The following is a 91,184-nucleotide window of genomic DNA, read 5'->3' on the forward strand; positions in this document are numbered from 1 at the left end:
GCGGGATCCACCGAGGAGCAGGTCGACCAAGGCCACTCAGGCGCCGAGGGGGATGGTGTTACCCCCGCCGACGACCCCGGCCAACCCGGCGGACCCGCACCACCGGACAACCAAGCCGCCTGACGGCGAACCTCACACCGGCGGCTCGGGATCGTACTGAATCCCGCGGCGAACCTCACGCGCGCGACCCACGCCGGCAAGACGACTGGCTGGTGAATGTCGCGGTTGACGAGACTTCTGCGATGGCCGAGAGGACGCTGTTCCCCGGGTCCGCGTTGCTAGCCTGCGCGCGATGTCATGGAGTAGCCGGATCTGGCAGGTCGCTATCACGCTTGAACGAAACCACTTGACTGCCCTACCGATCCAGTGTCCAGGGCTCGGCGATCATGTCGGTCATCGCCTCCACCCATTCGTCGTCCAGAGCAGCGTCACGTCGGATCAGGATTCGGAAGATCGCACTGCCCGCGACGACTTCGGCGAGCAACGGCAACTCGTCCCCGCCGCGGCGCTGCTGACCGAACCGGGCCTCGAACGCGGACAGATCACGTGCCAGACGACTGATCATCATGCTGTGTAGCTCGGGATCGGCGATGGTGTCTGCGATCAAGCCTGGCAACGCCACTCGCACTTCCGGCCTGTCGAACATGGTGCGGATGTTCTCCACCAGCGCTGCGATGTTCTGGCGGACATCGCCCATGGTGTCGAGTTGCGGCATCTCACCATCGGTCAACACCGCTTCGTGGACTAGGTGAACTTTGCCCGACCATCGCCTATAGATGGCCGCTGTCGTGGTGCCGGCACGCGCGGCGATCGCCGAAAGCGACAACGCGGGATAGCCCGTTTCGAGAATCAACTCGCGGGTGGCCGCGATGATGGCGGAGTCGATCCGTCCGTCGCGAGGCCGGCCGGCCGCAGCGCGGGCGCGCGCCTTGCCATCATCAGCTCCATCTGCTGTCATGTTCCGAGTATATTCCGATACAACCCGTATCGTATTTGATGGAGACCCATGAATCTCAGCCCGCTCGATGAGTACCCGATCCATCAGGTGGCAGCTCCCGTCGCCTCCCCTGCCACCTCTGATCGCAACTTCTACGATCGGTCGTACTTCAACGTGCTCGACCGGGGCGGCGCCTTCATGGCCCTGACAGGTATCGGCTATTACCCGAGGCTCGGCGTCAAAGATGCATACTTCCTCGTCCGTAGAGGCGACACCCAGACGGCGGTGCATTTCAGCGATGCGATCGACGACGACCGGCTGAACCAGAATGTCAATGGCTACCGTCTCGACGTCGTCGAACCGCTTCACGAGCTCCATCTGACTGTGGACGAAACTGAGGGCGTTTCAGCGGATCTGACCTGGCGCGGACTGTTCCCGGCCGCACTCGAACATCCCCACGAAATGCTCACCGAGCGTCGGGTTACCTTGCAGGCGTGCAGGTTTGCGCAGGTCGGCACTTGGGAGGGCTGGATCGAGGTGGATGGCGACCGGATTGCAGTCGAACCCGCCGGGACCGTCGGCTCCCGTGACCGGTCCTGGGGCATCCGGCCTGTCGGCGAGCCGGAGCCCGCAGGCCGTCCCGACACCGCATTCCAAGGCATGTGGTGGCTGTACCTACCCTTGGCCTTCGACGACTTTCAGCTGTTCCTGATCCTGCAGGAGGATCCTGACGGTCGCCGAAGTCTTTACGATTGCACGCGGCGATGGAGCGACGGCAGAGTCGAACAACTCGACGGGGTGCGGGCCACGATCCATTACACGCCCGGAACCCGGATCCCTCACGGCGCGCACGTCGAGTTCATGAACCGGGTCGGCGACCACATCCATCTCGATGTCACGTCGAAACTGTTCGCCCCCATTGCTTTCGGATCGGGTTACGGTGGCGACACCTCTTGGGCCCACGGCACCTGGAAGGGCGGGCCGTTCACAGAACGCGTCAGCTTCGACCTCACCGACCCGGCCGTGATGGCTCGGGCACCGTTCAGCCTCATCGACCACGTCGGCGAGGCGGTATGCACAGAACCTGACGGCACGACCCGTCAGGGTGCGGGACTGTTCGAGCACGCAGTGATAGGTCCACACTTCCCGTCGGGGTTCCGCGACTGGACCGACGTGGTCGGGTAGCGGGAATCGATCACCACATGAAAGCGCAGACAATAGATTTCGACGACATCACCGATGATCGCTTCGGAGGCAAGGCCGCCGGCCTGGCCGAGCTGCAACGCATCGGACTGGCTGTGCCGACGGGCTTCGTCATCGTCGACCCCGGCAGGCACGGCGCTCTCGACGGCGCCTTCGCCAAGTTCAACGCGATGGCCGCCAACGGCATGACCCCGGTGGCGGTGCGCTCCTCAGCCGTCGGCGAAGACGGTGACGAGCACTCCTTCGCCGGGCAGTACGACACCGTGCTGGGGGTTGACTCCCTGGACAGCCTCGTCTCGGCTGTTGCGCATTGCATTGCATCGGTAAGCTCGGAACGCGCCTCCTCGTACAGCGGAGAGTCGACGGCCATAATGCATCTGGTTGTACAGCACATGGTGGACGCACGCGCGGCGGGCGTGGTGTTCACCGCCGACCCCGCCACAGGGCGACGCGACCTGATGGTGATCGACGCCATCGCCGGGCTCGGCGAATCGCTCGTCGACGGATCAGCTTCCCCGGACCACATCGTCCTCGACTCCGCCGGCGGAACCGTCGTCGCAGATATCAGTACTGCTCCGGTGTTGTCGGACGGCGACATCGCCGAGATCCGCGCCGGCGCATTGCGGGCCGCGCAGCACTGGGACAAGCCGATGGATCTCGAATGGGCCATCGACCGATCCGGAAAGCTATGGTGGCTGCAGGCGCGGCCGATCACCACGCTGCCCGGGGATCTCAACGAGATGGACTCGCCGGTCGCCGGGCCCGATCACGTCTACACCCGCTGCAACATCGGCGAGATGATGCCCGGTGCGTTCTGCCCGCTGACCGCGTCGGTTTCGGGGTTCGCCATCGACTACGCGATGCAGATGACCCAAGTGGTGGCACGAGCTCAACCGCGATACGAGAAGGCCTGGCTGCAGGTTGGCTACTTCTACGGTCACATGTTCTTGAACATGACCGAGGGAACCGCATTGAGTGCCGGAATCCTCGGCAACTCCCGTGAGCAGTTCTCGATGTCCATCTGCGGCCGCGTGGTCGACGAGCTCAAACCTGGCCCACCACAGAGGTTTACCCGCAAACTGGTCAATACCGTCCGCTTGGTGTCCTATTCGTTGTCAGTCGGCCCTGCAATCCGTCGGCTCGGGAGCAGGATCGCCGACTTCCCGGTTCCGCACAGTGACGATGCACCCTTGGTGTTGCGACAGCTGGAGTCCGGGGTCGATCTGTACTGCGACGTCACGCTCGTTCATGTGCGCTCGTCGTCACGCGCAGCGGTGGCGGCCAACATCCTGGAAAGCACGTTGATCAAGCAGGCGATCACATCGGGACGCACCGAAGAGGACGGGCGCGCGGATGCGATGCGGTTGATGGCCGGGGCGAGCGACGTCGAGAGTGCAATGATGCTGGACCACTTGCAGGCGGTGGTAAGGACGCTCGCCGCAGACCGCGAAGCGTCCGGGCAGTTTCTGGCCGACACGCCGGAGAAGGCCGTCACCGACCTGCGCCGCGCTGACAGTCGCAGCGGAACAGCGTTGCGAGAGTTTCTACATCGTCACGGCCACCGGGGATACCGTGAGCTGTGTATGCGTGACCCGTCGTGGGCAGACGATCCCGCCGGGCTCGGCTCCATGATGCAGGTCATGCTTCGAGCGACGCGAACCGCCGCCGGTCCGGCACCAGAGCACGCTCGTCGTTCCGACGGCGAGTCAACACCGCGGGCCATCAGTTTCCTCGCTCGTCTTGCCCAGGGCGGCGCGCGGGGACGCGAGGAGACAAAGGCCAAAATGGCGCTCATGGCTCATGCACTCAAGCGCGGCTACCGCCATCTGGGTGAAGTGTTGGCCCGCACCAACCGGTTGCCGGATGCTGACCTGGTCTTCTTCTTCGACCGCGGCGAGCTTCGCGACGTCGTTGGCGACGGCGACATCACCGAGCTCGTACAGAAGGCGCGGGCACGTCGAGAGGCCCTGGCGTTTCAGGATGCACTCGAATTCGACGACGTTTCGGTGGGCCGGCCCAGCCCGGCGATTGCGCCCCCGCAGGTCGCCGACGCCGACTCCATCATCGGCCGACCAGCCGGTCGTGGTTCTGTGGAAGGTATTGTGCGCGTGGCCAAGTCCGTACACGACGCTCGTGGCGTTCAGCCCGGAGAAATCCTTGTCGCACCGGTCACCGACGTCGGGTGGACGCCCTACTTCACCGTGATCGCTGCGCTGGTCACCGACATCGGTAGCTCGGTTTCCCATGGCGCTGTGGTGGCGCGGGAGTATGGCCTGCCCTGTGTCGTCAACACGTTGGTGGGAACTCAGGTACTGCGCACGGGCGACTGGGTGCGGGTCGACGGTGATCGAGGGCTCGTCACGCGTCTCGGTTAGCCGCCGTCGCTCACTGTGGAGGCGTTTGGCCGGTGACTTCGAAGACGACGCGCCGTCCGATTTCCACGGCGTGGTCGGCGAATCGTTCGTAAAAGCGCCCCAGCAGCGTGATGTCGACAGCCGACTCCACTCCGTGGACCCACTTCTTGTCCATCAGCACGGAAAACAGGTGGCGGTGTAGCTCATCCATCACATCGTCGTCACGCCGAATCTTGGCGGCCGCCTCAGGATCCCGAGAAAGCACGACCTCCTTGGCGCTATTGCCGAGTTCGACGGCGACGCGTCCCATCTCGGCGAAGAAACCGTTGACTTCCTCAGGCACAGCGTGGGCGGGGTGGCGTCGGCGCGCGATCTTCGCCACGTGGAGCGCGAGCGCCCCCATCCGTTCGGCATCGGCGACATTCTGCATGGAACCGACCACGACGCGCAGATCGCCGGCGACCGGCGCCTGCAGCGCCAGGAGCACAAACGCCGACTGTTCGGCGGCCGCCTGCATCCGGGTGAGGTGTTCATGGTCGGTAATGACCTGTTCGGCCATGACCAGGTCCGCTTGCAGAAGGCCGTGCGTGGCACGCTCCATCGCCAATCCAGCGAGTCCACACATCTGACTCAGCGTCTCGATCAGCGAGTCCAGTTGTTCGTGAAACTCGGTACGCATCGTCCCAGCTTAGAGGGACTCAGCCCGATAGCCGGGTTCCAGCGCCAATTGACACCGACATCGATCGGATGCACGATCATTCGAAATATCGATCAGCGCGTTCCATTATTGGACCGACAGATGAGGTGCGCAATGTACGTCGGCGAGTTTCTGGATCAGATCGCCGCGGCCGAGCAATTGGTCCGGAAGGCTCCGCACGTACAGAACGAATCGGATTTGCTGGAGGGCCTGCAGTACCTCGCCGGCTGCATCGCAGCCTGCACCCGCCTCGCCTTCGACTCCGACCGCGACCACCCGTTCCTACATTCCGGCACAGGGCCTTTCACGAAGATGGCCCTCGACAATCCCGACACGCTGTACTTCGGCACCTGGCTCCGGGGCGGACACGACTATGTGCTGACGGGACGCCGTGGCACGACGACGGACCTCAGCTTTCAAACGCTCGGGGGCGAGTACACCGACGACAATGTGCCGGCCAGCCAATTCGCATTCGACGACCGCGAACTCGACCTCGACGCTGACGGCCGTTTCGAATGGCGATTCACCCCGGACAGCGACGCGCAGCTAGTGGTCCGCGAGGTCTACAACGACTGGTCAGCTCAACGTGGCACGATCGCGATTGCTTGTCCGGACAGCACCGTCACGCCGCGTCGCGCACTTACCCCGGAGCTGATCGCAACCCGCTACGCCGCCGCGGGCAAGTACCTCACCAGACGAATCAAGACATGGCTCGCGTTCCCGCAGTGGTTCTACCTCAACGTCCCGGTGAACACTTTGACCGCGCCGCGAGTAACGCCTGGCGGCCTGGCGACCCAGTACTCCTCGGTGGGACATTTCGATCTTGCCCCGGACCAGGCCATGGTGATCACGGTGCCGGCTTCTGAGGCCCCATACTTCGGCTTCCAACTGGGCAGCATGTGGTACATCTCGCTGGACTACATCAATCACCAGACGTCACTCAATGGCACGCAAGCGCAGGTGGACCCCGACGGGATGATCCGGATCGTCGTAGCCCACGAGAGTCCGGGCATCACGAATTGGGTCGAGACCCTGGGACGTCGACGCGGTTACCTCCAGTTCCGTTGGCAACGAACGTCACGCGGGCTCACCGGAGCCGACGGTCCGACCGCCGAGGTCGTCGACTTCGATGACATCGCGGAAAGACTCCCGTACTTTGCCCACAACACGATCAACAGTGCCAACTTTCGAAGTCGGATTGCGCTGCGACAGAAGCAGATCGCACGACGAATGGTGACGTGACCTTCGGGTGACGCCAGACGAGCCTGCGACACCAGGCGCAGACCACCGTCGCCCACTCGCCAAAATTATTGAAAATAATTATCATTTTCATTCATGGACTCGCTCGCCGCCGACCTCATCCCCGTCACCGTGCTATCCGGCTTTCTAGGGGCCGGCAAGACAACTCTGCTCAATCACATCCTGGCCAACCGAGAGGGGCGCCGAGTTGCCGTCATCGTGAATGACATGAGTGAGGTGAACATCGATGCCGCCTTGATCGCAGGGCAGGGCCACCTGGATCGCACACAGGAGAAGCTCGTTGAACTCACCAACGGCTGCATCTGCTGCACACTGCGCGAGGACTTGATCACAGCCGTCGCCGACCTTGCCCGCCAGCGCCGATTCGATCAGATCGTCATCGAATCGACTGGTATCTCGGAACCGATGCCGGTAGCAGCGACCTTCAGCTGGGAGTTCGAGGACGGATTTGCTTTGGGCAGTCTGGCACGCCTTGACACCCTCGTCACTGTCGTGGACGTTTGCACGTTCTTGCCCGAATTGGCGCGTGGGGAAGCGCTTGCGAAACGCGACATGGCTGTAGCCGAAGGCGATGCGCGCAACATCTCCGACCTGTTGGTCGATCAGGTCGAATTCGCTGATGTCATTCTGCTCAACAAGACCGATCTCGTCAGCGAAAACACCGTCGCGATGGTCGAAACCGTTGTGCGCCGGCTAAATCCGAGAGCACTCCTGCAGCGGACCACCCAGGGCGTCGTACCGCTCGACACCGTGCTGTCAACCGGACTCTTCGATCCCGATCTTGCCGCCCAGGCACCAGGATGGGATGAGGAGATCGCCAACGGGCATACACCGGAGACCGAAGAGTACGGCATCAGCAGCATGACGTTCAGGTCCGACCGGCCGTTTCATCCGGAGCGACTCTCAGACGCACTCGAGCAAGTGCGAGGATTGTTGCGCAGCAAGGGGTTCTGCTGGATCGCAAGCCGACCATCCATCGCCGCGATCTGGTCGCAAGCCGGTCCAAACCTGACTATCGAACCAGCGCAATACTGGTCGAACACCGACATCGAGCCAGGACAGGAAATCGTCTTCATCGGCGTACGGCTGGACCGGACCATGATGGCCTCGCTCCTTGAGTCCGCGCTGCTCACCGACGACGAGATGGCTGCGGGTGAATCCACGTGGACGTCGTACCCCGACCCATTGCCAAGTTGGACACAGGTACACAGCCACCACTGAGGCACGGAGCAAGGAAGGAACGCCCGCCATGCGACACGGTTGCCCTGTCGGTGAACATTCGTCACGAAGAGAGATCGACATCGCCATCGGCGTATTGATGGGATTGACCGGCTGTGCCGAGAGAAATGCCTTCGATCTACTGGCGACAGCGGTTCAGCAGACTGGAATCGGCCTCGGCGAGGCTTCTGCCGCACTCATTTCGGCGGTCGGCGAGGGCGCACCGGCAGCCCGCAACCCCGGCGCCGTGTCGTACTGGCGACACACCATAGCTCAGCTGTCGGACTAGGGCGGTGCTCCGACAGCTGGGCCTCTTTAACCACGGCTTCTCGTCTGCGTCACAATGCCGATCCGGCCGCACACGCCGGGGCCGCAACGGCGGTTCCGGCAGCGGCATGGCGGCATTTGAACCGTTGCCGTCGCGTAACGGCCACGGGAGGCGTCGTCGTCCGCGAACCCAGGCCCGCACCGAGCGCATCTCCGCCGCAACCATTCTCAATTGCGACGGTTGGGCGGACGCCCGGAGCAGTATTTGAGTCGTCACCACGACGTGCCGATACTCAACGATCCGGCGTCCTCTGCCGGGGATCCTGCAGAGGAGTCGCAGCAGGGCGACCGCGCGTAAGGCACAATTTGACACTGAGACATAATTTGCCTTTGCGTATAGCAGAGCCGCCCGTCGAACGCAGACATCACGAGCGAAAACTCTTCTTTTCCCGATAAGGGCAATACCCGTGGACACGGCGGTCAGTTCGCCGATCGACCGCAGCTTTCAGCCACATCCGGCAATGTTCGACGCACGGAACAGACTGCACCCGGTGACGTTGTCAATGGAACACACGTTGCTATATTGTTCAGTGACGCGTAGGTGATCCAGATCACGGAAGGTGCTCCATCCAATCCGAACCGGGACTCCTGCCGCTTCCCGACGCCTTCACGCTCCATCGGAAAGGTCCACACTTTGCTGACAAGCATCGTCAGGCGCTTGAAGGTCGCGTGAGGTGAACGACGACGCGCGACGCGGTACGGCCGAGTTAGCCTCGGTTGAGCGGTGGTCGACGGGTATTTCGCTTCCGAATGGGTTGTCGGGTGCGATGCAGGCGGTGGGTGGGTTTTTCTCGATGTCGTTGGATGCGGTGTTGTATGTGTTCCGGCGGCCGTTTCAGTGGCGGGAGTTTTTGGAGCAGTGCTGGTTTGTGGCGAAGGTGTCGATGGCGCCGACGCTGTTGGTGGCGATTCCGTTCACGGTGTTGGTGTCGTTCACGTTGAACATTCTGCTGCGTGAGCTGGGTGCGGCTGATCTGTCGGGTGCGGGTGCGGCCTTTGGTGCGGTGACTCAGGTGGGTCCGTTGGTGACGGTGCTCATCGTGGCCGGTGCCGGCGCGACGGCGATGTGTGCTGATCTGGGGTCGCGCACCATCCGCGAGGAGATCGACGCGATGGAGGTGTTGGGCATCAACCCGGTGGAGCGGCTGGTGACACCGCGGATGCTGGCCGCCGGGCTGGTGGCGTTGTTGCTCAACAGCCTGGTGGTGATCATCGGAATCCTGGGTGGCTATTTTTTCTCGGTCTTCGTCCAGGACGTGAATCCGGGTGCGTTCGCCGCGGGGATCACGCTGTTGACCGGGGTGCCCGAGGTCATCATCTCGTGTGTCAAGGCCGCATTGTTCGGGCTGATCGCCGGTTTGGTGGCCTGTTATCGCGGTTTGACGATCACCGGCGGCGGCGCCAAAGCCGTGGGCAATGCGGTCAACGAGACGGTGGTGTATGCGTTCATGGCGTTGTTCGTCATCAACGTGGTCGTGACCGCTATCGGTATCCGGATGACGACGGGATAGCGGGGTCATGGGTACTTCTACGGTGATCCGGTCGCGGTTCCCGCGGCTGGTCGACTACCTGGGCCGGCCGGTGTCGTTGCTGGGTCGCCTGGGTGATCATGTGCTGTTCTACGGGCGGGCACTGGGCGGGGTTCCGCATGCCGCGCTGCATTTCCGTAAGGAGATCATCCGGCTGATCGCCGAGATCTCCATGGGTGCGGGCACGTTGGCGATGATCGGCGGCACCGTGGTGATCGTCGGGTTTTTGACCCTGGCCGCCGGTGGCACGCTGGCCATCCAGGGCTACAGCTCGCTGGGCAACATCGGTATCGAGGCGTTGACCGGGTTTTTGGCCGCGTTCATCAACGTGCGTATCGCTGCGCCGGTGGTGGCCGGGATCGGGTTGGCCGCCACGTTCGGGGCCGGGGTGACCGCGCAGCTGGGGGCGATGCGGATCAACGAGGAGATCGACGCGCTGGAATCGATGGGGATCCGGCCGGTCGAATACCTCGTCTCCACGCGCATCGTGGCGGGCATGGTGGCGATCACGCCGCTGTATTCGATCGCGGTGATCCTGTCGTTTCTGGCCTCACAGTTCACCACCGTGGTGCTGTTCGGCCAGTCCGGCGGACTGTATGACCATTACTTCGACACCTTCCTCAACCCGATCGACCTGTTGTGGTCGTTCCTGCAGGCCGTGCTGATGGCGATCGCGATCCTGTTGGTACACACCTACTTCGGCTACTTCGCCTCCGGCGGCCCCTCCGGAGTGGGCGCAGCAGTGGGCAACGCGGTACGCACCTCCCTGGTCGTCGTCGTATCAGTGACACTGCTGGTGTCACTATCGATCTACGGCTCCAACGGCAACTTCAACCTCTCAGGCTAGGAGGACACGTTGAGCAGCAATCGCGTCCGGGTCCTAGCTGGGCTTTCTCTGATCACGGTGGTATTCCTTGCAGCTGGGCTGTCGGTGACGCTGTTTCGCGGAGACCTCACCAGGACCGCCGCAGTCACCGTCCTGTCCCAACGCGCAGGTCTCGTGATGAATCCCGACGCCAAGGTCAAAATGCAGGGCATTACCGTCGGGAAAGTCGGATCGATCGAACTTCTGCCGGACGGACGTTCGGCGCTGCATCTCGAGTTGAACCCCGACCAGATGGCAATGATCCCGGCCAACGTCGGCGTCGACATCACCTCGTCGACGGTCTTCGGCGCGAAATTTGTGGATTTGATCCCACCATCACAGCCGGCGTCGTCGGCACTGTCTGCCGGTCAGGTGCTCGAAGGCGATCACGTCACCGTGGAGATCAACACCGTTTTCGAACGATTGACCACTCTTCTCGACACCATCGATCCCGTCAAGCTCAACGAAACACTTGGTCAACTGTCCCGCGCGTTGGATGGCAGAGGACAAAAGATCAACCAGATGCTTGCCGACCTTGATGCCTTTCTCACCCGCTTCGGGCCCAGCGTTCCCAACCTGCGCCGGGATCTCGAGACGCTCCCGGCCGTGGTTTCTGCATACGCCGACGCCGCACCTGATTTCCTTGAGGTGTTAGAGCGTTCGACTCGGATCAGCGAGACGCTGGTCGCTCAGCAGTCAAATCTCGACGCACTCTTGGTCAGCACCATCGGCTTCGGCGAGATCGGAAATGCGGTTCTAGCCGAAAATCGTGGCCCACTGGACGATCTGCTGGAAATCCTCGCCCCGACAACCGACCTGCTCTACGAGTACCGCCAGAATGTCGACTGCACCTTGAAGGGATTGGTTCCGTTCACTCAGGGAGTTCCCCTACCAGAACCGGGAATCATGGTGTCGATCGGATTCACCTGGGGCATTGAACGTTACCGCTATCCCGGTGACCTTCCCAAGGTAGCCGCCAGCGGAGGCTCTAACTGCGACAAGGTCGGTATGCCCGAATTGGAACCGCAGCAGATCTCACCGTTCTTGGTCACCGACATCGGTGGGAACCGTTGGCGATACGGCAACGACGGCATTGTGTTGAACTCAGATGGACTCAAACAACTGCTGTTCGGGCCTATCGACGGACCGCCGCGCAACTCCTCCCAGATCGGAATGCCGGGTTGATCATGCGCAGGCCTGCCTTCAAGTTTTTAACCTTCGCCTCCGTGATGAGCCTACTCACTGCGTTCTTGGTGTTGATGTTCGCCGATTACCGTGGCGGAGAAACCAACTCCTACTCGGCCGTGTTCGACGACGTGGCGCGCCTCAGTCCGGGCGACTCGGTCCGCGTCGCCGGTGTCCGGGTCGGCACCGTCGCAGACATCACGTTGCGCCAAGACAAAACTGTCCTGGTGTCGTTCGACGCGGACCGGAAGGTCGTATTGACCGATGGCACGAGGGCTGAAGTCCGCTACCTCAATCTCGTCGGCGATCGCTACCTCGAATTGGTCGATTCACCAGGCTCGACACAGCGCCTGCCGGTCGGCACCCAAATACCTGCCGACCGCACGGCGCCCGCCCTCGACCTCGACCTGCTCCTGGGGGGACTGCGACCGCTCACCCAGGGACTCGACGCCGAAGATGTCAACGTACTCACTTCGTCTCTGCTGCAGGCACTTCAGGGACAGGGTGGTGTGATGGAGTCGCTGCTGTCCAGAACCTCGACGTTCACCTCGACACTTGCCGATCACAGCGACGTGATTCAGCAGGTCATCGAAAATCTTCGCGCCCTTACTGCTGTTCTGGCCAAAGACGGTCGCCAGTTCTCCGAAACGATCGAGCGTCTCGACGCTCTCGTCGCCGGCCTTGCCACCGACCGTGATCCGATCGGCGCCTCGATCGAATCGCTGGAGAAGGGCACGGCGTCGCTGACGGACTTGCTCACCAACGGAAGGCCACCGCTCGCTGACACGGTCGACCAACTGAGTCGCATCTCGGTGCCTCTCGACGCCGACAAAGACAAGATCGACATCGCGCTGCAAAAGGCGCCGGGCAACTTCAAGAAGCTGGTCAGACTCGGCGCCTACGGCAGCTGGATCAATTACTACTTATGTGGGATCACCCTGCGAGTAAGCGATCTGCAAGGGCAGACCGCAGTGTTCCCGTGGGTCAAGAACCAAGGCGCCGGAAGGTGTGCAGATTCCTGATGCTCAAATACAAAGGAAGACAGCTGATCCGAGCCGGTGTCATCGGCGTCGTGGTCGTCGTTCTCGTCATTGTGGTCGGCCTGCAACCGGAAAGGCTGCTGTCCCTCGCCACCGACGTGCGCTATCAGGCCCTCTTTGCCGAGGCGGGTGGCTTGCAGGCCGGCAACGACGTCGTCGTCTCCGGCATGAAAGTCGGTCACGTCACGAGCGTTGCCCTCGACCGGGACCGGGTCAGAGTTCACTTCACCGCTGATGCCACGGTGACTTTCGGTCGCGACTCCACCGCCCACATCCGCACGGGTTCTCTGCTCGGTGAGCGCACCCTGACAGTGGAATCGAACGGGCCGGGCGTGTTGGACCCATCGACAGAAATCCCGCTGACACGCACTTCATCGCCCTACTCCCTCAACGACGCAATCGGGGACCTGTCGACACAGATCGCCGGGACCAACACCGCCGACGTCAACCAGTCCCTGGACGTCCTTGCCCAAACACTTGACCAGATCGCGCCGCAGCTGGGACCCACATTCGAGGGGTTGACACGCGTGTCGCGCATGCTCAACGCGCGCAACGACGACATCGGCCAGCTGCTGGCGAACTCGGCCGAGGTCACACGGGTGCTTTCGGACCGTAGTGCGCAGGTGAACTCCCTGATCCTCAACGCCAACGATTTGATGGCGGTGCTCGTGGATCGACGGGTGGCCATCGCCAACCTTCTGGCGAATACATCCGCAGTGTCACAACAAATCTCCGGACTAGTCGACGACAACGAAGCCGAGCTGGCGCCGATGCTGACCAAACTGAACTCGGTCAACGCCATGCTGCAGAAGAATCGCGACAACATTGCGGCAGCGCTGCCCGGACTCGAGAAGTTTCAGCGTACGCAGGGCGAAACGATCGCCTCCGGCGCGTATTACAACGCGTTCGTCGCCAACCTGATCCCCTCGCAGTTCCTCCAACCCTTCCTCGACTACGCCTTCGGGTTCCGAAGGGGAGTCAACGCCGGCCAGCCACCGGACAACGCCGGTCCCCGCGCAGAGCTTCCCTTCCCAGTCAACGGCATTCCACAACCAGGAGATCTCCCCGATGACGGCAACCCGTAGACGCTTGATGGCCGGTGTCGCAGCCATCTTCGTCGTGCTGATGGTTGCTTCCTCGGCCTTTCTGGTGCGGCAGACGTTCTTCGCACCTTCGACGATCTATGCGTACTTTTCCTCCGCCACAGCTATTTATCCCGGCGATCAAGTTCGAGTCCTCGGGGTCGAGGTGGGCACGATCTCCTCGATCGAGTCGGAGGGAACGCAAGCCAAGATCGCTATGAGCATCGACCGAGGCGTGCCGATACCTGCAGATGCCCGGGCAATCATCGTTGCCCCCAATCTCGTTGCAGCTCGCTACGTTCAGCTGGCACCGGCCTACGACGCAGACGGCCCGACAATGCCCGACGGTGGTGTCATTCCCCAGGACCGCACGGCCATCCCGGTGGAATGGGACGAGGTCAAAGAACAACTGGCGCGGATCTCCGAAGACCTGGGCCCAACCTCGCCCGACGACCGCACCTCGGTCGCTCGCTTCATCGACAGCGCTGCAAATGCGATGGACGGCAACGGTGCCAAACTTCGCGAGACCCTCGCTCAGCTATCCGCGGCGGGCCGAATCTTTGCCGAGGGAAGCGGTGATCTCGTCGATATAGTCACCAATCTGCAGCGCTTCGTCTCGGCGTTGAAGAACAGCAACATTCAGATCGTTCAGTTCCAAAACCGCTTCGCGGCACTTTCCTCCGTCGTCAACGACAGCAGGAGCGACCTCGATACCGCCCTGACGACACTCTCCGGCGCCATCGATGACGCGAGAAGGTTCATTGCGGGGAGCCGCGCTCAGACCAGCGAACAGGTCGAACGCCTCGCCGATCTCACCAAAGTGCTTGTGGAACAGCGAAAGTCGGTTGAGAACATCCTGCACGCAGCGCCCACAGCGCTGGCCAACACCTACAACATGTACAACCCGGACGCCGGTACCTTCGTCGGCTCTTTCGTCTTCCAGAACTTCTCGAATCCTGTCCAATTTCTCTGCTCTGGGATCGGTGCCGTGGAGAATGCCACGGCACCTGAGACCGCACGCTTGTGTGCCGAGTACCTCGGCCCGGCTTTGCGGCTGGCGAACTTCAACTATCTGCCAATCCCGTTCAACCCCCTACTCAGCGCGGTCGCACAACCCCAGAACCTGGTGTACTCGGATCCCCGCCTGGCGCCTGGAGGCGGAGGCACCGCGCCAGGGCCGCCTGACGTTCCCCCTGCTGTATCGGCGTACACGGGCAGCGGGGACGTGCCGCCCCCTCCGGGGTACGGTCCCCCACCCGGTCCTCCCCCTGCCCCGCCGGCGACTGTCGACACCCTCATACTGCCGCACTCTGAACCACAGGGCGCCGCCGAAGTGCCGCTCCCGCCCACCCCCTCGACAGCCCCGGTGGTGCCGACCCCATGAGTTCTATGACTCTCTGTCGCGCTGCAGTCTGCGCGATTGTCGTCAGTGTCTCCGGCGGCTGCGCCTTTCAGGGGCTCAACTCGCTGCCCCTGCCCGGGACGGTAGGTCGAGACGCCGGCGCGGTGACCTACATCGTCGAGATCGCGAATGTCGGTACTCTGGAGCCCAATTCACCCGTTCTCATCTCGGACGTGACAGTCGGCAGTGTCGACAAGCTCGACGTCGACAATTGGCACGCCACAGTGGAAGTGTCGGTCGAGCCCGACGTCGTGGTGCCTGAGAACGCCGTGGCCACCATCGGTCAGACCAGCCTGCTGGGATCGATGCACTTGGCGCTGAACCCGCCCCTTGGCGAGCCGCCCCGCGGTCGCCTGGCCCCCAACGCGACCCTACCGCTGAACAAGTCGTCGACCTTTCCGTCGACTGAGCGCACCCTGTCCTCGCTGTCCACCATTGTCAACGGGGGCGGCCTCGGCCAACTCAGCGACATCATCGACGAATCGAGCGCTGCTCTGTCCGGACGCGAGGAACAGGTCCGCAATCTGCTCACTCGCTTGGACGAGATCGCCGGTGTGCTGGCAGACCAGCGTGAAGATGTCGTTGTCACCCTGGAAGAACTCAACGATCTCAGCGGCACTCTGTCCCAGAGTTCGGACGTCATCGACGCGGCGATTCGTAAGATCCCCGCTGCCCTCGACGTCCTGGTGCGCGAAAGGCCGCGGATCACTGCAGCTTTGGACCGGCTTCGCACCTTCAGCGACACCGCCACCGGAGTGATCAACGATACGCAGGATGACCTGATCCGGAATCTGCAGAATCTGGAACCGGTCCTGCATTCAGTTGCCGATCTCGGGCCGGACCTCGCCACGGTGCTCGCCTACCTGACGACATTCCCTTTCACCCAGAACGTCATCGACCGTGGAATGAAGGGCGACTTCATGAACTTGTTCGTCACGTTGGATCTGACGTACCCCCGCATCAAACGCACATTGGCACTCGGTACCAGATTCGCTGAACCTCATGCCCGGCTGGTGCCCGCTCCAGGCGACCCGTGGTTCGAGAACTACACCTACGATCCACTCGGCAGCACAGTAATCCCGCCGGCCCCGGCAACTTCGCCGACGCCCTCAACGCAACCCGACCCCGGTGCGGAACCTCCGCCGGGGCTCTCGGGCCCGATCCTGCCGATCGCGCCGCCGACTCAATGGCGGTCAGACAATGGTGCAGCACCGCAGGGTCAGATCTTTGCGGGCCCCTACCCGGGCGCACGCTGATGCTAACCCGTCTGGTCCGAGTCCAGCTGGTCCTGTTCTCCATCGCGTCGGTCCTGGGCATAACCGCTATGGTTGTCGGCTATATTCAGGCGCCCACACTCTTGGGAATCGGCCGGTACACGGTGACGATGGAACTTCCCGAGGGCGGTGGCCTCTATCGCTTCAGCAATGTGACGGTGCGTGGCGTGCAAGTCGGCAAGGTGACCGAGCTGGAGCTGACCCCCGGGGGCCCGCGAGCGACGCTTAGTCTGCAGACCTCCCCCAGGGTCCCCGCCGACCTAACCGCCGAGATACGAAGCGTGTCAGCGGTGGGCGAACAGTACGTCGATCTCCGACCGCATACCGACACAGGCCCGTACCTCGGCGAGGGATCGGTCATACGAGCCGTTGACGTCAATGTTCCGCAGAAGGTCGGGCCGATGCTCGACCAGATGAGTGCGCTGCTGGGCAGCATTCCCAAGGAGCGGATTGTCGACCTGCTCGACGAGACCTCCCAGGCTCTCGACGGAGCCGACTTCGACCTCGGGTCACTTGTCGACTCATCCTCCACGCTCAGTCAGGCGTTGAGGGCCAATGGCGAGGCGGCCAGCGCGCTGACCGACGAGAGTGTCCCGCTGCTCGATGCCCAACGGCAGACAACGGATTCCCTGCGTCAATGGGCGAGCAATCTCGCCGGAATCACCCGCCAGATCGACGAGAACGACGCCGCCGTGCAGGACATCCTGGAAGTCGGCCCCGGAGCCGCTGACGAGGCGGCGCGTCTGCTCAGTGATGTCAGACCCACGCTCCCGCTACTGCTGGCCAATCTGACCACCGTCGGTCAGATTGCCGTTACCTACCGGCCGGGCGTCGAGCAATTGCTGGTTCTTTTTCCTCCGTATATCGCCGCGCTGCAAGGCTTTGCACTTCCATGGAACAATCCGACCGGCTGGCCTCTCGGCGACTTCACCGCCACCAGCGGAGATCCGCCCGCCTGCACCGTCGGCTTCTTGCCGGCGTCGCAATGGCGTTCTCCGGCCGACCTGACCGACATCGACACGCCCGACAACCTGTTCTGCAAGCTTCCTCAAGATTCGCCGATCGCCGTCCGCGGAGCCAGGAACACACCCTGTCTCGAAAACCCGGGGAAACGGGCGCCGACCGTCGAAATTTGCCGAAGCGACCAGGCTTATCAGCCACTTGCCCTACGTCAGCATGCCCTCGGGCCGAACCCGATCGACCCAAGCGCCATCGCGCAGGGAATCCCGCCGGACGACCGCATTCTGCCGGGAGACGGTCTCTACGGCCCCATCGAGGGCACACCGCCGCCGCCTGGCGCTGTGACATCTCCCCCGCCTGGCGCTTCGACCTCCACGCCTGGTCCGGTGCCGGCTCCTTCCTCGCCGGGGCCATCGATGCCGTCGGCGCAACCCGCAGCTCCAGCAACGAACGCGATACTGCAAGCCGCAGCGTCAGGCCCGGTGGCCTTTGCGCAATACGATCCGGCATCCGGGCGCTACGTGACACCCGATGGTCAAACTCATGAGCAATCCGACTTGGTGACTGCCGGGTCTCCGAAAACGTGGCGAGATCTGATGCCGAATTAGGTTGACGCTCAGCTGATCTTGTCCAGTCTGAACGGCATCCGGATGACCAGCGGTTGCCCAACGCCGCACGCACCGGCGGGTCCAGCCGTCACGTCTTCCCCAGCCAGGACGGGCGATCCGACCACCCGACGCCCGCCTGGACCGGCCGGTGCGAAGCGAAATAGTTGCCGGCCCGGATATGCAGTTCCGTCTGGGCATGGAATCCAATTCGGGATGTCGCGGCGCACACTCCACATGTTTGCCTTCATGCTGATTTCGGCGTCCCAGCCTTGATCGCTGTGCACGTGGCCGACGCAATTGTCAGGGTCAGAGCAGGACGACACGATCGTCCAAATGCTGCGGACGACCTGTTCGTCGATGTAGACCTCATTGGTTTTGGCCCAGTTGCCCACGGACACAGCGGCATAGGAACCGTTCAGCGCCAACTCGGGATTCACGCCGTGGGCGAGCGGAGCGTTCCATGGCGCTATCAGGCACATGCTGATGACCGTCACCGCCCGGACGCCCCCGCCTGCAGAGAACGGTCGGAGACGGGCATGGAGCCCTCGTGGAGGCCCGGTTACCATGGTGGCAACAGTAGAACAGAATATGCATATTTGTCACAAAATAGCGTGCATCCGTTACGCTGATACGCATGCAGTGGCCGGGCACGACTGTTGCGGTGGTCGTCGCGATGATCAGCGCAGCAATCGTGGCCGGGCCCGCAGGAGAGGCGCAAGCGCAGGACTGCAACGACGCCTTCTGCACCCCGGGGATCAAAGGCGGCGTCACCCTGGGTGCGCCGTGCAGCGACACCCAGTACTACGTCTTCGGCACAACTTCATGGGGTCGATTGGTGTTCTGCGGTTCCCCGCGACGCTACGAACCCCGGTACTTCCGGTCCCTGCCCATGAAGGGCGTCAAAGCGGAGAACTCTCTGTGTCAGGGGCTGGAGAATTCTGTCGCTCAAGGCCTTGACGGCCGCTACCTGTTCTGTCAGGCGCTTGACGGCCAGCCGCTGTGGCGCGCCAAGATCGACTGAGCGACTCACCGTTGGGTGAAGACGGCCATTGAGAAGTCAAAAAAGGGGGGTGGATTCAGTCGTTCGAGGGCCTCCATGTTCCTGATGGCTAGCTGTTCGCGGACGGGGTGCGAGATCGATGACAGGAGAGCCAATGTCTGGAACCGAATCGCCCCACAATGGCACGACAGGCGATCGGGAAAGGCTGAACCAAGACGATCACGACCTTCTCACTTTTGGTGAGGTCGGTGAACGCCTACGCCTTGAGATCAACGCCGCAGCGCACGAGGTTGCTCAACTCGCCGAAACAGGCTCGCCGGCAGAGCTCGAGCGCGCAGAGCTTCGTCTTCGCGATTTACGCGCCGCGGCTCGGCGCAACGCTGCGCAGCCCATCAACGACGCGAACTTTGAAGACTTCTTCGGCTATCCCGGCAAGGTCCATCGAAACCTGCCAGGCCCAGACGCGACAGAATAGATAAACACATAGTCATCATGTGTTTATCTGTCTTCTCTTGTTAAGCTGACGTTCGGCCGCGGCTCACGGACGATTCCAGATTCGAGGAAACCGACATGCCACTGCAAGATGAGCACCAGATCGTCTCGGTCGACGATCACCTTGTGGAGCACCCCAGAGTCTGGTCAGACAGACTTCCCGCCAAGTACCGCGAGTCCGGTCCGCGCATCATCGAACTCGATGGCAAGCACCTCTGGTCCTACGAGGACGTGGTCTACCCGACCATCGGATTGAATGCCGTCGCGGGTAAACCGAAGCAGGACTGGGGGATGGATCCGGTTCGGTACGAGGACATGATCCCCGGCTGCTATGACCCGGCCGCTCGTATCGCCGACATGGACCTCGACGGCACCGAGGCGGCGTTGTGCTTCCCCTCTTTTCCCGGCTTTGCGGGCGGAACCTTCCAACGCGCGCAGGACAAGGAACTCGCCTTGCTGTGCGTGCAGGCGTGGAACGATTTTTACATAGAGGAATGGTGTGCAACGGCCCCCGATCGCTATATTCCGTTGGCACTGCTACCCATCTGGGACATCGACGCGTGTGTGGCCGAGGTCGAACGCACTGTGGCAATGGGAGCGCGGACGGTGTCGTTCCCCGATAGCCCAGTTCCACTTGGGCTTCCGTCGTTTCACTCCGATCACTGGGATCGCCTATGGCAGGTGTGCTCGGAGAGCGGGATCCCGGTCTCTATGCACTTCGGATCCGGTGGTTACGTCCCCGGCTTTTCCTTCTCGTCGATGGCAAAGTACTCGACGCTCGAGGCGGTCAATGGTGAGCGGCCGATGCCCGACTCGCCGTTTGCCGTGGCGATCACCCTCTTTGCGACCAACCTGATGTGGTCCACAGTTGATCTGCTGTTCTCGGGCAAGCTGCAGAAGTTCCCTGATCTGCAATTCTCACTTGCAGAGGGCGGAATCGGCTGGGTGCCCTACATCCTCGAACGCTCGGACTACGTCTGGGAGCGCCACCGCTACTATCAGCTGATCGATTTCGACGCGCGGCCGTCGGAATTGTTTCGCCGGCACTTCTACGGGTGCTTCATCGACGACGAGCACGGGTTAGCGAATCGGTACACGATCGGGGTAGACCGCATCATGATCGAGACCGACTTCCCGCACTCCGATTCGACTTGGCCTAATTCGCGGAAGCGCGCCGCCGAGGTTCTCGCCGATGTGCCCGACGACGAATGCTCGATGATCGTGGAGACGAACGCGCGACGGATGCTCAACTTTCCTCGAACGGTGTCCGCCTAGCGCCACCTCACACCCGGGACACTGCAGCCCCACGCCCCGTTCGGCGGCGTCAAGCAGTCCGGGCTCGGCGCCGAGAACGGCCTGGCCGGCATGATGGAGTACCTCGACACGAAGCGCACGTTCATCGCGTGAGCTGAAATCAGCTGCGGCGCAGCAGCATCATTGTTGTGCCGCTGTTGGCGCCGCCGACGCCACAGGCCGCGAGCGCAGCGTCGGCAACCTGGCGTGCACCTCCGTCACCCCGCACCTGTACACAGGCCTCGTGCAGGTGGCCAAAGCCGTGCAGCCTGCCACCTGACAACTGGCCGCCAGCGGTGTTGATCGGCAGCTCACCGCCCAGCGAAAATCTCGTAGGGTCAGATACCCACTCCCCCGATTCACCGAACTCGCAGAAGCCGAAATCCTCGAGGAAACACAGCACGAAGACGCTGAAGCCGTCGTACATGGAAGCGTAGTCGACATCGTCTGCAGTGAAGTCCGTTCGCTCCCAGATGGTCGACCACCGCGAGTTCAGCCGCGCGATGTCCTGCCCACCCTCCCACAGGAACCGATCGTGGTGCGCACAGTCGAGTGACTCCACGACGATGCCAGGGTGGTCCAGCGCGGCCGCATGCTCGGCACGTGACACGACGAACGCCGTCGCGCCGTCACAGGCAATGTCGCAGTCGTACATGCACAGCGGATCCGACACCATGCGCGCGTTCATGTACTCCGCCATATCGATCGGGTCGGTGTACACCGCCTTCGGATTCAACGCAGCATGTGCACGTTGAACGATCGCGATCTGACCGAGTTGCTGCCTGGTCAGACCGAAACGCTCCATACGCGAGCGGATTTGAAGCGCAGCAAGATTCGCCGCCGACGCTCCGAACGGCAGTTGCCAGCTCAACTGTCCGGTTGCTCGTGAACCGGTCGGCACGCCGTAGCCTCGACGCCGGTCACTGCCCTGCGCGGTGCCCTCCCAGATGCTGCGCCAGCACAGCACGTGGTTGGCCATACCGCCGGCGACGGCGAGCATGGCGTCGACCACCGCACCCAGCTGACCCGGGTACTCCACGCCGCCGGCCACCCAGTCGGGCCGGATACCCAAAGCGTCGTGCAGTTCCCGCAATCCGGCACCGGAGAATCCCCTGCCGGCCATGGAGGCGCCGGGATAGGTTGTCAGCCCATCGATATCAGCGAGCGTGAGACCGGCGTCCTCGACCGCGGCGACACAGGCGTCGACGGTGAGTTGCAGCGGGTCGCGGCCCAGCCGCCGTCCGATGTCCGATTGGCCGATACCGCTGATGATTACGTCGTCGGTGAGGCGACCGGCCATCAACGCTCCGCGGTGAACAGCGGTAGGTACACGTCGTCGTCGATGTCGTCGGAGCCTGCCGCGAACGTCACGCGCACGAGCATGCCGACGTGGATCTGGTCCGGTTCGACATCAACCAGGTTCGTGAGTACTCGGACTCGTGGATCCTCGACGGGGTTCACGAAGGCGATGATGTACGGGGTCGGCATTCCGGGGTAGAAGGGGTGGTGGTTCACTGTCCACGACTCCACGGTGCCGCGACCGGACAACGCCTCCCACTCCGGCGCGGCGTGGTCGAATTGGCAACGCAGCGCGGGTGGATGGATCAACCGCCGGCAGTCAGGACAGCGCTGCAGTCGCCATACGCCATCGGCGCCCGCAGTCCAATACGGTCGATTGGTTGCGGTCAGCGCCGGCAGCGGTCGGCCGCCCGCGCCATCAGACATCGCCCTGATTCTCGTCGTCGACCCCGAAGATGAAACGGTCGGCGATCGCATGCTCGTTGCGGATCGACATCTCCTGCGCGGTGTTCAACCAGAGCCCCTCGAATCCTCGGGAGTGCATTCCGGCGTGAATTGCGTCGATGTTCTTGAGGTCCTGGGTGGGCAGTTCGCCCCAACCGTCGTGGTCCTGCCAGCGCTCCACTTCCAGCCAGCTGGTTTCAGGCACTTCGCCTGGCGCGAAGTGCTCCAGCGAGAACATCTCGAACACACAGCGGTTGGGGTCCTCGGCGTCGGGCAGCATGCGGTATCCCAGCACGCACGACTTTTCCACCAGGATCACCAGGGTCGGGAAGACGTGCCAATCACCGTTTCCCGCGAAGTACTGTTCCATCGACATTTTCGGGAAGTCGACGCCCTCGGCGAGCGCCAGTTCCTCGCACATCTGGTGGTAGAGGACGAACGGTGGTACGTCGCCGGGCTCCAGGGTGGCCAGCTGCTGCGCTGCACGGTAGTCCCGCTCGGTGACCAGCGAACCGACCTCGAGGTAGTTGTACTGCATCGAGTTCGCGAAAACTTCGGGCCGGGCGGCCTGTTGCTTCCTGGCACTGTCGCGATCGCCGCTGTCCGGACGGGCGGTGTACACGAAGCGGGAGTGGTTCCGGTAGGGGATTGTCGGCGTATATGGCGCATAGACGAACTCCTGCGGCGGCGCCGGTTCGGCGGAGGGCCGTGGGCCCTGCGCAGCCCGCAACGTCTGCGGGTGCGTTCCGGGGGTGTGGTAACCCTCGATGAACGCGTCGATGACCGTCTTGTAGTTCGCGGCTAGCCTGGTGCGCTTACGCCACCGGAACCGCATGTCCTGCAACCGGAACGGTTCCAGGGCCGTAGGCAGGGGATCCAGCCATTGCAGCAGCTCCGGCGGATCGTCGGCCATGCTGATGAAAACCCATCCGCCCCATGTGCCCACCGCGACCTCACGCAGCGACCACTGTTCCCTCGGACGGTTCAGGAACTCGTCGCGAGACGGGACGAACGACGACCGGCCGTCGAAGGCGAATCGCCATCCATGGAACGCGCAGCGCAGATCACCGTCGACCGCGCACCCCGCGCCGCGTATCACCTTCATGCCACGGTGCGTGCACGCGTTGTAGAAAGCCTTGATCGTGCGGTCTTTTTGGCGGACCACCATGATGGACTGCCTGCCGATGATGTACTCGTAGTAGCTTCCCGGCTCGGGGATCTCCTCTTCTCGGCAGGCCGGTTGCCACACCTGGGTGAACAGCCGGTCGAGTTCGAGCTGCAGGAACTCGGGATCGATGTAGCGACTCTTCGGCACAAAGGTCTCGCCGCACGCGTAGCGGGGCGGCACCTTTCCGGTTGCCGATTCGATCGGTTCGGCTTTCTCCTCCATGGCGGTCATCTCGCACCCCTTCCGGTGCTTCAGCTGGCGGGTGGCTTGTCAAAGATGTTGGGGTAGAGCACCGCTTCCTTGAAGGACGTCTCTATCTCGGTGAATGCGGTCGGGATGTCCCAGGTTCCCGACGACGAGACGATCTCGCGTTCGACGACCGGGTTGGACATGAGGCTGATGCGTCCGTTTCCTGCGAAGATCACCCGGCGATTGAGCCACTCCGACTGCTCGCTGGCGAGGTACACCACTGGCGGCACGACGTTTTCGGGTGCAAGCCGTTTGTTCTCCGGCGAGTAGTCCATGCTGCCACCGCCTTTGATGCCCTGGGTCATTCGCGTGCCGGCGATGGGGGCGATGGCGTTGGAGCGCACTCCGTAGCCCTTCAGCGCATTCGCGCAGGAGAACGTCAGCCCGACGATTCCCATCTTGGCGGCGGCGTAGTTTGGCTGACTCGGCGCGCCTTGCAGACCCGACATCGACGTGAAGTTGATCAGGCGGTACTGACCACCCCGATTCTCGCGCCACCAGGCGGCTGCGTGCCGCGTCAGGTTGAACGTTCCCTTGAGATGAACGGCCACGACCGTGTCGAAGTCCTGCTCGCTCATCTTGAAGACCATGCCGTCGCGCAGGATGCCCGCAGCGTTCACCATGATGTCGAAGCCACCCAGGGTGGCGGCCGTGCGAGTGATCAAGTCTTCGCAGGCGGCGAAGTCGGTGATGTCGGTCGCATCGGAGAACGCCTTGCCGCCGCGCTCGTTGATGGCGGCGGCAACCGTCTCGGCAGGACCTGCGTCGTGCCCGCTGCCGTCAACGGCGACGCCGGCGTCGGACACCATCACCGTCGCACCTTCGGCCGCGAGACCCTCGGCGACGGCAGCACCGATACCCCGACCCGCACCCGTCACCAGGGCCTTTCGCCCGTCGAGTACACCCATCATCACTCCTCTACCGGTGGCTTCGCCTCAGCATACAGAACACCTACACACTATTTGTATATCTGATTACTACTCGAAGCCCCATTCGGCATAGCGCCGTTCGAGTTCGGCCATCGCCTCGCGGCCGCCGCGCGATGTCCGCTCTTTCATGAAGTTGAACTCACCCTCTCGCCACGACAGGTTGCTGAACACGCTGTGCCCCATCGGGACCCAATCCGCGAACTGTGCCATCCCCACCGCGTTCCAGAACGTGATCAGCGCGTGCTTACCGACCATCAGACCGTCGGCGGAGTGGTGCGCGATCGCGCGCGCGTACCGAAGCGCTTCGTCACGCAACCCGTCGGCGGGCACGATCGACGCGGCGACACCCCACTCCTTGAGCTCGGCCGCGCGCACCTTCCGGCCGGTGATCATGGCCTCGTAACCGCGGTTGGGACCCAGCTTGAGCAAGGCCAGGGGCATCGCCGTGGAGAAGCCGGCGAACCCGATTCGCGCCTGCGGCCGAGCCAGGTACATGTCCTCGGATACGACGAGGATGTCGGCCGCCAGGGCCAGATTCATTCCCGCTCCGAGGGTGGCACCCTGGCAGGCGGCGATGACGGTCTTGGGGAATTCCAGCCAGTTCGTCAGATGCCGGTGGAGCCGGCGGGCGTTGCCCAGCCGCGCCGTCTGCGGGAGCCTTTTGCCCTTGGTCAGCCCCGCCTGTTCGACGGGCAGCCTGCGCACGTCGTCGCCGCTGGAGAAGTCTTTACCCTCGGCGGTGAGGATCACGACCTTGACGTCGTCATCGGCTTCGGCACGATCGAGTCGCTCCTTGAACAGGACGTGCATATCCGGGGAGAGGATCGCGTTCCGGCGATCGGGCCGGTTGATCGTGATCACCGCGATGTGCGGCTCCACCACCTCGTAGCGCACCCAATCCTCGTCGACCTCGAAGTCGTCGCCACTCTGCGGCGTCTCACTCATCCTGCTGGCCTTCCGTCGTACACGGTGCTGTACATCAGAACACTATCCGATCAGTTGTTCATCAAGCTGCTAATGTCTGGCCATGCCTCGCATCGCGATCGTCAAAGAGGTCAACGCACCCGCCGCCACCGTCTGGGCGCTTCTTGCCGACTTCGCCGATGTCAGTTGGATACCGGTCGCAGAGCGTGTCGAGATCGCCGGCGAGGGCATCGGGATGAGCAGATCGATCTACGGCGGCGGCGACGTTCCCGCGGTTGAGACACTGACGCTGCTCGACCACGACGGAATGCGACTCGGCTACTCGATCGCCGACGTTCCCCTCCCGGTCTCTCGGTTCGAGGCGCTCGTCAGCGTTACACCTGCGGAGTCGGGTGCAGCGATCACATTCGACGTGGATTACGACCCCCTCGGCCCGACCGAGGCCGACGCGTCTGCGGCCGCAGGAGCGGTCGAAGCCGTCTACGGGATGATCGCGGGGTGGCTCGCAGACGCCTGCACGGTGCGAGGGCGACCGTGACCGAGCGCGATTTCGGCGTGCCGCTGTCGGCGGCGGACCGCGACTTTCACGATGAGGTCAGGGCCTTCCTCGCAGCGGCGCTGACGCCGGACGTCCGTGCCGTCGGCGGTACCGAGACTGATCGCCTCGATCGAATGCGGTTGTGGCAGAGAAAACTTCATGAGGCCGGGCTCGCCGCCATCTCGTGGCCGACGGAGTTCGGCGGTCGTAGTGCAACGCCGGTGCAGCAGCTGATGTTCAACGCGGAGATGGCGGCCGCCGGCACCCCCGAGCCCATCAACCGCAGCGCCATCAACCAGCTCGGGCCGACGATCATCCAGTGGGGCACCGACGAGCAGCGCGCGTACTACCTACCACGCATTCTGTCCGCCGAGGACGTGTGGTGCCAGGGGTTCAGTGAACCTGGTGCGGGCAGCGATCTGGCCTCTCTCAAGACACAGGCCGTCATCGACGGCGATGAGCTGGTCATCACCGGCCAGAAGGTGTGGACATCGAAGGCGCACTACGCCAACCGAATCTATCTGCTCGCACGCACCGATCCGGATGCCGAACCGCGCAAAGGGATCAGCTACGTGCTCGCCGATCTCGGCACCGAGGGCATCGACGTGCGCCCGATTCGCCAGATCTCGGGCGACGCCGAATTCAGCGAGGTGTTCTTCGACGCCGTACGAGTTCCGATCCGCAACGTGCTGGGACCGCTGCACGACGGCTGGCGAGTCGCCAAATCGACGCTCGGCTACGAACGCGTCGGCCAAAGCCGCACGCACCGAATCGAACGTCGCCTGCGCATTCTCCTCGACATGGCGCGTGGAGGTGACGACCTCAGCGACAACGGATTCGATGACGACTACATCGCCGATCACCTGGTGCGCTTCACCGCCCAGGTGGAGGCGCTGCGGCAGATCGCGGCCCAGGCGACAGCCGCAGGAGTTCGCGGCGTCAGCCCCGGACCTGAGGCATCGATGGCGAAGCTATTGACCTCGGAGGTCGATCAGGCCATGGCCACTTTTGGCCTCGACTTGGCCGGAGCCGCCGGTGTTCTCGAACGCGGTTCACCGTCGGCTGCGAAGAAGGGAAACGTAGCCAAGAGTTACCTGCTGATGCGCGCCGCGACGTTCGGAGCCGGCACGTCCGAGATCCAGCGCAACGTGGTCGCCGAAAGACTGTTGGGGCTGCCTCGTGACCCGTGAAGTCGAACCGTCGCTGCACGACATCGCTGATGCCGCAGTAGAACTCGCCGAACTGCGCAACACCGCAGACGACATCCTTACCCGGATGTGGTCGCCGAGCCACACTCGCGCGCTGCTCGATTTGCCGGGCCCGGCCTTCGACGACGACCTGTGGAAGGCGGTCGTCGAACTGGGTTGGGCAGACGTCCTGGTCGACGAATCTCGGGGTGGCGGCGGGGGCGGCTTGCGCGAACTGTGCGTCCTCGCGGAGGCCTCCGGAGCGGCTGCGCTTCCCGTGCCACTGGCGGATTCCGCGGCGGCGAACTGGTGCGAGGAACGGTGTACGAGTGGTGTCGCCGTCATCCTCGGCGATGCCGAAGCCGTGCTCAGCGGCGACGAGGTGACCGGCCGGTGGTCTCTCGTCTCCTTCGCGGGCGTGGCGGACAGACTGCTGGTGATCGCCCGACGCGGTGTTGAGTCCGTACTCGGGGTCGTCGACGCCAAGGGTCCCGGCGTGCGCACAGAACCCGAGCGACCACTCGATCACAGCCCTACGGCAACCGTCACGCTGGACGGGGCGCCGTTACGCCCTTTGGCGTCCGGCACTGATGCGGTCCGCCGCCATCACGACGCGATGAGCAGAGCGCGTCTTGCGACCGTGGCGGAGTTGATCGGAATCGCGTCCGCGGCCAACGATGCTGCGGTCGAATACGCCAAGATGCGCGTCACATTCGGACAACCGATCGGAGCACGGCAGGCCATCAAGCACCGCCTCGTTGACCAACGCTGTGCGATCGAGGTTGCTCGCGCTTTGGTGAACCGAGCCGCCGACGCATGCGAACTGGAACATCCCGACCGCGATGCCCTGGTGTCACTTGCCGCGTTCTGGGCCATCGATTCGTTACGTCGCGTACCTGAAGGGGCCACTCAAGTTTTCGGCGGAATCGCCTACACCTGGGAGCACGATGCCCACGTGCATCTTCGCCGCGCAGCGACCAGAGTGGCGACGCTCGGTTCGCGCGCCCAGCACCGGGCCGTCGTCACGGAGTGGATTCGCACGCGTTGACGAAGCGCGTCAGTGGGTATTGGCCGCACCGAACTCCATCATGAGGTGGGTAAGGCGCAGTTCGGCGATGCGCCAGGCACCGTCGGCGCGCACCCACCTGTCGTGGTAGTGGCCGAACGCCGTCAACGACGCCCCGTTCTCCCAGACCACTCTCTCCTGCACCGCCCAGATCGCCCGCACCTCGTCAGGGGACACGATCTCGAACTCCGGTGAGTGCACCTGGTGCACCGTGATCGCCTCGGCCACCGCCGAACCGACGGCCGCCAGGACGTCGTCGCGGCCTGTGATCGGCGTCGACGACGGATCGTCTCCGGCGAGATCGAACGCGACGTCCTTGGCCAACAGGTCGCTGAGAGCTGACCACGCCTTCGTGTCCATCAACCGGCAGTAGCGCGCCTTGGCCTGTTCCAGTTGGGAGTACACGATCAGCGCTTCGAGGTCACGCCCCGAGCCGGTCACGTCAACTCGAGTTCGAGATGGTCGAGCCGTCGAACCAAGATGCTGGGCAGCCAACGACCCACCTCTACAGCCCTGATCCAGTCGGTGCGCTCCAACGTCGTCCGCAACACTGTGGTCGCCTCCAGCCGAGCGAGCGCGGCACCTACGCAGAAATGCGCGCCCTTGCCAAAAGTCATGTGGCTCTTGCTACGTGGGCGGTCCAGTCGGAACTCGTTCGGGTGATCGAACTGGCTCGGATCGCGATTGACGGCACCCCACAGCAAAAGTAGTCGCGACCCGGCCGGCAGCGCCACTCCCCCGAGAGTGGCGTCGGAGACGACGTGTCGGTAGTGCCCACGGAACGGCGGTTCGAACCGCAGCACCTCCTCGATGAAGGCGGGCAGCAGTTCGGGCTCCCCCCTCAGCCTGCGCTGCAGTTCCGGGCGGGTAGACAGCAGCCACATCGCTGTGCCGAGGAGGGAGGCAGTCGATTCGCCGCCTGCACTGAATAGGGTCAGCATGATCACGCGCGCAGCCGTGTCATCGAGCCGTCCTGACGCGCATGCCGTCGCGAGATCGCCGAGCAGGTTGTCACCGGGATCTGCTGCGGCGCAGTCGAAGTGCTCGCTGATGTAGCCGCTGAGTTCCACTGCGGCCATAGCTGCTGCGTTCAGTTGCTCTGCGGAGACCAGTCCATCAAGCAGTTGCGTGGTAGCGTATCCGGACGCTATGAGCATGTCGACATCCTCGGAAGGCAAGCCGATGATGCGCGCCACCACCATCATCGGGAGTCGATTTGCGACCGCGCTCATCCATTCGATGCGACCGCCCTCGACACCGTCGGTCAGCAGCCCGTCGGCAGTCTCGCCGACGAAGTCCTCAGCCGCATTGATGCGCTTGGCTGCGAGCTGCGGAACGAGCATCTTGCGGTGCAGCGCGTGCGCCGGGTCGTCGGCCGTCGCCAAGACGTGCGACGCACCGCCCAGCCCCTCCATCTCCAACGCGCCGACCCCGCCCTCTGCCGAGTACGTCATGGCGGCAGTGAGATTCGACGAGAAGATCTCGGGCCGTGCGATGACCTCATTGACTTCGTCCCAGCCACAGACGACGTGGAAGGACGAATCTCCGATGCGGTGCACTGGCCCCGTCGCCCGCAGCCGGTCGTACAGCGGGTAGGGATCCTGGACGTTGGCGTCGTCGAAGAACTCGATGGTGCCGCGCTCGCTGCGTACCGTCATCGTCGCGGGTGCCTTCCGGCCAGCACGTGTGCGCCGCCGGAGATCAGCGATAGTCGAGGGTGACCGGCAGGCGATCGTAGGTGTGAACGAGAGACGACGGCCGCAGTACACCCTCACCGGTAACGCGGAGCCCCTTCGTCCGCTTGATCAACTCGTCGAGAACGACGCGCGCTTCACGCCGAGCCAGTGCGGCACCCATGCAGAAGTGCTCCCCGACCCCGAAGCCGAGGTGCCCCGCGGCGTCGGCGCGATGGACATCGAACTGCTCAGCGGTCGGTCCCCAGTGCTCGACGTCGCGATTGGCGGATGCGTAGGCCAGCAGCAGCCCGTCGCCCTCCCGAATCGTGACTCCACGGACCTCGACGTCGTGAGCGGCTTGACGCGCCATGCTCATCACGGGCGTCCACCAACGCAACACCTCCTCCACCGCGTTATTGCCCACCTCGGGATCGGCGAGCGCTTGCTGGGCTTGGTCGGGGTGCATGTCGAAACAGGCTGCGATGCCGGCGATCAGGCTCTGGGTGGTTTCGCTGCCAGCAGCGAGCAGAGTGAGCGCATACGTCATCACCTGGATCTCGTTGAACGGCTCACCGTCGATGCGCACCTGCGACAGCATCGTCAGCAGGTCGTCGGTGGGCGCGCTCGCGCGCTCGGCGACGAGCGCCATCAGGTAGGGCGCCACCTCGCCGAAGATGGTCTCCATGTCTTTGTCGTCGGCCACACCACTGCCGACCTTGGCGATCGTGGTGGCCCAGCCCGCCACCTTCGTCCAGTCCTCCTCCGGAACGCCGAGGAGGTGGGCGAAGACGTACACGGGGAACGGTTCAGCGACCCGCTCGATCCAGTCGAACTCTCCATCGGGCAGGTCGTCGAAGATCGAGGCGATCACCTCGCGAACTCGTGTCTCTATCTTGGCCACGGCCGCCGGGGTGAAGCGCACGCCGATCGCCTTGCGGTGCGCACGATGTTCCGGCGGGTCCATGAAGAGGATCCCGCGACCCCCGTACCCTTGCGGGTCACGACCCTCGCGATGCGCGATCAGGTCCATCATGATCGCGATGCGTTCGGACTTGAACTTCTCCGGCCGTGCGGAGATCGTCTTGATGTCGTCGTATTTGGTGACGACCCAGAACTTGCCCTGCTCATACCAGTGCACCGGGTCGGTCTCACGCAGATGGCGGAACGTCGCGTTGGGGTCGCCGAGGTAAAACGAAGCGTCGTCGAAACGGGCTTCGGACAGGGCTGTGGTCGTCGCCATTCCTGAACAATAGAACATTGTGTGTGAATGTGTGAAGTTTGCCTTCCCGTGGCGGGGTTGGACAACAATCGAACGGATAATGTTCAATTGTTGCGTTACGACGACCCACGAGGGCAGGAGCTGACGCGAGTTGACCGACGCTGTGCTGTCCTCGGGATTTCTCTCGGGAATCCGTGTGCTGCAGATCGGCGACGACGTGACCGGATCTGCGGCAGCTGCCTTGCTCACATTCCTCGGCGCCGATGTCACCCGAACCGCACCGACGGCCAACTGCCGAGCTGGGCCGCTCATCACCACGGCCAACGGGACGGCGGCGGCCGTAGACCTTGTACTGGACCGCGGAAAGAACGTCCTGGCCGACGGGATCGACGCGGACCCCGCCGACTACGACATCGTCATCACAGACGGCGCCACCTCGGCTGTAGCCCCCCGCGACGGGGTTGTGCTCGTCACGGTGTCACCCTTCGGCGCGACCGGCCCGCTGAGCCACAGGCCGGGGGGCGAGATCACCATGCAGGCCAGCGGCGGCCTGCTGGCCACCATCGAGGACGCCGATGGCGTCCCGGTGCCGGCGCCCGGTTACGTCGCATCGAAGGCTGCGGGCGCGGTGACGGCACTGGCGGCCCTGCACGGGTTGGACCGCCGCAACCGCGACGGCGGCGCAGTCGTGGTCGACGTGTCAGCTCAAGAGGCGGTCATCTTCACGGCGGCTCTGCCCGAATGCGCGCACGTCCTATACCGATGCCCTGGCCGGGCGGGCAGCGGACGCTATCTTGCGCCGTCCGGTGTATTCCCCTGCCGTGACGGCCTCGTCCGTATCACTGCAGTAGAGAACCATCAATGGAAGGGCCTCCGTACCGCGCTCGGCGAGCCGGAGTGGGCTGCCGGGCTGGACGAGCGGCCCGCCCGCATCGAGAACGCCGACACCATCAACGCCCGGGTGACCGAGTGGACGTCCACAAGGCACAAGGCCGACTGTGCAGACCTACTGCAAGCCCATGGCGTCCCGTCCACTCCGGTCAATCACCCATCCGAACTTCTCGCATCGCCACAGTTCGCGTACCGAGGGTCGCTGCAATCCGTCCGACTCGCCGGAACCGACACAGTGGTTCCCGGTCCGCCGTGGTCCATCAGTCGGGGAGCTCCAACCGCGCGGGCGCGGCGGCAGGGGCTCACCGGCCTGCGCATCGCCGAACTGACCCATGTTCTGGCGGGCCCGATCGTGGGTGCTCTGCTCGGTGCCATGGGTGCCACGGTCGTTCGAATCGAGGACCCCGAGCGACTCGACATATACCGCCGCAGCGGGCCATTCGCTGACGGTGTCGCAGGACCCGAGCGGGGGGCCTACTATGCCGTGGCCAACCATTCCAAGCACAGCGTTCTGCTCGATCCGGCGCACGCCTGCGAAGACGTGGCCGCCATCCTCGCCGATTCGGACGTGCTGATCGAGAACGTGGGCTCGTCTCGTCTGCAGCGGCTCGCGGTTGATCCGGGTGAGCTCGCCGAATCCGGGCGGCTGACCCTGCGAGTCTCCGGCTTCGGCTCGGACGGCCCAATGGCGGGATACCGCGTGTATGCCAACAACGTTCAGTCCTACGGCGGGCTCGCAGGCCTGACCACAACAACCGACGGGACTCCCGCGCGTTTGGGCACCGTCCTCGCGGACCCCCTGTCATCGGTGGTCGGCGCCGTGGTGATTGCTGCTTGGGCGATCGGGCCGTGTCGAACCAGCGGAGCGGTCGTCGATCTCTCGATGGCCGAGGTGGTGACGTCGACCGTCTCCGAGTTCGTGGCAGCGGCGACCGAACACCCGCCGACTGGCGGCGCCGTAGCCCGCGGTGTCTACCGCGCCACCGACGATCGATGGGTCGCAGTCGAGCTGAGCGGTGAACAGTGCGACACAGAGCGGGCCGAGTTCGTGGCGATGCTCATCGCTACGAACCGGGCCGACGACGCGGCGTTCAAACTGCAAGGTGCAGGCGTTGAAGCCGCTGTGATCCGCCGCGCCGGCGAACTGATCAACGATCCGCACCTGGCATCTCGCCGATTCTTCCCCGAAATCGCCCATCCTGACCCCGATCTCGGCACCGGCCAGCTGGTCGGGCTGCCCTGGCAGTTTGTCGGCGAGGGCCCGGTGCCCCTCGCACCGCCGCCTGCACTCGGGAGTTCGACCGCCGACTACACAAGGACATCGCATGCCGACATCACCACCACCTGACCGCGCCGCCACCGTGTGGTCATCGACGTTCATTCCGTCGAAGTCACCGTTTTCCGACTTTGGGAGCGACGGCTACAGCGTCGCGTGGGTCGATACCGTGGAGGGACGCCTGCAGGTGCTGGTCGAAGGTGACCGACCGGCTCCGGGCACCGTCGGTGAGATCGTCGTGCGGACCCTCGACGAGCAGGCGGTCGACATCTTCTCCGCGGATGCGCAATGAACATGGCATATCTCACCGGAGTCGGGGTCACCGAGTTCGGCAGGCACGGCGAGGTCCCGCTGTCGGAACTCGGTTTTGCTGCGGCGCGAAAGGCACTGGCGGACGCGAATATCGACTACGACGAGGTCGGCGAGGTGTTCACCGCGTCGGCGCTGGCCCCACCCCAGACAGGTTTGAAGGTCGCCCTTGCTCTGGGGCGCACGGGAATTCCCGTCACCGCCACCGAAAGTGCCTCGGCGGGAGGCCTTGTCGCACTTCGCCAAGCTGTGTGGGCAGTCGCGTCCGGACGCTGCCGGACAGCCCTGGCGATCGGCTATGAGAAAACCACAGCGCTGGAACCGGGCGGTGTCGTTCCCGCGGCGGTCGGCTTCTGGGATCGCTTCCCCCCGCAAACCCACTACGCGATCGAAGCGGCACGCTGGCTGTACGACTCCGGCTGCGGACCCGATGTCATCGCGGCGGTGGCGGCCAAATCGCACAACCATGCGCGACTGAATCCGCTGGCGGCCAGGCGGAGCGTCGAACCGGTCACCGTCTCCGACGTGCTCGCCGCCCGCCTGGTGGCCGAGCCTCTGACGAAGATGATGTGCCACGCCTCCGTCGACGGAGGTGCGGCAGTGGTCGTCACTGCGGAACCACGCCCCCGGTCGGTGTCGGTGCTGTCGATCGAACAGACAAGCTGGCCAGCAGATTCAGCGTGGCCGCTGGTCGGACCCGTCGTGGGGCCACCGTCCCAGTTGACCCTCACCGCTCAACGTGCGTACGCCTTCGCCGGCGTGACGCCTCCCGACATAGACGTGGTGTCGTTGCACGATATGTGCGCCAGCGAAGAGATCACGGCTCTGGTGGCGATGGGACTGGCTGACTCATCCGAGATCGTCAAGCTGGCTGAGGCCGGCGGCCTCGCCTACGACGGTGCACTCCCGGTGAACACCGACGGCGGCTGTATCGCACGTGGCCACCCAATCGGCGCCACCGGCCTGGCACAAACCGCTGAGGTGGTCATCCAACTTCGCGGTGAGGCGGAGCCCAGGCAGGTGCGCAGTCCGCGCATCGGTTTGGTTCAGGCGGTGGGAGGCGGTGGCTCGTGCGTCGCCGCCGTCCTCGCTGCGTGATCACGCGATCGCGCCGCTCTCCTTGAGTGCCGTGACCCGGTCCCAGTCGCCGCCCAGTTCGAGAATGAGCTCCTCTGTGTGGGCGGCGAATTCGGGCATCGGATTCAGCGACAACGGCGTCTCGTCGTAGAGCACCGGACTCGCCACCAGATCAAATGTCTGCCCATCCTGTTGCACCGCGACGACATTGCCGTTGGCGCGGACCTGCGGGTCGATCGCCACCTCGGCGGTGTTCTGGACCGGCGCCCACTGCCCGTCGAAACCGTCGAGGACTGTCCGCCAGTGCTCCAGCGGTTGGGCGCCGAGAGTCGCACGCAAAACCTCGATCGCGGCAGGGGCATTGGCGGCAAGCAAGGCGTGACTGGCAAATCGTTCGTCGGTGGCGAGTTCGGGCACACCGACCCGACGACAGAACTCGGCGAAGTAGCGGAACCCTTGCAGCATGGACACTCCGAGGAACCTGCCGTCCGATGTCCGGTAGAACCCGACCAGTGGATTGTTCGGTGCGACGTTCGCGCCGCCCGGATTGGTCTGCCACGGTGTTCCGCTCGCCAGTGCCGCGTTGATCGCGACGCCCGATGCCCACACACCCACACCCAACAGCGAGATATCCACCACCCGAGCCATTCCCGTGCGCTCGCGTTCGAACAGCGCTGCCGCGATTCCACCGGCGATGGTCATCCCGCCGATCGAATCGCCGTATGCCGGACCCGGCTGGGGCACCACACCATCCAGATCGCACGGTGTCGACCCGAGCGCTCCGGCGGCGCGGCTCCAGAAACCGGTCATGTCGTAGCCACCTTTGCCAGCGTCCGGACCCAATGGCCCATAGGCACTCCCGCGGGCATAGATGATGTCGGGGTTCTCCGCTCGCACATCGTCGACGTCGATCCGTAGCTTCTTACGCGCATCCGGCAGGAAGTTGGTCAGGAACACGTCGCTGGAGCGTGCGATGTCCATCAGTAGCGCATGGCCATCGGGTGTCGACATGTCCAGAGCCACTGACCGTTTGCCGCGATTTGCGTGCTCCATCACGGGGTTGCGGTCGCCCTCGACAGTGATGTGTCCCAGTTGTCGGAGACCGCGCTGCGAGTCACCCGTCTGAGGGTGCTCGATCTTGATGACGTCTGCCCCCCAGTCCGCCAGCACCGCGCCTGCTGCAGGTACGAAGGTCCACTGAGCCACTTCGAGGACACGCACTCCGGACATCGGTCCGCTCATCGATCATCCACTCCGTTCACTCCACACGTCCCACGGCTCCGGGCGCCATCCCCGACCACGATCATAGCTGTACAAAAGAACACAAAGTGTTTATTTGCGATATGGTAGCGGCCGTGGCAAGTGCGTTGTCACACCTTCGGGTGTGCGATCTCAGTGGACAATTGGCGGGCGCAGGCGCGACCAAGATGCTGGCCGCGTTCGGAGCCCAGGTCATCCGCGTCGAGGATCCGGTGACCCGCGGCATGTGGGATGCACTGCGCGGGGTGGGTCCGTACGTGGACGACCGCCGCGGGGTCGATCTGGGCGCCGGATTCAACAACCACAACGTCGGCAAACAGGGCGTCACCATCAACCTACGCACTGACGAAGGCGTGCGGTTGCTCCGCGAACTCGTCGCCGTCAGCGATGTCGTGTGCGAGAACTTCGCCGCAGGCGTGATGGACAAACGCGGCTTCGGATACGAGGACCTCAAGAGCATCAAGCCCGACATCGTCTATGTGTCCAACTGTGGATTTGGCCACACCGGACCGTATCGCGACTTCAAGACCTGGGGCCCGATCGTGCAGGCGGTCAGTGGACTGACCGCCACGTCCGGACTGCCCGACGCCGAGCCGGCCGGCTGGGGGTTCTCGTACATGGATCATGGGTCCGCGTTCTATATGGCGGTGGCAATCCTTGCCGCACTGCACCATCGTGAACGCACGGGCGAGGGTCAGCACGTCGACTTGGCCACGGTGCCCGCCGGAATTGCGATGCTGCCGACCGAGATCCTGGATTGGACCGTGAATGGACGCCCCACGGGGCCGGGCGGAAACCGCGCCGACTTCGGCGAGTGCGCGCCCCACGGCGTCTATCCGTGTCTCGGAGACGATCGGTGGATCGCGGTTGCGTGCCGTGACGACCGAGAGGTTGCCCTGCTTGCGAAGGTGCTGGACGAGCCGGCGTTGACCGCCGACAGGTTTGCCACCCTCGCGCAACGACTGGCGGCGGCCGACGAACTCGACGCGATCATCGGCGCCGCCACCTCGACGAGGGTGGCCGGTAGCCTCGCCGACGACCTCATCGGCGCCGGTATTCCGGCCAGTATTGTGAAGAGTCCACCGGAGCGAATCGACGGCGATCCGGATCTCGCACGAATTGGCCTGTTTCCCACCGTGTCCCATCCCGACATCGGCAAGGTCCGGGTGGAGGGGCTCCCTATGACGTTCTCGGCGACTCCATGGAGCATCGACCGAAGCGCGCCCAAACTCGGTCAGCACAATCGCGAGATCTTCGGAGGCCTTCTCGGCCACGACGATCAGACCCTCCAGGACTGGGCCGGAAGAGGTGTGATCTGAGCGCGCTGGCTGATCTTCGTGTCATCGAGATCAGCGACCAATACACCCCGATCGCGGGCCGCATACTGGCTGAGCTCGGCGCCGAAGTGATCGTCGTCGAACCCACCACCGGTTCGCCGCACCGGCGACGGCCACCGTTCGTCGACGACGAGCCCGGCGTCGACCGTAGCCTACGCTGGTGGGGTGCTAACGCGGGAAAGCGCAGCGTCACAGTAGATCTCGATTCGGCGTCCGGAAGGGACGCACTGAGGCGCCTGCTCGCGAGTGCCGACATCGTGTTCGCGGGAGGTGACCTGCTGGCGGACGGAACGCTCGCCTACCCCGATATCGCCGCCCAACACCCGCAGCTGATCTGGGTGTCGGTCACCCCGTTCGGCATCGGGAGTGCGCGCGCCGAGGACCCCGTGATGGACCTGACCGTCCTGGCCGGTGGTGGGCCGATGTGGAACTGCGGGTACGACGATCATGCGATCCCTCCGATGCGGGGTTCCGGCGACCAGTCCGCGAACATCGGGGGAATGTACGGCGCCATCGGTGCACTGATTGCTCTCTCCCACCGCGATCACACCGGCGTCGGTCAGCTCGTCGACGTCAACGTCACGGCCGCCTGCAACGTGACGTGCGAGCAGACCACCTACCACTGGCTGGTAAACCAAGCGGTGTGTGTTCGACAGACGGGCCGGCACGCCTATCCGACCCCGAGCGCCCCCGTGCAAGTCCGGTGCGCCGATGGTTCCTACGCAACAACCGGGGTCCTGCCACGCAAGCCTGAGGAGTTCGCGGGACTTGTCAACTGGCTCAACGATCTTGCGCTGACCGAGGAGCTCCCCGAAACGTTCTTCCTGGAGCTGGCCGCGTCGCGTGATCGGCCCGTCGATCTCGCCGCAATCGGCGAGGACGACGAGACGACGGCGATTCTCAGCGCAGCGCGCGAAGCCATCACCTTGATCGCCTCACGACTGTCCGCCAAGGAGTTCTTCGTCGAGAGCCAGCGACGAGGCTTCGCCGCGGGCGCGATTTTGCTGCCGCATGAGGCCTTCGACGACCAGCACACCGTTGCGCGCGGCATGCATGTACCGGTGGAACATCCCGAACTCGATCGCACCGTGGTGTACCCAGGGGTGCCCTACCTGTTCAGCGCCAGCCCGGCCCCGGCGCCCACCCGCGCTCCACTGCTCGGCGAGCACAACTCGATACTCGACGACATCGTGCGATGAACAAGGGGATCCGGCTCACCCACGTGGGCCTGTGCGTGCGTGACATCGCCTACTCCACGGAGTTCTACTGCGCAGCATTAGGTTTCGAGAAGGTGGGTGAGATGCACGTTAGCGATTCCGCAACGGCCCGGCTGCTCGACGTCACCGGCCTGGTGCTCGATCTGGTCTATCTGCAGCGCGACGGCTTTCGACTAGAACTGCTCGGGTATGCCGAGCCCGGTACCACGGGCCGCGCCGAACCACGCGCCATGAACGCGCTCGGGTTCACGCACCTGTCTTTCCGGGTGGACGACGTCGATGCAGTGACCGGGGACGTTGTTCAGCACGGCGGCCACCTGCTGGCAGATCGATCCGTTGCCTTCGACGGCGGAAACCGCGGCGTGATGCTTACAGATCCGGACGGCAATCTTTTGGAACTCATCGAACGCGTCCAACGAATGACAGGCGACTGATCCATGGTGTCCTCAACCGACGAATTGATGTACTCACCCTTCTCCAAGGCGATCTTCGACGATCCCTACCCCGTGTACCGCCGATTGCGTTCGGAAGCGCCGGTGTATCGGGATCCCGAGGACCGATGGTGGGTCCTGTCCCGCTTCGATGATGTCGCCACCGCGCTGCGCGATTGGGAGACCTACTCGTCCAAACTCGGCCCTGCGCCGGAGAACCCGGATAACGACGGCCGCAAGTATTCGGTGATCTCGATGGACCCACCCCGGCACGACCGCATCCGCGGGGTGCTCAAGGGTTTTTTCACGCCGCGCGCCGTTGCGGCACTGGAGAACTCGCTGCAATCGGTGGTGAACCACCACTTGGATCGGTTGACGCCGGGGACCACCGTCGACGCTATGGAGGCGTTCGCCTTCTCGGTGCCCACGGACGTCATCGGCGACCTGCTCGGCGTCCCGCACGCGGACCGCGAGCAACTGCGAGTGTGGTGGGAGGAGTTCCTCACCCGCCATGAGGGCGAGGTCATGATGCCGCGCAGCGCGATCGAGGCCAACCGCAAGATCAGCTCCTACATTGGCGACCTCATCGAGGCCCGACGCACCGATCCTGGCGATGATCTGATCAGCATCGTGCTGCAGGCGACGTTTCATGATCCCGAGATCTCCGCGGATCGCGCGCTCACGCCGCACGAGGTGCTCATGTTCTGCAACCTGTTGTCGGCAGCCGGTTCCGAGACCACGCAGAAGCTGATTTCGAACGGCCTCGTAGCCATGCATGACCACCCCGATCAGTGGCGGCGCATCGTCAACGATCCCAGCCTCGTTCCGGCCGCGGTGAACGAGGCTCTGCGCTACGACACCCCCAGTCATTGGGTGGCGCGCACTCTCACCAGGCCGGTGCAACTGCACGGTGTGACGATGGAGGCCGGCGATTGGGTACTACTGCTGCTGGGCAGCGCCAACCGGGACGAGCGTCGATACACCGACCCCGATCGCTTCATCCTTGAGAGGCCGCGGGGCACCGACGTCTACTTCGGGTGGGGAATCCACATCTGTCTGGGCCAGTGGCTGGCACGTCGTGAAGCACAGATGGTTTTCGAATACGTGGCAAGGAAATTCCCCGACTACGCGATCGGTGCGCACGAACGTGTGCTCACCGCGACGGTACGCGGCTACACCAGCGTCGAGATGACGCTTCGCTGACATGCCGCCTCAGCCGAGGACGACTGTGCTCACGCCACCTCGAAAACGTCGTACTCCACCGTGCTAGCCCCAGCATTTCCCTTGGCGACGCCCAGAACGCGAGTCAACCACGCGTAGCGGTCATCACCGGTCTCGAAGTACATCGACGAATAGACGACTCCGGTACGTGCATCCATCCTCCCGGTGTAGTTGACGAGAATGACGGCGCCGTCATCGGTTTGAAGGGTCAGGCGCGCGTCGACGAGGACGCGTCCGCTTGGTTCGACGAAGGCCCAGTCGGCGGCAGCCATCCCCTTGAGCGAAGCGCGCAGGCGCTCACCCTCGAATCGGGCGCTGGTGATCTCGCCGACAATGCGGCTGCCCGTGGGACCAGAGGACACCGAGATGGGCTCGCCGATCTCGTAGACCACCCGACACAGCGGCCTCAACTCGGCGGAAAACTTAGGCACAGCCGACGAATTCGATGACGGCACCGTGACAGGTCTTCGGATCGGCGGTCAGTCGCTGACCGTCTCGTTCGGCGATCCCGACCCCGTGTTCCACAAGATGCGACTCCGCTGCGGCGAGGTCGGCCGTCTCGAAGACACACGCGTGCATGATTTCGCCATTCGCCGCGAGGTCCCGCCCAGCAACGGTGTCCTCAGAGTGCGGCGCGATCAGCTCCACCAGCGTGTTCGTTCCGAACGTGAGCAGGCGGCGGTGCGCGGCGGTGGATCGCTCGTCCTCGGTCACGTGTGCACCGAGCGCCGTGTACACGTCCGTCGCGGGATCAAGCTCGCGGACCACCACGCCGACCCTCCATCCGGTGAGGGCAAGCGGGTGGTCCCGCCACGGCTCATTCGACCAGCCGGCACGAAATCTCGGGTCGTCCCACTTGCCAGGCACTCCCAGCGGTCCGGGCTTGGACTCGGTGAACGGCATGAATTCAAGCTGACCGGCTGTGTCCTTGGGATGTGTGAATACGGGGCTCATCGGCTTTGCCGCCAACGCTTCCCGGCCGGAGCCCGCGAGCCCGAAGCACCGGACTCCGGCCGCGGTCAGCGCGTCGTAGACGTCAACGGGCGGGCTGTTCACGAAGTACGCGGCGGCGTGCAGGTGAGGTCCGAAGCGGTTGGGGAACTTGCCCAGCGGGAGATCGGCGCCCTCGGCGGCCGGCGCCATGACGTCGACGGCGAGGTCGGCGATCGTCACCATCGACGCCCACCGCTTCTCCGGTTCGAGCCAGTCGTCGGCAAAGATGTCGACCGCCCCGAAAACGTCGCGGTACCAATCCGTGACGAGGCGATAGTCGTCGACAACGTGGTTGACATGCCACTGACGGCCTATCTGGATCACGAGTCTCCCATCACACTATGCTCGAAACACTATGACAGATACTGTCTAGCTGTTGTGATGAACGGCCGCGGCCGGGTTGTCGGCGTGACGGGAGGGACAAGGAGTGTCCACAGCTGTGGCCGGCGATGCCGAAGTCGAGTTGTTCGTGTCCACCACGAAAGCCTTCCTCGATCGGGAGGCGCCGTTGACGCGGGTCCGCGAGTTGCACGAACTCGGCATCCCGTTCGAACGCGACTGGTGGCGGCGAGGAGCCGAGCTCGGCTGGGCCGCTCTGCTCGTACCCGAGCAACTGGGCGGCGGGTCGGTGTCCGGCGATGGAATATCCGAGCTGGCGATGATAGCCGAGCTGTTCGGCCGCAGTGCTGCTCCGGGACCGCTTCTTCCGGTCAGTGCAGTCGCCGCAGCGCTGGCCGCGTCGAGCACCGCGACCGCGCATGCCGACATTCTCGACGCGCTCGTGGCCGGCACCTGCATCGGCGCATGGGCGGTCGACGAACCAGGAGCGCGATTCGGGGACGCCCCGACCACCCGGGCCACGACGACGCCGGCAGGGTTCCGGATCGACGGGATCAAAGACCGCGTGGAGGCGGGTAGCACCGCCGACGTGTTCCTGGTGACCGCGCATGCGGACGACGGCTGCCGACAGTTTCTGGTGCCGTCGGATTCGCCGGGCGTCTCGGTGCGTCAGCTGGCGGGAGTGGACCTCGTTCGCGACTACGCCGCGGTCGAGTTCGACGGCGTCGAGGTCGGCTCTCACGCTGCTGTCGGAACCTCCTCTGAGACAGCGGAACTGGTGGCCCGTCAGACATTGATCGTGCAGCTGCTGCAGTGTGCGGAGATGGTCGGCGCTCTGGACACCGTCTTCGACATGACAGTTGCTTGGGCTGTCGATCGACATAGCTTCGGTCGGCCGCTGGCGTCGTACCAGGCGCTCAAGCATCGCTTCGCGGACATGAAGACACACTTGGAGGCATGCCGCGCCATAGTGACGCAGGCAACGCGCGACGTCGGGGCACGAGCCGAAGCTGCCGCACTGTCGGTAAGCGCGGCGAAAGCGTACGTCGGCGAGTACTCGGTCAACATCCTTCAGGACTGCGTCCAGCTTCACGGCGGCATCGGCGTGACGTGGGAGCACGACCTGCACGTGTTTCTCCGGCGTGTCGAAGTCGATCGCGCCCTGTTCGGTAGCACCGAGGAACACTGGGAGCGACTGTTCGCGCTTGCGCAGGCTCGGGAGGAACGTCAATGACCGAAACCGTCGCCGCATTCCGCAAGCGGGCGGAGTCGTGGCTTGCTGCCAACATGCCGATGCTCGGAGCCGACACACCGTTCGCCGACCGCGCGGATGAAGCCACATGGCAGCGCGCCAGGGAATTGCAACGTCGGCTCTTTGACGGCGGTTTCGCGGGAATCTGCTACCCCAGCGAGTACGGCGGATTGGGGCTGGACTACGCGTATCAGATCGCGTTCAACGAGGTCGCCGAGCCCTACGAAATGCCGCTCGCACTCAATATCCCGAGCTTGACGATATGCGGTCCCACACTCCTGGACGTCGGAAGCGAAGAACAGAAGCGCACCCATATCGCCGCCGCCCTTCGCGGTGACGAGGTGTTGTGCCAACTGCTGTCCGAACCCAGCGGTGGGTCCGATCTCGCCGGCGTCATCACCCGCGCCGAACGCCGTGCCGACACGTGGGTACTCAACGGCGCCAAGACCTGGAGCAGCAGCGCTTTCGCCGCGGACTTCGGCCTCTGCCTGGCCCGCACCGACTGGAGCGTGCCAAAGCACGAGGGCCTGACGATGTTCCTGGTGCCGCTGGACGCGCCCGGCTTGTCGCTGCGCCGAATTCGGCAGGTGAACGGCTCCGCGGAATTCTGCGAGGAGTTCCTCGACGACGTCGAACTCGGGGACGAGCACGTCGTCGGCGAGGTCGGAGGTGGGTGGGCTGTGGCATCACGACAGCTGTTCCACGAACGCCGCGCGGTGGCCAAGGGTTCTGAATACGCCAACTGCGGAGCGGCTGAATCCGGTCGCGGTGGGCCGATCGACCTCCTCAAGCTGGTCGAAGCCACCGGACAATCAGGTGATCGATGGGCGCGCCGACTCGCCGGACGCGCGTTGACGCACCGAATCGTCGAAAAGGCATTGGGCGAGCACGTGTTCCGCGGCGTTGCCAGCGGACGTATGCCGCCGGCCTCCGGGTCCATGACGCGGCTGTACTACGCCGAATGCGAGAATCTCGTCCTCGATACCGCCGTTGCGTTACTCGGGTCTGAAAGCGTCGTCGGCGGCGCCGACTCGCCGTTCACCTCGATCGGCGAGAAGTTCCTTTCCCGCCAAACGGTCAATATCGGCGGAGGCACCACCGAAATCGCCAGGAACATCATCGCCGAACGAGTGCTGGAGTTCCCTCGTGAGCACGCCGCCGACCGTGGCGTGCCCTTCAAAGACGTCCGCCGCAACGGGAGTGGCGCGTGACCGAAGCCCTCATCACCGAACGGCTCGCCGCCGTGGTCGGCGTCTGGCACGACCAGGATGTGGCATCGTTTCCCATCGATCGGTCCGATATTCGGCGGTGGGCGATCGCGACGCACTGGCCGCAGCGGCCGCCGCGGCTTTTCTGGGACGAGGACTACGCGCGTACCACCCGCTGGGGCGGCATCATCGCACCTGATGACTTCAATCCCTTCGCCTGGCCTGTTGAACCGGCTGACGCGGGTCCGGCCGCCTACGCACTCCCCCGGCCTGGAGAGCCAGGACAGCGAATGCTCAATGGCGGAGTCGAATTCACCTTCGGCGAGCCGATGCGGCCGGGAGATGTGATCAGCAGCCGATGGCGGATCAGGGAGGCGACCGAACGCGACGGCAAGCTGGGCCGGATGCTGTATCTGAAATTGGAACGCGAGCTGCGCAACCAACACGGCGACCTGGTCCGCACTCGAATTGACACGGTCATTCGGTACTGACCTCGGAGGAGGACCAGCGTGTACATCGACGGCCAATGGCGATCAGCATTGTCGGGCAACAGTTTCGACAGCACCAACCCCGCCACCGGCGAGGTATTGGGCACCGCGCCCGACGGTGGCCGCGCCGATGCCAGGGCGGCGATCGACGCCGCGGTGGCCGCACTCCCCGCGTGGCGCGCGAAGACGGCCTACGAGCGCGCCGAGCTCCTCATCGCGGCGCATCGCATCATGATGGACCGCCAGGACGATTTGGCCACGCTGATGACCAGGGAGCAGGGCAAGCCGCTGCGCATGGCCCGCACCGAAGTCGGCTACGCCGCCGATTTCCTGCTCTGGTTCGCCGAGGAGGCGAAACGCGTCTACGGGGAGGTCATTCCGTCGGCACGCGCCGACCAGCGCTTCGTGGTGCTGCAGCAGCCCGTCGGCGTGTGCGCGGCGATTACGCCATGGAACTATCCGATCTCGATGATCACCCGAAAGGTGGCACCCGCGCTCGCCGCGGGATGTACGTCGGTACTCAAGCCCGCCGAACAGACGCCGCTGTGCGCGATCGAGACGTTTCGCGTCTTCGCCGACGCCGGCGTACCGCCCGGCGTTGTCAACCTCGTCACCTGCGCAGATCCTGAGCCCGTGGCCGGCGAGATCCTCGCCGACGCCAGCGTGCGCAAGGTCAGCTTCACCGGGTCCACGGAGATTGGCAAGATGATTGCCTCGCGGGCGGGCGGCACCATGAAGCGGGTGTCGATGGAACTCGGCGGCCACGCGCCGTTCCTGGTGTTCGCAGACGCGGACCCGGAGCACGCGGGCAAGGGTGCGGCACTGGTGAAGTTCCTCAACACCGGACAGGCGTGTATCTGCCCGAACAGGTTCATCGTCCACCGGTCCATCGCCGAACCGTTCCTCGCGACGCTGCGTGCCAGAGTGGAGAAGCTCATGCCCGGTGACGGGATGGCGAAAGGGACGACGGTGGGACCGCTGATCGACGATGCCGCCCTCAAAAAGATGGAACGTCAGGTCGCCGATGCCACCGCCAAGGGCGCCGAGGTCATCACCGGCGGAAACCGGTTACGTGGAACGGTTTTCGATGACGGGTGCTTCTTTGCGCCCACAATTTTGTCAGACGTGACTCCAGACATGCTGATCTGTTCCGAGGAAACGTTCGGCCCTATCGCACCGGTCATGGTGTTCGACGATGAGGACGAGGCCATCCGCTTGGCCAACTCGACGAGTTACGGTCTGGCCGGCTACATCTACACCCGTGACATCAGCCGCGCCCTCCGGGTTGCCGAAGCGCTGGACTTCGGGATGATCGGCATCAACGACATCAATCCGACGTCGGCGGCCGTGCCCTTCGGCGGGATCAAGGACAGTGGGCTCGGTCGCGAGGGCGCCAGGGCCGGGATCGCCGAATACCTTGATACCAAGGTTCTGGGAATTGCTCTGTGACAATTGATTTCAACTCGATTGCCATCGGCGACAAGCTTCCCGAGTACGTCAGGACAACTGGTTTCGCGGAGTGGAACCGCTACGCCGCCGTCAACGACGAGTTCATCCCGATCCACATGGACGATGACGCCGGCCGGGCCGCGGGAAACGAGGGCGGCGCCTTCGGCATGGGCAATCTGCGACTGGCGTACCTGACCAATATGCTGCGCGCTTGGATCGGCGACAACGGACAGATCTGTTCGCTGAGCGTCAAGTACAGGAGCATGAACCAGAAGGGTGATGTTCTGCGGGCTGTCGGCGAGGTGGTCGGCACCGAGATCGTCGACGGAGCCGCCCTGGTCCACCTCAAGGTTGACGTCGTTGATCAGAAGGGAACGAGCACGACGCCGGGTACTGCTACGGTCATGCTTGCGTGAAAACCCCGGGCGACTTCGAGTAGTCGACGGTTGACAGCTCCGTCATCCCACCGTCGATGTGCAACACGGTTCCCGTCACAAAGGCCGCGTCGTCACTGGCGAGGAAGGCCACGGCAGGCGCGATCTCGGCGTCGGGGTCGGCGCCCCTCTTCATCGGCGAAGCGTCCGCGGTTCTGGTGTAGTTGTCCCACTCGGTACCGATCATGTCGCGCTGCACATCGGTCAGAGCGAAGGGACATACCGCATTCACCCGGATACCGTGGGGCGCCCACTCATTGGCCGCAACCTTCGTCAATGCGCCGATTGCGCCCTTGGCTGCCGAATACGGCCCCGTGTAAGCGATTCCACCGAGCGCAGAGCCCGAGACGAAGTTGACCACAGACGCCTTGCCGGCCGCCTTGAGAAACGGGTGTGCAAGTTGCATGAATCGGAAGGTCGCTTTGGGGCCGGTCGCCTCCGACAACTCCCAGTCCTTGTCCGAGACCAGTTCCAACGCTTTGGGCATCGCGAAGTATTGCGCTGCGTTGACCAGCACATGCAGTGTTCCGCCGGAAGCCGCGGCTTGGACCGCCGCGGCGATGTCGTCACGCTTGGCGACGTTCGCCTCCACAAACCGCGCGACACCGCCGGCCTGCGCGATGAGGCCGATACACTCTGCGGCCTTGTCCTCGTTGAGATCGACGATGGTCACTGCGGCGCCCTCAGCCGCCAACCGCCGGGAGATCGCCCTGCCGAGCCCCTGGGCCCCACCGGTGACCAAAGCGCTGCGCTCATCGAGACGGCCCATACGATCCTCCCTTGATGTAACAGTTGAACAAATATCGTCTTATCATTCAGTATCATGGCAGACCGCCGACACTTGGCACGTGGAAGGGGTATCGGATGCGGGTAGAGGTGGATCGAGATCTCTGCGAGTCGAACGCGGTGTGCGTGGGAATCGCCCCGGACGTCTTCGCCCTCGATGACGAAGACCTGGCCGTCGTTGTCGGTGACGAGGTCCCCGCCGACCGCGAAGGGGAGGTGCGCGAGGCCGTGGCGCTGTGCCCGAAGATCGCCCTGACAGTGCACGAAGACCACTAGGCGCAACCGACGTGTACATCGGACTCACCGACGAACAGGACATGTTGCGCCAGACCACGGCCAGGCTCGCCGACGCGATCGCGACGAACAATGCCGACGACATCGCATCCGGCGATGACCTCGATCGCCAGTGGGAGCGCATCGTGGAGCTCGGGCTTCCGGCGTTACGCGCACCGTCGAGCTGGGGTCTGGACGCGAGCGGCGTCGAGACCGTCGTCGCGCTCGAGGAGCTGGCACGCCGGTTGACGGCGGTACCCGCGCTCGGCCAAGGCGCACTGGCCACCGAGCTTCTGCATGCAGCGGGCGCCGACAAAGAGGTCGAACTCGTCGCCGAGGGTGCCCTGCGTATCGCACCGGTTCTCTCTGAGGATCTGATGGACTTTGCCCAGACGGCGGATCGCGGCATTGCCCTCGATGCGGCGGGAGCTACTGACGTACTGTTCGCCGTTCGCGAGGGCGGCGGTCGACGGCTGGTCTCCGCCGCCGTCGCGGCAGCCGAGACTGACACTGGCGCCGGACTGGACCTCACCCGCGCGATGCGCGAGGTGGTCTCCGCGGACATGGAGTCGCCCACCCCGGTCGGTGATCCGATCCCAGCCGAGAGGTGGACCTCGGTTCAAGCAATGGCGTTGACCGCCGTGGCTGCCGACCTGGTCGGTGTCATGGCCGGTGCCCTCGACGACGCCGTCCGCTACGCGGGCGAGCGCGTTCAGTTCGGCACGAAGATTGGCAGCTTCCAGGCGATTCAGCATCTGCTCGCCGATTCGCTCGTCCGGCTGGAAGGTGCGCGCAGCTGTCTGTGGCATGCGGCGTGGGCCGTCGATCACCTTCCTGCGGAACAGGCTCTTCTCGCCGGACGCACCGCGAAAGCGTACGCGTCCGCAGCAGGCCGCGACGTCGTCGAGAACGCCATGCAGGTGCTCGGCGGAATCTCCATCACGTGGGAGCACGCGGCGCATCTACGGTTGCGCCGAACGCTGGTGAATCGTCGCCTCTTCGGAGACGAAACCACGCAGTACGCGGCCATCGCCGATATGCGACTTTCCGATCGAGAGCTGAGCTGACGAGCAAATGGACTTCACCGACACCCCAGAGGAAGCCGAGTTCCGCACTCGACTGCGCGCCTGGCTGACCGAGCACGCGGCGGAGGCCGTCATTCCCGACGACCCCGGCGAGCGGGCCGACGCCGCAAACGCCTGGCACCACACGCTGTACGAGGCGGGATACATCGGGTTGTCGTTCCCCACCGAGTATGGCGGCCACGGACTTTCACCCGTCTACGAGGCAATCCTGAACGACGAGCTCGGCCGCGCGGGTGCCCCGCCCATCGAAGGCGTCGGGCATCTGACGAACGCGTTGAGACTGTTCGGTTCCGAGCAGCAACGCGACGAATTGCTGCAAGGTCTGCTGTCGGGTGCCGTGCGGTGGTGCCAGGGGTTCAGTGAGCCCGACGCGGGCTCCGACCTTGCCAGCCTCAAGACGAGGGCGGAGAGCGTCGAGGTGGATGGCAGGCCGATGTTCCGCATCAACGGCAGGAAGATCTGGACGAGCTTCGCCGCCGTCGCGGACTGGTGTTTTCTGTTGTGCCGCACGGAACCCGACGCCGCCAAGCACGCGGGTATCTCGGTGCTGCTGGTGCCGATGTCGGCACCGGGCATCGAGGTGGCGCCCATTGTCAATGCCGCCCGCAATCGCGAGTTCGCGGAGGTGACGTTCACCGACGTTGAGGTCCCTGTTGAGAATCTCCTCGGTGAGCGAGGGCAGGGATGGTCGATTGCCAACCAGCTGCTGGCATATGAACGCGGACCGAGCGACATCAATTGGATCAGCCGTCTCGCCGTGCAGTTGCGCGCGCTCGAAGACGACGTCCGATCAGGTCGGCTTCCCAACACGCCGTCGGTCAGGACACGCCTAGGCGAGGCCTACACCGAGCTGCGAGCGCTGCAGGTCAAGGTGCAGCGCTCGCTCACCGACCGTGTCAACGGCACGCTGCCCGGGGCCGAGGGGTCGGTGGACAAGCTGCTGATGGCCAGGGCCGATCAGGCGTTCGGGCACACCATGATGGACGTGCGTGGCAGCGCACCGGTGCTTGCCGAAGGTTTGGAGTGGGACATCTACGTGTGGTCACGAGCGGCAGGGATTTACGGCGGCACCGCGCAGATCCAGCGCAACATCGTCGCCCAGCGGGTGCTGGGCTTGCCGCGAAAGTGACGCGTCAGCCTTGCTGGTAGTGCTTCAGCGCTTCTTTCATGCCTGACAGCCGACGGTGCATGACCTCATCACCCTTGCCTGCCTCGATTTCGCGGGTCACCTCGGCGATCTCGTCGATGAGGCGCGCGGCCGCCTCGTCACGCGTGAGCAGGTCCTGGTCCACCCAGTCGTCGTGCGGGATGCGTTCGCTGGGTTCCATATTCGCCCTCCTCGTCCGGCCACGCTATAGTCAAATAAGCAGAAAGTGTTCATCTGTACCGCTGGTGCCACCACCCTAACAGCTGCGACTTAGAAGGATCGACGATGCCGCTCCAACCGTCCATGAAGCTCCTGTCCGTCGACGATCACTTGATCGAGCCCCCCCACGTCTGGACCGACCGGCTGCCCAAGAAGTACATCGAGGACGGGCCGCGGATTGTCGAATTTCCTCGTGAGGGTAAGCCACCGATGCACCAATGGGTGTACGAGGGGCGGAGCTACCCGAACATCGGCTTGAACGCCGTCGCCGGGAAGTCGCCCGAGGAGTTCGGCGTCGACCCGGTTCGATACGACGACATGATCCCTGGCTGCTACGACCCCAAAGCGCGCCTGGCCGACATGGACATTGACGGCGTGCACGCGATGCTGTGCTTCCCCTCCTTCCCAAGGTTCTGCGGCACGGTGTTCCTGGAGGGAACAGACAAGGACCTGGCGCTGCTCAGCGTGCAGGCCTGGAACGACTTTTCACTCGACGAGTGGTGCTCCACCGATCCCGCCCGGTTCATTCCGATGATGATCAGTCCGCTGTGGGATGTCGAGCTGATGGTCGCTGAGATCGAGCGCAACGCGGCCAAAGGATGTCGGGCTGTGGGTCTTCCGGACAACCCGATGAACCTGGGGTTGCCCAGCTTCCACACCGCGCACTGGGATCCGGTCTGGTCCGCGCTGGAGGAGACCAACATGACGGCCGTCATGCACTTCGGTTCCGGTGGCATGCCGCCGTCGACGGCGCCCGAAGCGCCGTTCGCGGTGATGGTCACGCTGATGGGCACGACCTCGATGGCAGCGGCCATCGAACTGGTCTTCTCCCCCGTGTTCCACAAGCACCCCAACCTGAAGGTCGCGTTCTCCGAGGGCGGCATCGGATGGATGCCCTACTTGGTCGAACGCGCAGATTACGTGTGGCGCAAGCACAAGTACTACCAGAACATTCACCCGACAGTCGCGCCCTCGGAGTTGTTCCGCCGCAACATCACCGGTTGCTTCATCGAGGACGAGGTCGGCGTCGCGATGCGTCATCAGATCGGCATCGACAACATCACCTGGGAGTGCGACTACCCGCACTCTGATTCGTTCTGGCCGAAGAGCCGGGCTCGCGCCGAGGAGATGCTTGCCACCGTGCCCGATGAGGATGCTGCCAAAATCGTGGAACACAACGCGAGGCGCTGGTATGCCTTCCCCGAGGAAGGCTTCAAAGCAACAACTGCCGACACCGGCTGGCGGCCCAATAACGGTGAACCGCCGGACTACGACTACGACGCGGTGATGTCCGACCACGGTGGCGTCGGCTACGGAGCCTTCATCGAAAACCTCGCCAAGCAGATGGAGAACAAAGAGATCAAGGACTGAGCGCAGGCAGAGGCGTCGCGATGTCCGTCGAGGTGTCGCGACCGCGCAGCACCTGTGAGGCCACCACCTGCCAGTGCGTCAATTCCTCGCTGCCGGCGGCAGCGAGCGCACTGCCCGAAGCGGCTACTGCACAGCCGCTTTTGGCGTACTCGGACAAGCGGGCGGCCTCGTTGACCGGGTCGCCGATGACCGTGTACTCGTAACGACTGGCACCACCGACGTTGCCCGCCACCGCAGTACCGGCGGATACCCCTATACCGGCGGTAAGTCGCAGTGTCCCCGACTCCAGGGCACACACCAACTCCCGTGCGGCCGCGAGCGCGGCGCCGGCGTAATTCGGCATGGGTTGTGGCGCACCGAATATCGCCAGCGCAGCGTCCCCTTCGAATTTGTTGACCCAGCCGCCATGCCGCTCGACGACGTCGACGACCGTCGCAAAGAAGTCGTTGAGCAGCGCCACCAGGTCGTGCGGTGCCATGTCCAACGCCATACGCGTGGACCCCACGAGATCGACGAACATGACCGCGACCTCGCAATTGACACCACCGAGGTGCGGCTCCGGTGACTGCTCGGCCAGCCGTGCCACATCGCGGCCGACGTGCCTGCCGAAAATGTCGCGCAGGCGCTCCCGTTCCCGAAGTCCGTCGGCCATCGAGTTGAATCCGGCTTGCAGCAGCCCGAGTTCGGACGCGTCGAACACCGGTACGGTTACGTCGTAGTCGCCGTCGCCGATTCGCGCCATCCCGTCGCGCACCTCGTCTATCGGGTCCGCGACGGTGGCGCCGGTGAACAGGGTCACCACCAACCCGCACAGCACGGCAGCACCACCCAAGCCGAGGACCACTATCGCCAGCCTGTCTCCCGGGTAGTTCACGACCAGCGCGCTGGCGGCCACCAGCAACAGCATCAGCAGCGGCACTCCGGTGCCCACCATCCACGCGGCGGCGGCCCGCATCCGAAGGCCCGGCCGCTGCCTCCGTTGAGGCGGATTCTCGGTCAGCACTGCCGCGACGTGCGGTCGGAGAACCCGAGTGCACCACCAGTAGGTCAGCGTCGCCGTCACCGTCGCAGACAGCATCGTCGCAACACCGAGTGTTGTCGCCAGCCACGGGCGGCTCCGATTCACGACGATCAGCATGAGCGCCCCCGACACCCACACCGTCGCATTGATCCCGGTCAGACGGGCGGGTATCGCCATGCGGATGGCGTGCCGCTCAGCAGAACCCGCTACCGTTGGCACGGTGGTCCACCGCACGCCGGCGACGCAGGCCAGCGGCATCGCTATCGATGCGTAGACGAATGCAGCAATGACGTTCGTGCGCAACACGTCTGGCTCATCGAGCGCCGCTCCGGTCGGAAGACCCCGTGAGGCCAGGACACCAACCACCGCGGCACCGCACATACTCGGAACCACCGCGCCGAGCGCCAGCGCCAGCCGTGCAGACGTAGGCACGGCGAACTGACGACCGCGCACACCGCTCACGACCGCGGCGTAGTGAGCCAGGACCGCCAGTCGTCGATCGCGACCAGGCGTCCCGAGGATGCGAGGGTGAGATAAAGCGTGCCGTCGCCGGTGTCGAGCGTCGCGTTTGTTGTCATCGGGTCGTCGAGAGGCAGCGCTCCGAGCGTCTCACCTGCCGGTGAGAAGGCGGTGACACCTCCCGCGCCCAGCGTCGCGACCAGGATGGTTCCGTCGGCGGCAACGCAAAGGCCGTCCGCGCCACCGATGTTGAGCGGACCACCACTGGGGACCGTGGCGAGACCACGTGCGCCGGCGACACGCCCCGGTGCCGACAGCATGAACTCCCACACCCGGCGGGTGCGCGTCTCGGCGACGTAGACACGGTCGCCTTCTGGCGACAGGGCGATGCCGTTCGGCATTTCCAGGGGATAGACGATCTCCTCGAGCTGACCGTCCGGTGTGCCGTAGAGCAGCCCGGTCATGGTGCGCTGGCGATTGTGGGTGGTACCGCCGTCGGTCACGTAGAAACCGCCCTCGGCATCGACACAAATGTCACTGGGCCGCACCAGCGGCATCGTGCGGCCTGCGCGGGAACGGAATTCGGTAGTCAGAGTGTGCACCGACCCGTCGAGGTCGACCATTTGCAGCTGCGGCGTGATTGGCTGCTCTGCAGCACCCACCGGACGGAACAGCTGCGCGCAGCCCTCGAAGTCGTAGGGCCAAAAGCCGACCCCGAAGGTGGAGCCCCCGTTCTGGCAGACCACCAGCCGGCCGTCGGCTAGCACCCCGACACCGTTCGGGCCGCCACCGACATCGGCAACAAGAGTGGCGGCGCCATGTGGGCTGATCCTGGTGATGCGCCCCGCCGCCATCTCCGACACCACGACGGAGCCATCCGGATACACGATTGGGCTTTCCGGAAAAGCGAGGCGGTCTGAGAGGGTTCGCATATCTGTCATCGGCGGGACTCCCACCAGGCGGCGAACCGGGGATCGGCGAGTGGAATGTCACCGACACCGACCTGGCTGCGTGGCCAGTTCGCAGGCGGTTGGTCCAGTGGCGATTTCTCGTGCGCCGCCCCGTACCAGAGCCGATGCCTGCGGTGGGAGAACAGCCAGCGGTCACCGACCTTTTCGTATGTGTCGTCGTACCGGATCAGCTGGTCAAGAAAGCCGTCCGCACGCGTCTGGGCGTGGCAGAGCGCCCAGACCTGGCCCGACGCGTGCTCGGCGTCATGGAGATCGATGAGATGGTTGGCCACCAGGATCACGGCGAAGATGCTGTCGTTGAGACTTCGGCTCATCAACGTGCGCAACCCATCGGGCCCGTCGCCGTAGTCGCCGAATCGCGCGTCAGGAGAGAACAATTCCGCCATCGCGTCGACGTCGCGGGACTCGATTGCAGCAGCGTATCGCAGCGGCAGCGCACGTATCGCGTCTCGCGCGAGCAGGTCATCGAGCGCGTTCGACATTCATCCCCCCGTCACGTTGATGTCCTGACCGGTGATCGCCGACGCCGCGTCCGAGGCCAGCCACAACGACACCTCGGCGACCTCATCGGGTTGGACCAACCGCCCGATCTTGGTCAATGCGGCCAGACGCCGGCGCAACTCGCCGGGATCGACGCCGTCGTCACGGGCTCGCCGTGCCACGTAGGTGTCGAACAGTTCGCCCGCCACACTGCCGACCACCAAAGTATTGACGCGGATTCCGAGGGCGCCGACCTCGAGCGCCAGCGTTTGACACAGCGCCGAAAGACCTAGTTTCGCCGCCGCGTAGTGCGCCTTGCGCGGTTGCACATTTCGCGCCGCAGCCGACGACACGAATTGCACATTGCCGCGACCGGCCGGAATCATCGCCTCCGACAGCGCTTCCCGAGTCAACACCATCGGCGCCAGGAGGTTGGTGGCGAACACGTCCTGCCAGTTGGCTACGGTCGCCTCGCTGACGAGTTGGTCCACTCCGGGCACCGCTGCGTTGTTGATGAGCACATCCAGTCGCCCCCACCGGGACATGATCGCGGAAACGGCGGCCTTGCACTGATTTTCGTCCCTGATGTCGACAACATGCACGGAGGCGGCCCCACCTTCCTCGGCAATGATGCCTGCGGTGACCTCAAGCTCGTCCGGGCGCCGCGCCACCAACGCGACCGTTGCGCCGCTGCGCGCGTATCGCCGGGCGATGACACGGCCGATACCGCCGCTCGCGCCGGTGACGACGACAACGCTGTCGGCAGGCTCTGCATCCACGGTCGCTAGCCGTCCAGCAGCATCTTCGCCATTGGTGTGCCGGCGGGAAACACCTCGGTGATACCCGCGCTCAGATATCCCGAGTCCGTCACCATCGTGATGCCGTTGACGACGCTCGCCGCATCGCTGCACAGGAACAGCAACGGATAGGCCTGTTCCATCGGCGTGGCGGCATCCACACCGATCTTCGCGCGGTAGTCGGCGCCGAAATCGAGCCAGAGATCTGCGTTGGCCTGCGCCAGCGGCGTATCGGTCGGTCCGGGGCAGATTGCGTTGATCCGAATGCCGTCAGCGATGAGTTCCATCGCCTCACGCGCAACATACGCGCAGACCGCCTGCTTGGTGAACATGTAGTGCGCACAACCGTTGTCGACTGCCCATGCCGCAGCGGTATCGAAGTCGTCGATATCAAGGAACTCGTTGAGCTGGCGCAGGTTCGACCGCCACGCGAGGCCGGCCGCCGAGGAGATGAAACCGATGGCCGACCCGCGGCCGAGCATGCCTAGGGCGCGCAGGCGCTCGATGAGGTGCCGGTGGCCGATGAAGTTGATGCGCTCGATGCCGGGACCGTCGGCGACCCCCGCGCACGCAAACAGAGCGTGGACGGCGCCCCCGCATTCGGACACCGCCGCGTCGATGCTGTCCCTCTCCGCCAGGTTCACCCGGATGGGCGTGACGCCAGGCAGATCGCAGTTGGCGTAATCCATGACAACAACCTCGGCGCCTGCGTCCTGGGCCAGTCGAGCGACGGCATTGCCCATGCCGGTGGCCCCACCGACGACGAGGACGCGCTTGCCCCGGTACGAGAAGGCGTCGAACAGGCTCATGGTGCCTCCAGTGCAGTCGCCGCCGCCGTTCGGTGGCCGATTCTCAGGCTATTACAAGAGCACATCATCTGTACTATTGTCTAGTAATGACAGCCGGAATCGACACCGTTGTCGAGGCGTGGATCTCCGAGCACATCGGGCCGGTCCGCACCTTCGAACGCCAGCAACGTTGGCGGCCGGCCTGGTTCGTCATCGTTGAACGCGACGGCCGGGACATCGGTCTCTACGTCCGTGGTGAGCGCGAGGGATTCGGGTTCGCCACCGTCGCCACAGAGGCGGAGATCCTGCGGGTGTTGGAAGCGCACGACATCCCGGTCCCGCACATCCACGGCGAGATCGTCGAAGCCTCGGCGGTCGTAATGGACCTCCTGCCGGGTGCACCGAATCCGTGTAGTGCGGGTGATCCCGGCGACCTCGACGCGGTCATGGATGACTACGTCGACGCGCTCGTCCGAGCGCACGCGATTGATCCGGCGGCGTTCGCGGCCGTGGGCCTGCACTCCCCCGCTGACCCTCACGCTCTCGCCCTGGACTACTTCGAGACCTTCGTGGCCCGCTACCGGGAATTCAAGCAGCGCCCAGAACCCCTGCTGGAGTTCGCCATCGGATGGCTGCGCCGCAACGTACCAACTGATCGGACCACACCTCAGTTCGTCCTCGGCGATACGGGACAGTACATGTACGCCGACGGTCGGATCACCGGCCTGATCGACGTCGAACTCGCCCACATCGGTGACGTCTCACACGATCTCGCGGGCCTGAGGTTGCGCAACGTCACCGAACCGATGGGTGACCTCGGCCGGGTGCTGCGGCGCTATGAGGAGGAATCCGGGACACCGCTGGATCGTGCCGCGATCGAGTTCCACACCGCCAAGTTCGCGCTGTGTACGCCGCTCGGCGTCGCCATCGTTCTGCATCTCGACCTACCGCTGACCGACATCGTGCAGTACATCGAATGGTTTCACCTGCTGTCGCTGCACGCGATCGAGTCGATCGCCCGTCAGGCCGACATCGCGCTACCGGCCGTGCCATCCCCAGAGCCCACGCCATCGTCCTATTCCGGCGCCGTTGCCGGCCTGGCGTCGATGGTCGAGTCCCTCGATGTGCCTGCCGGCATCGCGGAGTACCAGAGGTCATCGGTGGCCAATGTCGCGCGACTGTGCCACCGCATCAGCCAGTACGGAGTCGCCGTCGATGCCGCAGACCTCGACGATATCGAGCACCTACTCGGGACCCGGCCCGTCGACCGAGCGGCGGGCGACCGAGCACTCGAGGAGTTCGTCTGCACGGCGGAGCCACACCACGATGCAGCCCTGATCGCGCTGCTGCACCGTCGCGTGATGCGGCAATTGATGCTCATCGAGCCACTCCTGACCGGTGGGCGCATCGGCCACGTGACGCCATTGGACGAACTGTTGGACACCAGCGACAACGGAAAAGGATGCGGCAGCGGTTGACGCCACGCGCGCTTTACGCTGCCCGCTAGGCGGGCGTCACCGTGATCGGCAGATGGGTCGGCCCCCGCAGCGAGGTGTTCGTGGACCACGTCGCCGGGCCGGCAGGGGTGATCGCGGAGGCCTGTTTGACCAATTCACGAAGGACCGCCTGTGCCTCCATGCGGGCTAATGGCGCCCCGATGCACATATGTGCGCCATAGCCGAAAGCGATGTGACTGCGAGGATTTCGATCGGCGCGGTACCGATCAGGATCTTCGAATACCAGAGGGTCGCGATTAGCGGCCGCGAAGTTGAGCATCACCCGCGAGCCAGAGGGAATGGTTACTTCCCCGACCTGGTAGTCCGCCCGCGTGTACCTGTAGAGGTTCTGAATGGGTGTCGATATGCGCAGCTGCTCCTCGACCGCCATCGGTATCAGATCCGGGTTCTGCCGGATCATTTCGAATTGATCAGGATTGTGCGCCAACGTGTCGAACATGCCACCGAGCAGATTCGTCGTGGTCTCGTTACCCGCGATCAGCAGCAGAACTGCGATGAGGAAGAGCTGATCATCGGTGAGCGACCCGTCGTCGGCGTGAGTGAGCAACCGGCCGAGAACGGTGTCCGAGTCCTTCAGTCCCCCTGACGAGAACTGCCTCATGAAGTAGCGCTGCAAAGCCGCCATGGAGGCGACAGCCTTGCCGAAGCGGATTACCCCACGGCGACTCGCTTCGAAGTCCACGATGTGCATGCCCGCCTCCGACCACGCCCGGAACTTGTCCACGTCGGCATCGGGGACGCCCAGAATGTAGGCGATCATCCGCATCGGCATGGGAATCGTGAGCCGTTGAACGACGTCGCAACCGGGTTCGGCCAACACCTCAGACACCAGCTCTGACGCGAGTTCGTCGGTCATGTTCTGCCAGCTGGCCATTGCGCCCTTGCTGAAGCCCGGTTGCACCTGCTTGCGCAGCCGCGCGTGTTCGGCCCCATCCGAGTGCACCAGAACCGGCGCCGAAATTCGCATCCGCGTGACGCCCTCGGTACTGGTGACGGCATCGGTGTCCCGCAGCGCGGCACGCACGTCCTCGTGCCTACAGAGGATCCACGTAGCCCGTTTCGGGTTGTAGTGCACCCGTCCCTGCTGGTGAAGTCGCCGGAAGGCGTCGAACGGCTGCGCGGCCGTATCGCGGTCAAGCGGGTCGTAATCGGTGTTGACTGCTCCTGCCCATCCCTGGTGGCCTCGCCGCCGATCGCGCAGTGCAGCAGCGGAATTCAATCGAATTGCGGAGGTGAAGGCGGCCGTGATCGCGCCCCGCTCACCCAGCCTTTCCACCAGGTTCACGGACGTGTCCTTTTCACTTGGTGCCGTATGACGGTGTCGCCGAACTCCTCGATCGCCGACACGGCCTGGTCGACACTGTCGCCGGCCACGCTCAGGGTGATCACGGTAACCCCGATGGTCGCAAGGCGTTCCACGTCGGCAATGAAGGATGCCGGGTCAAAGCTCGAACGTCCCGGTGTACTACCCAACCCGTTGAACACGATGTCGATCTCAGCAGGATCCCTGCCCGCCGAGTCACACCTGCGCGCCAAATCCTTGATGCCGGCGACAAGTTGCGCGTCGCCGTCCATAGTTGCCGTCCTCGTGACCCTCGCCAACATCTCCGGCGCAGCGAAGGGGCACCATGCGTCGCCGTGGGTCACGACCCTGCGGCGGGCAGCGGCGGTGTTACCACCGATCCAGATCGGCGGACGCTGCTGCGGCCGTGGATGCGCGGTGATGCCGTCGAACTCGAAATGCCTGCCGGCGAAGCTCACGTTGTCAGCTGTCCAGACCTGTCGAATGACATCGAGGGCTTCGTCGACGATTCCGGCACGTTGCTCGTATTCCACGCCCAGTGCTGCGAATTCACCCTTCAGGTAACCAACACCGACGGCCAATGTGAAGCGCCCACCCGACAATGCGTCCAGTGTCGCGCCGGCTTTCGCGACGATCAGCGGATTTCGATACGGCAGGACGACCAGGTTCGGTATCAGTCGCAAACGGGTCGTCACCGCTGCCGCGAATCCCATGGCCACGAACGGGTCGAGCGCGTCGTGCCCGCCGGAATCGAGCCACCTCTGCGTCGGGGCGGGGTGGTCGGTGAAACCGAAGCCGTGAAACCCGGCACGCTCGGCTGCCGCGGCGATCGCGGTCACCCCGGACCCGGTGACCAGTTCAGGGTTGTAGGGGTGGGTGTGCATCGGGTGTGTCAGCACGAAGCGCACGCTGCACTCCTCGTCGGTGTCGTCAGCGGCCTTGGAAACGGGGATCGCGCTTCTCGGCGAAGGCGGCGACACCTTCGGCGACGTCGTCGGTCCCCGCGACCTGCTCGACGAGCAGCGCCTCGGCGTGAAACGCCGCGGTGCGGTCGACGTCGAGGGCCTGATTGAGCATCGCTTTCGCGGCGGCGAGGGCGCGCGTCGGCCCGTTCGCGAGGCGCGCCGCCCAGTCGAGGGCCAGCGCGTCGAGCGCGGCGCGGTCGGCGACGACCTCGTTCACCAGGCCGATGCGATGCGCCTCGGCGGCCGAGAGTTCCTCGCCGAACAGGATGAGCCGCTTGGCGACGTTGAAGGGAACCTTGCGGGTGAGCAGGTAGGCGGCCCCGCCGTCGGGAGCGAGGCCACGCCGCACGAAGAGCTCAATGAGTCGAGCACTCTCCACCGCGATGACGAGGTCGCACGCCAGCACCATGCTGGCGCCGACGCCCGCGGCGACGCCGTTGAGTGCGCAGATCACCGGTTTGTCGCAGTCGAGCAGCGCGGCCACCACCGCTTGGGATCCGGTGCGCAGGATCCGCGCCGCGTCACCCGCGATGCGGTCCTGGCTGGGGCGCATGTTCGGGTCGCGCAGGTTGGGCCCGGTGCAGAAGTGCCGATCACCACTGGCCGTGAACACCACGGCGCGGATCTCAGGATCGCTCGAGGCGGCGGCGAGGTTGTCGATGAGGTCGCGCTGCATCGCGCGCGTGACCGAGTTTCCGACCTCGGGTCGGTCCAGCACGAGCCACCGCACGCCGCCCTCCGTGCGGGCCGCCAGTCCGGTGCTCACAGCGCGATGGGCACGCTGGCCGGTCCGCGGACCGAGTTGGTGTGGACGTAGGTCACGTTGGCCTCGTCGACCGTCCAGTCGGGGAACCGTTTGAGGGTCTCCTCCAGCGCCACCCTTGCCTCCAGCCGGGCCAGCGCCGCGCCGAGACAGAAGTGCGATCCGTGCCCGAAGCTGATGTGCCGGATGCCCGTTCGCGTCACGTCGAAGGTGTCGGGGCGCTCGTACTGCCGTTCATCCCGGCCCGCGGAGCCGGTGAGTAGCGCCACCTTCGACCCACGCGGGATGACCGTGTCGTGGTAGGTGATGTCGCGCAATGCGAACCGTCCCTGGATGGGAGAGGGCGCGTCGTAGCGGAGTAATTCTTCGACGGCGCCGCCGATCAGACCCGGATCCGCCAACAGCTTCGCCCGCTGATCGGGATTTCGGGCCAGCGTCAGTGCGGCCCAGCCCAGCAGCCGCGCGACGGTCTCGTTGCCGGCGACATTGACCATCGCGATGAAGACCAGCAACTCACCGTCATCCAGTCGGCGCGGATCGACATCGGGCACGACGAGGTCGGAGTCCATGAGATCGCTGACGATGTCGGCTCTGCGGTGCTGCCGTCGCAGTTCGATCTGCTGCCGGTAGTAGTCGAACAGGTTCGCCGAAGCCTCGTCGCCCGCGGCGCTGCGTTCGGGATTTCCCTCGTCGCGATGCACTTGTGCGTCCGACCACTCGCGCAGGTTGTCGTGGTCCTCCTCCGGGAAACCCAACAGCGAGCTGATCACCATCACGGGCAGCTTGGCCGAGAAGTCACGGACGAAGTCGAAGCCACCCGTGCCGACATACGGATCCAGATAACCCTGGCACAACTGGCGAATGTGCTCTTCGAGCTTGGCGATACGGCTGCGGAAGAACGTGCGATTGACCATCTTGCGCAGGTACGTGTGGTCCGGAGGGTCCATCATGATCATCGCCTTCGGCGCGCCCCACGGCTCGTCGGTGATCATGTCGAGCGTGATGCCGTGCTCCGATGACAGCGACTCCGTGTCCAGCGAGGCGGTCATGACATCGTCGAACCGGCTCAACGCGTAGAAGTCGTACTCCGCGTTGTAGTAGACCGGCGCCTCGTCTCGCATCCGCTTCCACACCGAGTACGGTTCGGCGTGGAGTGAACGGTCGAAGGGATCCCACCGCAACTCCGTCGTTGTCATCAGCACCGTCCTTCCACATGGAACACTATTACAGTAAATGTTCGATTGCACTACCATGCGCTAGCATCCACACATCCGATCAATCAATGCCCCAGGAGGACAGCCAGGTGGAAACGCGCGAGCTCGACCACGTCGTATACGAAAAGGACGGAGCGATCGCGCGCATCATCCTCAACAACCCCGATCGCGCCAACGCCCAGACGTCCGAAATGGTGCACAGCGTCAACACCGCCCTCGATGATGCCCAGTACGACTACGACATCAAGGTCGTCATTATCAAGGCCAACGGCAAAGGATTCTGCTCGGGCCACGTGCCCGACGGTAGCTATCCGGAGTTCAAGGCCGAACTCGACGCCTCGGGCAAGGTGTGGCGCTCGGCGGCACAGCTGTTCCTGTGGCCGGTGCTGAAGTTGTGGGAGTTCCCGAAACCCGTCATCTCCCAGGTACACGGGTACGCCATCGGAGGCGGCACCACATGGGCGCTCATCCCCGAGATCACCGTCTGCAGCGACGACGCGTGGTTCCAGATGCCGCTTGTTCCGGGCTTCGGGCTGCCGGGTTCGGAGACGATGTTCGAGCCGTGGGTGTTCATGAATTACAAGCGGGCCGCCGAATACCTCTACACCGCTCAGAAGATCACCGCCGAGCAGGCGCTCGAATTCGGTCTGGTGAACCGGGTCGTGCCTCGCGATCGGCTGGAAGCCGAGGTCGAAGAGCTCGCCGCGCGGATCGCGAAGGCACCGTTGATCACCCTGCAGGCGACCAAGGCCGGCATCCTGCGCGCGTGGGAGAACATGGGCTTCCGCACCCACCAGCAGGCCAGCAACGACCTGCAGGCAGTCGTGACCGGATCCAAAGAATTTCAGGCTTACGTGGCGGAGTTGATGAAGAAGTCGGCCAAGCCCTCTGACCGAGTCTGACCGTGCCGCTCAGCCCGATCGTGCGTTTCGGCGGCGGCCCGCATGTCGACCGGCTGCGAGCCGAGCTGCGCTCGTGGCTGGACGAGCATCTGCCCGACGAGTTCCGGCGCACTGCAGCCAATCCCGACTACCTACCCCGCGACAGCCACGACCGCGCCGTCCAGTTCTGCCAAGCTCTGCACCAGCGGGGGTGGTTTGTGCCGCAGTGGCCGGTGGAATTCGGCGGCGGCGGACTCGGCGTGGTCGAGCAGGTGGTCATTCGCGAGGAGCTGGCCTACGCGGGCGCACCGATGGTCAACACCAACGGCGTCAACATGCTCGCCCCCGTTTTGTTCCGGTTCGGGACCCGTGAGCAACAGGAGGAGCATCTACCGAAAATCGCTCGTTCCGAACGTATGTGGGCACAGGGGTACTCCGAACCCGAAGCTGGATCCGATCTCGCGGCCCTGCGTATGACGGCCCGCAGGGACGGCGACGACTACATCCTCGACGGACAGAAGACGTGGACCAGCAACGGCGTTCTGGCCGACTGGATCTTCGTGTTGGCTCGCACGGCACCCCTCGGAGCCAAACGTCAGGCCGGAATCTCCTTCTTCCTCGTGGATCTCGATACTCCCGGAATCACTCGTAGGCCGATCCGCTCCATGACGGGCTACCCGACATTCGCCGAGGAGTTCTTCGACGGCGTCCGGGTCCCCGCGGCGAACCTCGTCGGCGAGGAGGGTGAGGGCTGGCAGGTCGCGAAGGCCCTGCTCGTCGCGGAGCGGTCCAATGTGACCAGGGCCGCCCAGGCCCAGCGCTACCTCGACGAATTGGTCGACTGGTGCCGTTGTCAGCGCGGCTCCTCACACGATCCCCTTGCCGACCCTGTCACCAGGCTCGCGCTTGCGCGAGCTGTAGAGCGAGTCGAGGTCGGACGCGCGCTGTCCTATCGGGTCGCCCATCAGCAGGCCGCCGGCCAGCTTGATTCTGCGCTGCCGTCGCTGTCGAAGCTGTACCACTCCGAACTCACCGCTGAGCTGCGCCAGCTGGGCTTGACGATTCTTGGCCCGGCCGGGGCCTTGCTCCCCGAGGATCCCGACGCGCTGCTCCACGGCCACTTTTCCGAGGGTCTCCTGCTGTCGCTGCTCCATACGATCGGCGGTGGAACCAGTGAAATTCAGCGTGACCTGATTTCGACTGCAGGCCTGGGACTTCCGCGCTAACCGAACTGCGCGCGTCCTATGGAGGCCGCCGAGCGCTGCTGCGCGACCGTGGCCACCGCAAGTTCCAGCGGGTGAAAGGACGCCAGCGCAACGGCCTCGACGGACGCGATGAGCCGCTTGGTCAGCTCACAGGCACCGGCATCGGCTTCCGCGAGCTCACGGGCGATCGCGACGGCGTCATCGACGGCCGCCCCCTGCTCCGCCAGATCTGTGACCAGACCCAGCCGATGGGCGTCGTCAGCGGGTAATCGGTTGCCGCGCAACAATAGCGACGATGCTCGGTGCCTCCCCAACTGCTGGGTCAACCGCCAGGCGAGGCCGCCATCGGGCACCACCGCACGGGCGACGAACGGCGCGGAGAAAAAGGCGTCCCGAGCCGCAACCACCAGGTCACACGACAGCGCAAGACTCCAACCCAGACCGACGGCGGCCCCCTCGACCGCCGCGATCGTGGGCGCGGGGATCTCGCGAAGTTGCGCCATCACCTGTTGCGCGTGCTCGACGCGCCCCGCCGGCCCCATCGGTCCGTCGCCGTGGGCCGGTCCCGTCTTCAGATCACCGCCGGCGCTGAAAAAGCCGCCATTGCCGGCCAGCACGACGCCGCGGGCGTCGTGGACCTCGGCGAGTACGGCTGACAATTCCGTCCAGGACTCGTAACGCAGCGAGTTCCGCTGTGCCGGGCGGTTCAGCAGAATCAGCGCGATACCGTCCCGGTCCTTGAGCAGGACCAGCGGTTCGTCGGAGGCGGTGGACACTAGCGGTTGAGGAACTGGTCGATGGCCGCGCGGTGCTCCGGCGTGGTGAAGCACTCCGTTTCCGCAGAGATCCCGAACTCGAGAATGGCCGTCACCGCCCGTTCAGCGTGCAGGTTGAGCGTGCGTTTGGTGTCCTGCACCGCGCGCGCCGGCAGCGCCGCGAGCCGGTGTGCGAGCGCGAGACCTTCGGCCTTGATGTCGGCGTGGGGCACCACCCGGTTGGCAAGACCTAACTCGACCGCCTTGTCGGCCCTGATCTTCTCCCCCAGTAGCAGGTACTCCTTGGCTTTCAGCAGGCTCATCAACAGCGGCCAAAGCACCGATCCCCCGTCGCCTGCCACCAGGCCGCTGGCGACATGGGTATCGGCGAAGAATGAGCGGTCCGACATCAAGACGATGTCGCACAGCACGGCGATGCTGCACCCAAATCCGACGGCGGGCCCGTTTACGGCGGCCACGATCGGCAGCGGAAAGTCGATCATGTCGCGCACGATGCGCCGAGCATCGCGCATCCCCTCGCGGCGGGTTACCGGATTCTCGACGTGGGTGTGCAACCACTCGACGAGATCGCCTCCAGCGGAGAAGAAGTCACCCGTTCCGGTCAGCAGGACCGCTCGGGCATCGGCAACCTCCCCCAGCGTGGTCCACAGTCGGGCGAATGCACCATGCATGCGGTTGTTGACCGCGTTGGCGTTGCCGGGGTTGTTGAGGGTGACGATTCGAACGGGGCCATCCGCGGCGACGAGTATCTCGTCGCATCCGGTGATCTCAGCGGTGCCCTGCGGAAGGTCGGTCATCGCATCGCACACCCGCCAATCGGTCACTGATGATGTTCTCGGCGTCCGCAACAATGCGGTGGACGACCTCACCGGCCGAGGGAATGTCGTCGATCAATCCCATCGCGGTGCCGATCCACCAGATACCGGCTTCGAGGTCGCCAGTCTCGTAAACCTTCACGCCGCGCTTGCCGGCGACCAGATGCGCGATGTCCTCGAATTGTCCACCCTTGTTGAGGATTTCGACGACTTCACGCGAGATGGTGTTGCTCGCCACCCGTCCGGTGTTCCGCAGCGTCCGGAAGATCAATTCCGTGCCCAGTTCATTACCGGCGACGATGGCCTCCTTCACCCTCTGATGAATCGGCGACTCGACCGTGCACATGAATCGCGAGCCCATATTGATGCCATCCGCACCGAGTGCGAGCGCCGCGACCAGGCCACGCCCGTCAGCGAAGCCCCCGGAGGCGATCATCGGAATCTCGATCTCCTTGGCGGCGGCGGGAATGAGCACCAGGCCGGGGATGTCGTCCTCCCCCGGGTGACCCGCGCACTCGAATCCGTCGATGCTGATGCCGTCGACACCGAGGCTCTGCGCCTTGACCGCGTGACGCACCGAGGTGCACTTGTGCAGCACCTTGATGCCGTTGTCGTGGAAGATCGGCAGGTGCGGACCAGGGTTGGAACCGGCCGTCTCGACGATCTTGATGCCCGCGTCGACAATCACCTGGCGGTACTCCTCGTACGGCGGCGGGTTGATTGTCGGCAGGATGGTCAGGTTGACGCCGAACGGCTTGTCGGTGAGGTCCCTCGCCCGCGCAATCTCGTTGGCCAGATCAGCGGGAGTCGGCTGTGTCAGCGCCGTGATGAGTCCTAACCCGCCTGCTTCCGACACCGCTGCGGCGAGCTCAGCCCTGCCCACCCACTGCATGCCGCCCTGGACGATGGGTGCCTCGATACCGAAGGATTCGGTGAACTTGGTGGTTATCAAGGGTTGTTCGGTCCTTTCACGAGTCCCTCGGCGCCCAGGCGGGCCTGCGGGTGGAGACGAACGCGTCGCGCTCGGATGTGGTAGGCCAGTCGGGCGGCCGCTTCTGGAGGAACGCCGTGAACGCCTCGATCTGCTCGGCGGTACCCATCGAGGCCCAGTATCCCGAGACATCGACTGGCGGAAGCGCGCGCGACATCTCGCGTTTCATCGCCGCGCGGGCGGCCGGCCCTGTGTTGCGCACTCGGTCCAGTAACGCTGCGGTCTGCGCCTCTAGCTCGTCGTGTGGAACGACCTTGCCCACCAGCCCGAGCCGCTCGGCTTCTCCTGCATCGATCCAATCGTTGCCGTAGATCAGGTGATTGGCGCGCAACGTGCCAATTCGTTGAGGTATGCGCGCGGCGATGAAAGCCTCGTATACCCCGCGGGTGAGATCAGGTATGCGTAGCCGCGCCTGATCCGATGCAATGACCAGGTCTGCGTATAGCGTCATGACGAGTCCGCCGCCGAGCGCGAGACCGTTCACGGCGCATACGACGATCTTGGGGATCTTGCCGAGCGTCTCGAACGGCGTCGCGTCGTAGGCCTCGGTGAACGAATCCCACCGCCGATCGGGATTGCCGACGGCGTTCATGTCGCCGCCCGCGCAGAAGACGTCATCCGCGCCGGTGATCACCAGGAAATTCAGTGCGGGTTCGTCGGCCACGATCATCGCGGCACGCTTGATCCCGTGATATCCGTCCGCGGTCAACGCGTTTCGTTTCTCCGGGCGATCGATCGTCACGGTCAGCGTGTCGCCGTCGATGGCGGCAGACAGCTCCGCAGCCGCGAGGTCGACACGAGCGGGGAGGCCCGTCATGAAATGACCAGCATCATTCGTCATGAAATGACGGCCATCATTCGTCATGAAATGACGGCGACGAGGGCGCCGATGTCGTAGGTCCCGCCCTCCGATACCTTCCAGGACACCGTCCCCGACGCGGGCGCCTCGATGTCCATCTCCACTTTGTCGGTGGCAATGGAGTACAACGGCTCACCCTCGCTGACCGTCGCACCCTCCTCGACGAAGAACTCGGTCACCTCGGCTTCGGTGATCGCGTCGCCGGGCTTGGGAATCCGAACCTCCGTCATGCGATCCTCCTGATGGCGTCGACAAGCGCAGCGGCACTGGGACGGCACGCGGCCTCCAGCGTGGCCGCCCGAGGCACCGGGGTATAGGTCCCGGCGACACGTTGAATCGGTGCACTCAGCGCACCGAAGAGTTCTGTTCCGACTGATGCCGCGATCTCGGCACCCGGACCGCAGAAGCCGACCGATTCGTGCGCCACGACCAGACGCGTCGTCTTGCGCACCGAGGCGAGCACCGTCGCCATGTCGAGCGGCACCAACGTCCGCAAGTCCACGATCTCGACGGAAATACCGTCGGCGGCAAGCTCGTCGGCTGCCTGCAGGGCGGCGTGAACCATCACGCCGTAGGTGACCACCGAAACGTCGGATCCCTCGCGCTTCACATCTGCCTGACCGAGCGGGATCGCGTAGTCCGCCACGGGAACAGGGCCCTTGCCGCCGCCGTAATACAACTTCATGGACTCGATGAACAGACACGGGTCGTCGTCGGCGAGGCACGTGTTGAGCAGTCCCACCGCATCGGCGGCGGTACTCGGCCACACCACCTTCAAACCCGGAGTGTGCATGGCCCACGCCTCGAACGCCTGCGAATGTTGCGCTCCCGCAGCCATTCCCACCATCGTGCGGATCACCAACGGCGCACTCGTGCGCCCACCGGACATGTACCGCACTTTTGCGGCGTGGTTGGCGATCTGATCCATTGCCACCCCGAGGAAGTCCATGAACATCAGCTCGGCCACCGGCCGCAGTCCGCCGAGCGACGCGCCGATCGCAGCCCCGATGATCGAAGACTCGGCGATAGGCGTGTCGAGAACGCGATCCTCGCCGTACTTCGCGGACAGCCCGGCGGTGACCTTGAACATGCCGCCACCGGAGGGGTCGCCGATATCCTCGCCCAGCAACACGATCGTGTCGTCCGCAGCCATCGCCCGGTCCAGGGTGCGGTTCACCGCCTGCACGAGACCGAGTTCTTCGGTGTCGCCGCCGGGCATCTCGACGCGCGAATGACCCTCGGAAGTTATCTCAGACCCGTTGTCGGAGAACACATCCCGCTTGAGTTCGTCGATTCCCGGCGGCGACGACGCCACCGCCGCGGTGAACGCGTCATCCAGCTCAGCGGACACATCCGCGTCGACGGTGTCGAGATCAGTAACGCTGGCGAGACCCTCGTCGATCAAGCGACGGCGGTAGCGGTCGAACGGCGGGTCAGCCCGCTTCGCAGCCAGTTCGTCCTGATCTGCGTATCCCATCGCGTCACCGAAATAGTGACCCTGCAGTCGGTACGCGACGGCCTCGACGAATGTCGGTCCGTCGCCGGCTCTGGCCCGATCAGCGGCTACGGCGACGGCCTCGTACACCGCGTGCGGGTCGGTGCCGTCGACCGTGACACCCGGCATGCCGTAACCGGCGGCGCGATCTGATAGCCGATCGGAGCGGGTATACCGGCTGTAGGCCGTTCCTTCGGCCCAGGAGTTGTTCTGACAGAAGAAAATCACCGGAAGGCGCCATACCGCGGCCATGTTCATGGCCTCGTGGACGTATCCGATGCTGGTGGCGCCATCGCCGAAGCTCACCAGGACCACCTGACCGGAGTGTCGCCGCGTTGCGGCCAGGGCGATGCCGTTCGCGATGAGCGGACCCGCACCCACGATGCCGGTGGTCCATGCGACTCCGTGTTCGGGATCGTAGATTCCCATCGCGCCGGCTTTGCCTCTCGACAATCCGGCCTCGCGGCCCAGGATTTCGGCGAAGTATCCGCGTAGGTCGATGCCCTTGGCGAGGACGTCGCCCAGTCCGCGGTAGGTCGTCACGAGCTGGTCGCCGTCCGCCAGTGCAAGCATGGCGCCCGCCGACATCGCTTCGTGACCGTCGACCGGCCAGTAACTCATGGCTGCCTCGCCCGAGGACAGCGCCTTGCGGACGCGTTTGTCGCCGTGGTGGACCTTGCTCATCAATCGGTACAGCGCCAGTGCGCGTTCCCCCGTCGGCGATGACGGTTCGGTGTCCAACTGGGTTGACATCAACACTCCTCGACGGTCTGGCGGCTCAGTCTACAATAGAACGTATTCTGTTCAATCGTTCCGCGCGTTGACCTTTTCCAACTCTGCCGCGAACAGCATGCGATCGAAGTAACACCGCTCCAGAATGAGGCCGTCACCATCGAACCCGAACAGGTTGATGCTCAACATATCGACGGGCGTGCCGGGGCAAGTGGTCCTGGTCTCGACGATCAACCCGTCGGCCGAGTGGAACACCTGCTCGGCGACATAGTGCATCCTTGGCAGCTGCTCCCACTGCGTCAGGATCATCTGCCGCACCGCCGCATCGCCGTCGTAAACCATGGCGGTGGGGACGATCTCGTAGCGAGGATGGGCGAACGTGGCCATGATCGCCTCGAGGTCGCGATCGTTCTCCCCTGCGACATGCCGGAGCACCAGCGCCTCGCGGCGACGGTACAGATCCGCGGCCGCGCTCACGCGGACTCGAACGCCGGCAGGTTCCGACCATCCGGGAGCGGTGTCCACGCCAGGCGGACGACTGCTCCGACTGCAGGCGGCGGCCCGAATACATTGGACATGATTCGTACACCCTCCTCGAGGTCCACCAGCACCACCGAATAGGGCACCTTGTCGGCGAGCGCGGGCAGCGCAGGCCGGTGATGCACGCTCACCGCATACAACACACCCCTTCCCGACAACCGCTCCCAGCGCAGCTCGTCGTGCCCGCAGTGGGGGCACGCGAAGCGCGGATACCACACCAGGCGGGCACACCCGGCGCAGCGCTGCATGTGTAGTTCACGTTCACGAGTCGCGGCCCAGAAGGGCGCGGACACCGCAGAGGGCTCGGGCACCGGGATGCCGGAGTCGGTCGCGGTCACAGGGTCGCCTCCGTTCCGAGGATCACGGTCGAGGTGGCCGACAGAACACCGCCCGTGCCATGCGCCAGCGCCACGTTCGCATCCGCGACTTGGCGGTCCTCGCCCTCGCCGCGCAACTGCCGTGTCGCCTCGACCAGCAAGAAGGCGCCGAATGCGCCGGGGTGGGTGTACGCGAGGCCACCGCCGGTCGTCTGGCCGGGCAGCGCACCACCTGGCGCGAGTGCGCCACTACCGGCGAACGGACCACCCTCACCCTTCTTGCAGAACCCGAGGTCCTCCAGGGCCAACAGCACAGTGATGGTGAACGAGTCGTAGAGCTGCACGACGTCGACGTCGTCGGGCGTCAGCCCGGCAATGGCGAAGGCCGCGGGACCCGAAACCGCGCCCGGTGTGACCGTGAGGTCGGGCATCTGGGAGATCATCGCATGTGATGCGGCGGATGCGGCCCCGAGCACGTAAACCGGAGGTTTCGCCAGCGACTTTGCTTTCTCAGCGCTGGTCACCACGATCGCCCCGGCCCCGTCGGTGACCAGACAGCATTCGAGCTTGTGCATCGGCTCGGCCAGGAATCCGGAGCTCAGGACATCCTCGACAGTGATCGCGTCGCGCAGGTGGGCTCGCGGATTGCGGGTGGCCCACGTTCTGGTGTCGACGGCGATCTGCGCGAGTTGTTTGGGCGTGGTGCCGAATTGGGCCATGTGCCGGTTGGCCGCCAGCGCGTAGGCGCTGATCGGCAGCATCACCCCGAACGGCGTTTCCCACTCGAGGCGTTCCGGGGTGGCGAATACGCCCAGGCCCTTCTCCCCCCGCTTGCGCGCAGCGCGCGGCGTGGACGCGTACACGATCACGACGGTTTCGGCCTGTCCCGCCGCGATTGCCGCGGCGGCATGCTCGACGTAGAGCCCGTAGCTCGCGCCGCCGGTCTGTGTGGCATCGGTGAATCGCGGTGCAATGCCGAGGTATTCGGCCAGTTCGACCGAGTGCATGAGCGTTCCGCCGGTGCACGTGCACAAACCGTCGACGTCGCGCAGGGTCAGCCCGGCATCGGCGAGTGCCGATCGGATAACGCGAGCCTCCAGCTCACGCAGCGGGACGTCGATGACCCCATCCGGTGACACCTCGTCGGCAACGCCGACCACGGCCGCCGTCCCTCTCACGCTCGTCACGCCCTGACCTCCTCGTCGAACAACTCGCGCAGCCCGGGTTGACTGACCTTGAGTGATGGCGTGCGCGGGAGTTCGTCGACCACGATCAGGCGCGCGGGCACCTGGTATCGAGTCACCCGCTCGCGCAGGAACCCCAGCAGTTCGTCGGCGTCGGCCGAGGCGCCGGCGCTCAGTTCGACCGCCGCCACCGGGACGGCGCCGAGACGATCGTCGGGCAGACCGGTGACTCCGGCGTCGCGAACCGCTGGGTGTCGGCGCAGCGCCTCGACGATATCGCCGGGCGTCACTTTGAATCCACCGCGGATGATCACGTCGTCGGTGCGCCCCTCGACGTAGAGGAACCCGTCGGGGTCGATGCGCCCGAGGTCGGTGGTGCGCACCCATTCACCGCCGCCGGTACGCACCTCGATTCGACCCTGCTCATCCGGCACGAGCACCCGGCCGTCGTCGAGGGACGCGATACGGACTTCACGTCCGCGCTGAGGTCTGCCGACACTGCCGCGCTTGGACGCCGCCCACTGTCGATGGAGTTCGAGGTTCCAGCCGGCGACACCGCCCGCGAATTCAGTGGCGCCGTAGGACGGAAGCACTGCGACGCCGAAGCGCCGCTCGAAGGCTTCCTGGACAGCGACCGGTAGGTGCGCAGTACCCGACGTCACCACCTGGACGCTCGCGAACACGCCAGGATCGACGTCGGCGTCGAGGACCATCGCCAGCGCCGACGGAACGAGGCTCACCGCCCGCGGCTGGTGTCGCTGGACCAGGTCGATAAAGTCGGCCACTCGGAACCGCTCGAGCAGGGCGATCTTGCGACCCTCGCAGATGTTCAGCAGCGTGCGGAACAACCCGGACATGTGCACGAGCGGGGAACTCACGATGGCGACGCCCGACCGCAGCCGAGGCGCGCTGTCGCTGGCGGCCGAGTAGTGCGCACCCGCTGCAGCGACCGTGTTGCCGAAAGCGTCATACGACAGCGGAATTCGCTTCGGCGGCCCGGTGGTCCCACTGGTCAGCATCTCCACTGCGATGCCGTCGGGCTCGATTCGAAAGGGACCCGGCCCAGGCACCTCGAAGCCCGGACGCAGCGCGACCGTGGGTGGAGCATGACCCACCACGAGGCCCAGCGCACCCACCGCTGCATCGGTGAACCCCGTTCGCTTCCAATCGGCCTCCAGAGCCACGACGGCAGCGAGGTTGAGATCGGCGACGTCGGCTGCCAGACCCGTGTCCCCGTGCGAGGCGTTGATCGTCACGACCGTCGCACCTGCAAGCAGTACCCCGATCAGTGCGCCCACCATGGCCGGCTGATTGCGCAGCACCAGACCGATAGGCGCACCAGGGCCCAAACCGGCCGCGGCGAGCCGCTGTTCGACGCCGGTGGCGATCGTGTTCAACGCCGCCCAGTCCGTCCAGACGCCGTCGGATTCGATGGCGGGGGCCGCCGGATCGAGCGAGAGGACGGTTCGGAGGCGTTCGGCGAGTTGGTCGCTCAAGCCGGTGCTGCCACGAGTCCGGCCGCCGCCGGGATCACTTCTTGGGAGAAGAGCTTCATCGACTCGTACACCTTGGTCCGGTCCATCGCGCCGCCGCGCGACATGCGCAGCATGATGTTGCGCCACCCCATGTCGATGACCGTCTGCATCTTGCCGATGATGCGGTCCGGGTCCCCCATCAGTGTCAGGTGGGAGTTGAGTACCTGCTCGTAGCTCTGCTTGTCGTGCTTTTCGAACCAGTCGGAGTAGGCCTTGTAATCCGCGGGGATCTCGGCGCCGCGCTCGAACGGGTTCGAGTACGCGCGATGCCGCTCGATGGACAGCTCTACGCTTTCACGCGGATACGTGCGAGCGAACGCGTCGTCGGTGTGGCAGAACGCATTCAACAGCGCCCACACGTTCTCGGTGGCCGCGTCGAGCCCCTTCTTGGCCTGCGTCTCCAGATAGATGTCGAGGGCGCCCTGCAGGTCGGGGTCGACCGTGTACGGATTGCCGATGATGGCACCGAACCCCTTGTCTGCCAACCATTCGAAGCTTGACGGCGTCTTCATCACCGTGCCCCACACCGGAACCGGTTGCTGCACCGGCCGCGGGTAGATCGTGACGTCCTCGATCTGGAAGTACTTGCCCTGGTAACTCACGTTCTCCTGGGTGAGGAGCAGGTTCACGATCTCCAGGCACTCCTGGTAGCGACCCGTCGCCTCGTCCATCGGGATGCCAAAGCCCTTGAACTCGTGTGCCTGATACCCGCGACCGAACCCGGCGTCGAAGCGACCGCCCGACAAGACATCCACCATGGCAATACGTTCCGCGAGCTGGATCGGGTCGTGGAACGGGCTGACCATGCACGCCGTGCCGATGCGGATGCGCTCGGTCTGCGCCGCGATGGCAGCGGCGACCAGAGGCAGATCGGCCAGCATGCCGTACGGCGAGAAGTGGTGCTCGGCGAGCCACACCTCGTCATAGCCCAGTTCCTCAGCCCAGCGCGCCTCCTCGAGCACGTTGGCGAACACCTCTTGGTCGGTCAGGTGGTTGGGCTTGTCGCCGAGGATGAAGACACCGAACTTCATGTCGATCGCTCCTAGAAACTAGTTGCAGTTACTGCGACTATATTGCACGATCGAACATATATCGTCAATCCGTTCAATACGAGGACTTGGGAGGTTGCGTTGACTCTGACCGCGCACGCCGTGGGCACCACGCTCGATCCGACGACATTCGCGTGGACGGAGACCGACGTCATCCTCTACGCCCTGGGTGTGGGCGCTCGCCCGCCCGCCGAACTCCGACTGCTGGACGAGGCAGGCGGGCCTGCCGTGCTCCCCACCTTCGCGCTTCTCGCCAACTGGTGGGCGGTGAAAGACCTGCGTGCGGTGCTGAGCCTCGGGTCGTATCCGATCGTGCACGGCGGACAGTCGGTCACCGTGTCCCGCCCGCTTCGGCCGCGCGGCGAGGTCGCGGTCACCGGGGAGGTGACCGCGGTGTGGGATAAAGGCAAGCACGCCTCGATCGAGGTGACGACGCGGGGTTCCGACGACGATGGTGAGCTGTTCGTCGCCGTCGGGCAGACGATGGTGCTGGGCGGAGGCGGCTTCGGTGGCGACCGCGGGCCCGCCACGCCGGAGGATCCCAACGGGGTCGCCGACGTCGTCGTCGATGACGAGGTGCGGCCCGAACAAGCGGCGATCTACCGCCTCAGCGGTGATCGCAACCCGCTGCACATCAACCCGGCCGCGGCACGCAAGGCCGGCTTCGACGACGTGTTCCTCCACGGCCTGTGCACGTTCGGCTTCGCCGCCCGCGCGCTGGTGAACGGCGTCGGAGGGGGCGATCCCGACGCGCTGGGCTCGATCAGCTGCCGCTTCGCGAAACCCGTCACTCTGGGGAAACCGCTGCGTACGGAAATATGGCGCGAGGGAGAACGAGTGCGATTCCGCACCAGCCAGGGCCCCGTCGTCGCACTGTCGGCGGGCACCGCGACGCTGCGAGGATGATCCCCGTGGACCAGCGCAGAGCACGAGGCCAACGCAATCGGCAGGCCCTGATAGCCGCGGCCATCGAGCTGTTCGACGGCAACGGCTACGAAGCCACCACCGTGGAGCAGATCTCCGCGCTCGCCGGGGTCGCGCCGCGGACGTTCTTCCATCACTTCGCGGCGAAGGAAGACATCTTGTTCGACGGATACGCCGAGCGCCTCGACGAGGCCACGCGCCGATTTCGCGCGTCGACGTCGAGTTCCCTGTGGCGAGCGTTGGCTGACGCCTCGGCCGCGGTGGCGGAAGCGATCAGCACACAGCCCGAGATGTTCCTGGTGCGGGCACAGCTCTACTCCCGCCATCCCGCGCTACGCGCCACCCGCCTTCGCATCAACGACGACTGGATCGACCAGATGACGAACGAGGTGGCCCTCCGTCTCGGGGCCGACCCGGACACCGACCTCCGACCGCGACTCGCGGTCAGCGTCGTCAACGGCGCCAACCGCGCCGCAATCGACACCTGGGTGGCAACCAACGGCAGCGGTGATCTTGTCGCGTCGATGGCGCAGGCGATCGACCTCCTCCGCCCGTCGATCACCAGGATCGAGCGTCTCATCCGCGCCGAAAGGGACCGCCGTGTCGGATGAGCGCAACCTCGCCGTCGTGACCGGCGGCGCGCGGGGCATCGGTGAGGCCATCGTCGCCGAACTCGTCGCGGCGAACTACCGCGTCGCCGTCGTCGACGTGAATGCCAAGGCCATCGCGCGAACGCGCGACACCGACTTCGCGCGCGCTGGCTCCGTAGTGCCGGTCGAGTTGTCGATCACCGACCGCGCCGCAGTGGAGAACGAGCTCTCACGACTGGCCGGCGAGTTCGGACCGATCAGCGCATTGGTCAACAACGCCGGAATGACACTGCCCGCAACATTTCTCGACCAGAAAGATGATGACTGGGACCGCATCGTGGCGGTCAACCTCACCGGCACATTCATCATGGCCCAGGTCGCGGCCCGCCAGATGGTCGACGCAGGCAGTGGAGCGATAGTGAACATCAGCTCGGTGTCCGCACACGGCGTGCGGACCGGCCCGCCCGCATATGCCGCGGCGAAGGCCGGTGTCGAAGGCCTCAGCCGCCTGATGGCTGTTCAGCTCGGGCCCCTCGGCGTGCGGGTGAACACCGTGGTGGTGGGTACGACCGCGACACCGTGGCTGCTGTCAAAGAAGTCCGAAGCCGAACTCAACACCATGCGCGAGTCCACCTTGACCGGGGCGATCGGCGATCCCGACGACATCGCCAAGACCGTCGCGTTCCTGTGCTCGGATGCGGCCAAACACGTCACCGGGCAGCTGATCTCGGTCTCGGGCGGGCAATGGATGCCATGACCGGACCTCACAGTACGATGAAACACTTCCTGATAATGTGTTCAACGCGCAGTCGAGGAAGGGTTTCGGAGTGGAACTAGAACGGATTCTGTTCGACGTCAGTGACCACGTCGCCACAATCACCATCAACCGGCCCGAGCGGCTCAACGCCACCGACGACCTCACCCGAAGCGAGTTGGGCTGGGCATGGGGTCAGGTCCGCGACGACCCCGAGATTCGTGTAGCCATCATCACCGGGGCCGGGGACCGCGCGTTCAGCGCCGGACAGGATATCCGGGCCACCGCGGCAAGCGGCATCCGCAACAAGGTGCCGGGCTCGCGACTGCACCACAACGTCTGGAAGCCCGTCATCTGCGCACTCAACGGCATGGTGGTCGGCGGCGGACTGCACCAGGTCGCCGACTCCGACCTGATCATCGCGGCCGACCACGCGGAGTTGATCGACACACATCTCAAGGTGGGCAACGTTTTCGCCCTGGAACCGGCGGTGCTGCTACGCCGCATGCCAATTTCGATGGTGATGCAGTTGGCGCTGATGACCAAGGAGGGCAGGATCAGCGCCCAACGCGGATACGAGATCGGGCTCATCAACGAGGTCGTGCCTGGCGATCGGCTGCAGGCCCGCGCCCGCGAGATCGCACTCACTATCGCGACGCTGTCGCCGGCGACGACGCAAGCATCCATCAAGGCGATGTGGACGAGCCTGGACGTCGGTCTGCACGCAGCCAACGACGTCGCCTACCGCTACGTGCTGCAGCACCAGATGACTCATCCCGACTACCGCGAGGGAATGGTCGCGTTCGCCGAGAAACGCGAACCGCAGTGGGTCATCGAATGACGTCTTCGGTGGGCTCGGCTGCACGCACGTTCGAATACGGGCCGCTTCCCTACGAACCGACCATGCCCGCCGTGCTCGCGTCGGTGGTTGCCGAGCACGGCCGCTCGGATCTCGTCGTCACATGTCTCGACGACGGCTCCGTCGAGCGGATCACCTACGCCCAAGCCGATGCCGACTCCGCGGCCATGTCGGCGCGGCTGATCAACGCCGGAATCACAAAGGGGCTCAGGGTCGGCATCCTCGCCCCGAACGGTCCCGAATTCGTCGTCGCGTTCCTCGCCGTCACCAGAATCGGCGCAGTTGCGTTACCGCTCAACACCTTTCTGCAGCCAGCCGAACTGGCGTGGGTGCTCCGCGACGCGGACGTGCACACCGTGCTGTCGGTGCAGTCGATCCTCGGCAAGGACATGCTCTCTCGCTTGACCGCTGCCGCCGACGGGATGGATGTGCCACTGCGGTCCGGAGCGCTCCCCCAGCTGCGCAACGTGCTGCCGCTCGGACCCGTCACTGCGGAATGGCCCGTCGAGTGGCCCGAGCCGGCCACTCCAGAATTTCTCGCTGCGTGCGAGCAGACCGTGCGCCCCACCGATGACCTGCTGGTCATCTACACCTCAGGAAGCACGTCGCACCCCAAGGGCATCGTGCACACCCACGGCACCGCCATCACCCACTCTCGCTTCATCGCCGGAGAACACGGCTGGAACGCCGACGACAACATCTACGTGCCCATGGTGTTCTTTTGGGTAGCGGGCCTGGTGTTCGGCTTCCTTGGCCCCCTGCAACACGGCGCAACGGTTTTGACCGAGCACAAGTTCGAGGCCGGCCACACCCTTCGTCTACTAGAGCGTGAGAGAGCCACCTACACAACGGGTTTCCCGCACGTGGGACCCGCGCTTGTCAACCATCCGGACTTCGCGACGACAGATCTGTCCCGACTTCGGGAGGGCTATCAGCAAGTGCTGCTCAGCCCCGAACGACGCACACCCGATCCGTCATTGCGCGTCGCCCAACTCGGGATGACGGAGACATGCAGCAGCCATACCTGGTGGCCACCCCACGAGGAGGTGCCCGAAGCCAAGCGCGGCTCTCTCGGCGTATCCGCACCCGGCTACGAGCACAAGATCGTCAACGACGAAGGCGTCGAGGTACCCAACGGCGTGACGGGCGAGATCTGCGTCCGCGGAACGGCGTTGCTGCGCGGCATGATCGGCAAACATTGGTACGAGGTCGTCGACCGGGACGGGTGGCTTCACACCAAGGACGCCGGCTACCGCGACGACGACGGCCACCTGTACTTCGCTGGCCGTACCGACGAGATGATCAAGACGTCGGGCACCAACGTCGCCCCGATGGAGGTGGAAGCCGCCCTGCGGCATCTGCCCGAGGTTCGGGTCGCGTACGTCGTCGGCGTTCCCGACACCGAGCGCGGCGCCATCGTCAGTGCCGCGGTGGTGCTCAATGACGGCCACCACGCCACAGCAGATTCCCTTGTGGCCGCGTGCCGTGCGCGTCTCGCCGCGTACAAGGTGCCCAAGAGGTGGGCCATCCTCGCCGACGCGGAAGGGCTGCCCTACACCACCACCGACAAGATCGACAAACGCAGGCTGGCGGTCCTGATGGCAGAGGGCGCGCTGGGGTGAACCCCTCCGGCTCCGACGGCTTGGCCGCGCTGGCGGCGCGGCTCGATCGACTCGAGGCACTCGACGAGATCCGACAGCTAGCAGCGAAATACGCAGTGGCGCTGGACATGCGCGATCTCGATTCGCTGGTGAACCTTTTTGTCGAGGACGTACGGGTTCCGGGTCGGCTGCGCGGGCGCGAAGCACTGCGCCGCTGGTACGACGTCGAGCTGCGCCACGACCTGCTCGGCAGCGCACACGGTGTACTCGGCCATGTCATCGATGTGCACGACACCACCCACGCAACGGGACTTGTCTACTCCCGCAACGACCTGGAAACCGCGACGGTGTGGGTCATTGAGCTGCTCGCCTACCTCGACTCCTACGAGCGCCGCGATGGTCGATGGTTCTTCGTCCAGCGCAAACCGCTGTTCTGGTACGAAAGCGATGTCCGCGATCCGCCCGTCGGTCCGCACAAGATGCGATGGCCAGGCACGACGGCGCACGATGGCGCTTTTCACGAGAGCTTTCCCAGCTGGGACGCGTTCCGCAGCGCCGACCCAGGCCGGTTCGATGCCCCTGTCCCGCCACCCGCCGACATCGGGGACTGGATTCGCACCCTGCGGCGCGACGGTGCTCTGCCGAGGGGCAGTTCCACCGGACGCGCCGCCGACGACCCGAGGAACCTTTCGAGATGACCGTTCAATCCGACGCGTTCACCGACAGCGACGAGCAGCGGGAGTTCCGCTCCGCAGTGCGCGCCTTCTTTGCGCACCACTGCCCTGAGAACGAGGTCCGACGGGTCATGGAATCGACCGACGGATACGACCCCGCCGCGTGGCGAGCGATGGCCGACCAACTCAATCTGCAGGGACTGGCAATTCCCGAGGAGTACGGCGGGGAGGGCTTCAGCTACCGCGAGCTGGCCCTGGTCCTCGAGGAGATGGGGGCGGCCCTGCTTCCGGGGCCGTTCTTCGCCTCAGCAGTGCTTGCTGCCGGCGTGTTGGTGGCCTCCGACGACGAACCCGCCAAGCGGCAGCACCTGCCAGGAATCGCCAACGCCGACACGATTGCCACGCTCGCCATCACCGAACGCAATGGCACGTGGTCTGTCGACGCACCAGATGCCATCGCAACGCGGGCGCACGGCGGCTCCGACGGTTGGACCCTCAGTGGCACCAAACACTATGTGCTCGACGGTGTTCTCGCGGATCTGGTCCTCGTCGTCGCACGCACGGACGCCGACGTCGGCGTGTTCATCGTGGAGGACGTGACAACTCTCGAACGTCGGCCGCAGGCGACATTGGACCCGACCCGTCGTCAGGCCGTTATCAAACTCTCCTCGACTCCCGCATCGCGCCTGGATATCACTGCGGCCGGAATAGAGCACGCTCTCTCACGGGCTGCGGCCGCTCTGGCCAATGAGCAGGTGGGCGGAGCCCAGCGTTGTTTGGACCAGGCCGTCGGCTACGCCAAGGTACGTCATCAGTTCGGCAAGCCGATCGGATCGTTCCAAGCGATCAGACACAGGTGCGCGGACCTGATGCTCGACATCGAATGTGCCCGCGGCGCGGCGCAGTACGCCGCCTACGCCGTCGACACGTTTCCGGCGGAGTTCCCGGCGGCCGCGGCCCTGGCCAAGGCACATTGTTCGGAGGTCTACGCCCGCGCCGCGGCGGCCAACATTCAGTTGCACGGGGGAATCGGCTTCACGTGGGAGCATCCCGCGCACATGTACTTCAAGCGGGCGAAGTCCTCGTCTCTGCTGCTCGGCGACGCCGATCATCACCGTCGTCTTCTCGCCGACCGGGTGGGCATCTAGGTGCCTAGAAGTCGGTTCCGCCGTCGATGTTGATGACCGCGCCGGTCATGTAGGCCGCCCGGTCGCTGAGCAGGAACGCCACCAGTTCGCCTGCCTCGTGGGGGAATCCGCCTCGTCCGAGCGCAACCCGCATATTCCAATCCGGGTTACTCGACAGATGCGTGTAGATGGCATCCGCCAGGGGCACACCGTACTGTTCTGCCCGCTTCTCGCGGATGTGATCGTTGGTCTCGGTGTCGAAGAGCCCCGGACACATGACATTCACCCGGATCCCGTCAGGTCCGTGAGTCTTCGCCAGGATCTTCGACAGCGTCAGGACTGCGGCCTTCAGCGCGTTGTAGGGCGGAATCAGTATCTTCGGCGCACGCACCGAGTACGCGGCAGTGTTGACAATGGTCCCTCCGCCATTGCGCTGCAGATGCGGAATGATCGCTCGGCACGACCGGACCGTGGCCATCAGGATGATTTGGTAGTACCAGTCCCACGAGTCGTCGCCATGTTCGACGAACGGCCCCTGCTGTTTCATCGGACCCGCCGTCACCGCAAGCCCGCGCAGTGGTCCCAATTCGTCGGCTGCTCGGTCGATCGCTCGGTCGACCCCGTCACCGGGCGCCGCTGCGTCGACACCGATACCCACCGCATGTACCCCGTAGGTGTCGCTGAGTAGCTTCGCCCGCTCGACCGCTCGCCGCTCATCACGCGCCAGCAGCGCGACGTTCGCACCATCGCCTGCAAGCTGATGAGCCGCGCCGAATCCCATCCCGGTGGTGCCACCGACCAACACGAAATTCCGACCGCTGACTCCGAGGTCCACGGCCTCAAGCTGTCACATCTAACACCTAGGCGCAATATGTGTCACTGTTCATTTCATTCGTGTCGGCGACACGCCCGAACATGTCATGTCGCGTAACATGATGAACTTGGCGGGGCGCCCCGGGAACCTTCCCATCGGCCTCCCAACAGGCAAGGAGCTACATGGCAGCCTCACGCGTCACGGCAGAGGTCGAAGAGCAGGACGAACTGGACCGCCGGGATCAGATCCTGGAGGCAGCGAATCAGTGCTTCACACAACTGGGCATTCAGCGTACGAGCGTGCAGGATGTGGCACGCATGGCGAACGTGTCGCGGGGCACGGTCTACCGATACTTCGAGGACCGCACTGTCCTCATCGACGCGGCGATCGAGTTCGGAGCACAGAAGTTCTACCGCCTGGTCGCAGAGGCCATGGCCGATAGGCCGACGCTGGCCGAGAAGCTCGGCGCGATGGCTGAGACCCACGCGAGGATCCTCATTGACCATCGGACACGCAACCGCCTGATGGCCGATGACGCCGAACTGATGCGCCACATGATTTCCGATGGCGACTCCGCGGTTCGGCGCTCCACCGAATTCTTGGTGCCGTACGTTCGCGAGGCGCAGAAGCGGGGCGAGGTCGGCTCCGGAGTCGACGTTACGGCCGCCAGTGAGTGGCTTGCCCGCATCATCTACTCGTTCTCGACGGTCAACGAGGCCCAGACGTTCGACATGTCCAAACCGGAAACCGTTCGCAAGTACGTCGAGAAGTTCGCGGTCAACGGCTTGCGCTGACTCGCCCCCGGCTCACATCTGTTCAACTGAACAATCTCTGTACTATTGTTCCTCCTTATGGCCGAGATGTGGCGCGAGGAGCGCATGTTGATCGACGGACGACTAGTCGCGTCGTCCAGTGGAGAGACGTACGACAACATCAATCCCGCGACCGAGCGCATCATCGGGGTCGCGTCGAACGCAAATGCAACCGATATGGACGCCGCGATCGCGGCGGCGCGGCGGGCGTTCGACCACACCGATTGGGCGCAGTCCCCGCAGTTCCGTGTTCAGTGCATTCGTCAACTGCACGAGGCCCTCACCAAGCACGCCGACGACTTTCGGGCGACAACGGTCTCCGAAGTCGGGTGTCCGGTAGCCCTGACGCTCGGACCCCAGTTCGACGCACCCGTGGCTGGGCTGCCCTGGGTGGCTGACCTCACCGAGTCCTATCAGTGGGAAACCAGCCTCGGACTCGCCGAGCCATTCGGCATGAAGACGCATCGCACGGTGCGCCGCGAGCCGGTTGGCGTCGTCGGAGCGATCACGCCGTGGAACTACCCCGTCCAGATCAACCTCGCCAAGCTGGTACCCGCGCTGGCCGCCGGCAACACCGTGGTGCTCAAACCCGCGCCCGACACACCGTATGCCGCGACACTGCTGGGTCAGCTGATCGCGGAGCACACCGACATCCCGGCCGGCGTTGTGAACATCGTGACATCCGCCGGACACTCTGTGGGACAGCAACTCTGCGAAGATCCCCGCGTCGACATGGTCTCGTTCACCGGATCGACCGCCACCGGCACACGCATCATGATCGCTGCTGCACCCACCATCAAGAAGGTTTTCCTGGAGCTCGGCGGCAAGTCGGCACTCGTCGCTCTCGATGACGCCGACATCGGATCTGTGGTCACCTCTGCGGCGTTCGCCGCCACGACACACGCAGGCCAGGGATGCGCCAACACCACGCGACTCCTGTTGCCCCGCGCGAAGTATCGCGAAGGCGTCGAGGCGCTGGCGGACACGCTGAAAGGCTGGCCGTATGGCGATCCGACCGACTCGTCGGTACTCATGGGTCCTCTCATCCGCGAAGAGCAGCGTCAGCGCGTTCTCGGTTACATCCGAAAGGGTGTCGACGAGGGCGCCACAATCGCGGTGGGCGGCGGCATTCCGGCCCACCTACCGACCGGCTATTTCGTGGAGCCGACTGTTCTGGCGGATGTGGATCCGGATTCCACTGTGGCCCAAGACGAGATCTTCGGACCCGTGCTGGTGGCGATACCGCACGACGGCGACGACCACGCCGTCGAGATCGCCAACAATTCGCGATACGGGTTGTCGGGAGGTGTGGTGAGCGCATCGGACGAGCGAGCGCGTGCCGTCGCAAACCGCATGCGCACCGGTACCGTCAACGTCAACGGCGGCGTGTTCTATGGCGTCGACGTGCCGTTCGGCGGCTATAAGCAGAGCGGTATCGGGCGGGAGATGGGTGTCGCCGGATTCGAGGAGTATTTGGAGATGAAGTCGATCGCCGAGGGGGCGCGGTGACCGACCGGTCCCTCAAGGACAAACGTGTGGTGGTCGTTGGCGGCTCGGCCGGCATCGGAAGAGCATTCGCCGTCAGAGCTATCGCCGAGGGTGCACACATGGTCGTCGTGGCACGCCGGGAGTTGCCACCCGAGGTGCTTGCCGGCGCGGCGGCGGCGACATCGATCTCTGCCGATATCCGCATACCGGCCGACTGCATCCGCATCGGTGAAACGGCCGCCGGCGCGCTCGGTGAGGTCGACCTGCTGGTGATCAGCGCCGGATACGCGCCGTTGAAACCCCTTTCGGACGTGGACGCCGACGACTGGCTGAAAGTGCTGGAGACCAATGTCATCGGCGTCCATCAGGTCATCCAGGCGCATCTTCCGGTCCTCGCACCCTCGGCCATCGTTGCTGTACTGTCGTCCGACTCCGTGCGCCATCCGCATCGCGCACTCGGCGCCTATTCAGCCAGCAAAGCTGCGATGGAGCGCAGCCTGGTGTCGTGGCGGCTAGAGCACCCGGGATACCGATTCAGTTGCATCGAAGTAGGGGCGACGGTGCCTACGGATTTCATCTCGGATTTCGATCCCGATCTCCTCGGTGTTGTTGCCGGGGAATGGATTTCTCGTGGTCTGGTTCCGGCGACACACATGACACCCGAGACCGTGGCCGACACCATGGCCGGCATCTTTGCCGGCGCGCTCGACAACCCGAACGTGGGCCTTGACCACGTGACCCTGAAGTCCCCAGCTGCTCCCATGACGCTATGAGCATCTCGCTGCTGTTGGAGATGGCGCAGGGTTCGACGCTGGCGATCAGCGGTGAAGCCGCGTTGGTCTCCGGTGAAACACGCTGGACGGTCCAAGAATTAAATGCCCTTGCCGACGGTGGCGCCGGTGTCATCGCGGCTTCCGGCGCCCAGCATGTCGCCTACGTCGGCACCGGTGGGGCGATGCTGCCGCTGCTGCTGTTCGCCGCGGCACGGGCCGCGATACCCGTCACGCCGCTGAATTACCGCCTGTCGGCCGACGGGTTGCAGACGCTGATCGGCCGGCTATCGAACCCGCTGGTGGTCGTCGACGACGAGTACCGCGACGCGGTCGGTGAGTCCGGTTTCGCCACGATCGGTTCCGGTGAGTTCCTCGACGCCGCCGCGAGGGCCGATCCCGTTGCCGAATTTGCCGATCCCGACGCGGTCGCAGTCGTGCTGTTCACTTCTGGCACCACTTCGGCACCGAAAGCCGTTGAACTCACTCACAGCAATCTGACCAGCTACATCATGGGCACCGTCGAATTCGCCTCCGCCGAACCCGACGACGCCGCGCTGATCTGTGTCCCGCCCTACCACATCGCCGGAGTCAGCGCCGCCCTGTCGAATCTCTACGCGGGACGAAAAATGGTGTACCTCACCAACTTCGACGCACAGAAATGGGTGCAGCTGGTGGCCGACGAAGGCGTCACCTCGGCGACGGTGGTCCCCACCATGCTCGACCGCATCGTCACCGTCCTCGAAAACGCCGACACCACACTTCCGACACTGCGCACCCTGGCCTACGGCGGCTCCAAAGTTCCTCTCCCCCTCGTGCGTAAAGCACTCGAACTACTACCCGCCGTCGGGTTCGTCAACGCCTACGGCCTCACCGAGACCAGCTCGACGATCGCCGTACTCACCCCCGACGACCACCGCGCCGCGCTGGCGGCCACCGACGAATCCGCGATCCGGCGCCTCGGATCGGTAGGACAACCCGTCCCGGGCATCGAAATCGAAATCCGCGCCCAGGACGGCACCGTCCTGGGACCGGGCCAGACCGGTGAACTGTTCGTGCGCGGAGAACAGGTCTCAGGCAAATACACCGACATCGGTTCGGTGCTCGACGAGAACGGCTGGTTCCCCACCAAAGACGTCGCCCACCTCGACGAGGCCGGCTACCTGTTCATCGGCGGCCGCTCCGACGACACCATCATCCGCGGCGGCGAGAACATCGCCCCCGCCGAGATCGAGGACGTCCTCGTCGAGCACCCCCACGTGCACGACTGCGCCGTCGTCGGCGCCGACGACCCCGAGTGGGGCCAGATCATCGTCGCCGTCGTCGTCCCCCAGCCCGGCACCCAACCCGACATCGAGGACCTGCGTTCCTACGTCCGATCCCAGCTGCGCGGATCCCGAACCCCCGACCGGGTGGTGTTCCGCGAAGAGCTGCCCACCAACGCGACCGGCAAGGTGCTGCGCCGCGAACTCGTCAACGAACTCAACGTGACCTCGAAGGAGCCCGCATGATCAAAAACGGCACCCGCCTGCAAAGCCAAGTCTGCGACACCCAGGTCATCATCGTGCGATCCTCCGACGCACTCGACGACCTGCGGATCGGCGGGGCACCCGCCATCCCCGTCGGAGACCAGCCCGATACCAGCATGTCCCTGGACGACACGCTGGCCGACGGGAACCTGATGGGCAAACGCTACGTCGACGACGGCGGCGCCGAAGTCCTCGTCACCAAAGCCGGCAAAGGCACCATCAGCATCGGCACAACTCCCCTCGCGCTCAAAGAAGCCAAACCCCTGCCCGCCAGCGACTAGGAGGCAGGGCAGATGACGACACAGGTGGAGTCGGCATGGTCGAGGTTCCCCGATTACCGCGTCGAACTGGTGCCGTGTTCGCTGACCGGGCAGGTGTGGGCGGGCGAGGTCCTGCTCGCCGAGAGCGACGCGTGCCTGGTCGTGACCGAAACCGACCACGAAGATCGCCTCTACTTCCCCCAATCTGCAGTTCACTGGGAGCATCTTGCGGGGAGCGACCACACCACGGTGTGCCCGTTCAAAGGGGAGGCGTGCTACTGGAACGTGACGGGAGCCGAAGCCAACGTCCCTAACGTGGCGTGGTCGTACCGCGAACCGCTCGACGAAGTCGCCGACATCGCCGGGTACGTGTCGTTCTACCACGACGTGGTCCGAGTGGTTCTTGTCGAACAGTGGGAAGACGGCTCGAAAGTGCCGACGGACTTCCCGCTGTGGGGAGACGCGGCAGAACTGTTGCGCTTGATCGACGTCCAGCCGTCGGGCGAGACGCGCTTCATCGGCCCGGCGCACGGCCCGACGCGACGGGACGTCGTCGAGGGCGGGCAGCTCGCCGCGCAGGCCATCGTTGCGGCAACAAAAGTTCTCTCAGGGCAACGGGTTACGTCGGCATCGATGATCTTCAGTAAAGCGGCATCATTCACGGCGCCTGTTGATTTGGCCGTCGAAGTGCTCCGAAGGGGTCGCACGTTCTCGACGACCGAGGTGCGTATCAGCCAGCACGACAGCCTGCGCTGCGTTGCTCTCTTACTCGCCGACTCGGGCGCGCCGGATGTGATCCGCGACGTCGAGGCAATGCCGGAGGTGCCGGGGCCCGACGCGGCGGTGCCGTTCGCGGGATTCTCCATGCCCGGCCGCGAACTGCGCATCGTCGACGGCGCCTACGACCCGGACCCGGACCGCGTCGGGCCACCCGTCATCAACGCCTGGACGCGGTTCCGTCACGATCCCGGAGCGGCCTATCTGCATCAAGCGCTGCTGGCGCAGTCGACCACGCACTGGACGATTGCGGCAGGGATGTTGCCACACCGCGGCTTCGGAGAGGCGCGTGCGCACCGCACACTGTCGACTGGAATCATGAAGTCCACCATCGCTTTTCACGATGATTCCGACGTCACCGACTGGCTGCTGTACGCGAATCGTGCGTTCTGGGCCGGTCGTGGCCTCGTTCAGGGTGAAGGCCGAGTCTTCACACGGGACGGACGTCTCGTGGCGTCCTACACGGTGCAGGCCATGATCCGCGCTTTCTACCGCGACCCGGCAGCAATGGGCCACGACAGCAGTACCGCAATGTAGGAGATCCTCACAAGTCACACTGGAGAGCCCGCCCCGGCGTCGTTCATCGCGTGTACCCGAGGACGTAGTGCCCACCGTCCGGGTGGTGATACCAGCCACCCGCCGCGCTGGTGCCGCCGTCGACGTGCAATGTCTGACCGGTCACGTACGCGCTCATATCGCTCGCGAGAAATACCGCCGCTCCAGCCATTTCATCGACGTGTCCGGCGCGCCCCAAGGGCACCATCAGCTTCGCGTTCTCCTCGCCTGCAGGCGCCATCGCGCGCAGGCTTTCGGTGAGCGTCAAATCCGGCGCCAAACCGTTCACCCGAATACCGTGCACAGCGAGTTCGAGCGCAGCGGTTTTCGTGAAGTTCTGCACCCCGGCCTTGGCCGCCGCGTATGCCGCGAAGCCGGGCGCAGCCCGCATTCCCTCGATCGTGCTGACGTTGATGATGCTACCGCCCGAACCGCCGGCGACCATGGCTCGCGCGACCCGCTGCGTGCACAGCAGCACCTGGCCAAGATTGAGGCGCAGCAACGCATCCCACCCGTTGGGCGACGTCTCAAGAAGGCCCGACCGGAAGACTCCCCCGGCGTTGTTCACCAGGATCGCGGGCACTCCCAGTTCGGCTACGGTTGCCGCCAACGCGGTGTCGACCTGGGCCTGGTCCCGGACATCAGTGACGCACGCCAGACCGTCCACCGCCGCGGCCACACGCTCGGCTGCGCCTCGTTCCCGCTCCCACACCGCGACCCGAGCGCCAAACTCGGCGAATGCCTCGGCGATCGCCCTACCGATCCCCGACCCTCCGCCGGTCACCACCGCCACCCTGCCGTCCAGCGCCACGGAAGTCCGTGTCAGCACCATGGCAACTCCTACGGTGGTGGAATGATTACCGATCCGAACCAGTCGTGCAGTGTGACAACGTAACACTTTCTGTTCTATTATTCAGCCGTCCTCACGGCTGCTGTTGCGAAATGGAGTATCGATGAACCGTCTCAAGGGAAAGGTCGCCCTCGTCACCGGCGCAGCCCGCGGGCAGGGGCGCAGCCACGCGGTGCACTTGGCCGATGAGGGCGCCGATGTCATCGCGATCGATATCTGCGCCGACATCGAGTCGAATGAGTACCCGCTCGCGACGCCCGAAGATCTCGACGAGACAGTCAACCTCATCGAAAAGTCGGGACAGCGCGCGTTCTCCGCCGCGGTCGATGTCCGGGACCGATCCTCGCTGAAGGCGACCCTGGACGAGGCAGTTGGCCAACTCGGTGGTCTCCACGTGGTCGTCGCCAACGCCGGAATCTGCCCGCAGGGCAACCACATTCCCTTCCGTGGCTTCGTCGACGCCTTCGACGTGGACTTCGTCGGCGTGGTCAACACCATCCACGTAAGCCTCGACCATCTGAACGCAGGCAGCTCGATCATCGCCACCGGCTCCATCGCCGGTTTAATAGACCAGAAGGATCTCGCAACCGGCGGTGGCCCGCAGGGGCCTGGCGGCGCCGGCTACGGCATGGCGAAGAAGATGATTCGTGACTACACCAAGGCCCTTGCGCTGACGATGGCGCCGCACAGCATCCGCGTAAACGCGATACACCCGACCAACGTCAATACCGACATGCTGCACAATGTGCCGATGTACAAGGTGTTCCGGCCCGATCTGCCGGAGCCGACAAGGGAGGACGCCGAATTGGTGTTCCCGATCCTCCAGGCCATGCCGACGCCGTGGGTCGAGCCGGAGGACATCTCTCACGCGGTGGTGTACCTGGCATCTGATGAGTCTCGGTTCGTCACGGGACAACAACTCTTCGTCGACGCCGGAGCCGGCTTGAAGCTGGGGATGTGACAGGCGCAAAGTCCGAGCCCCCCGGTGCGCATCGTCCGTTGTCCGGTGTACGGGTCATCGAGATCTCCAGCTTTGTGGCGGTACCGCTCGCGGGTATGACACTTGCTCAGCTTGGTGCCGAGGTGATCCGCGTCGACCCGATCGGCGGTGCTGCCGACTATCACCGCTGGCCGGTTACCGACGCGGGCGAGTCCATCTACTGGGCCGGCCTCAACAAGGGAAAGCGCTCGATGGCCGTGGACGTGCGTTCCGCGGCAGGCCAGCAGTTGATTCAGCGGCTTATCGTTGACGCAGGTGTCGTGATGACGAATGTTTCAGGGCGGCAATGGCATTCGTACGCTGCCCTGTCGGCGTTGCGCGCTGATCTGATTCACGTCGAAGTATCCGGCCGCGCAGACGGCGGCACAGGCGTCGACTACACCGTCAACGCGGGAGTCGGCTTCCCCCTGGTCACCGGGCCTGCCGATCTGGACGTGCCTGTCAACCACGTGCTGCCCGCATGGGATGTCACGTGCGGAATCTATGCAGCACTTGCCGTCACAGCCGCTCTGCGGCATCGCGACGCCACCGGCGCAGGCCAACGGGTGAGCATCCCGCTGGAGAATGTCGCCCTCGCTACGGCGGGCAATCTGAGCTTCCTGACAGAGGTGATGATCAACGGCACACCGCGTCAGCGGATCGGCAACGCGATCTTCGGCCAATACGGCCAGCAATTCGCAAGTTCCGACGGCGCGGCGTTCATGATCGTCGCGCTGACCGGCAGGCACTTCCGCGATCTCACCGAGCTCACCGCGACGACCAATGCCGTTGCTGCGCTTGCTGAATCGCTGAATGTGGACTTTGCGGACGAGGGGCATCGGTACCGTCATCGCGACGCGCTCACCGATCTCTTCACCACTTGGTTTTCCAGCCACAGCGCAGATGAGGTCGCGACTGCGCTAGCTAGGACGTCAATCCTGTGGGAGCGCTACCGCAGTTTCGCAGACGTCGTCACCGATCCCAAGGTGACGGACAACCCGTTGTTCGCGACCCTCGTTCAACCACGCATCGGCGACTACCTCGCACCCGGCCTGCCGCTGGCGATCGACGGCACGTACCCCGCCGCGGCGGCCGCGCCGGCTCTAGGCGATCACACCGCCGACGTGCTACGCAGCGTCGGGATCCCCGATGACGAGATCGGTGCGCTACTCGATGCCGGGACGGTCGCGTAAGCGCTCCGGCGGACCCACCGCACGCCTTCCTCGACCGCAGTTTGGGGTGCGCTACAAGTCCCTGGGCCGATGGGGCTCACGACGATGCGAGAACACTACGGCGAAGCCGAGCACAACGTCGTAGCGACGTATCACCACCGCCGATCTCACCGCACGCTACATCGCGAACCTGTCCGCGATAACCGCTGCGGCGATGGCACCCGGCCCGTACGTCCACTCGGCTCAGTCAGACCGGATCGTCGGACTCCAGCTATAGCGCTCACCGATCCAGACGAGACCACGCTGGACCCGCACGGTGTCGTCACAGTCGAGCGTGCCGTTGGCGTTCGAACAACGACTGTCGCCGGACCGACGTTCGGACAAGCTTGCCTGTCCGGGTTCACCGCGGATTACCCGCTCAAGATGGGTGGAGCTAAGGGTGTCTGAGTTCATGACATAGGTGACAGATGAGTCGCGTCATGCGTGACATCTGGAACACTGGTC

The 91,184-nt window shown here is 64.7% G+C and carries 92 protein-coding genes and 1 pseudogene; 54 read left to right on the plus strand and 39 right to left on the minus strand.

Annotated features, from left to right (window positions below; translation table 11 throughout):
• Nucleotides 1–355 precede the first annotated feature (355 nt).
• Entirely contained in the window at nt 356–958 is a 603-nt protein-coding gene (locus AWC12_RS18380) for a TetR-like C-terminal domain-containing protein (protein WP_024448928.1), read from the minus strand.
• 48 nt (nt 959–1,006) lie between these two features.
• Between AWC12_RS18380 and AWC12_RS18385 the strand changes: the two genes are divergently transcribed.
• The gene (locus tag AWC12_RS18385; RefSeq protein WP_024448927.1) at nt 1,007–2,122 is read left to right on the plus strand and encodes an Rv3169 family protein; all 1,116 of its coding nucleotides are present in this window, start codon (nt 1,007–1,009) and stop codon (nt 2,120–2,122) included.
• 17 nt (nt 2,123–2,139) lie between these two features.
• The gene (locus tag AWC12_RS18390; RefSeq protein ID WP_085176096.1) at nt 2,140–4,515 is read left to right on the plus strand and encodes a PEP/pyruvate-binding domain-containing protein; all 2,376 of its coding nucleotides are present in this window, start codon (nt 2,140–2,142) and stop codon (nt 4,513–4,515) included.
• A gap of 10 nt (nt 4,516–4,525) precedes the next feature.
• Here the strand turns inward: AWC12_RS18390 and phoU are convergent, their stop codons facing one another.
• Complete coding sequence (gene phoU / locus AWC12_RS18395; protein WP_036465964.1) at nt 4,526–5,173, minus strand: phosphate signaling complex protein PhoU; 648 nt, start codon at nt 5,171–5,173, stop codon at nt 4,526–4,528.
• Nucleotides 5,174–5,305: 132 nt separating this feature from the next.
• Between phoU and AWC12_RS18400 the strand changes: the two genes are divergently transcribed.
• From AWC12_RS18400 to AWC12_RS18450, 11 genes are all read left to right on the plus strand, one after another.
• On the plus strand, nt 5,306–6,433 hold the full coding sequence (locus tag AWC12_RS18400; protein WP_085176098.1) for a hypothetical protein: 1,128 nt from the start codon (nt 5,306–5,308) through the stop codon (nt 6,431–6,433).
• 93 nt (nt 6,434–6,526) lie between these two features.
• Nucleotides 6,527–7,672, plus strand: coding sequence for a GTP-binding protein (locus tag AWC12_RS18405; protein WP_024448924.1), 1,146 nt, complete (start codon nt 6,527–6,529; stop codon nt 7,670–7,672).
• Between the two features lie 28 nt (nt 7,673–7,700).
• Nucleotides 7,701–7,958 carry an ANTAR domain-containing protein gene (locus tag AWC12_RS18410; RefSeq protein ID WP_024448923.1) on the plus strand — a complete coding sequence of 86 codons (258 nt, stop codon included), beginning with the start codon at nt 7,701–7,703 and terminating at the stop codon, nt 7,956–7,958.
• An 805-nt stretch (nt 7,959–8,763) separates the two neighbouring features.
• A complete protein-coding gene (locus AWC12_RS18415) occupies nt 8,764–9,507 on the plus strand; it encodes an MlaE family ABC transporter permease (protein WP_234814087.1) in 744 nt (247 codons plus the stop codon).
• A gap of 7 nt (nt 9,508–9,514) precedes the next feature.
• The gene (locus tag AWC12_RS18420; RefSeq protein ID WP_085176101.1) at nt 9,515–10,372 is read left to right on the plus strand and encodes an MlaE family ABC transporter permease; all 858 of its coding nucleotides are present in this window, start codon (nt 9,515–9,517) and stop codon (nt 10,370–10,372) included.
• A 9-nt stretch (nt 10,373–10,381) separates the two neighbouring features.
• Entirely contained in the window at nt 10,382–11,575 is a 1,194-nt protein-coding gene (locus AWC12_RS18425; protein ID WP_085176103.1) for an MCE family protein, read from the plus strand.
• Nucleotides 11,576–11,577: 2 nt separating this feature from the next.
• Entirely contained in the window at nt 11,578–12,597 is a 1,020-nt protein-coding gene (locus tag AWC12_RS18430; RefSeq protein ID WP_085176105.1) for an MCE family protein, read from the plus strand.
• Nucleotides 12,597–13,700 carry an MCE family protein gene (locus AWC12_RS18435; RefSeq protein WP_085176106.1) on the plus strand — a complete coding sequence of 368 codons (1,104 nt, stop codon included), beginning with the start codon at nt 12,597–12,599 and terminating at the stop codon, nt 13,698–13,700. The genes AWC12_RS18430 and AWC12_RS18435 overlap by 1 nt, the downstream gene beginning before the upstream one ends.
• Nucleotides 13,684–15,081, plus strand: coding sequence for an MCE family protein (locus AWC12_RS18440; RefSeq protein WP_085176109.1), 1,398 nt, complete (start codon nt 13,684–13,686; stop codon nt 15,079–15,081). Before AWC12_RS18435 ends, AWC12_RS18440 begins: the two co-directional genes overlap by 17 nt.
• Nucleotides 15,078–16,355, plus strand: a complete 1,278-nt coding sequence (locus AWC12_RS18445) for an MCE family protein (RefSeq protein ID WP_085176111.1) — start codon at nt 15,078–15,080, stop codon at nt 16,353–16,355. Before AWC12_RS18440 ends, AWC12_RS18445 begins: the two co-directional genes overlap by 4 nt.
• On the plus strand, nt 16,355–17,941 hold the full coding sequence (locus AWC12_RS18450; protein ID WP_085176113.1) for an MCE family protein: 1,587 nt from the start codon (nt 16,355–16,357) through the stop codon (nt 17,939–17,941). Before AWC12_RS18445 ends, AWC12_RS18450 begins: the two co-directional genes overlap by 1 nt.
• A gap of 8 nt (nt 17,942–17,949) precedes the next feature.
• On the opposite strand, the gene AWC12_RS18455 is transcribed toward AWC12_RS18450, so the two are convergent.
• Nucleotides 17,950–18,435, minus strand: coding sequence for an Rv2253/PknI dimerization domain-containing protein (locus AWC12_RS18455; RefSeq protein WP_234814078.1), 486 nt, complete (start codon nt 18,433–18,435; stop codon nt 17,950–17,952).
• Between the two features lie 140 nt (nt 18,436–18,575).
• On the opposite strand from AWC12_RS18455, the gene AWC12_RS18460 reads away from it, so the two are divergent.
• The 4 genes from AWC12_RS18460 to AWC12_RS30645 all read left to right on the plus strand — a co-directional run bounded on the left by AWC12_RS18460 (nt 18,576) and on the right by AWC12_RS30645 (nt 20,840).
• Nucleotides 18,576–18,962 (plus strand): hypothetical protein, encoded by a 387-nt coding sequence (locus AWC12_RS18460; protein WP_085176115.1) that lies wholly within the window; start codon nt 18,576–18,578, stop codon nt 18,960–18,962.
• A 133-nt stretch (nt 18,963–19,095) separates the two neighbouring features.
• Entirely contained in the window at nt 19,096–19,416 is a 321-nt protein-coding gene (locus tag AWC12_RS18465) for an acyl-CoA synthetase (RefSeq protein WP_085176117.1), read from the plus strand.
• Nucleotides 19,417–19,511: 95 nt separating this feature from the next.
• Entirely contained in the window at nt 19,512–20,708 is a 1,197-nt protein-coding gene (locus tag AWC12_RS18470; RefSeq protein ID WP_085176119.1) for an amidohydrolase family protein, read from the plus strand.
• A 21-nt stretch (nt 20,709–20,729) separates the two neighbouring features.
• Nucleotides 20,730–20,840: an aldehyde dehydrogenase family protein gene (locus AWC12_RS30645; protein WP_110808686.1), complete on the plus strand. Its 111-nt coding sequence runs from the start codon at nt 20,730–20,732 to the stop codon at nt 20,838–20,840.
• Nucleotides 20,841–20,847: 7 nt separating this feature from the next.
• Here the strand turns inward: AWC12_RS30645 and AWC12_RS18475 are convergent, their stop codons facing one another.
• The 5 genes from AWC12_RS18475 to AWC12_RS18495 form a co-directional block, all read right to left on the minus strand.
• Nucleotides 20,848–22,026, minus strand: a complete 1,179-nt coding sequence (locus AWC12_RS18475; protein WP_085176121.1) for a thiolase family protein — start codon at nt 22,024–22,026, stop codon at nt 20,848–20,850.
• Entirely contained in the window at nt 22,026–22,451 is a 426-nt protein-coding gene (locus AWC12_RS18480) for a Zn-ribbon domain-containing OB-fold protein (RefSeq protein ID WP_085176122.1), read from the minus strand. The genes AWC12_RS18475 and AWC12_RS18480 overlap by 1 nt, the downstream gene beginning before the upstream one ends.
• Nucleotides 22,444–23,868 carry an aromatic ring-hydroxylating oxygenase subunit alpha gene (locus tag AWC12_RS18485; protein ID WP_085176124.1) on the minus strand — a complete coding sequence of 475 codons (1,425 nt, stop codon included), beginning with the start codon at nt 23,866–23,868 and terminating at the stop codon, nt 22,444–22,446. Before AWC12_RS18485 ends, AWC12_RS18480 begins: the two co-directional genes overlap by 8 nt.
• A gap of 20 nt (nt 23,869–23,888) precedes the next feature.
• Nucleotides 23,889–24,794: an SDR family NAD(P)-dependent oxidoreductase gene (locus tag AWC12_RS18490; RefSeq protein ID WP_085176126.1), complete on the minus strand. Its 906-nt coding sequence runs from the start codon at nt 24,792–24,794 to the stop codon at nt 23,889–23,891.
• 69 nt (nt 24,795–24,863) lie between these two features.
• Nucleotides 24,864–25,760 carry an enoyl-CoA hydratase/isomerase family protein gene (locus AWC12_RS18495; protein WP_085176128.1) on the minus strand — a complete coding sequence of 299 codons (897 nt, stop codon included), beginning with the start codon at nt 25,758–25,760 and terminating at the stop codon, nt 24,864–24,866.
• A gap of 82 nt (nt 25,761–25,842) precedes the next feature.
• On the opposite strand from AWC12_RS18495, the gene AWC12_RS18500 reads away from it, so the two are divergent.
• From AWC12_RS18500 to AWC12_RS18510, 3 genes are read left to right on the plus strand one after another with little or no spacing between them, the layout of a single operon-like run.
• Nucleotides 25,843–26,277: an SRPBCC family protein gene (locus AWC12_RS18500; protein WP_085176130.1), complete on the plus strand. Its 435-nt coding sequence runs from the start codon at nt 25,843–25,845 to the stop codon at nt 26,275–26,277.
• Nucleotides 26,238–27,467 carry an acyl-CoA dehydrogenase family protein gene (locus AWC12_RS18505; RefSeq protein ID WP_234814079.1) on the plus strand — a complete coding sequence of 410 codons (1,230 nt, stop codon included), beginning with the start codon at nt 26,238–26,240 and terminating at the stop codon, nt 27,465–27,467. The genes AWC12_RS18500 and AWC12_RS18505 overlap by 40 nt, the downstream gene beginning before the upstream one ends.
• Entirely contained in the window at nt 27,457–28,512 is a 1,056-nt protein-coding gene (locus AWC12_RS18510; RefSeq protein WP_085176132.1) for an acyl-CoA dehydrogenase family protein, read from the plus strand. Before AWC12_RS18505 ends, AWC12_RS18510 begins: the two co-directional genes overlap by 11 nt.
• Nucleotides 28,513–28,521: 9 nt before the next feature.
• On the opposite strand, the gene AWC12_RS18515 is transcribed toward AWC12_RS18510, so the two are convergent.
• From AWC12_RS18515 to AWC12_RS18525, 3 genes are read right to left on the minus strand one after another with little or no spacing between them, the layout of a single operon-like run.
• Entirely contained in the window at nt 28,522–28,971 is a 450-nt protein-coding gene (locus AWC12_RS18515) for a nuclear transport factor 2 family protein (RefSeq protein ID WP_234814080.1), read from the minus strand.
• Entirely contained in the window at nt 28,968–30,188 is a 1,221-nt protein-coding gene (locus AWC12_RS18520) for a cytochrome P450 (RefSeq protein WP_085176134.1), read from the minus strand. Before AWC12_RS18520 ends, AWC12_RS18515 begins: the two co-directional genes overlap by 4 nt.
• Nucleotides 30,189–30,231: 43 nt before the next feature.
• Nucleotides 30,232–31,446: a cytochrome P450 gene (locus AWC12_RS18525; protein WP_085176136.1), complete on the minus strand. Its 1,215-nt coding sequence runs from the start codon at nt 31,444–31,446 to the stop codon at nt 30,232–30,234.
• 130 nt (nt 31,447–31,576) lie between these two features.
• Here AWC12_RS18525 and AWC12_RS18530 point away from each other — a divergent pair, with 130 nt between their 5' ends.
• The 3 genes from AWC12_RS18530 to AWC12_RS18540 are packed head-to-tail and all read left to right on the plus strand — an operon-like array spanning nt 31,577 to nt 34,999.
• Nucleotides 31,577–33,664 (plus strand): CoA transferase, encoded by a 2,088-nt coding sequence (locus tag AWC12_RS18530; protein WP_085176137.1) that lies wholly within the window; start codon nt 31,577–31,579, stop codon nt 33,662–33,664.
• Nucleotides 33,642–33,884, plus strand: coding sequence for a hypothetical protein (locus AWC12_RS18535; RefSeq protein WP_085176139.1), 243 nt, complete (start codon nt 33,642–33,644; stop codon nt 33,882–33,884). The genes AWC12_RS18530 and AWC12_RS18535 overlap by 23 nt, the downstream gene beginning before the upstream one ends.
• The gene (locus tag AWC12_RS18540) at nt 33,881–34,999 is read left to right on the plus strand and encodes a thiolase family protein (protein WP_085176141.1); all 1,119 of its coding nucleotides are present in this window, start codon (nt 33,881–33,883) and stop codon (nt 34,997–34,999) included. The genes AWC12_RS18535 and AWC12_RS18540 overlap by 4 nt, the downstream gene beginning before the upstream one ends.
• Here the strand turns inward: AWC12_RS18540 and AWC12_RS18545 are convergent, their stop codons facing one another.
• Nucleotides 35,000–36,220 (minus strand): CaiB/BaiF CoA transferase family protein, encoded by a 1,221-nt coding sequence (locus AWC12_RS18545; RefSeq protein WP_085176142.1) that lies wholly within the window; start codon nt 36,218–36,220, stop codon nt 35,000–35,002. It abuts the gene before it with no gap.
• Between the two features lie 113 nt (nt 36,221–36,333).
• Between AWC12_RS18545 and AWC12_RS18550 the strand changes: the two genes are divergently transcribed.
• From AWC12_RS18550 to AWC12_RS18565, 4 genes are read left to right on the plus strand one after another with little or no spacing between them, the layout of a single operon-like run.
• Nucleotides 36,334–37,557, plus strand: a complete 1,224-nt coding sequence (locus AWC12_RS18550; protein WP_085176236.1) for a CaiB/BaiF CoA transferase family protein — start codon at nt 36,334–36,336, stop codon at nt 37,555–37,557.
• A gap of 5 nt (nt 37,558–37,562) precedes the next feature.
• Nucleotides 37,563–38,774, plus strand: a complete 1,212-nt coding sequence (locus AWC12_RS18555; protein WP_272937893.1) for a CoA transferase — start codon at nt 37,563–37,565, stop codon at nt 38,772–38,774.
• Nucleotides 38,771–39,226, plus strand: a complete 456-nt coding sequence (locus AWC12_RS18560; RefSeq protein ID WP_085176144.1) for a VOC family protein — start codon at nt 38,771–38,773, stop codon at nt 39,224–39,226. The genes AWC12_RS18555 and AWC12_RS18560 overlap by 4 nt, the downstream gene beginning before the upstream one ends.
• Before the next feature lie 3 nt (nt 39,227–39,229).
• Nucleotides 39,230–40,426: a cytochrome P450 gene (locus AWC12_RS18565; protein ID WP_085176146.1), complete on the plus strand. Its 1,197-nt coding sequence runs from the start codon at nt 39,230–39,232 to the stop codon at nt 40,424–40,426.
• A 29-nt stretch (nt 40,427–40,455) separates the two neighbouring features.
• Here the strand turns inward: AWC12_RS18565 and AWC12_RS18570 are convergent, their stop codons facing one another.
• Nucleotides 40,456–40,875, minus strand: coding sequence for a DUF3237 domain-containing protein (locus AWC12_RS18570; RefSeq protein ID WP_085176147.1), 420 nt, complete (start codon nt 40,873–40,875; stop codon nt 40,456–40,458).
• Nucleotides 40,868–41,761 (minus strand): VOC family protein, encoded by an 894-nt coding sequence (locus AWC12_RS18575; protein WP_085176149.1) that lies wholly within the window; start codon nt 41,759–41,761, stop codon nt 40,868–40,870. The genes AWC12_RS18570 and AWC12_RS18575 overlap by 8 nt, the downstream gene beginning before the upstream one ends.
• A gap of 103 nt (nt 41,762–41,864) precedes the next feature.
• Between AWC12_RS18575 and AWC12_RS18580 the strand changes: the two genes are divergently transcribed.
• Genes AWC12_RS18580 through AWC12_RS18600 form a run of 5 tightly spaced genes read left to right on the plus strand, consistent with a single transcriptional unit; the run spans nt 41,865 to nt 46,589 of the window.
• A complete protein-coding gene (locus tag AWC12_RS18580; protein WP_085176151.1) occupies nt 41,865–43,010 on the plus strand; it encodes an acyl-CoA dehydrogenase family protein in 1,146 nt (381 codons plus the stop codon).
• Entirely contained in the window at nt 43,007–44,239 is a 1,233-nt protein-coding gene (locus AWC12_RS18585; protein ID WP_085176153.1) for an acyl-CoA dehydrogenase family protein, read from the plus strand. Before AWC12_RS18580 ends, AWC12_RS18585 begins: the two co-directional genes overlap by 4 nt.
• Complete coding sequence (locus tag AWC12_RS18590; protein WP_085176155.1) at nt 44,236–44,727, plus strand: FAS1-like dehydratase domain-containing protein; 492 nt, start codon at nt 44,236–44,238, stop codon at nt 44,725–44,727. Before AWC12_RS18585 ends, AWC12_RS18590 begins: the two co-directional genes overlap by 4 nt.
• Nucleotides 44,728–44,745: 18 nt before the next feature.
• Nucleotides 44,746–46,173 (plus strand): NAD-dependent succinate-semialdehyde dehydrogenase, encoded by a 1,428-nt coding sequence (locus AWC12_RS18595; protein WP_085176157.1) that lies wholly within the window; start codon nt 44,746–44,748, stop codon nt 46,171–46,173.
• Nucleotides 46,170–46,589, plus strand: coding sequence for a MaoC/PaaZ C-terminal domain-containing protein (locus AWC12_RS18600; protein WP_085176159.1), 420 nt, complete (start codon nt 46,170–46,172; stop codon nt 46,587–46,589). Before AWC12_RS18595 ends, AWC12_RS18600 begins: the two co-directional genes overlap by 4 nt.
• Here AWC12_RS18600 and AWC12_RS18605 read toward each other — a convergent pair.
• The gene (locus tag AWC12_RS18605; protein WP_085176161.1) at nt 46,576–47,376 is read right to left on the minus strand and encodes an SDR family NAD(P)-dependent oxidoreductase; all 801 of its coding nucleotides are present in this window, start codon (nt 47,374–47,376) and stop codon (nt 46,576–46,578) included. The genes AWC12_RS18600 and AWC12_RS18605 overlap by 14 nt on opposite strands.
• A gap of 95 nt (nt 47,377–47,471) precedes the next feature.
• Here AWC12_RS18605 and AWC12_RS18610 point away from each other — a divergent pair, with 95 nt between their 5' ends.
• From AWC12_RS18610 to AWC12_RS18620, 3 genes are read left to right on the plus strand one after another with little or no spacing between them, the layout of a single operon-like run.
• On the plus strand, nt 47,472–47,669 hold the full coding sequence (locus tag AWC12_RS18610) for a ferredoxin (protein ID WP_085176163.1): 198 nt from the start codon (nt 47,472–47,474) through the stop codon (nt 47,667–47,669).
• Nucleotides 47,670–47,680: 11 nt separating this feature from the next.
• Nucleotides 47,681–48,733, plus strand: a complete 1,053-nt coding sequence (locus AWC12_RS18615) for an acyl-CoA dehydrogenase family protein (RefSeq protein ID WP_085176165.1) — start codon at nt 47,681–47,683, stop codon at nt 48,731–48,733.
• Nucleotides 48,734–48,740: 7 nt separating this feature from the next.
• Nucleotides 48,741–49,880: an acyl-CoA dehydrogenase family protein gene (locus tag AWC12_RS18620; RefSeq protein WP_085176167.1), complete on the plus strand. Its 1,140-nt coding sequence runs from the start codon at nt 48,741–48,743 to the stop codon at nt 49,878–49,880.
• 4 nt (nt 49,881–49,884) lie between these two features.
• On the opposite strand, the gene AWC12_RS18625 is transcribed toward AWC12_RS18620, so the two are convergent.
• Complete coding sequence (locus AWC12_RS18625) at nt 49,885–50,079, minus strand: hypothetical protein (protein ID WP_085176169.1); 195 nt, start codon at nt 50,077–50,079, stop codon at nt 49,885–49,887.
• A gap of 104 nt (nt 50,080–50,183) precedes the next feature.
• Between AWC12_RS18625 and AWC12_RS18630 the strand changes: the two genes are divergently transcribed.
• Nucleotides 50,184–51,488: an amidohydrolase family protein gene (locus tag AWC12_RS18630; protein ID WP_085176171.1), complete on the plus strand. Its 1,305-nt coding sequence runs from the start codon at nt 50,184–50,186 to the stop codon at nt 51,486–51,488.
• Here AWC12_RS18630 and AWC12_RS18635 read toward each other — a convergent pair.
• From AWC12_RS18635 to AWC12_RS18655, 5 genes are read right to left on the minus strand one after another with little or no spacing between them, the layout of a single operon-like run.
• Entirely contained in the window at nt 51,478–52,971 is a 1,494-nt protein-coding gene (locus AWC12_RS18635) for an adenylate/guanylate cyclase domain-containing protein (protein ID WP_110808683.1), read from the minus strand. The genes AWC12_RS18630 and AWC12_RS18635 overlap by 11 nt on opposite strands.
• Nucleotides 52,968–53,900: an SMP-30/gluconolactonase/LRE family protein gene (locus AWC12_RS18640; RefSeq protein ID WP_234814081.1), complete on the minus strand. Its 933-nt coding sequence runs from the start codon at nt 53,898–53,900 to the stop codon at nt 52,968–52,970. Before AWC12_RS18640 ends, AWC12_RS18635 begins: the two co-directional genes overlap by 4 nt.
• 5 nt (nt 53,901–53,905) lie before the next feature.
• Complete coding sequence (locus AWC12_RS18645; protein ID WP_085176175.1) at nt 53,906–54,421, minus strand: nuclear transport factor 2 family protein; 516 nt, start codon at nt 54,419–54,421, stop codon at nt 53,906–53,908.
• Entirely contained in the window at nt 54,422–55,198 is a 777-nt protein-coding gene (locus AWC12_RS18650; RefSeq protein ID WP_085176177.1) for an SDR family NAD(P)-dependent oxidoreductase, read from the minus strand.
• A 5-nt stretch (nt 55,199–55,203) separates the two neighbouring features.
• Nucleotides 55,204–56,025 carry an SDR family oxidoreductase gene (locus AWC12_RS18655; RefSeq protein ID WP_085176179.1) on the minus strand — a complete coding sequence of 274 codons (822 nt, stop codon included), beginning with the start codon at nt 56,023–56,025 and terminating at the stop codon, nt 55,204–55,206.
• A gap of 86 nt (nt 56,026–56,111) precedes the next feature.
• On the opposite strand from AWC12_RS18655, the gene AWC12_RS18660 reads away from it, so the two are divergent.
• The gene (locus tag AWC12_RS18660; RefSeq protein ID WP_085176181.1) at nt 56,112–57,482 is read left to right on the plus strand and encodes a phosphotransferase; all 1,371 of its coding nucleotides are present in this window, start codon (nt 56,112–56,114) and stop codon (nt 57,480–57,482) included.
• A 25-nt stretch (nt 57,483–57,507) separates the two neighbouring features.
• Here the strand turns inward: AWC12_RS18660 and AWC12_RS18665 are convergent, their stop codons facing one another.
• From AWC12_RS18665 to AWC12_RS18680, 4 genes are read right to left on the minus strand one after another with little or no spacing between them, the layout of a single operon-like run.
• Nucleotides 57,508–58,797, minus strand: a complete 1,290-nt coding sequence (locus AWC12_RS18665) for a cytochrome P450 (protein WP_085176242.1) — start codon at nt 58,795–58,797, stop codon at nt 57,508–57,510.
• 5 nt (nt 58,798–58,802) lie between these two features.
• Nucleotides 58,803–59,732, minus strand: a complete 930-nt coding sequence (locus AWC12_RS18670; protein ID WP_085176244.1) for an LLM class F420-dependent oxidoreductase — start codon at nt 59,730–59,732, stop codon at nt 58,803–58,805.
• Between the two features lie 22 nt (nt 59,733–59,754).
• A complete protein-coding gene (locus tag AWC12_RS18675) occupies nt 59,755–60,555 on the minus strand; it encodes an enoyl-CoA hydratase/isomerase family protein (protein ID WP_234814082.1) in 801 nt (266 codons plus the stop codon).
• Nucleotides 60,552–61,748 (minus strand): cytochrome P450, encoded by a 1,197-nt coding sequence (locus tag AWC12_RS18680; RefSeq protein WP_085176248.1) that lies wholly within the window; start codon nt 61,746–61,748, stop codon nt 60,552–60,554. The genes AWC12_RS18675 and AWC12_RS18680 overlap by 4 nt, the downstream gene beginning before the upstream one ends.
• A gap of 86 nt (nt 61,749–61,834) precedes the next feature.
• On the opposite strand from AWC12_RS18680, the gene AWC12_RS18685 reads away from it, so the two are divergent.
• Together AWC12_RS18685 and AWC12_RS18690 are read left to right on the plus strand one after the other, a co-directional pair.
• Complete coding sequence (locus AWC12_RS18685) at nt 61,835–62,668, plus strand: enoyl-CoA hydratase/isomerase family protein (RefSeq protein ID WP_085176183.1); 834 nt, start codon at nt 61,835–61,837, stop codon at nt 62,666–62,668.
• Between the two features lie 2 nt (nt 62,669–62,670).
• Nucleotides 62,671–63,873 carry an acyl-CoA dehydrogenase family protein gene (locus AWC12_RS18690; RefSeq protein WP_085176185.1) on the plus strand — a complete coding sequence of 401 codons (1,203 nt, stop codon included), beginning with the start codon at nt 62,671–62,673 and terminating at the stop codon, nt 63,871–63,873.
• Here AWC12_RS18690 and AWC12_RS18695 read toward each other — a convergent pair.
• The 12 genes and pseudogenes from AWC12_RS18695 to AWC12_RS18745 form a co-directional block, all read right to left on the minus strand.
• Nucleotides 63,870–64,628: an enoyl-CoA hydratase/isomerase family protein gene (locus AWC12_RS18695; protein ID WP_085176187.1), complete on the minus strand. Its 759-nt coding sequence runs from the start codon at nt 64,626–64,628 to the stop codon at nt 63,870–63,872. The genes AWC12_RS18690 and AWC12_RS18695 overlap by 4 nt on opposite strands.
• Complete coding sequence (locus tag AWC12_RS18700) at nt 64,628–65,425, minus strand: enoyl-CoA hydratase/isomerase family protein (protein ID WP_085176188.1); 798 nt, start codon at nt 65,423–65,425, stop codon at nt 64,628–64,630. Before AWC12_RS18700 ends, AWC12_RS18695 begins: the two co-directional genes overlap by 1 nt.
• Complete coding sequence (locus tag AWC12_RS18705) at nt 65,397–66,395, minus strand: NAD(P)H-dependent flavin oxidoreductase (RefSeq protein ID WP_085176190.1); 999 nt, start codon at nt 66,393–66,395, stop codon at nt 65,397–65,399. Before AWC12_RS18705 ends, AWC12_RS18700 begins: the two co-directional genes overlap by 29 nt.
• Nucleotides 66,396–66,411: 16 nt before the next feature.
• The gene (locus tag AWC12_RS18710; protein WP_234814083.1) at nt 66,412–67,275 is read right to left on the minus strand and encodes an enoyl-CoA hydratase/isomerase family protein; all 864 of its coding nucleotides are present in this window, start codon (nt 67,273–67,275) and stop codon (nt 66,412–66,414) included.
• A gap of 20 nt (nt 67,276–67,295) precedes the next feature.
• Nucleotides 67,296–67,523, minus strand: coding sequence for a biotin/lipoyl-containing protein (locus AWC12_RS18715; protein WP_085176192.1), 228 nt, complete (start codon nt 67,521–67,523; stop codon nt 67,296–67,298).
• On the minus strand, nt 67,520–68,512 hold the full coding sequence (locus AWC12_RS32045; RefSeq protein ID WP_420087726.1) for an alpha-ketoacid dehydrogenase subunit beta: 993 nt from the start codon (nt 68,510–68,512) through the stop codon (nt 67,520–67,522). The genes AWC12_RS18715 and AWC12_RS32045 overlap by 4 nt, the downstream gene beginning before the upstream one ends.
• Before the next feature lie 96 nt (nt 68,513–68,608).
• Nucleotides 68,609–69,541 (minus strand): annotated as a pseudogene (locus tag AWC12_RS32050) (thiamine pyrophosphate-dependent dehydrogenase E1 component subunit alpha); the annotation flags it as partial.
• 51 nt (nt 69,542–69,592) lie between these two features.
• The gene (locus AWC12_RS18725; RefSeq protein WP_234814084.1) at nt 69,593–69,997 is read right to left on the minus strand and encodes a nuclear transport factor 2 family protein; all 405 of its coding nucleotides are present in this window, start codon (nt 69,995–69,997) and stop codon (nt 69,593–69,595) included.
• Nucleotides 69,994–70,398: a Zn-ribbon domain-containing OB-fold protein gene (locus AWC12_RS18730; protein WP_234814085.1), complete on the minus strand. Its 405-nt coding sequence runs from the start codon at nt 70,396–70,398 to the stop codon at nt 69,994–69,996. The genes AWC12_RS18725 and AWC12_RS18730 overlap by 4 nt, the downstream gene beginning before the upstream one ends.
• Complete coding sequence (locus AWC12_RS18735; RefSeq protein ID WP_110808684.1) at nt 70,395–71,564, minus strand: acetyl-CoA acetyltransferase; 1,170 nt, start codon at nt 71,562–71,564, stop codon at nt 70,395–70,397. Before AWC12_RS18735 ends, AWC12_RS18730 begins: the two co-directional genes overlap by 4 nt.
• On the minus strand, nt 71,561–73,057 hold the full coding sequence (locus tag AWC12_RS18740; RefSeq protein ID WP_085176198.1) for a class I adenylate-forming enzyme family protein: 1,497 nt from the start codon (nt 73,055–73,057) through the stop codon (nt 71,561–71,563). The genes AWC12_RS18735 and AWC12_RS18740 overlap by 4 nt, the downstream gene beginning before the upstream one ends.
• Nucleotides 73,054–74,127, minus strand: a complete 1,074-nt coding sequence (locus AWC12_RS18745; RefSeq protein WP_085176200.1) for an LLM class flavin-dependent oxidoreductase — start codon at nt 74,125–74,127, stop codon at nt 73,054–73,056. Before AWC12_RS18745 ends, AWC12_RS18740 begins: the two co-directional genes overlap by 4 nt.
• Before the next feature lie 99 nt (nt 74,128–74,226).
• On the opposite strand from AWC12_RS18745, the gene AWC12_RS18750 reads away from it, so the two are divergent.
• The 7 genes from AWC12_RS18750 to AWC12_RS18780 all read left to right on the plus strand — a co-directional run bounded on the left by AWC12_RS18750 (nt 74,227) and on the right by AWC12_RS18780 (nt 80,695).
• Entirely contained in the window at nt 74,227–75,051 is an 825-nt protein-coding gene (locus tag AWC12_RS18750; RefSeq protein WP_133057355.1) for a MaoC/PaaZ C-terminal domain-containing protein, read from the plus strand.
• Nucleotides 75,048–75,680, plus strand: a complete 633-nt coding sequence (locus AWC12_RS18755) for a TetR/AcrR family transcriptional regulator (RefSeq protein WP_234814086.1) — start codon at nt 75,048–75,050, stop codon at nt 75,678–75,680. The genes AWC12_RS18750 and AWC12_RS18755 overlap by 4 nt, the downstream gene beginning before the upstream one ends.
• Complete coding sequence (locus AWC12_RS18760) at nt 75,670–76,416, plus strand: SDR family NAD(P)-dependent oxidoreductase (protein WP_085176204.1); 747 nt, start codon at nt 75,670–75,672, stop codon at nt 76,414–76,416. The genes AWC12_RS18755 and AWC12_RS18760 overlap by 11 nt, the downstream gene beginning before the upstream one ends.
• A 70-nt stretch (nt 76,417–76,486) precedes the next feature.
• Entirely contained in the window at nt 76,487–77,254 is a 768-nt protein-coding gene (locus AWC12_RS18765; RefSeq protein ID WP_085176259.1) for an enoyl-CoA hydratase-related protein, read from the plus strand.
• Entirely contained in the window at nt 77,251–78,894 is a 1,644-nt protein-coding gene (locus tag AWC12_RS18770) for a class I adenylate-forming enzyme family protein (RefSeq protein WP_085176206.1), read from the plus strand. Before AWC12_RS18765 ends, AWC12_RS18770 begins: the two co-directional genes overlap by 4 nt.
• Nucleotides 78,891–79,571 carry a nuclear transport factor 2 family protein gene (locus AWC12_RS18775; RefSeq protein ID WP_207576456.1) on the plus strand — a complete coding sequence of 227 codons (681 nt, stop codon included), beginning with the start codon at nt 78,891–78,893 and terminating at the stop codon, nt 79,569–79,571. The genes AWC12_RS18770 and AWC12_RS18775 overlap by 4 nt, the downstream gene beginning before the upstream one ends.
• The gene (locus AWC12_RS18780) at nt 79,568–80,695 is read left to right on the plus strand and encodes an acyl-CoA dehydrogenase family protein (RefSeq protein WP_085176208.1); all 1,128 of its coding nucleotides are present in this window, start codon (nt 79,568–79,570) and stop codon (nt 80,693–80,695) included. The genes AWC12_RS18775 and AWC12_RS18780 overlap by 4 nt, the downstream gene beginning before the upstream one ends.
• A 4-nt stretch (nt 80,696–80,699) precedes the next feature.
• Here the strand turns inward: AWC12_RS18780 and AWC12_RS18785 are convergent, their stop codons facing one another.
• Nucleotides 80,700–81,509 carry an SDR family NAD(P)-dependent oxidoreductase gene (locus AWC12_RS18785; RefSeq protein ID WP_085176210.1) on the minus strand — a complete coding sequence of 270 codons (810 nt, stop codon included), beginning with the start codon at nt 81,507–81,509 and terminating at the stop codon, nt 80,700–80,702.
• 161 nt (nt 81,510–81,670) lie between these two features.
• Between AWC12_RS18785 and AWC12_RS18790 the strand changes: the two genes are divergently transcribed.
• Genes AWC12_RS18790 through AWC12_RS18815 form a run of 6 tightly spaced genes read left to right on the plus strand, consistent with a single transcriptional unit; the run spans nt 81,671 to nt 87,661 of the window.
• Complete coding sequence (locus AWC12_RS18790) at nt 81,671–82,282, plus strand: TetR/AcrR family transcriptional regulator (RefSeq protein ID WP_085176212.1); 612 nt, start codon at nt 81,671–81,673, stop codon at nt 82,280–82,282.
• Between the two features lie 57 nt (nt 82,283–82,339).
• Nucleotides 82,340–83,809 (plus strand): aldehyde dehydrogenase, encoded by a 1,470-nt coding sequence (locus AWC12_RS18795; protein WP_085176214.1) that lies wholly within the window; start codon nt 82,340–82,342, stop codon nt 83,807–83,809.
• Nucleotides 83,810–83,838: 29 nt separating this feature from the next.
• The gene (locus AWC12_RS18800; RefSeq protein ID WP_234814090.1) at nt 83,839–84,561 is read left to right on the plus strand and encodes an SDR family oxidoreductase; all 723 of its coding nucleotides are present in this window, start codon (nt 83,839–83,841) and stop codon (nt 84,559–84,561) included.
• Nucleotides 84,558–86,069 (plus strand): class I adenylate-forming enzyme family protein, encoded by a 1,512-nt coding sequence (locus tag AWC12_RS18805; RefSeq protein WP_085176218.1) that lies wholly within the window; start codon nt 84,558–84,560, stop codon nt 86,067–86,069. The genes AWC12_RS18800 and AWC12_RS18805 overlap by 4 nt, the downstream gene beginning before the upstream one ends.
• A complete protein-coding gene (locus tag AWC12_RS18810) occupies nt 86,066–86,368 on the plus strand; it encodes a hypothetical protein (RefSeq protein ID WP_085176221.1) in 303 nt (100 codons plus the stop codon). Before AWC12_RS18805 ends, AWC12_RS18810 begins: the two co-directional genes overlap by 4 nt.
• Before the next feature lie 12 nt (nt 86,369–86,380).
• Nucleotides 86,381–87,661, plus strand: coding sequence for a DUF427 domain-containing protein (locus tag AWC12_RS18815; protein ID WP_085176223.1), 1,281 nt, complete (start codon nt 86,381–86,383; stop codon nt 87,659–87,661).
• A gap of 43 nt (nt 87,662–87,704) precedes the next feature.
• Here the strand turns inward: AWC12_RS18815 and AWC12_RS18820 are convergent, their stop codons facing one another.
• Entirely contained in the window at nt 87,705–88,511 is an 807-nt protein-coding gene (locus tag AWC12_RS18820; RefSeq protein WP_085176225.1) for an SDR family NAD(P)-dependent oxidoreductase, read from the minus strand.
• A 121-nt stretch (nt 88,512–88,632) separates the two neighbouring features.
• On the opposite strand from AWC12_RS18820, the gene AWC12_RS18825 reads away from it, so the two are divergent.
• Entirely contained in the window at nt 88,633–89,490 is an 858-nt protein-coding gene (locus tag AWC12_RS18825) for a mycofactocin-coupled SDR family oxidoreductase (protein WP_085176227.1), read from the plus strand.
• Nucleotides 89,487–90,701, plus strand: a complete 1,215-nt coding sequence (locus AWC12_RS18830; protein WP_085176228.1) for a CoA transferase — start codon at nt 89,487–89,489, stop codon at nt 90,699–90,701. The genes AWC12_RS18825 and AWC12_RS18830 overlap by 4 nt, the downstream gene beginning before the upstream one ends.
• Nucleotides 90,702–91,184 lie beyond the last annotated feature (483 nt).

It is taken from the genome of Mycolicibacterium iranicum, assembly GCF_002101705.1.
GTDB lineage: Bacteria > Actinomycetota > Actinomycetes > Mycobacteriales > Mycobacteriaceae > Mycobacterium > Mycobacterium iranicum.

Excerpts from the sequence above, each read along its gene's own strand:
- AWC12_RS18380 (WP_024448928.1), bottom strand. The coding sequence starts at position 958 with ATGACAGCAGATGGAGCTGATGATGGCAAGGCGCGCGCCCGCGCTGCG.
- AWC12_RS18385 (WP_024448927.1), top strand. The coding sequence starts at position 1,007 with ATGAATCTCAGCCCGCTCGATGAGTACCCGATCCATCAGGTGGCAGCT.
- AWC12_RS18390 (WP_085176096.1), top strand. The coding sequence starts at position 2,140 with ATGAAAGCGCAGACAATAGATTTCGACGACATCACCGATGATCGCTTC.
- phoU (WP_036465964.1), bottom strand. The coding sequence starts at position 5,173 with ATGCGTACCGAGTTTCACGAACAACTGGACTCGCTGATCGAGACGCTG.
- AWC12_RS18400 (WP_085176098.1), top strand. The coding sequence starts at position 5,306 with ATGTACGTCGGCGAGTTTCTGGATCAGATCGCCGCGGCCGAGCAATTG.
- AWC12_RS18405 (WP_024448924.1), top strand. The coding sequence starts at position 6,527 with ATGGACTCGCTCGCCGCCGACCTCATCCCCGTCACCGTGCTATCCGGC.
- AWC12_RS18410 (WP_024448923.1), top strand. The coding sequence starts at position 7,701 with ATGCGACACGGTTGCCCTGTCGGTGAACATTCGTCACGAAGAGAGATC.
- AWC12_RS18415 (WP_234814087.1), top strand. The coding sequence starts at position 8,764 with ATGCAGGCGGTGGGTGGGTTTTTCTCGATGTCGTTGGATGCGGTGTTG.
- AWC12_RS18420 (WP_085176101.1), top strand. The coding sequence starts at position 9,515 with ATGGGTACTTCTACGGTGATCCGGTCGCGGTTCCCGCGGCTGGTCGAC.
- AWC12_RS18430 (WP_085176105.1), top strand. The coding sequence starts at position 11,578 with ATGCGCAGGCCTGCCTTCAAGTTTTTAACCTTCGCCTCCGTGATGAGC.
- AWC12_RS18435 (WP_085176106.1), top strand. The coding sequence starts at position 12,597 with ATGCTCAAATACAAAGGAAGACAGCTGATCCGAGCCGGTGTCATCGGC.
- AWC12_RS18440 (WP_085176109.1), top strand. The coding sequence starts at position 13,684 with ATGACGGCAACCCGTAGACGCTTGATGGCCGGTGTCGCAGCCATCTTC.
- AWC12_RS18445 (WP_085176111.1), top strand. The coding sequence starts at position 15,078 with ATGAGTTCTATGACTCTCTGTCGCGCTGCAGTCTGCGCGATTGTCGTC.
- AWC12_RS18450 (WP_085176113.1), top strand. The coding sequence starts at position 16,355 with ATGCTAACCCGTCTGGTCCGAGTCCAGCTGGTCCTGTTCTCCATCGCG.
- AWC12_RS18460 (WP_085176115.1), top strand. The coding sequence starts at position 18,576 with ATGCAGTGGCCGGGCACGACTGTTGCGGTGGTCGTCGCGATGATCAGC.
- AWC12_RS18465 (WP_085176117.1), top strand. The coding sequence starts at position 19,096 with ATGTCTGGAACCGAATCGCCCCACAATGGCACGACAGGCGATCGGGAA.
- AWC12_RS18470 (WP_085176119.1), top strand. The coding sequence starts at position 19,512 with ATGCCACTGCAAGATGAGCACCAGATCGTCTCGGTCGACGATCACCTT.
- AWC12_RS18475 (WP_085176121.1), bottom strand. The coding sequence starts at position 22,026 with ATGGCCGGTCGCCTCACCGACGACGTAATCATCAGCGGTATCGGCCAA.
- AWC12_RS18480 (WP_085176122.1), bottom strand. The coding sequence starts at position 22,451 with ATGTCTGATGGCGCGGGCGGCCGACCGCTGCCGGCGCTGACCGCAACC.
- AWC12_RS18485 (WP_085176124.1), bottom strand. The coding sequence starts at position 23,868 with ATGACCGCCATGGAGGAGAAAGCCGAACCGATCGAATCGGCAACCGGA.
- AWC12_RS18490 (WP_085176126.1), bottom strand. The coding sequence starts at position 24,794 with ATGGGTGTACTCGACGGGCGAAAGGCCCTGGTGACGGGTGCGGGTCGG.
- AWC12_RS18495 (WP_085176128.1), bottom strand. The coding sequence starts at position 25,760 with ATGAGTGAGACGCCGCAGAGTGGCGACGACTTCGAGGTCGACGAGGAT.
- AWC12_RS18500 (WP_085176130.1), top strand. The coding sequence starts at position 25,843 with ATGCCTCGCATCGCGATCGTCAAAGAGGTCAACGCACCCGCCGCCACC.
- AWC12_RS18520 (WP_085176134.1), bottom strand. The coding sequence starts at position 30,188 with ATGACGGTACGCAGCGAGCGCGGCACCATCGAGTTCTTCGACGACGCC.
- AWC12_RS18525 (WP_085176136.1), bottom strand. The coding sequence starts at position 31,446 with ATGGCGACGACCACAGCCCTGTCCGAAGCCCGTTTCGACGACGCTTCG.
- AWC12_RS18535 (WP_085176139.1), top strand. The coding sequence starts at position 33,642 with ATGCCGACATCACCACCACCTGACCGCGCCGCCACCGTGTGGTCATCG.
- AWC12_RS18540 (WP_085176141.1), top strand. The coding sequence starts at position 33,881 with ATGAACATGGCATATCTCACCGGAGTCGGGGTCACCGAGTTCGGCAGG.
- AWC12_RS18545 (WP_085176142.1), bottom strand. The coding sequence starts at position 36,220 with ATGAGCGGACCGATGTCCGGAGTGCGTGTCCTCGAAGTGGCTCAGTGG.
- AWC12_RS18560 (WP_085176144.1), top strand. The coding sequence starts at position 38,771 with ATGAACAAGGGGATCCGGCTCACCCACGTGGGCCTGTGCGTGCGTGAC.
- AWC12_RS18565 (WP_085176146.1), top strand. The coding sequence starts at position 39,230 with ATGGTGTCCTCAACCGACGAATTGATGTACTCACCCTTCTCCAAGGCG.
- AWC12_RS18585 (WP_085176153.1), top strand. The coding sequence starts at position 43,007 with ATGACCGAAACCGTCGCCGCATTCCGCAAGCGGGCGGAGTCGTGGCTT.
- AWC12_RS18605 (WP_085176161.1), bottom strand. The coding sequence starts at position 47,376 with ATGGGCCGTCTCGATGAGCGCAGCGCTTTGGTCACCGGTGGGGCCCAG.
- AWC12_RS18610 (WP_085176163.1), top strand. The coding sequence starts at position 47,472 with ATGCGGGTAGAGGTGGATCGAGATCTCTGCGAGTCGAACGCGGTGTGC.
- AWC12_RS18620 (WP_085176167.1), top strand. The coding sequence starts at position 48,741 with ATGGACTTCACCGACACCCCAGAGGAAGCCGAGTTCCGCACTCGACTG.
- AWC12_RS18625 (WP_085176169.1), bottom strand. The coding sequence starts at position 50,079 with ATGGAACCCAGCGAACGCATCCCGCACGACGACTGGGTGGACCAGGAC.
- AWC12_RS18630 (WP_085176171.1), top strand. The coding sequence starts at position 50,184 with ATGCCGCTCCAACCGTCCATGAAGCTCCTGTCCGTCGACGATCACTTG.
- AWC12_RS18640 (WP_234814081.1), bottom strand. The coding sequence starts at position 53,900 with ATGCGAACCCTCTCAGACCGCCTCGCTTTTCCGGAAAGCCCAATCGTG.
- AWC12_RS18645 (WP_085176175.1), bottom strand. The coding sequence starts at position 54,421 with ATGTCGAACGCGCTCGATGACCTGCTCGCGCGAGACGCGATACGTGCG.
- AWC12_RS18655 (WP_085176179.1), bottom strand. The coding sequence starts at position 56,025 with ATGAGCCTGTTCGACGCCTTCTCGTACCGGGGCAAGCGCGTCCTCGTC.
- AWC12_RS18660 (WP_085176181.1), top strand. The coding sequence starts at position 56,112 with ATGACAGCCGGAATCGACACCGTTGTCGAGGCGTGGATCTCCGAGCAC.
- AWC12_RS18680 (WP_085176248.1), bottom strand. The coding sequence starts at position 61,748 with ATGACAACGACGGAGTTGCGGTGGGATCCCTTCGACCGTTCACTCCAC.
- AWC12_RS18685 (WP_085176183.1), top strand. The coding sequence starts at position 61,835 with ATGCCCCAGGAGGACAGCCAGGTGGAAACGCGCGAGCTCGACCACGTC.
- AWC12_RS18700 (WP_085176188.1), bottom strand. The coding sequence starts at position 65,425 with ATGACCGACCTTCCGCAGGGCACCGCTGAGATCACCGGATGCGACGAG.
- AWC12_RS18710 (WP_234814083.1), bottom strand. The coding sequence starts at position 67,275 with ATGACGAATGATGCTGGTCATTTCATGACGGGCCTCCCCGCTCGTGTC.
- AWC12_RS18715 (WP_085176192.1), bottom strand. The coding sequence starts at position 67,523 with ATGACGGAGGTTCGGATTCCCAAGCCCGGCGACGCGATCACCGAAGCC.
- AWC12_RS32045 (WP_420087726.1), bottom strand. The coding sequence starts at position 68,512 with ATGCCCGGCGGCGACACCGAAGAACTCGGTCTCGTGCAGGCGGTGAAC.
- AWC12_RS18745 (WP_085176200.1), bottom strand. The coding sequence starts at position 74,127 with ATGAAGTTCGGTGTCTTCATCCTCGGCGACAAGCCCAACCACCTGACC.
- AWC12_RS18755 (WP_234814086.1), top strand. The coding sequence starts at position 75,048 with ATGATCCCCGTGGACCAGCGCAGAGCACGAGGCCAACGCAATCGGCAG.
- AWC12_RS18770 (WP_085176206.1), top strand. The coding sequence starts at position 77,251 with ATGACGTCTTCGGTGGGCTCGGCTGCACGCACGTTCGAATACGGGCCG.
- AWC12_RS18780 (WP_085176208.1), top strand. The coding sequence starts at position 79,568 with ATGACCGTTCAATCCGACGCGTTCACCGACAGCGACGAGCAGCGGGAG.
- AWC12_RS18790 (WP_085176212.1), top strand. The coding sequence starts at position 81,671 with ATGGCAGCCTCACGCGTCACGGCAGAGGTCGAAGAGCAGGACGAACTG.
- AWC12_RS18795 (WP_085176214.1), top strand. The coding sequence starts at position 82,340 with ATGGCCGAGATGTGGCGCGAGGAGCGCATGTTGATCGACGGACGACTA.
- AWC12_RS18805 (WP_085176218.1), top strand. The coding sequence starts at position 84,558 with ATGAGCATCTCGCTGCTGTTGGAGATGGCGCAGGGTTCGACGCTGGCG.
- AWC12_RS18810 (WP_085176221.1), top strand. The coding sequence starts at position 86,066 with ATGATCAAAAACGGCACCCGCCTGCAAAGCCAAGTCTGCGACACCCAG.
- AWC12_RS18815 (WP_085176223.1), top strand. The coding sequence starts at position 86,381 with ATGACGACACAGGTGGAGTCGGCATGGTCGAGGTTCCCCGATTACCGC.
- AWC12_RS18820 (WP_085176225.1), bottom strand. The coding sequence starts at position 88,511 with ATGGTGCTGACACGGACTTCCGTGGCGCTGGACGGCAGGGTGGCGGTG.
- AWC12_RS18825 (WP_085176227.1), top strand. The coding sequence starts at position 88,633 with ATGAACCGTCTCAAGGGAAAGGTCGCCCTCGTCACCGGCGCAGCCCGC.